General features: G+C 60.2%; 86 protein-coding genes, 1 tRNA gene and 1 other RNA gene (1 of these 88 only partly in view). 24 read left to right on the top strand and 64 right to left on the bottom strand.

Annotated features, from left to right (window positions below; genetic code table 11):
- Positions 1-223, top strand: the final stretch of a protein-coding gene (locus DW195_RS00510; RefSeq protein ID WP_117876759.1) for a GntR family transcriptional regulator. The gene continues 533 nt to the left of window position 1, outside the view; only the last 223 of its 756 coding nucleotides appear in the window; its start codon lies off the left edge, out of view; the stop codon is at positions 221-223.
- Positions 224-354: 131 nt separating this feature from the next.
- On the opposite strand, the gene DW195_RS00505 is transcribed toward DW195_RS00510, so the two are convergent.
- From DW195_RS00505 to DW195_RS00490, 4 genes are all read right to left on the bottom strand, one after another.
- Positions 355-1,608, bottom strand: a complete 1,254-nt coding sequence (locus DW195_RS00505) for a 4Fe-4S binding protein (RefSeq protein ID WP_118205289.1) — start codon at positions 1,606-1,608, stop codon at positions 355-357.
- Positions 1,609-1,759: 151 nt separating this feature from the next.
- On the bottom strand, positions 1,760-2,827 hold the full coding sequence (locus DW195_RS00500) for a glycerol dehydrogenase (RefSeq protein ID WP_118205287.1): 1,068 nt from the start codon (positions 2,825-2,827) through the stop codon (positions 1,760-1,762).
- 113 nt (positions 2,828-2,940) lie between these two features.
- A complete protein-coding gene (locus DW195_RS00495; protein ID WP_118205285.1) occupies positions 2,941-4,041 on the bottom strand; it encodes a glycerol dehydrogenase in 1,101 nt (366 codons plus the stop codon).
- A gap of 78 nt (positions 4,042-4,119) precedes the next feature.
- Positions 4,120-5,343 carry an iron-containing alcohol dehydrogenase gene (locus tag DW195_RS00490; protein ID WP_006234677.1) on the bottom strand — a complete coding sequence of 408 codons (1,224 nt, stop codon included), beginning with the start codon at positions 5,341-5,343 and terminating at the stop codon, positions 4,120-4,122.
- 500 nt (positions 5,344-5,843) lie between these two features.
- On the opposite strand from DW195_RS00490, the gene DW195_RS00485 reads away from it, so the two are divergent.
- The 4 genes from DW195_RS00485 to DW195_RS00465 all read left to right on the top strand — a co-directional run bounded on the left by DW195_RS00485 (position 5,844) and on the right by DW195_RS00465 (position 10,563).
- Complete coding sequence (locus DW195_RS00485) at positions 5,844-6,920, top strand: hypothetical protein (protein WP_118205283.1); 1,077 nt, start codon at positions 5,844-5,846, stop codon at positions 6,918-6,920.
- Positions 6,920-7,963, top strand: a complete 1,044-nt coding sequence (locus DW195_RS00480; protein ID WP_118205281.1) for a hypothetical protein — start codon at positions 6,920-6,922, stop codon at positions 7,961-7,963. The genes DW195_RS00485 and DW195_RS00480 overlap by 1 nt, the downstream gene beginning before the upstream one ends.
- Before the next feature lie 45 nt (positions 7,964-8,008).
- Positions 8,009-10,186 (top strand): MurT ligase domain-containing protein, encoded by a 2,178-nt coding sequence (locus DW195_RS10470; RefSeq protein WP_199576250.1) that lies wholly within the window; start codon positions 8,009-8,011, stop codon positions 10,184-10,186.
- Between the two features lie 300 nt (positions 10,187-10,486).
- Positions 10,487-10,563, top strand: a tRNA-Glu gene (locus tag DW195_RS00465).
- 279 nt (positions 10,564-10,842) lie between these two features.
- Here the strand turns inward: DW195_RS00465 and DW195_RS00460 are convergent.
- Together DW195_RS00460 and DW195_RS00455 are read right to left on the bottom strand one after the other, a co-directional pair.
- Positions 10,843-11,604, bottom strand: coding sequence for a 4Fe-4S dicluster domain-containing protein (locus tag DW195_RS00460; protein ID WP_118205279.1), 762 nt, complete (start codon positions 11,602-11,604; stop codon positions 10,843-10,845).
- A 184-nt stretch (positions 11,605-11,788) separates the two neighbouring features.
- Positions 11,789-13,876: a glutamine synthetase III gene (locus DW195_RS00455; RefSeq protein ID WP_118205277.1), complete on the bottom strand. Its 2,088-nt coding sequence runs from the start codon at positions 13,874-13,876 to the stop codon at positions 11,789-11,791.
- Between the two features lie 426 nt (positions 13,877-14,302).
- On the opposite strand from DW195_RS00455, the gene DW195_RS00450 reads away from it, so the two are divergent.
- From DW195_RS00450 to DW195_RS00425, 6 genes are all read left to right on the top strand, one after another.
- On the top strand, positions 14,303-15,175 hold the full coding sequence (locus DW195_RS00450; RefSeq protein WP_118205275.1) for a methylenetetrahydrofolate reductase: 873 nt from the start codon (positions 14,303-14,305) through the stop codon (positions 15,173-15,175).
- The gene (locus tag DW195_RS00445) at positions 15,175-15,963 is read left to right on the top strand and encodes a hypothetical protein (RefSeq protein WP_118205273.1); all 789 of its coding nucleotides are present in this window, start codon (positions 15,175-15,177) and stop codon (positions 15,961-15,963) included. The genes DW195_RS00450 and DW195_RS00445 overlap by 1 nt, the downstream gene beginning before the upstream one ends.
- 9 nt (positions 15,964-15,972) lie before the next feature.
- A complete protein-coding gene (locus tag DW195_RS00440) occupies positions 15,973-18,531 on the top strand; it encodes a homocysteine S-methyltransferase family protein (RefSeq protein WP_199576248.1) in 2,559 nt (852 codons plus the stop codon).
- Between the two features lie 108 nt (positions 18,532-18,639).
- Entirely contained in the window at positions 18,640-20,004 is a 1,365-nt protein-coding gene (locus DW195_RS00435) for a PFL family protein (protein WP_118205271.1), read from the top strand.
- A gap of 316 nt (positions 20,005-20,320) precedes the next feature.
- Positions 20,321-21,208, top strand: coding sequence for a class I SAM-dependent methyltransferase (locus tag DW195_RS00430; RefSeq protein WP_233540773.1), 888 nt, complete (start codon positions 20,321-20,323; stop codon positions 21,206-21,208).
- Positions 21,209-21,366: 158 nt separating this feature from the next.
- On the top strand, positions 21,367-21,666 hold the full coding sequence (locus DW195_RS00425; protein ID WP_117839974.1) for a YhbY family RNA-binding protein: 300 nt from the start codon (positions 21,367-21,369) through the stop codon (positions 21,664-21,666).
- A 58-nt stretch (positions 21,667-21,724) separates the two neighbouring features.
- On the opposite strand, the gene DW195_RS00420 is transcribed toward DW195_RS00425, so the two are convergent.
- From DW195_RS00420 to ssrA, 8 genes are all read right to left on the bottom strand, one after another.
- A complete protein-coding gene (locus DW195_RS00420; protein ID WP_118205267.1) occupies positions 21,725-24,721 on the bottom strand; it encodes a BTAD domain-containing putative transcriptional regulator in 2,997 nt (998 codons plus the stop codon).
- Between the two features lie 450 nt (positions 24,722-25,171).
- A complete protein-coding gene (nagB, locus tag DW195_RS00415) occupies positions 25,172-25,900 on the bottom strand; it encodes a glucosamine-6-phosphate deaminase (RefSeq protein WP_118205265.1) in 729 nt (242 codons plus the stop codon).
- Positions 25,901-26,172: 272 nt separating this feature from the next.
- Positions 26,173-26,670 carry a PTS glucose transporter subunit IIA gene (locus DW195_RS00410; protein WP_117839977.1) on the bottom strand — a complete coding sequence of 166 codons (498 nt, stop codon included), beginning with the start codon at positions 26,668-26,670 and terminating at the stop codon, positions 26,173-26,175.
- Positions 26,671-26,741: 71 nt separating this feature from the next.
- Positions 26,742-28,079 (bottom strand): phosphoglucosamine mutase, encoded by a 1,338-nt coding sequence (gene glmM, locus DW195_RS00405; protein WP_117583337.1) that lies wholly within the window; start codon positions 28,077-28,079, stop codon positions 26,742-26,744.
- Positions 28,080-28,202: 123 nt separating this feature from the next.
- On the bottom strand, positions 28,203-28,598 hold the full coding sequence (rpsI, locus tag DW195_RS00400; protein ID WP_022094634.1) for a 30S ribosomal protein S9: 396 nt from the start codon (positions 28,596-28,598) through the stop codon (positions 28,203-28,205).
- Between the two features lie 2 nt (positions 28,599-28,600).
- Entirely contained in the window at positions 28,601-29,044 is a 444-nt protein-coding gene (gene rplM, locus DW195_RS00395) for a 50S ribosomal protein L13 (protein ID WP_022094635.1), read from the bottom strand.
- Positions 29,045-29,201: 157 nt separating this feature from the next.
- Positions 29,202-30,080 carry a patatin family protein gene (locus tag DW195_RS00390; protein ID WP_118205263.1) on the bottom strand — a complete coding sequence of 293 codons (879 nt, stop codon included), beginning with the start codon at positions 30,078-30,080 and terminating at the stop codon, positions 29,202-29,204.
- A gap of 651 nt (positions 30,081-30,731) precedes the next feature.
- Positions 30,732-31,095: a transfer-messenger RNA gene (gene ssrA / locus DW195_RS00385) on the bottom strand.
- A gap of 239 nt (positions 31,096-31,334) precedes the next feature.
- On the opposite strand from ssrA, the gene DW195_RS00380 reads away from it, so the two are divergent.
- Positions 31,335-31,769 carry a hypothetical protein gene (locus tag DW195_RS00380; RefSeq protein ID WP_118205261.1) on the top strand — a complete coding sequence of 145 codons (435 nt, stop codon included), beginning with the start codon at positions 31,335-31,337 and terminating at the stop codon, positions 31,767-31,769.
- Between the two features lie 58 nt (positions 31,770-31,827).
- Here DW195_RS00380 and DW195_RS00375 read toward each other — a convergent pair whose 3' ends face one another.
- The 20 genes from DW195_RS00375 to DW195_RS00260 all read right to left on the bottom strand — a co-directional run bounded on the left by DW195_RS00375 (position 31,828) and on the right by DW195_RS00260 (position 60,484).
- Positions 31,828-32,343, bottom strand: a complete 516-nt coding sequence (locus DW195_RS00375; protein ID WP_118205259.1) for a PIN domain-containing protein — start codon at positions 32,341-32,343, stop codon at positions 31,828-31,830.
- Positions 32,340-32,693 carry a hypothetical protein gene (locus DW195_RS00370; protein ID WP_118205257.1) on the bottom strand — a complete coding sequence of 118 codons (354 nt, stop codon included), beginning with the start codon at positions 32,691-32,693 and terminating at the stop codon, positions 32,340-32,342. The genes DW195_RS00375 and DW195_RS00370 overlap by 4 nt, the downstream gene beginning before the upstream one ends.
- 138 nt (positions 32,694-32,831) lie before the next feature.
- Positions 32,832-34,847, bottom strand: coding sequence for a heavy metal translocating P-type ATPase (locus DW195_RS00365; RefSeq protein ID WP_233540772.1), 2,016 nt, complete (start codon positions 34,845-34,847; stop codon positions 32,832-32,834).
- A gap of 78 nt (positions 34,848-34,925) precedes the next feature.
- Positions 34,926-35,171, bottom strand: coding sequence for a DUF6110 family protein (locus DW195_RS00360; protein ID WP_118080918.1), 246 nt, complete (start codon positions 35,169-35,171; stop codon positions 34,926-34,928).
- A 650-nt stretch (positions 35,172-35,821) separates the two neighbouring features.
- Entirely contained in the window at positions 35,822-37,498 is a 1,677-nt protein-coding gene (gene gatB / locus DW195_RS00355; RefSeq protein WP_118205253.1) for an Asp-tRNA(Asn)/Glu-tRNA(Gln) amidotransferase subunit GatB, read from the bottom strand.
- The gene (gene gatA, locus DW195_RS00350) at positions 37,498-39,012 is read right to left on the bottom strand and encodes an Asp-tRNA(Asn)/Glu-tRNA(Gln) amidotransferase subunit GatA (RefSeq protein ID WP_118205251.1); all 1,515 of its coding nucleotides are present in this window, start codon (positions 39,010-39,012) and stop codon (positions 37,498-37,500) included. The genes gatB and gatA overlap by 1 nt, the downstream gene beginning before the upstream one ends.
- On the bottom strand, positions 39,012-39,323 hold the full coding sequence (gene gatC, locus DW195_RS00345) for an Asp-tRNA(Asn)/Glu-tRNA(Gln) amidotransferase subunit GatC (protein WP_055250987.1): 312 nt from the start codon (positions 39,321-39,323) through the stop codon (positions 39,012-39,014). The genes gatA and gatC overlap by 1 nt, the downstream gene beginning before the upstream one ends.
- Positions 39,324-39,649: 326 nt before the next feature.
- A complete protein-coding gene (locus tag DW195_RS00340) occupies positions 39,650-40,567 on the bottom strand; it encodes a class C sortase (RefSeq protein WP_158567862.1) in 918 nt (305 codons plus the stop codon).
- 132 nt (positions 40,568-40,699) lie between these two features.
- On the bottom strand, positions 40,700-41,473 hold the full coding sequence (locus DW195_RS00335) for a hypothetical protein (protein WP_118205247.1): 774 nt from the start codon (positions 41,471-41,473) through the stop codon (positions 40,700-40,702).
- The gene (locus DW195_RS10290) at positions 41,455-42,423 is read right to left on the bottom strand and encodes a MarR family transcriptional regulator (RefSeq protein WP_147356461.1); all 969 of its coding nucleotides are present in this window, start codon (positions 42,421-42,423) and stop codon (positions 41,455-41,457) included. The genes DW195_RS00335 and DW195_RS10290 overlap by 19 nt, the downstream gene beginning before the upstream one ends.
- Positions 42,424-42,933: 510 nt before the next feature.
- Positions 42,934-44,706: a SpaA isopeptide-forming pilin-related protein gene (locus DW195_RS00320; RefSeq protein WP_158567861.1), complete on the bottom strand. Its 1,773-nt coding sequence runs from the start codon at positions 44,704-44,706 to the stop codon at positions 42,934-42,936.
- Between the two features lie 114 nt (positions 44,707-44,820).
- Positions 44,821-46,491 carry a SpaA isopeptide-forming pilin-related protein gene (locus tag DW195_RS00315; protein ID WP_158567860.1) on the bottom strand — a complete coding sequence of 557 codons (1,671 nt, stop codon included), beginning with the start codon at positions 46,489-46,491 and terminating at the stop codon, positions 44,821-44,823.
- Positions 46,484-49,822 carry a Spy0128 family protein gene (locus DW195_RS10285; RefSeq protein WP_147356460.1) on the bottom strand — a complete coding sequence of 1,113 codons (3,339 nt, stop codon included), beginning with the start codon at positions 49,820-49,822 and terminating at the stop codon, positions 46,484-46,486. The genes DW195_RS00315 and DW195_RS10285 overlap by 8 nt, the downstream gene beginning before the upstream one ends.
- 505 nt (positions 49,823-50,327) lie before the next feature.
- Positions 50,328-51,149 carry an HAD family hydrolase gene (locus tag DW195_RS00290; protein ID WP_118205234.1) on the bottom strand — a complete coding sequence of 274 codons (822 nt, stop codon included), beginning with the start codon at positions 51,147-51,149 and terminating at the stop codon, positions 50,328-50,330.
- A 224-nt stretch (positions 51,150-51,373) separates the two neighbouring features.
- A complete protein-coding gene (locus DW195_RS00285) occupies positions 51,374-52,654 on the bottom strand; it encodes an MFS transporter (protein WP_118205232.1) in 1,281 nt (426 codons plus the stop codon).
- Positions 52,655-52,919: 265 nt separating this feature from the next.
- Positions 52,920-54,224 carry a molybdopterin-guanine dinucleotide biosynthesis protein B gene (gene mobB, locus DW195_RS10685; protein ID WP_118205230.1) on the bottom strand — a complete coding sequence of 435 codons (1,305 nt, stop codon included), beginning with the start codon at positions 54,222-54,224 and terminating at the stop codon, positions 52,920-52,922.
- 4 nt (positions 54,225-54,228) lie between these two features.
- Positions 54,229-55,284 (bottom strand): GTP 3',8-cyclase MoaA, encoded by a 1,056-nt coding sequence (moaA, locus tag DW195_RS00275; protein ID WP_233540771.1) that lies wholly within the window; start codon positions 55,282-55,284, stop codon positions 54,229-54,231.
- 235 nt (positions 55,285-55,519) lie between these two features.
- Positions 55,520-56,557 (bottom strand): hypothetical protein, encoded by a 1,038-nt coding sequence (locus DW195_RS00270; RefSeq protein WP_118205228.1) that lies wholly within the window; start codon positions 56,555-56,557, stop codon positions 55,520-55,522.
- Between the two features lie 215 nt (positions 56,558-56,772).
- Positions 56,773-58,671: an ABC transporter ATP-binding protein gene (locus DW195_RS00265; protein ID WP_118205226.1), complete on the bottom strand. Its 1,899-nt coding sequence runs from the start codon at positions 58,669-58,671 to the stop codon at positions 56,773-56,775.
- Entirely contained in the window at positions 58,664-60,484 is a 1,821-nt protein-coding gene (locus DW195_RS00260; RefSeq protein ID WP_233540770.1) for an ABC transporter ATP-binding protein, read from the bottom strand. Before DW195_RS00260 ends, DW195_RS00265 begins: the two co-directional genes overlap by 8 nt.
- A gap of 261 nt (positions 60,485-60,745) precedes the next feature.
- Here DW195_RS00260 and DW195_RS00255 point away from each other — a divergent pair, with 261 nt between their 5' ends.
- Together DW195_RS00255 and DW195_RS00250 are read left to right on the top strand one after the other, a co-directional pair.
- Positions 60,746-62,092 carry an MATE family efflux transporter gene (locus DW195_RS00255; protein WP_118205224.1) on the top strand — a complete coding sequence of 449 codons (1,347 nt, stop codon included), beginning with the start codon at positions 60,746-60,748 and terminating at the stop codon, positions 62,090-62,092.
- 64 nt (positions 62,093-62,156) lie between these two features.
- Positions 62,157-62,996, top strand: a complete 840-nt coding sequence (locus DW195_RS00250) for a MerR family transcriptional regulator (RefSeq protein WP_118205517.1) — start codon at positions 62,157-62,159, stop codon at positions 62,994-62,996.
- A gap of 58 nt (positions 62,997-63,054) precedes the next feature.
- On the opposite strand, the gene ligA is transcribed toward DW195_RS00250, so the two are convergent.
- From ligA to DW195_RS00225, 5 genes are all read right to left on the bottom strand, one after another.
- Positions 63,055-65,283, bottom strand: coding sequence for an NAD-dependent DNA ligase LigA (gene ligA, locus DW195_RS00245; RefSeq protein ID WP_118205222.1), 2,229 nt, complete (start codon positions 65,281-65,283; stop codon positions 63,055-63,057).
- A 248-nt stretch (positions 65,284-65,531) separates the two neighbouring features.
- A complete protein-coding gene (locus tag DW195_RS00240) occupies positions 65,532-66,992 on the bottom strand; it encodes a S1C family serine protease (protein WP_118205221.1) in 1,461 nt (486 codons plus the stop codon).
- Positions 66,993-67,200: 208 nt separating this feature from the next.
- Positions 67,201-67,863 (bottom strand): response regulator transcription factor, encoded by a 663-nt coding sequence (locus tag DW195_RS00235; protein ID WP_006234733.1) that lies wholly within the window; start codon positions 67,861-67,863, stop codon positions 67,201-67,203.
- Positions 67,864-67,913: 50 nt separating this feature from the next.
- Positions 67,914-69,251 carry a glutamine synthetase family protein gene (locus DW195_RS00230; protein WP_117648002.1) on the bottom strand — a complete coding sequence of 446 codons (1,338 nt, stop codon included), beginning with the start codon at positions 69,249-69,251 and terminating at the stop codon, positions 67,914-67,916.
- Positions 69,252-69,386: 135 nt separating this feature from the next.
- On the bottom strand, positions 69,387-70,409 hold the full coding sequence (locus tag DW195_RS00225; protein WP_158567859.1) for a LacI family DNA-binding transcriptional regulator: 1,023 nt from the start codon (positions 70,407-70,409) through the stop codon (positions 69,387-69,389).
- Positions 70,410-70,643: 234 nt separating this feature from the next.
- On the opposite strand from DW195_RS00225, the gene DW195_RS00220 reads away from it, so the two are divergent.
- From DW195_RS00220 to DW195_RS00210, 3 genes are all read left to right on the top strand, one after another.
- A complete protein-coding gene (locus DW195_RS00220) occupies positions 70,644-71,678 on the top strand; it encodes a sugar kinase (RefSeq protein ID WP_118205217.1) in 1,035 nt (344 codons plus the stop codon).
- Positions 71,679-71,931: 253 nt separating this feature from the next.
- Positions 71,932-72,573 (top strand): bifunctional 4-hydroxy-2-oxoglutarate aldolase/2-dehydro-3-deoxy-phosphogluconate aldolase, encoded by a 642-nt coding sequence (eda, locus tag DW195_RS00215; RefSeq protein WP_117797082.1) that lies wholly within the window; start codon positions 71,932-71,934, stop codon positions 72,571-72,573.
- 371 nt (positions 72,574-72,944) lie between these two features.
- Positions 72,945-73,622, top strand: a complete 678-nt coding sequence (locus DW195_RS00210) for a YitT family protein (protein WP_118205215.1) — start codon at positions 72,945-72,947, stop codon at positions 73,620-73,622.
- Between the two features lie 156 nt (positions 73,623-73,778).
- Here DW195_RS00210 and DW195_RS00205 read toward each other — a convergent pair whose 3' ends face one another.
- Positions 73,779-75,032 carry an ATP-binding protein gene (locus DW195_RS00205; protein ID WP_158567858.1) on the bottom strand — a complete coding sequence of 418 codons (1,254 nt, stop codon included), beginning with the start codon at positions 75,030-75,032 and terminating at the stop codon, positions 73,779-73,781.
- Positions 75,033-75,322: 290 nt separating this feature from the next.
- Positions 75,323-76,015, bottom strand: a complete 693-nt coding sequence (locus tag DW195_RS00200) for a GntR family transcriptional regulator (protein ID WP_118205211.1) — start codon at positions 76,013-76,015, stop codon at positions 75,323-75,325.
- Between the two features lie 389 nt (positions 76,016-76,404).
- On the opposite strand from DW195_RS00200, the gene DW195_RS00195 reads away from it, so the two are divergent.
- Positions 76,405-77,214 (top strand): gluconate 5-dehydrogenase, encoded by an 810-nt coding sequence (locus DW195_RS00195; RefSeq protein ID WP_117797090.1) that lies wholly within the window; start codon positions 76,405-76,407, stop codon positions 77,212-77,214.
- Positions 77,215-77,420: 206 nt separating this feature from the next.
- Positions 77,421-78,062, top strand: a complete 642-nt coding sequence (locus DW195_RS00190) for an RpiB/LacA/LacB family sugar-phosphate isomerase (RefSeq protein ID WP_118205209.1) — start codon at positions 77,421-77,423, stop codon at positions 78,060-78,062.
- Positions 78,063-78,200: 138 nt separating this feature from the next.
- On the opposite strand, the gene DW195_RS00185 is transcribed toward DW195_RS00190, so the two are convergent.
- The 20 genes from DW195_RS00185 to DW195_RS00090 all read right to left on the bottom strand — a co-directional run bounded on the left by DW195_RS00185 (position 78,201) and on the right by DW195_RS00090 (position 106,189).
- Complete coding sequence (locus DW195_RS00185) at positions 78,201-80,150, bottom strand: NAD(P)/FAD-dependent oxidoreductase (RefSeq protein WP_118205206.1); 1,950 nt, start codon at positions 80,148-80,150, stop codon at positions 78,201-78,203.
- 199 nt (positions 80,151-80,349) lie between these two features.
- Entirely contained in the window at positions 80,350-81,567 is a 1,218-nt protein-coding gene (locus DW195_RS00180; protein ID WP_118205204.1) for an FAD-dependent oxidoreductase, read from the bottom strand.
- A 104-nt stretch (positions 81,568-81,671) separates the two neighbouring features.
- The gene (locus DW195_RS00175) at positions 81,672-82,577 is read right to left on the bottom strand and encodes a sugar phosphate isomerase/epimerase (protein WP_158567857.1); all 906 of its coding nucleotides are present in this window, start codon (positions 82,575-82,577) and stop codon (positions 81,672-81,674) included.
- Position 82,578: 1 nt separating this feature from the next.
- Positions 82,579-83,817 carry a glycoside hydrolase family 105 protein gene (locus DW195_RS00170; RefSeq protein WP_118205200.1) on the bottom strand — a complete coding sequence of 413 codons (1,239 nt, stop codon included), beginning with the start codon at positions 83,815-83,817 and terminating at the stop codon, positions 82,579-82,581.
- Between the two features lie 106 nt (positions 83,818-83,923).
- Positions 83,924-84,592 carry an SGNH/GDSL hydrolase family protein gene (locus DW195_RS00165; protein WP_233540769.1) on the bottom strand — a complete coding sequence of 223 codons (669 nt, stop codon included), beginning with the start codon at positions 84,590-84,592 and terminating at the stop codon, positions 83,924-83,926.
- Positions 84,593-84,661: 69 nt separating this feature from the next.
- Entirely contained in the window at positions 84,662-86,827 is a 2,166-nt protein-coding gene (locus DW195_RS00160; RefSeq protein WP_118205196.1) for a pectinesterase family protein, read from the bottom strand.
- 129 nt (positions 86,828-86,956) lie between these two features.
- Complete coding sequence (locus DW195_RS00155; protein ID WP_118205194.1) at positions 86,957-88,552, bottom strand: glycoside hydrolase family 28 protein; 1,596 nt, start codon at positions 88,550-88,552, stop codon at positions 86,957-86,959.
- Between the two features lie 116 nt (positions 88,553-88,668).
- Entirely contained in the window at positions 88,669-90,228 is a 1,560-nt protein-coding gene (locus DW195_RS00150) for an MFS transporter (RefSeq protein ID WP_158567856.1), read from the bottom strand.
- A 375-nt stretch (positions 90,229-90,603) separates the two neighbouring features.
- Positions 90,604-92,088 (bottom strand): UxaA family hydrolase, encoded by a 1,485-nt coding sequence (locus DW195_RS00145; protein ID WP_118205190.1) that lies wholly within the window; start codon positions 92,086-92,088, stop codon positions 90,604-90,606.
- Between the two features lie 74 nt (positions 92,089-92,162).
- Complete coding sequence (locus DW195_RS00140; protein WP_118205188.1) at positions 92,163-93,677, bottom strand: tagaturonate reductase; 1,515 nt, start codon at positions 93,675-93,677, stop codon at positions 92,163-92,165.
- A 95-nt stretch (positions 93,678-93,772) separates the two neighbouring features.
- Complete coding sequence (uxaC, locus tag DW195_RS00135) at positions 93,773-95,200, bottom strand: glucuronate isomerase (protein ID WP_118205186.1); 1,428 nt, start codon at positions 95,198-95,200, stop codon at positions 93,773-93,775.
- 461 nt (positions 95,201-95,661) lie between these two features.
- Complete coding sequence (locus tag DW195_RS00130) at positions 95,662-96,741, bottom strand: substrate-binding domain-containing protein (protein WP_118205184.1); 1,080 nt, start codon at positions 96,739-96,741, stop codon at positions 95,662-95,664.
- A 145-nt stretch (positions 96,742-96,886) separates the two neighbouring features.
- Positions 96,887-97,087, bottom strand: coding sequence for a hypothetical protein (locus DW195_RS00125; RefSeq protein ID WP_035136858.1), 201 nt, complete (start codon positions 97,085-97,087; stop codon positions 96,887-96,889).
- A gap of 204 nt (positions 97,088-97,291) precedes the next feature.
- Positions 97,292-99,619 (bottom strand): ferrous iron transporter B, encoded by a 2,328-nt coding sequence (locus tag DW195_RS00120; protein ID WP_117628963.1) that lies wholly within the window; start codon positions 99,617-99,619, stop codon positions 97,292-97,294.
- A 123-nt stretch (positions 99,620-99,742) separates the two neighbouring features.
- Positions 99,743-99,964 (bottom strand): FeoA family protein, encoded by a 222-nt coding sequence (locus DW195_RS00115; protein WP_006234774.1) that lies wholly within the window; start codon positions 99,962-99,964, stop codon positions 99,743-99,745.
- A 39-nt stretch (positions 99,965-100,003) separates the two neighbouring features.
- Positions 100,004-100,246 carry a FeoA family protein gene (locus DW195_RS00110; RefSeq protein WP_022094360.1) on the bottom strand — a complete coding sequence of 81 codons (243 nt, stop codon included), beginning with the start codon at positions 100,244-100,246 and terminating at the stop codon, positions 100,004-100,006.
- Between the two features lie 188 nt (positions 100,247-100,434).
- The gene (locus DW195_RS00105) at positions 100,435-100,683 is read right to left on the bottom strand and encodes an HPr family phosphocarrier protein (protein ID WP_022094361.1); all 249 of its coding nucleotides are present in this window, start codon (positions 100,681-100,683) and stop codon (positions 100,435-100,437) included.
- A gap of 421 nt (positions 100,684-101,104) precedes the next feature.
- On the bottom strand, positions 101,105-102,568 hold the full coding sequence (locus tag DW195_RS00100; RefSeq protein ID WP_117583376.1) for an amino acid permease: 1,464 nt from the start codon (positions 102,566-102,568) through the stop codon (positions 101,105-101,107).
- 153 nt (positions 102,569-102,721) lie between these two features.
- The gene (locus tag DW195_RS00095; RefSeq protein WP_117563669.1) at positions 102,722-103,177 is read right to left on the bottom strand and encodes a hypothetical protein; all 456 of its coding nucleotides are present in this window, start codon (positions 103,175-103,177) and stop codon (positions 102,722-102,724) included.
- Positions 103,178-103,180: 3 nt separating this feature from the next.
- Positions 103,181-106,189, bottom strand: a complete 3,009-nt coding sequence (locus tag DW195_RS00090; protein ID WP_117583377.1) for a glycoside hydrolase family 2 TIM barrel-domain containing protein — start codon at positions 106,187-106,189, stop codon at positions 103,181-103,183.
- Between the two features lie 376 nt (positions 106,190-106,565).
- Here DW195_RS00090 and DW195_RS00085 point away from each other — a divergent pair, with 376 nt between their 5' ends.
- Positions 106,566-107,582 (top strand): LacI family DNA-binding transcriptional regulator, encoded by a 1,017-nt coding sequence (locus DW195_RS00085; RefSeq protein ID WP_117640050.1) that lies wholly within the window; start codon positions 106,566-106,568, stop codon positions 107,580-107,582.
- 242 nt (positions 107,583-107,824) lie between these two features.
- Here the strand turns inward: DW195_RS00085 and aspS are convergent, their stop codons facing one another.
- Positions 107,825-109,612, bottom strand: coding sequence for an aspartate--tRNA ligase (gene aspS / locus DW195_RS00080; protein ID WP_117640048.1), 1,788 nt, complete (start codon positions 109,610-109,612; stop codon positions 107,825-107,827).
- 256 nt (positions 109,613-109,868) lie between these two features.
- On the opposite strand from aspS, the gene serB reads away from it, so the two are divergent.
- The 4 genes from serB (at position 109,869) to DW195_RS00060 (ending at position 112,865) form a co-directional block, all read left to right on the top strand.
- Positions 109,869-110,504 carry a phosphoserine phosphatase SerB gene (serB, locus tag DW195_RS00075; RefSeq protein WP_117640046.1) on the top strand — a complete coding sequence of 212 codons (636 nt, stop codon included), beginning with the start codon at positions 109,869-109,871 and terminating at the stop codon, positions 110,502-110,504.
- Between the two features lie 114 nt (positions 110,505-110,618).
- Complete coding sequence (larB, locus tag DW195_RS00070; RefSeq protein ID WP_118205182.1) at positions 110,619-111,401, top strand: nickel pincer cofactor biosynthesis protein LarB; 783 nt, start codon at positions 110,619-110,621, stop codon at positions 111,399-111,401.
- Between the two features lie 10 nt (positions 111,402-111,411).
- Positions 111,412-112,323, top strand: a complete 912-nt coding sequence (locus tag DW195_RS00065; RefSeq protein WP_117640042.1) for a LarC family nickel insertion protein — start codon at positions 111,412-111,414, stop codon at positions 112,321-112,323.
- 2 nt (positions 112,324-112,325) lie between these two features.
- Positions 112,326-112,865: a TetR/AcrR family transcriptional regulator gene (locus DW195_RS00060; protein WP_117640040.1), complete on the top strand. Its 540-nt coding sequence runs from the start codon at positions 112,326-112,328 to the stop codon at positions 112,863-112,865.
- A gap of 322 nt (positions 112,866-113,187) precedes the next feature.
- Here DW195_RS00060 and larD read toward each other — a convergent pair whose 3' ends face one another.
- Both larD and larA read right to left on the bottom strand, forming a co-directional pair.
- Positions 113,188-113,919, bottom strand: a complete 732-nt coding sequence (larD, locus tag DW195_RS00055; protein WP_117640038.1) for a D/L-lactic acid transporter LarD — start codon at positions 113,917-113,919, stop codon at positions 113,188-113,190.
- 49 nt (positions 113,920-113,968) lie between these two features.
- On the bottom strand, positions 113,969-115,246 hold the full coding sequence (gene larA, locus DW195_RS00050) for a nickel-dependent lactate racemase (protein WP_118205180.1): 1,278 nt from the start codon (positions 115,244-115,246) through the stop codon (positions 113,969-113,971).
- Positions 115,247-115,343 lie beyond the last annotated feature (97 nt).

Genomic DNA, 115,343 nt, shown 5'->3' with positions numbered 1-115,343 from the left:
CAAACGCGATGTAACGATCGAGCATCCCACGCCCGAGGATACGCGCGTGCTCGATCTCGACGACTTTAACGCACTCGCCGTTATACGCGGACAGACCTACAACGCCGACGGTATCCTTATGGAATACACCGAGACCAAACAGGTTCCCGGGTTCTTTTTGCTCCATGAAACCGTGACGCGCAACGGTACCGGTCGAACCGGCCACCAAAGCAGCATGAACTAACCATTTATTAGTTGCGGTGGAATAGTTCCTAGAATGGCCAGCTTAAGGGCAAAACAGGAACTATTCCACCGCAACTTTTTTGGCCGGCGGGGCAATACCTGTCCCACCGGCCATCATTTACGCTCTTTTAGCTAGTCCGCGAGCTTCTCCACCTGGTCGAGCATCTTATCGAGCTTGGCCTTTGCCTCGGCCTTGACCTTCTGGGCTTCTTCGTGGGCCTTAGCCTTCTGGGCGGCCTTTTCCTCGGCCTCGGGATCGACGACGACTAAGTTGGATGCATCATGTTCAACCAGCTTAAGCGCATGCTCGGGGCACACCTTGACGCAGGCTCCGCAACCCAGGCAATACGTGGACTCCAACGCAAAGCGGCCGCTTCCTACCAGATCGCAGGCAAACGTGGGGCACACGTTGACGCACTCGCCGCACGACGTGCACTTGTCAAAATCGCATTCCGGCGTGCTCACCTGCATGTTCTGGGCAAGCTCGGGATGGTTTTGCAGCGTCGAGAGTACCAGCTGGCGCCCGTGCGTAAGCGTGCGGCGACGTTTGGCCGTCGTGGTGCCGCACATGGTGTTGAGCGTGCGCTCCAGCTGGGTAATCTGATGGCGGTGGGCCTTGAGCTTTTGCGTCACCGAGGCCAGCGCCGCCGTCGCCGGGTTGAGCTTGGTCACCGTCAGGCCCGTCGTACGGGCGATCTTTTCCATGTACTCCTTGCGCTCGTACTCGCGAAGCTTATGGCACTTGAGGCTCTTGGGGTCGACCTCCAGGCCCATACCCGTGCCGGCCCACTCCTCGGCAGTGGCGATTGCCTCGCCCAGAATGTCCTCACCGCCGGTGTTGCGGCACTTATCGCACACGCCCAGTGGCAGGTAGACGCTCACGTTGGGATAGTCGGCCAGCACCGAGAACCAGGTCTCGGCCGTAATATCGCCCACGCAGGCAACGACGACCTCGTTCTCGCGCGGCATGCGCTTAAGGGCGCGCGTGCAGGTGACGTAGGCGGTCTCGTGGCTCGTAGCTGCCGAGACAATGTCGTCATACAGGTTTTTGGGCGCCAATCGCGGCGAGATGATCGCCTCGGTCGGACAGGCAGCGGCGCACAGGCCGCACTTGCGACAGGAGTCGAGGATCTCGATGGCGTCTTCCTCGACCTCGATAGCGTTGACCGGGCACACGTCCATGCACGCGGTGCAGCCGCTCTTTTCGTTTTTGCAGGTCAGACACGGAATCGTGTTGCCGCGCGGACGCTCCTTATAGTCGGCAGGATTCCACTGCGGCGCTGACGGATCGAGCGCGTCGGTCACGCCGCCAAGCGGGTTTTTAAGAAAGTCGAAACCCTTGCTGATCTCGATAATGTCATCAAACAGATCGTGTTCCTGCGCCATGCGCGGCCCCTCCCTGAGCAGTGCAAACAAGCAAGAGATAATGATACGCTATCGGCCCACGCCTCGGGCAAATTACACGCGGAGCACCTTTGAGGCAAATAGCCCATGGCCTATCGCCGCCTCGATTGCACAAGGTCGATCAAGCGCCAAACTATGCCTCGCGCATGAGCTGCACGAGCTTTTGTTTGGTCACCTTGGCCTGCTCGTTGGCCATATTGCGTTCGTTTCTAAAGGTCGCATCCGCAACGCTCATCAGGTCGGCATCGGAAATCTCGCCAAGGCCCAGCTCCTCGAGCGTCGTCGGCAGACCAACGCGCTGGCAAAACTCGAGCACCTGATCAAGCTCGGGCGCACGCTCCAGGCGCAGCTGCACCACCAGACCAAATGCCACGGCCTCACCATGCATGGCCTTGCACTCGAGCAGAATCGTCAGACCGTTGGCGATGGCATGTGCCAACGCCAGGCCGCCACTCTCAAAGCCAACACCCGAAAGCAGAATATTGCACTCGATCAGACGCTCAACCGCAGGCGATATACGGCCCTTTTTGAGATCGCGCTTGGCAGCGACGCCGCACTCCATGAGCGTGTCATAGCAGGCACGAGCCGTAACCAAGGCCAAGTGCCCCGGCGCGCCACCGTGCTCGTTAGCGCCGTGCGCCGCGGCACACGAACGCGCCTCGAAGTACGTTGCCAGTGCGTCGCCCATACCAGCGACCGTCATCCGCAGTGGTGCTGCCGCAACCACGTTGGTATCAACCACGACCAGATCGGGATTTTTGTCGAGTATCAAGTAGCGGTCGAACGACCCATCCTCGTGATACAGCACCGAAATCGCACTGCACGGGCCGTCCATCGAAGCCGCCGTGGGGCATACACACAACGGCAGCTCGGCATAAAACGCAACGGCCTTGGCGATATCGAGCATCTTGCCGCCGCCAATGCCCACCACCATGTCGCAGTACTCGGCCTGGGCTTCCTGAGCCATTCCGACAACGGCCTCTTCCGTACACGGACCGTTATAAATCTTAAAGAACGGCTCGCTTAGATCTTCGTCCAGAAATCCATCGACGATCTGCCTGCACAGCCGATCCTCGGTGCCCTGGTCAAACAAGACATAGGCAGCGCAGCCCAACCATGACAAATACCTGCCCTGACGCGAAAGTTCGCCCGGCCCCTGAACATACCGGCCGGGACCGCCATAAACCATAGGAAGCGCCATACGAGAATCCGCCCTTCATCAAACAACGATTGGTGCAAAGTAACCTGACCCCTTTGCACCATAGCAAAAAGGGGCAAAACCATCTGTTGGTTTTGCCCCTTCCTTAGCTTGATTTACTCATCCATGAGATAGTAGTGGCCCAGCGCGTCGGCACCCAGGATGGCGTTTGCGACCATCTCGGGCGTCACCTCAAACGGCATGTTGCACATGGTGTCATCGGGTGCGCAGGCGGCCTCGGCAACAATCATGGCCTGCTCGCGCGTAACCTCGGCAACGCCAAGTTCCTTCATCGTGACCGGCAGGCCCAGCTCAATGCAGAAGCCCAAGACTTCCTCGAGCTTCTCGGTCGGGGCATCCTCGAGTACCAGCTGGACGATGGTGCCGAAGGCGACCTTCTCGCCGTGATACATGCTGTGGCACTCGGGCAGCATCGTCAGACCATTGTGGATGGCATGAGCAGCAGCAAGGCCCGAGCTCTCAAAGCCAATGCCCGAAAGCAGCGTATTGGCCTCGATGATGTGCTCGACGGCAGGCGTGAGCGCACCCTTCTCCAGCGCGACCTTGGCCTTGACGCCATCGGCCATGAGCGTCTCGTAGCAGAGCTTGGCGAGCGCCAGGCCGGCCATTCCGCCCTTGCCGCCGGCGCAGGTGCCGCCGTCGGCATCGTGCGTTGCCTGAGCCTCGAAATAGGTTGCGAGCGCATCGCCCATACCGGAAACCGTCAGGCGCACCGGGCTCGCCGCGATAACCGTCGTATCCATCAGGACGATATTGGGGTTTGCCTTAAGGAAGAGGTACTTGTCGAACTGGCCGTCGTCGGTGTAGAGCACCGAAAGTGCCGAGCACGGTGCATCGGTCGAAGCGATGGTGGGGCAAATGATAACCGGAGACTCCAGGTAATAGGCGACGGCCTTCGCGGTGTCGAGGATCTTGCCGCCACCGACGCCGACGATGATGTCGCAACCGTTGTCGCGAGCGAGCGCAACCAGGCGATCGACCTCGCCCTTGGAGCACTCGCCGTTAAAGTCCTCAAACAGCAGCTCGGCCTTAGCCTCGGCAAAGCCGCCCTCGATCTTGGCACCGACGCGCTTCTTGCCCGAAGGCGTCACGATGACGAGGGCCTTAGCGCCGAGCGGCTCGACATAGGAGCCGAGCTTGGCGAGCTCGTCCGGACCCTGGATGTACTTGCTGGGGCTATTGAAAATTGCAGCCATAACTATCCCATTCTCTAAAAAAGAAAGGGGCTCCGTACGGATACGTGCGGAGCCCCTCGTTACGATAACAAGAGTCGATTAGAAATCGATGTCGGTGTCGTAGTAGCAGGCCTTGAGGATCTTCTCGAAGTCGGCAGCCTTGGTCTCACGCGGGTTCTCGGGCGTGCAGGCGTCCTGCTCGGCGTTCGCGGCGATCTCGGGCAGCTTGGCGAGGAACTCCTCCTCGGAAACCATCTGCGGGTTCTCGGCGTCGACCTTCACGCCACCATTTGCGTAATCCTTGATGGACTGCGGGATGTTGAGCTGGTCGTTGAGGTCGCGGATCTTCTGGACGAGCGCAGCGATGAGCTCCTCGTTGGTCTCGCCGGGAAGGTGCAGGATCTCCTTGGCCACGTAAGCGTAACGCTCGGCAGCACGGGGATCCTTAGAGTTCCACTGGATAACCTTGCCCAGGTACATGGCGTTAGCGGCACCGTGGATGATGTGGCCGTTCTCGAAGGCAGCACCGGTCTTGTGAGCCATGGAGTGAACGATGCCGAGCAGGCCCGAGGAGAAGGCGATACCGGCGATGCACTGAGCCTCATGCATGTGCTGACGGGCCTCATGGTCGCCAGCATAGGACTTGGGCAGCCACTCGACGATCTCGCGGATGCCGTGCAGAGCGTTGGCGTCGGTGAACATAGAGGCGCAGGTGGAAACGTAGGCCTCCATGCAGTGGGTCAGAGCATCCATGCCGGTGTGAGCGCACAGCTTGGCGGGCATGGTGTAGGTGAGCTCGGGGTCGACGATGGCGACATCAGGGGTGATGTTGAAGTCGGCCAGCGGGTACTTGATGCCCTTGGCGTAGTCGGTAATGACGGAGAACGCGGTGACCTCGGTAGCGGTGCCGGAGGTAGAGGAGATGGCGCAGAAATGAGCCTTCTGACGCAGCTCGGGGAAGCTGAACGGCTGGATGATGTTATCGAAGGACTCCTCAGGATACTCGTAGAAGACCCACATGGCCTTAGCGGCATCGATGGGCGAGCCGCCACCGATGGCGATAATCCAGTCGGGCTCGAACTCGCGCATGGCCTCGGCGCCCTTCATGACCGTCTCGATGGACGGGTCGGACTCGACGCCCTCGAACAGCTTGACCTCGAAACCGCCTTCCTTAAGGTCGTTCTCGACGTCCTGCAGGAACCCGCCGCGGCGCATAGAGCTGCCGCCAGAAACGATGATGGCCTTCTTGCCCTTGAGGTTCTTCACCTCGTGGCGAGCGCCCTCACCAAAGTACAGATCGCGAGGATTGGTAAAACGTCCCATACTGTGCCTCCTAAACAAGCCCCTCTTAGACTTGCGTATATAACGGAGCACCCAATTGGCTCCGTTAGGACCGGTTTGCGCGTTGCCGGCGATGACAATGCGCGATGTCTAAACGTCTCAACGCTCAGACAAACACTATTTTACCGTTCTGGTTGGTCAGTTATTCACCTAAAGCCGCCAATGATGAAACGTTTTTTCTATCCCTGAAGATCCTTGTGCGGCATTCATACTCCCAAGCTGGGCAAACGTTTTATCAAGGTTGACTACATATCCTGGGCAGGACGGTGCCCCTCCAAAATATGCACCGTTCGCCGCCAAAAATCGACCGTTTGCGGCACCGTGATACCACTCGGTCGTCCAGGGTGCCGACATTTGTGCGACATCCGTCTTCGTGGTGCAAAGGTGCAAGTCCAAGTGCGGCACCCCCGGTGTGCCACATGCGGGTAAACTAGAACCTTATATAGAAACATTTGAACCCTAACCGCAGCAAAGGAGGCCCCATGGCATTCGATCCCATTCAAGAGGATTGCCATCGCCTCGTTCTTGAGGCCTTGCGCCGCGACAATATCCCGCTCACCGACGCTGCCGCCGTAGAGCGTCTGATGGAACAATTCACCCGCAACCCCGCACCGCTCATCGTGCACGACCGCGACCGCGCCGGGCACCTCATTGCCAAGGTGGTCGAGGCCGTCGACTACCGCATTCCCTTTATCCCTGACGATACCCAGGCAGAGCAGGAAGAGGCAGCTGCCGAGAACATGCTCCGCGAGGCAGCCGCACTCGATCCGGCCAACTGGGATGCCCAGCGCATGCTGACGGCGCTCACCGCCGAATCCAACGAGGAATACGTGCAGTATCTGGTGTCCAAGTGCGACGAGGTGGAGCACGATCTGGCGCTCAAGATCGCCTCGGCGCAGGACCCCTACGAGCGCGAGGCCGCAGGCGACCTTACGCGCCGCCCCTATCTGCGCTGGCTTGCCGCCTTGGCATCGCGCGCCCTCATTAGCGGCCGCTATCGCATGTCGCTCGAAGCCGCAAATCGCAGCTTGGACTTTGCGCCCAACGACCCCGCCGGTGTCCGCCACACCGCGATGCTCGCCATGGCAAAGCTCGAATACCCCGCCGAGGAGCTCAAGCGCTTTCGCTCCGCCCACTCCGTGCCCTATCTTGCCAACACGCCGCTGCGCCGCCGTCCCAAGGATGCAGAACGCGACTTGGACCCGTGGACGCTCATCGCACTGATGAGCGCAGCCTGGCGCGAGCTGGACTACGAGGGCGCCGAGCACTACTTGCGCATCCTTGCGCGCTCGTGTCCGCACGCAGCCGAGGCACTCTACTTCCAAACCGAGTTTCCCGATGGCGTCTATGCCCGCGTCAACGTGGGTACAGGCTCCACCGACGAGCTCGTCCTTGCGCTGTCCGAGGCGACGCCGGTACTGCAGGAGGGCCTGGGCGCTCCCGACAACGCCAGCTTTGCCGCCTGGGTCGCCACCAACGACATCGTGCGCTCCCAGATCGACGAGCGCATCCTGCGTGCAGCCGAGCAGGGGCTTCCATTTAAGGGAGGGGACCTCTAATGGATCCGAGCGTCTACATCCCCGCCTACTTGGAGCGCACCTATCTGGCGTCGCACCCCGAGCTCACCGATGCAGCACGCGAGCTTGTCCATAACGACGTGAGCGTCAACCCTCATAAGTATGCGCAGACCGAGCATGCCCAGGCACTGCTGTCCTATGCAGGCGTCCACCGCCACCTGCTCGACGAGCTCCATCGCATCGAGGACATGGGCAGCGACGAGGAGTTTGAACAGACGCGCAACCACCTGTTCGACGATACGCGCGATGAGCTGCTCAAGATCGTCCGCGTCGACGCGCTGGCCGTCGATGCCCAGCTGCTCGCCATCATTTTGGCGGACACGCCCGTCGACGCCTGTCTGGGCGACCTGATGAAACTCGAGGCGACCACGACCGATTACCTGCAGCAAAGCGTGCCCGGGTTCGACATGGAGGCCCCGCACTACTGGGCCAACAAGGTGCTGGCAGACGGCGTGACGGCGGCCGATCTCACCGTAAGCGAGCCGGCTCTTATCGGGTGGCTCCACACGCTCGAGGCCATCTCGCAGCTGTGCATGGCGAGCGCTCGCTACCGTGCTGCCGCCAACTACGCCCGCCGCGTCCTTAAGGCGGAAGGCTATCCCACCCGAGCTGCAGGCACCGTGCTACTCGCCCTCGCTCGCCTAGAAGACGAGGACGGCTTTTTTGCCCTGGCCCACCAGCTCGAGGAGCAGATGGGGGCCGATACCCTCGAGAACTCCCCCTGGTACCTGCTCGCCCGCACGATCTTGCTGTTCAAAACGAACAAGATGCGCCCGGCGACACGCGCGCTTCGTGAGTTTGCCAACCGCTGCGAGGGCGGCGCGTTCTTTTTGCTGAGCCCCATGTATCAGACGCCGTACCTTCCCTGCCGGCCCGAACCGCACGACCCCTGGGACCTTTCGCATCAGGCAGTTTGGGAGGCCGACGGCATCATCTCGGATACTCCCGACTTTGCCCCCTGGGCCAGCGCTTGCGAAGACGTATCGCAGCTTGCCCAGGAATTTGCGCGCCGTTACGGCTTTTAACGGCGCAAACGCCACGACCATGTCATTCACGTTAGGAACGGCTTCATGAACTTCCGCTCATCTCTCGCCTGCACCTCGAGCGATATCGCCCGCTGGGGGCTGCGCTCCGTCCTTAAGCGCCAGGGCGGCGTACTCCCCGGCCGCATCGCCATGAAGATCGACCCCGAGCTGCTAAGCGACCTCGCGGGCCTTGTCGACCGCAGCGTGGTGATCACCGGCACCAACGGTAAGACCACCACCTCCAACCTCATCGCCGATGCCGTTGCCGCCAGCGGCGCCACCGTGGTATGCAACCGCGCCGGAAACAACATGGAGCCGGGCGTGGTTGGTGCCCTGCTCGAGGCGCGTGGCAACCTTAAGCGAACCGCCAGCAGCAAGCGCGTAGGCGTCTTTGAGTGCGACGAGCTCTACACGGTGCGCGTCCTGCCCAAGCTCAAGCCGACCTACTTTGTGCTGCTCAACCTGTTCCGCGACCAGCTGGACCGCTACGGTGAGATCGACCACACCCAGGACGTCATCGCCCACGCGCTGGAGCTTTCGCCGACAACGACGCTCATCTATAACGCCGACGATCCGCTGTGCGCCTCGATCGCCGCGCGCGTCCCCAATATGAGCATCGCCTTTGGCATCGACGGCGCCACGGACACCGAGTCCGATCGCATTAGCGACTCGCGTTTTTGCTCGCAGTGCAACGCGCCGCTGGAGTATGACTATGTGCAATACGGCCAGCTCGGCGCCTACCATTGCCCCTCGTGCGGTTGGGCACGCCCTGCGCTTGTCCGTCGCGTGACGGGCGTGGAGCTCGGCTGCGACGGCTACGATTTTGACCTGGTCTTTGGATCTGCGTCCAACGCGGCTGCCGTACACATCGCCACGCGCTACAACGGTCTGTACATGGTCTACAACGTTGCCGCCGCATTCTTTGCCGCACATGAGTTGGGCGTGGATACGGCGCACCTGCAGCCCACGCTCGATGCCTACGTCCCCGCCGGCGGACGCATGGGCCGCTGGAACATTGCCGGCCGCACCGTCGAGGCAAACCTGGCCAAAAATCCCGTGGGCTTCGATCGCCAGATTCAGTCCATTAAAACGGCAGGCGGCAGGCTCTGCGCCTTCTTCCTGAACGACAACGATGCCGACGGCCACGATGTATCGTGGATCTACGACGTCGACTTTGAGCGCATCGCCGACACGCCGGGTCTTGTCGCCTTTGCCGGAGGCACGCGTGCACACGACATGCGGGTACGCCTCAAGTACGCCGGCATCGATGCCGCGATTATCTCGAACGTCGCGCAGGCAATTGGCGCCGTGGCAGACGAGGCCGCCGATGGCACCTTCTACGCAGTCGCCAACTACACGGCCTTCCCGCCGCTGGTCAAGGAACTCGACGAGCTTAAGGGCGCCGATGCGAGCTCGGTTGCCTCCCACGCCGCAACGCGCGCCAATGGCAGCGCTGTCCCCACCGATATTGCGCCGGTCGAGCTCTCGCGCCCCCTGCGCATCGTCTACCTGTATCCCGATGCCCTCAACCTCTATGGTGACGGCGGCAACGTCATTGCCCTCGAGCGCCGCTGCGCCTGGCGCGGCATTCCCGTGCGTGTGGACGAGGTCCGCATGGGCGAGTCGCTCGATCTCGCCGACGCCGACATCGTTATGATGGGCGGTGGCTCTGACCGCGACCAACTGGCCGTGGCACACGAGCTGCTCGCTCAAAAAGACAAGGTCGCAGCCTATGTTGAGGACGGCGGCTCGCTGCTCGCCATCTGCGGCAGCTATCAGCTGCTCGGCCGTTCGTACTATATGGGCGAGAATCGCATCGAGGGCCTGGGCGTCATTGCCGCCGAAACCGTGCGCGGCTCCGACCGCCTGATCGGCAACGTCGCCGTCAAGACCGACCTGGCACCCGAGCCCTTTGTGGGATTTGAGAACCACGGCGGCCGCACCCTTTTGGACGCCGATGCCACGCCGCTCGGAACGTCCGTCGTCACGGGTACCGGCAACAACGGCGACGATGGCTTTGAGGGCCTCATCTACAAGGGCGTCATCGGCACGTACCTGCACGGACCAGCGCTACCCAAGAACCCCGAGCTCGCCGACTGGCTCATCGCCCATGCCCTTGAGCGCCGTGGCGACGCACAGGCCGCCGCCCTGCTGCCGCTCAAGCCCCTCGACGACACCTACGAGCACGCCGCCCACGACGCCGCGATGAAGCTCCTCCCCTAACGACCCAACCACCACAAAGGGGACAGGCACCTTTGTGGTGGTTTTGACCCGCCACGGCAGTTTGTCTCAATCTGTAACATTTAGACCGTTAAAAGTCATCTTACTGTTACAGATTGAGATGTTCGCCCCGACTGCCGCCGTCTGTCTCGATCTGTAACAGATAGAGCCGATTTGCCCGCCCAGATGTTACAGATTGAGATGTTTGAATATCGGGATAGAGAGTCAGCTCCTGTGTGGTGGTTTTCCAGTTTACCAACGATATACGCGCCGGCAAAAAAGTCTGCTATACTCTTTCCCGCTGTCCCCATCGTCTAGCGGCCAAGGACGCCACCCTTTCAAGGTGGATATCGCGGGTTCGAATCCCGCTGGGGGCACCACAGAATCTGAGAAGCCCGTTACCAATTCGGTAGCGGGCTTTTTGCTACCCATGCGCCGGGATTCGAACCCGACAGGGTGCGGAGCTGAGGAAACGCGCAAGCGTTTTCCAGCGCAGCACGCAAGGAGCGGAGCGACGCAGCGGAAGCGAGCGGCGGAAGCCGCACGCGGACATCCCGCTGGGGGCACCAACTTTAAAATGTTCGAACCCGCCGGATGTAAGGTCCGACGGGTTCGTTCTTTTTGCCGTTATAAGACGAAAAGTACTCAACGCCCTTGCGCTAGATGAACAGCTCGCATTCTTTTCGCTCAGAGCAGGCTTTGCTCAACATCTTGGTAGCCGCAGAGAGCATGACGGGATTTACCGCGCGAGCGCCCCGCGGACATACGGCGACACAGCGCATGCAAGAGATACAGGCCTTTTTGTCCACCCACTTGGGATCGTCTTTGTCGATAGCGCCAACGGGACACACTGCGACGCAAGCCCCGCAGGCGGTGCACTCCTTTGTGGCCATAGGCACCATACCGGTACCCCCGGCTTTCTTATAGGGACGATTACCCGGAATAGCCGGCTCAGAAGCATCTCCTGCAGACATCTTTTGCTGAATCTGATCCGCAAACCCAGCGAGCTGCGCCGCGTCCTGTGCATCAGGCCGACCGGCGGCAAACTGGCGAACAATAGAATGCTCGGCGATGGCAGAAACCGCCGCGATCACCCGAAAGCCCGCATCTTTCGCCGCATCCTCAAGCTCGACCAGCGTGTCCTCATACGCGCGATTTCCGTAAACGCAAACCAGAACCGCCTGCGCACCGTTTCCCCGCATCATACCCAAGCGCTCCGCGGCCACAGCCGGGACTCGCCCGCCATACGAGGGCACCGCGACCACGGCTACATCCTCTTTTGTCATCGCAACTGTGCGAAAACCAAGCCCGCTATCGGTCAGATCTACAGCAACGGTTTCCCCTTCCAACGCATTGGCAATGTAGCCAGACGCCTTTTCCGTTCCGCCGGTCGGGCTAAACACGATATCGAATACCTTCATCGGATAATCCTCCCCTTTACGAACAAACGCCCGAAACGTCCGCATGCCAAAACAGGTTACAACTTTTAAGATGCCCCGCGCGAAACACCTGCTCGGCTGCAAGTTCAGAGCAGGTCCGAGCGACATAAAGAGAAGGGGCCTCGCACAGGCGAGACCCCTTCGCGCACAAAATCAAACGTGTCTGTTACACATAGAACAGAATGTCGTCGTAGGTCGGAACCGGCCAGTAGTCGGCGGCCACGATCTCCTCCATGGCATCCACGGCGGCGCGCAGCGTATCCATAGCGGGAACGACCTCATGTGCATACACGTTGGCCTGCTCCTGGCCATCGAGAGCCTCGGCTTTCTGATGCACGGCGTCGAGTGCCTTGATGGAGTCGTTGATGGTGGTGATGCCGTTGCAGAGCTTGTTGAGCGTGTTCTGCTCGCACTGCATGGCGGCCTCGGCACCGGCGGCACGAATAGTCTCAAGGCCCTTAGCGACCTTGGTGGCATAGGCGGTAATGACCGGGCGATAGGTGCGACGCGCCTCGCGAACCATCGTGGTGGCCTCGATGTTCATGAGCTTGTTGTACTTCTCGAGCTTGCAATCGTAGCGGCACTGGGCCTCGGCCTTGGTCAGGACACCCGTCTCCTCAAAGAGCGCGATGGCCTTATCGGAAACAAAGGCGGGCAGGGCGTCGGCCGTGGTCTTGTTGTTGGCAAGGCCGCGCTTCTCGGCCTCAACGGGCCACTCGTCGGAGTAGCCATCGCCGGAAAAGAGGATGCGCTGGTGGTCGGTCAGGACCTTCTTGCAGTACTCAAGCGCAGCGTCCTGGAACTCATCCTCGGGTGTACCCTCAAGCGCGTCGGCGAAGGACTTGAGCGACTTGGCCACGGCGGCATCGAGCACCAAGTTGGAGTCGGAGACGTTCTGTTCGGAGCCGCAGGCACGGAACTCGAACTTGTTGCCGGTGAAGGCAAACGGGGAGGTGCGGTTGCGGTCGGTATTGTCCTGCATCAGCTTGGGCAGAGTATCGGCGCCCAGGTCGAGCACGCCGCGCGTGGCATGGACGGAAGCCTTGCCATCGATGATCTTCTCGACGACCTCGGTAAGCTGGTCGCCCAGGAAGATGGACATAATCGCCGGAGGAGCCTCGTTGGCGCCCAGACGGTGGTCGTTGCCGGCCGAGGCAACGGAGGCACGCAGGAGCTCCTGATAGTTATCGACGGCCTCGATCACCGCGGTGAGGAAGACAATGAACTGCAGGTTGTCGAGCGGGGTGTCGCCCGGATCGAGCAGATTCTCGGACTCGGTGCCAAGCGACCAGTTGTTGTGCTTGCCCGAACCGTTAATGCCCTCGAAGGGCTTCTCGTGCAGCAGGCAGACCAAGTCGTGGCGGGAGGCGATGAGCTTCATCTTCTCCATCATGACCAGATTCTGGTCGATGGCCTCGTTGACTTCGCCATAGACCGGTGCGAGCTCATGCTGGCAGGGAGCAACCTCGTTGTGCTTGGTCTTGGCGGGAATGCCAAGCGCCCACAGTTCATCGTCCAGATCCTTCATATAGGCCGAAACGGTGGGGCGGATAGCGCCAAAGTAGTGCTCCTCGAGCTCCTGGCCCTTGCAGGGAGCAGCACCAAAGAGGGTGCGGCCGGTGATGACCAGGTCCTTGCGCTTGCGATAGGCGTCCTTCTTGATCAGGAAGTACTCCTGCTCGTCGCCCACGGAAGGAACGACCTTCTTGGGGGTCTTGCCAAACAGCGCCAAAACGCGCTTAGACTCACGCGAGAGCGCGGTCATGGAACGCAGCAGCGGGGTCTTCTTGTCCAGGGCCTCGCCCGTGTAGGAGCAGAAAGCCGTGGGGATGCACAGGACATCGTCCTTGATAAAGGCGGGGCTAGTGGGATCCCAAGCGGTGTAGCCACGGGCCTCGAAAGTAGCGCGCAGGCCGCCGTTGGGGAAGCTGGAGGCGTCCGGCTCGCCCTGGATGAGGTTCTTGCCCGTAAACTTGGTAATGGCGGTGCCGTCGTGGTTGGGCTCCAGGAAGCTGTCGTGCTTCTCGGAAGTAATACCCGAAAGCGGCTGGAACCAGTGCGCGTAGTGCGTCGCGCCCTTGGAGATGGCCCAGACCTTCATGGCGTGGGCAACGGCGTTGGCCACATCCAGGTCGAGCGGCTCACCGCCCTCGAGGGTTGCAGCAAGGCGCTTCCAAATGTCCTTGGGGAGGTAGTCCTTCATGACTTCCTCAGAGAACACCATGGTCCCGAAGCGGTCAGTAAGTTCGGCCATACGGAACTCCCTTCGTATCGGCACCGCGTGAGAAGCGGTGTTGATTACTAACGAACGAGTCATAGCTTAGACTCGCCGTGTTTCCGCGACATTACCGTTATGTTGCCGTCGCGAAACCAATCATTGAGGTTACCCTATCGAGGCGGCGTTGCCACCCTCAACAGCCAATCAACTGCATAAATTGCAGACCTCTCCCCATGGTTTAAGGGTAGCCAATTTGGGACGGGGCTTTATTAACTGGTATTTCGCATCAGATACCATTCAATATAGCCCCATCCTACATTGACCGCTCTGTTATAGGAAATGCCGATAGCAAGGCATCTTTGATTGGTATCCCCAAATAGCGAGTGAAACTCCACCGTGGCACAGTGGTGCAGTAGAATCCTTACAACACATCACACTATTACGTATCTAGAGGAGCACGATATGCGCGTCGACGAGGTTTTTAAGCAGGCAGCATCCCAGGGCACCGCGCCCGTTTCGTTTGAGATGTTCCCGCCCAAGGGCGAGCTGACCCTCGATACGGCTCGCGAAGTGGCAGGCAATCTGTGCAAGCTTTCGCCGAGCTTTGTCTCGGTCACCTGCTCGGCCGGCGGCTCGGGCAACGGTGCCACCACCGCCCCCATCGCGCATATGATTACGAGCGAATTCGATACGCCCTCGGTAGCGCACCTCACCTGCGTTGGCCGCACCCACGCCGGCATCGCCGCCAAGATTGACGAGTATCGCTCGGCCGGTGTGGAAAACGTGCTAGCCCTGCGCGGCGACCTGCCCGCTGGCGCGACTGAGGATGACAAGCCCGCCTCGGACTACGCCTACGCCCGTGACCTCATCCCCGAGCTCGTCGACGCCGGCTTTTGCGTGGGCGCCGCAGCCTACCCTGAGGGTCACATTGCCTGCGAGGATCTCAACCTCTCGGTCGAATACCTCAAGCAAAAACAGGACGCCGGCGCGAGCTTCTTTGTGACGCAGCTCTTTTTTGACAACGAGTGCTTCTACCGTTTTCGTGAGCTTGCCGACAAGGCCGGCATCACCGTGCCCATTACCGCGGGCATCATGCCGTTTATAGGCAAGTCGCAGATCAGCCGCATGGTCTTTATGTGCGGCGCGTCGCTGCCCTCCCCCGTCATCAAGATCCTCGCCAAGTACGAGAACGACCCCGAGAGCCTGCAGGCAGCCGGTGTAGATTATACCGCCCGTCAGCTTTGCGACCTCAAGGAGCACGGTGCCGACGGTCTGCACCTGTACACTATGAATCGTCCTGCGATCGCCGCAACCATTATGGAGCGCCTGGGGTAATGGAAAAACCGCACATCGATACAGCTTTTGGTGAAGTGCCGGCCGACCTTGCGTCGCCGGCGCTCTACCGTATCGATGCTGCCCATCGCCCCCGAGTCGACCGTGCCGAGATGCTGCGGTATCTGGGCTACGGCGGCCAGCAGATTGAGCCCGAGCTGTCGCAGCGTATTGAGCTTGTCGTTGAACGTTTGGAACTGGACATTGAGCCCCGTGGTGTGCGACGCGTGTTTGCCGTCGATGCCACGGGCGTCGACGAGCAGGGCGAGCCTTGCATCCGTCTGGTCGGCACCAACGTTGAGCTGCGCGGTCGTGATATCTATCGACATCTCAAAGATGCCCGCTTTGCCGCACTCATGGCATGCACCCTCGGCATGGACGCCGAGCGTCGCCTGCGAACCACGGGAGCCCAGCAGCCCCTAGAGGGAGCCGTGCTCGACGCCGCATGCTCTGCCTATGTAGAAGCCGCCGTCGAGCAGATGGACCAACAGGTCAAGGCTGCGGCCGCCGTACACGGACTCGCCGGTAACTGGCGCTTCAGCCCCGGCTACGGCGACTGCCCGCTTACGGCCCAGCACTCAATCGTGGCTGCGCTCAACGCCACGCGGCTCATCGGGCTTACCGTCACGCCGACCAGCCTGCTCATGCCCACCAAGAGCGTGACCGCGGTGATCGGTCTGTTTGATGGCAAGGTCCGCGACGCCCAGAGCCGCCCCACCTGCAATATCTGCCGCATGCGCGAGCACTGCCGCTTCCGCGCCGCCCACACCACCTGCTATTCCAGCCATTAGGAGCCCTCGATGTTTACTCCGCTTATCACCCATGATTCCGACGGTACCGCGCTGGCAGCGCCCGTCAATACTGCGCGTTGTAACGGCGCCACGTACAAGATGCGCACGATCGACGACCTTCGCATTAAGGACGATCGCCTGCGCGCCGCCATCGAGGGCACGGGGCATCTGCTGTTCGACGGCGGCATGGGTACCATGCTGCAGGCGGCCGGCATGAAGGCCGGCGCCCTGCCCGAGCTGCTCAACTTTGAGGAGCCTCAGGTCATCACCGATATCCAGCGTCAGTACGTCGAGGCTGGCTGCGACGTAATCACCGCCAACACCTTTGGCGCCAACGCCCACAAGCTCGACGGCGCCGCCACCGTGGCAGATGTCTTTGCCGCCGCCGTCGCCTGCGCCCGCGCGGCCGGCGCCCACTATGTCGCCGGCGATATCGGCCCCATCGGCGCACTGCTTCGCCCCTTGGGCACCCTGAGCTTCGACGAGGCCTATGACCTCTTTGCCGAGGAAGTGCGCGCCGGCGTCGACGCGGGCGTGGACCTCTTTATTATCGAGACCATGACCGACCTTGCCGAGATCAAGGCTGCCGTCCTCGCCTGCCGCGAGAACTCCGACCTGCCCGTCTTTGCCACCATGACCTTTGAGGAAGACGGTCGCACGTTCCTGGGTACGAGTCCCGAGGTGGCCGCCGTCACGCTCGACGCCATCGGCGCCGACGTTTTAGGCATCAACTGCAGCCAGGGACCGGCCGAGCTCCGAGGGCTCGCCGCACGCATGCTCACCGTTACCGACAAGCCCGTTATGGTGCAGGCCAATGCGGGACTGCCCCGCGTGGACGATGACGGCAATACCGTCTTTGACATCCAGGCACCCGAATACGCCGAGGCCGTCGCCGGCATGATTGAGGACGGCGTGAGCGTCGTGGGTGGCTGCTGTGGCACCACGCCCACGCACATGGCGGCACTTCGCACCCTCATCGACAACCACACGCCCAGCCCACGTCACCGCAAGCCCAGTATGTCGGTCACGAGCGCCCAGACGGTCGTGGACCTTCCCTGTGACGGCCACAAGATCGCCGTCATCGGCGAGCGCATCAATCCCACCGGCAAAAAGCGCCTGCAACAGGCCCTGCGCGACGGCGACCTAGACTACGTCGTGAGCCAGGGCATCAGCCAGCAGGAACAGGGCGCCGACATCCTGGACGTCAACGTAGGCCTACCCGAGATCGACGAGGTCAAGATCATCCAGCAGGCGACCGAGCAGCTCCAGGGCTCCACGCTGCTGCCGCTGCAGATCGACTCCACCGACCCCGCAGCCGTCGAGGCAGCCGTGCGCCGCTACGCCGGCAAGCCCATCATCAACTCGGTCAATGGCAAACGGCAAATCATGGATGAGATCTTCCCGCTAGTCGCCCACTACGGCACCAACGTCGTCGGCCTTACGCTCGACGAAGGCGGCATCCCCGATACCGCCGAGGCTCGCTTCGCCATCGCCGAGCGTATCGTGGCCGAGGCTGCCCGTTACGGCATCGGACCGGACCGCATCCTCATCGACTGCCTGGTCATGACCGCCTCGACCAACCAGCGCCAGGCCGAGCAGATCCTGCGCGCCATGTCCCTGTGCAAGGAGCGTCTGGGCGTCAAGTGCGCGCTCGGCGTATCGAACATCAGCTTTGGCCTGCCTGCCCGCCCGCTGCTGGGCTCGGTCTTTTTGGCTGCCGCTTTTGGCGCGGGCCTGGACGCCCCCATCATGAACCCGGGCTCTAAGCGCTTTATGGATACCGTCTACAGCTATCGCGTCTTGAGCGTTGAGGACGAGGGCTCGACCGGATACATCGAGCGCTACGCCGGCTGGACCGATCCGTACAAGATCGCCGCGAACCCGGCGGCGGCCCAGGCGGTATCGACCGACGCCGCGCCCGCCGCTGGCACCGCCGGCACCGACGGCAACGACGACCCGATTCGTCGCATGGTCGTCTCGGGCCGCAAAGGCGAGATCGCGGCCGAGACCGAGCGCCTGCTGGCAGATCACGACGCCATGGACCTCATCAACAACCACTTTATCCCCGCCCTCGACGAGGTCGGAGTCCTCTTTGACCAGGGCAAGTTCTTCTTGCCGCAGCTTATGGCCTCGGCCGAGGCCGCGCGCGTGGGCTTCGACACCATCAAGCGGCTGATGCCCGCCGGCGAGATTGCCGATAAGGGCAAGATCTGCGTGGCCACCGTCAAGGGCGATATCCACGATATCGGTAAGAACATCGTCAAGATGCTGCTCGATAACTACGGCTATACCGTCTTTGACCTAGGTCGCGACGTCGACCCGCAAGAGGTGCTCAAGACCGTACGGGAGCGCGACATCAAGCTCGTCGGTCTCTCGGCGCTTATGACCACCACGGTCGTCGCTATGGAGGAGACCATCAAGCTGCTTCATGCCGAGGTGCCGGGCGTCAAGATCATCGTGGGCGGCGCCGTGCTCACCCCCGAATACGCCAAGCAGATCGGTGCGGACTACTACGCCAAGGACGCCGCCGAAAGCGCTCGTATCGCCGAAGAGGTCTTTGGGCAGTAACACAACGGAAACAACCGAGCACCAAAACGTGCCGCACGCGCCACTTGGCACGTGTGGCACGTTAGAATAGATAAGACTATGCTCGTTTTGGCAGATAGGAGCGCAAGGATGGCGATCACGCCCGCAGAAATCGCGGAAACCCGCGGCATGGTTGAGGAGCAGAACCTCGACATCAGGACCATCACCATGGGTGTTTCGCTCATGGGTTGCGGTGACGAGAACCTCGACCGCATGTGCACGAAGATCTACGACCACGTGACGCACACGGCTGAGCACCTGGTCGAGACCGCCGAGAACCTCGAGCGCGAGTACGGTATCCCCATCGTCAACAAGCGCGTTTCCGTCACCCCGGTGGCGCAGATCGCCGCGTGCTGCAAGGATGAGGACCTCACCCCCATCGCGCATGCCCTCGACCGCGCGGCCGAGACGCTCGGCATCGATTACCTGGGCGGCTTCTCCGCACTCGTCCAGAAGGGCATCGGCGACGCCGACCGCCGCGTCATCCAGTCCATCCCCCAGGCGCTCGCCACCACCAGCCGCGTCTGCTCCAGCGTCAACGTCGCCAGTCTGCGTGCCGGCATCAACATGGACGCCGTGCTCATGGCGGCTCAGACCATCATCGATGCCGCTAAGCTTACGGCAGACGAGGATTCCGTTGGCGCCTCCAAGTTTGTCTGCTTTGCCAACATGGTCGAGGACTCCCCGTTTATGGCGGGCGCCGTCCACGGCGGTGGCGAGGCCGACGCCGTCATCAACGTAGGCGTCTCGGGCCCCGGCGTTATGGCTGCAGCCCTGGAGACGCTGCCCGACTCCGCATCAATGATGGAAGTCGCCGAGAAGATTAAGCAGACCGCCTTTAAGATCACCCGTGCCGGCGAGCTCATGAGCCGCGAGGCTGCCCATCGCCTGGGTGTCGAAAAGGGCATTGTCGACCTGTCGCTGGCTCCCACGCCCGCCATCGGCGACTCCGTTGCACGCATCCTCGAGATCATCGGCGTGGGCACCTGCGGTGGCCCCGGCACGACCTGCGCGCTCGCCATGCTCAACGATGCTGTCAAGAAGGGCGGCGTCATGGCCAGCTCCAGCGTGGGCGGTCTCTCGGGCGCCTTTATTCCCGTGTCCGAGGACGCCGGCATGATTGCTGCCGTCGAGGCCGGCGCACTTTCGCTCGAGAAGCTCGAGGCCATGACCTGCGTGTGCTCCGTTGGCCTGGACATGATCGCCATCCCCGGCGACACCCCGGTCGAGACCATCGCCGGCATTATCGCCGACGAGATGGCCATCGGCGTCATCAACAATAAGACCACAGCCGTCCGCGTAATTCCCGCCATCGGCAAGGGTGTGGGCGACTGCGTTGAGTACGGCGGTCTGTTTGGCCGTGCGCCCATCATGCCGGTGAACCCCAACGCCGGCACCGTGCTTGCCCACCGTGGTGGACGCTTCCCGGCACCGTTGAACTCGCTGAAGAACTAGCTGAGGGGGACTGGCGAGGAGCCCCGGGGAGGGCAAATATATAAGGTCGCCTGCTCGGACAGTCCTGACTCGCACGGAGAGCACATTAAGTGCTCTCCGGCTCGTGCGGAACTCGCGATCGACCTTATATATTTGCCCTCCCCGGGGCTCCCGCACAACGGGACCTCAGTTGGGTTCTATCCCGGTTGCAGTTGCTTCGCTCCTGCACCACTTGACTGGTGTGGCGGTTTGGCGTTGGATCGGCTCTTTCTGATATATGCTGGTTGCGGCTCTTCTTTTGGGAGGAGTCGCTTTTTTGTTGTGAGGGGGATGGCCCGTGGCTGATGGTGTAATTCAATCTGAGCTTCTTTCTGCGGATTGGAATGGCGAATGGATGCGTCTGCAGGCCGCTCGACATCGGACTGATGATTCTGTTGAGTGGGATAAAAGGGCTCGGCATTTTCGGCCGCTGGAGACTGCCCCGTATGCTCGGGATTTTATGAAGCTGTTGGCGTTAAAGCCTGGTGAATCCGTGCTGGATATGGGGTGTGGGGCTGGGTCGATTGCTATTCCGCTTGCTCAGGCTGGGCATCCTGTGATTGCTGCTGACTTTTCCCCTGCTATGTTGAGCACGCTTGATGCTGGCATTGAGTTCTATGGGCTCGAGGATCTTATTACGCCGCTTGAGCTTGCTTGGGATGATGATTGGGATTTGGTTGCACCGGTTGTGAAAGCGGTGGATGTTGCCTTTGCCAGTCGGTCGGTTACGACGACCAATCTAAAAGGTGCGCTTGCCAAGCTTGATCGTACGGCTCGTCGGCGTTGTGCTGTCACGATGGTCGCCAACTCCAGCCCGCGCTATGACCTGCACCTGATGAACGCCATCGGCGTCTCGGTTACCCGCAGCAACGGATTTGTATATGCCTTTAACATCCTTATTCAGATGGGTGCGTTGCCGCAGGTCACGTATTTTGAATCGCCCCGCCGCGACACCTTCGATAGTCTTGAGGCGGGCGTGGCAGACTTTTCTCGCATGCTCGAGCATGGCAACGAGGATAAGATTGACCGCCTGCGCGACTATATCGCCCACCACATGATCGAGAACCCCCATGCCGGCGAGCCGGGATCCAAGGGCGTACCGCAGGGACGCTACATGCTCGACCACATCCGCAAAGTCCGATGGGCGTTTATCGCCTGGGAACCGGTCTCCGTACCCCGCCCGTAGCCCATCTAAAGCTTGCATCGTCTTCCCGCCCGGCATCCGCATTCTTTGCGAACTGGGCAAACGCGCTCCACACCACGCCGTTCCTGCGCTATCGTGGGACAGCTCACGTAGATTAAGGCCCCATTGCGGGGCGCCCCATACATAGAAAGCGAGAACCCATGGCACTGACAGGAGCCCAGGTCAAGCAGCTTCGCAGCATGGCCCATCACCTCAACCCCGCCATCATCATCGGTAAGTCCGATGTCAACGAGGGCACCGTCGAGCAGACGGTCGCCTACCTGGAGAAGCACGAGCTCGTTAAGTGCTCCGTGCTGGACGGCTCCAGCCTTTCTGCCCGCGAGGCCGCCGAGGAGCTCGCCGAGCGCTGCCACGCCGACGTCGTTCAGGTTATCGGCCGCAAGTTCTCGCTGTATCGCGAGTCCTCGCGCAAGGATATCGAGAAGATCAAGCTCGTCTAAAACCGACTGGCCATACCGAGTAGCCTGTGGGCGTCCGAGTGATTCGGGCGCCCGTTTTTTATCGCTCGACAAGCACGCGCTTGAGCCTGCCTTCGACCAGGCGCTCATACAGGCGCCTTGTCTCGGGCTCAGGCACGCCTTGAACCTGCTCTCGCAGGTGGTGCATGTGGCCGCTGTATAGCTCGACAACATCGCGGCGTCGTCCCGCCGCACCGTAAACGCGCATGGCACAGCGAACCATGTCCTCGCGCGCAGTCTCTTGGCGAAGCCCCGATTCAACGAGCCAAATTGCCGATTGCAGGTCATTTTCCTCGAGAGCGGCATTCGCTCCCCTAATCATGCAGTCGATGTACTTGGATTGCATAATGTGGCGCATGCGCGTAAAAAACGTGGGATTGCAACCGGTGGGAACATACAGCGGCCCCGCGTAGAGCTGCTCAACCTTAAGACAAAGCTCAACCAGGTGAGGGCCTCTCGCGCCCATACGGTTTCCCAGGATCTCGCGGCTCAGCTGGTCAAAGAGCCTTACATCGGTCTTAACGTAGTCGCCGTTGAGCCCTATGCACTCGTTTTGGATGAGCACGCACGACTTGCCATCCGGCGTTGGACCCAAAGCCGAGCGCAAGCGCGATACCGTCGAATACAGATTGTTGCGCGCGGCGCTAAACTCGGCATGGGGCCACAACTCCATGGCGATTGTCTCGCGGTCGACCATGGCATCCATGCCCAACGCGAGCCGCTCGGCAAGTGTTGCCGCCTTTTTGCGACGCCACATCTTATCCGTGATGGGAAAGCCGTCGCGCTCGGCGCGAAATGTGCCAAACATGCGCATCTCAATATGGCCGATCGTATCGACAGCCTCAACCTCGCCCGCCTGGAACAGGTGCTCGCTTTCGCCCTCAAAATCATCGCGTAGTGAATACCGCGACAGCTCACGCACCGGAAGCTTCTTGCGAATCCTGACGGCAGGCTCGCCCAGACAGTGCATCGCAAGACGCGCAAATAGCCGATACGATGGGTCTAAAATCCCCGAGCGATTCATAGACATCCAGGCGGCAAGATCGCTATCGCGGCCCGCAGCGGCCAGGTGCAGCGCCACGATCCAGGCTTCTGAGCCACCGACCTGCGTCTTGCTAATGTCGAGCAGCTCCGCCTCTTCGCGAACCGATACCAGCGACGTATTGCGCAGGTACGCCGCACGTTCCAGCAACAACGCGTTTTCGCGCATGTACGCAATCGATTCGTCGGCGAGCTTGAGTACCTGAACCGCGCGAAACTTCGCGTTGACCGGCCGCCCCTCCGCCAGCGATTGCCAACCCTCCAGCAATAACCCAAACAGCTGAATTTGATTGTCACGAACACGCACCGCAAAGCGGTCGAGCTCGCCAAACGCCACATCGTCGGTCACGGGCAAGCCCGCGAGCAGGCGCCGCGCCGCGAGCACCATACGCAGCCAAATGGATGGCGCCTTAAGCCCGCGGATATCGAGCGCCTCGAGTATCTGCGCCATCTTGTCATCGCGCTCGTCGGGTTTAGCAAACGAGCCGTCGAACAGCTCCACCAGCATATGGTCGGCCTGTATGAGAATCCCCGCGATGTCGAGCTCGCAATCATAAGCTTTGCACGCCTTGAGCTTCGCGAGAACATTGCCATCTTCCGCTCGCTCGGTTAGGTGGCGCTTGACCTCGATATGCGCGGACAGCATGTCGAGCACCTCGCAGGATGTCTGTTCTTGCACAACAGGGTTGGCGGGAAGCCCCAGATCATTGTCGCCATAAAAGGCGATGGTGAGCGCCTGGGCTATTTTCCAGGTAGCGGGATCGACCTCGTGCGCCGCCTGGTCACCCGCACGTTCGATAACGGACGCCATATACCTTGCTAGCTTTGTATTGCACACGCTGACAGCCGCCAGATACACGCCGAGTGCCTCGGCGGGTGCCGGCTCTTGCTCCTGCTTTTCCGCATTGATCATCGCCGACGCCGCACGGCAAATGTCCCCTCCGTGCCCGGTCAGGGCAAGATCGGCCCCATACTGCCCGGCAAGTTCCAATACCACATGGCGGTCCAAGAACGCGTCGGCCAGGTCCATAGCCAAATCGCATCGGCCCGCCTTGATCAAAATGCGAGCAGCCCGCGATACAAGTTCGGGACGGATCTCGGCAACAAGCTTTCGCAGCCTCAGGCGCGCGTTGTCCTTAGCGCCCAAACACCTAAAGGTGCGATCAGACGGATCCACGCCAAAAATCGGATAATCGCGCACAAAGATGGACTGGTCGACCATCGAAAGCCTCACGCCGCACGCCTCTAGCTCCGCAATGCGGCCCTCGCCCATCAGCACCATCAAGCAGGCAACGGTAAACAACAGGTTGTTCTCGAGCGATGCAAGATCGGCCAGCGCCGCACCGTACACGTTGACGATTTCGTTCTCGAGCAAGCCGGCAACATCGCCCTGTCCATACATTCCCGTCTGCAGGGCCGATACCAGCTCGGGTACGCCCTGTGTGAGCCGATAAAAATCGAGCGATGTGCTGATCGAGAACGCCGTGGCCCATGACGAATACTCATAGGCGTGCACCTTGAGCATCTGCGCATTGACTTTTACAGAATCGCCCAGCCCGTGGATAAGCAATCGGTTGGAGGGGCGGCAGGCAATAAAGACCCCCGTCCCCGTAGCACGTAAGCTGCGGATTCGATCGATGAGGTCCTCGGTTTCGTGCTGCTCGAGATTGGGCACGTTGTCGATCGCAACGAGCGAATGAGGTTTGTCCTTAAGCTCATCGGCGACAACCTCGAGCTGCATAAAGAGCTCGCGTCCAATCGCGCGGTCGGCCTCGATAATCCGAACCGGCCCTCGCGTGGGGTCCGATTTAACCTCCTGCACGTATTGCAGCAACACCGACGTCTTACCAAACCCATCGGGCGCGTAGAGCAAAACAATTCCCGCCTTGCGCCCTTTAACGATGAGCTCGTTCATCAAGCGATCGCGCCGCACCATATAGCCGCCGCCCGTCGGCATCAACTCGAGGTCGTCCGTATTGCCCAAATCGTTTACCATGCTTGCTCCTCAACTCGACCATATGGACACCGTAGCTGCAGGACCATATGAGCCGCCCCGTGAATAGCGCGACTTAGAGTTTTTAATTGTCTGCCGGTACGTGTTTGGCAAGTTTTTGTACAGCGAGGCCCGATGGTAACTTATCCCCCGACCAATAGGTCTTTGCGCAGGTCAATGCGCTTGCCAGCATGTCCCATCCCATTTGCAGTGTAGCGCAGTCGGCTATTTTTATTTGAGTTGCGCAACTCGCCTACTCCTCGCTACCGCCTGCGACTCTATGGTGGCAAATGTGCATAGAATCTGCTATAGAATGAATCACAAAAATTTAAAACCCTCCAGTCAAGCACGCGGCAAGGTTTCCGTCATGTATACGCCACGGCGTATGTCCACTAAAAAGGCCCCCGCAAAGCGAGGGCCTTTTGGAAAGCTATGCAAGATCGCTTGGTCGCGTTACTCGCAGAGCGAAAGAGCGGCCTCGTCAGCAACGACGACGCAGTTGGTGTGCAGTTGCAGGATCGAAGCCGGGCACTTGGGCGTAACCGGACCATAGCACATATCGTGCACGGCCTGAGCCTTGGCCTCGCCGTTGGCGACAACCAGGATCATGCGGGCATACATGATGGTCTGGGTGCCCATGGTGTAAGCCTGACGGGGCACATCATCGATGCTGTCGAACAGGCGGCTGTTAGCCTGAATGGTGCTCTCGGTCAGGTCGACGCAGTGCGTACCCTTGGAGAAGTGGTCATCGGGCTCGTTGAAGCCAATATGACCGTTATTACCAATGCCGAGCAGCTGCAGATCCGGGTAACCGGCGGCAGCGACGATCTTGTCGTACTCGGAGCAGGCAGCAGTGGCATCGGGGTTGGAGCCATCGGGCACGTGCGTGTTGTTCAGATCGATATTGATGTGATCGAAGAAGTTCTCGCGCATAAAGTAGTGATAGCTCTGGGGATCGTCGTGCGAAAGACCACGATACTCGTCCAGGTTATAAGTGCTGACCTCGGCGAAGTCGACGTCGCCCTTCTCGTACCAAGCGGCGAGCTGCTTGTAAGCGCCAATCGGGGTGGAGCCGGTGGCAAGACCCAGCACGCAATCGGGCTTGAGGATAACCTGGGCCGAGATGATATTAGCGGCCTTGCGGCTCATATCCTCGTAGTCTTTAGCTTTAATGATTTTCATTACGCGTCCTTTCTCGTACAAGAGAGGCAAGGCTCCCCTTACAAGCACTTGCCCGCGGCCCGCGTCGGCCGCAACCAACGTGTGCGGCCACCAGGGCGAGGTCGCGTAATATATGTGTCTCGTGTCTAACCGCGTCGAGGCCCCTGCCCGTCCACGGTGACCCAAAGCTGTTTAGCTTCGGACAATCCCCATCTTGCCACGGAGGGCGCCCTCTTTCAAGCGCGCCCTCCGTAAACGTGATTGAATTGTAGGCTAAAGGCCAAGCGGAGCGACTAGCGCTCGCGAGCAACGATGAGCTGGTCCATCTCCTCGACATGCTCGCCAACGGAGCCCTTGATGCTCGAGAACTCAACAGAGTTGCACACCAAGATGGGAACCGTCACATCGTAACCCTCGGCAGCAATTGCCTCGCGATCGAACTCGATGAGCACGTCGCCCTTATGGACGACATCACCCACCTGTGCATGCACGCTAAAATGCTTGCCCTCAAGCTGGACAGTGTCCAAACCAACATGGATGAGCACGTCTAGACCATCGACCGTGTTGAGCGCAACGGCATGACCCGTGGGAAAAATCGCCTCGACCTTAGCGTCAGCCGGAGCAATCACACGTGTACCCGTAGGCTGAATCGCCACGCCCTGGCCCAAAAGGCCGGTAGCAAACGTCTGGTCTTTGACCTCGGATAACGGAATGACGTCGCCCGAGATGGGAGCATCCAGCGTAAGGACTCGACCACGCATACCAAAAGACCTCAGGACTTTAGTGAACATGCTCCCCCTCGGACATACCAATCAATCAAAATAACTTTAACAGTTTACCACTTGGCACCCGTTTTTGACCATTAGGGAAGTTCGCGCTTGACAACCTCGACGATGTCGTCAACCACACGCTGGGTCAACTCGTGCGTCTCGGCCTCGGCCATCACACGGACCAGCGGCTCGGTGCCACTCGGACGTACCAGAATGCGGCCGCGACCGTTGAGCTCCTTCTCGGCGGCAGCGACGGCGTCCCAAATGGGCTGACAATCGTCCAGGCCGGCCTTATTGTCGGAATGTACGTTGACAAGTACCTGCGGGTACTTCTTCATGATGCCGGCAAGGTCGGTGAGGGTGCGGCCGGTGCGCTTGAGCACGGCCAGAAGCTGCAGGGCCGTCACCAAGCCGTCGCCGGTGGTGTTGTGCTCCAGGAAGATGATGTGGCCGGACTGCTCGCCGCCGATGACGGCACCGTCCTCGAGCATACGCTCGAGAACATAGCGGTCGCCCACGGCGGTCTGGACCATCTCGAAGCCCTGCTCCTTCATGGCGATGGAGAAGCCTAGGTTGCACATAACGGTCGAGACGATCTCGGAGTTGGCGAGCTTGCCGCGAGCGGCCAAGTCGGAGCCGCAGATGGCCAGGATGTAGTCGCCATCGATTTCGTTGCCCTCGCTGTCCACGAACAGCACGCGATCGGCGTCGCCATCGTGAGCCAGACCGATGTCGGCGTGGGTGCGCAGCACGAGCTCACGCAGGGGCTCAAGATGAGTGGAGCCGCACTCGACGTTAATGTCGGTGCCGCAGTAATCGGTGTTGATGGCATGGACCGTGGCGCCCAGGCGCTGCAGTGCGGCGGGCGTGGTCTGGCAAGAAGCACCGTGGCCGCAGTCGACGGCAACAACCAGGCCATCGAGTTTAAGGCCGTCGAGCGTGCTGATGGCATGATCGACATATGCCTTGCGGGCGTCCTTCATCTTGATGATGTGACCCACACCGGCGCCGGTCGGCAGCGTGTCGGCAGCCATGGCCTCCTCGGACATGACCCAGGCGCTGATCTCTTCCTCGACAGCATCGGGAAGCTTCATGCCCTTGCGGCTAAAGAACTTGATGCCGTTGAACTCCGGCGGATTGTGCGAAGCAGAGATGACGATACCGCCGTCGAGCTCGTTTTGGACGGTGAGCAGCGCCACGGCCGGCGTAGGGATAACGCCGCAGCAGTGCGGTCGGCCGCCCTCGGCCATAATGCCGGCGGTCAGAGCACTCTCGAGCATGGTGCCCGAAAGACGCGTGTCACGGCCGATGCAAATGTCCGGACCAAGGAACTTGGTCGCCGCACGGCCAAGACGAAACGCGAGGTCGCACGAGAGGTCGGCGTTGGCGACGCCGCGGACGCCATCGGTACCGAAGATGTTCTGGGGCATAGGATCGCTCCTTCCCAAGTGGGCAAAACGCAGTCGCCCACCCTAGTCGAAAAAGAAAAGCGGGACCCGCCGAGCAATCGGCAGGCCCCGCTTGTACATTGTATCTCGTAAGGAGATAAAACCTTAGCGCTTGGAGAACTGGGGAGCGCGGCGAGCCTTCTTGAGGCCGTACTTCTTGCGCTCGACCACGCGAGCATCGCGCGTAAGGAAACCGGCCTTCTTGAGGTCAGCACGGTAGTCGCCAGCGTTCAGAAGAGCGCGAGCGATGCCCAGGCGCAGAGCGCCGGACTGACCGGAGATGCCGCCGCCATCGCACAGAGCGATAACGTCGAACTGACCGGCGGTGTCGGTCACCTTGAAGGGAGCAAGGGCGTTCTCAACGAGCTGATGACGGCCGAAATACTGCTCGGCGTCACGCTTGTTGATGGTCACCTTGCCGGTGCCGGGGACGAGACGGACGCGGGCGACGGCGTTCTTACGACGGCCGGTACCCTGGTAGACAACGGTGTTCTCAGCCATCTTTAAGCCTCCAGCTCAATCTTCGTGGGGTTCTGGGCAGCGTGCGGATGCTCGGCACCAGCGTAGACCTTAAGCTTGGTCATCTGGGCACGGCCGAGGGTGGTCTTGGGCAGCATGCCGCGAACGGCGCGCTCGATGACCTTCTCCGGGTGCTTCTCCATAGCCTGGCGGAAGCTCTCAGCCTTGAGGCCGCCGTTGTAGCCGCTGTGGCGATAATAGGTCTTCGTGTCGGCCTTGTTACCGGTAAGCTGGACCTTATCGGCGTTGATGACGACAACGAAGTCGCCGCAGTCGCTGTTGGGCGTGAACTGGGGCTTGTTCTTACCGCGCAGGATCATTGCGATCTGAGTGGCAAGACGGCCCAGGACAGCACCATCGGCGTCGACGAGAACCCAGTTGCGCTGGACCTCGCCCTGCTTGGCGTAGTGAGTCGATTTCGAAATCACTTAGACTCCTCCATGTACAGTACGTGTTGTTACAGAGATTCACGGGGCTCTGCAAGTAACCCGTCCATATTACCCCGCTCGTCGCCCGAGTCAACAGGTATTTTGGTTCTGACCAGACTTTCTGCACATGTCGTCCATGGGTCATGATGTCGCGACACTAGCGCTCGACAAATGCCTCGATATCACTCAGTAGGCGCTTTGCCTCCTGGCGGCCCTGAATATACAGGTCGAGGAGCTTTGCTGGATCGTGCTCAACGTGGCCGACCTCGACTGGCTTTTGCGGAGCAACGACCAGCGCGCGGCCCTCGCGCTCATACTTCCACAGATGCATGCGCTGGATGTTATAGCGCTCGTGGCGCGTCTCGATAGCCTCGAGCAGGTAGGGGTAGTCGGCATAGCGGGCGCGCGCGGCGGGCATAAACTCGTAGGGCTTTTTCTCGTACGAGCGGTCCTGCGTGACAATGACAACCGCGCGATCGAAGCCCGCCTCCTCCAGCACGTGCTCGATGGGAACCGAATCGGCTACGCCACCGTCGACGTATTTGTGCCCGTCAATCTCGACCGGCGGCGTCACCAGCGGCAGCGACGTCGAGGCGCGCACGGCATCGAGGTCGAGCACGGCGCTTTTGACCGGCAGGTACGCGGCGGTTCCAAAGAGCATGTCCGTCGCGACGACGTACATCTCGATGGGGCTCGCATCAAACGTCTCGTTGTCAAAGGGATCCAGGCGGTCCTGGACATCGTTGAAGATAAAGTCGTAACCCACAATGGAGCCCGTGGACGCAAACGATGCGGCACCCATGAAGCGGTTGTCGTTGCAGAAAGCCAGGTTGATGCGGTTGGCACGACCGATCTGGTGCGACTTGTAGTTCACGCCGTTGAGGGCGCCAGCCGATACGCCGTAGACAGCCGGAATCTCGACGCCAGCCTCCATGAGGACGTCAAGCACGCCCGCGGTAAACTGCCCGCGAAAACTACCGCCCTCCAAAACGAGCGCGACTTTACCAGCGTTCTTTGCCCTATCTTCTGCAGTCATATTGACCTCCTGCTGTTTCGTTTTGGCCTTCTTCTACCCAGTTTTGGGATAGAGAGCGCATTGGTTTTGGAGTTGCGGAGGACGGGGCGGTCGGCGGAAAGCCCGTCCCACTCTGCGTTGCTGCGGCGTTTTCTTTACGCTCGCGCCCTGCACAGAGTTCGATTCTCCGCGGGTTTGGGATTCCGTTGATGCGGCGCATGGTCGGCTGAGATTCGATAGCATCGCATCTATATAGGGTTGGAGCTTTGCGCGGAGAATCCGCGTGTTCGCTTCGCGAACCCGCACCGGCTTCGGCCGCCTGCCGGCGTCCTCGCCCGCGGGCTAAAAACGCTCACGCGTTTTCCTAACGCCCGCGCCCTGCACAGAGTTCGATTCTCCGCGGTACGGGGGGGTGGCGTTGGCGCGGGGTATTGCCGGTCGTCATCCCATCGGCATCGCATCTGTATAGGGTTGGAGCTTTGCGCGGAGAATCCGCGTGTTCGCTTCGCGACCCCGCACCGGCTTCGGCCGCCTGCCGGCGTCCTCGCCCGCGGGCTAAAAACGCTCACGCGTTTTCCTAACGCCCGCGCCCTGCACAGAGTTCGATTCTCCGCGGTATCTGTAAGTAATAAAAAAGCAGGTAGAGACACTTCTCTACCTGCTTGTAACTATTGGTGGAGGCGCGGAGAATCGAACTCCGGTCCACGAAAGCCCCCTGATTGGCATCTCCAAGCTCAGTCGCTGGTTTAGTCTCGGACGCTTTGCGCGCAACGACACGCTCGCGGCATCCCAACCGGTTCGGTCTTAGCCTGCGCCATACCGATTACGTGCGCAGGAGCATTCCCCTAAAATGACGTCGCGCCGGTGTCGGGGAAATCACCGGGTTGACGCGCCGCTATAAACTAAGCAGCGAGAGCCATAGGCTCAAAAGAAGAGTTGTTGTCAATTCAATTTGACGGTACCCCTATTTAACGAGGCGAGGAGACCTCGGCTTGCTTCCTCTCTCAGAGCTATCGTGTCGAAACCAGTCGCCCCCGAATGTCGGGAAAGTCTGGATGGTATCGGATCTGCAAACACCCGATAACCGTCGACTTTTCAAGGAACACGCGGGGTGAACCCCGCTCGTGGATAGCTATCTTACCACGTTCTAAAGGCAGACAGCCGCTCTATGCACGAGCTGTGAAGACCCTAATGTGCGCCGCACTTCGCACTTTTGCTACCGATCACGTCACGTATATTTTCGCCAAGCAAAATTGACCCGTCGAAAGGACCGTTATGGATACCAAGCAGCAACTCATCAATGCCCTCGCAGGCCTGGGCTCAACCATTACCGAAGCTATGGATGTCATCGAAGGCTTTGCCCCCTGCGGACATCCCGCCCTCACGGTATCGAACGCACTCGTCGTGCTGGACGCTGACGATGATGCAGCTCTCGCCCAGCAGCTTGAGACCGTCGAGGGCTTTATCGACCACGTGAGTGAGAACCGCGGCGTGGCCGCCTACCACGGCATCGAGGTCGAGCTCGCGGGTCCCAAAGCCGATCTACTCGCAGCAATCCGCGAGGTAGGCGCCCTTATGCAGACCGCAGGCGTCAAGAACACCCAGGTCAACGAGTGGGTTTACCGCAGTCTAGCAGCACTCGACAGCTCCGACGAAAAGGCAGCCGAGCAGCTCGCAGAAAGTCCCGCCATTAAGGCCGAGCTTTTGTAAATAGCAGACGCGGGCCCTTTGGCGTATCGTCGTCCAAGAGGCCCACAAACAGCTCGCGTCAACCGATAGCCGCGACGCCGCGTTCGGCCAAAGCAAGAATCGGCATCATTTGACGAGGTGTCTTTGCTGCAAGATCGGCATGTTCGAGCAGTTTGCGATCGTTAGTTACCAAGTAATCTGCCCCAGCGCGTCTGCATGCCGCCAACACCAAATTATCCTCGTAATCATGATGAAGCGTTAGATACTTATTGGCCAACCACAAATCGGATGCGTCTGCGCCCACGGCGGTGGCGTTTTCGGTCATATTTCGAACAAACGCCAGCGCGGCCTCGCCTATCGCTCGTGCCGATGCTTCGTCGACCGAGCCTTTTTTAGCAATAACCCTGCGCTTGAGCTCGTGCTGGACAACATACAGTACATCCTTGGCGATATGCACCGGAAAGAGCAACGTTGCGCCAGATTCCGCAGCCCGTCCGATAAACGCACGCGCGGCAAGCGACTCGGCATGGTCGACGCAAAATGAATCAACCCATACGTTGGCGTCCACCATGATCTTGAGGGGAGCCCCGCTCACAGGATCATCCCCTTTTGGCGATAGCGCTCGTCCATGGCTTCGGAATAGATTGTGTCCCAATCGCGATCGTCGGATACGGGCGACGTAGCAATGCCCAGGTCCGCGTAAAGCCGGTCTGCCGCTGCCCACGACGCGGCGAACAGAGTATCGGGCACGACGGTCTGTTGCCGGTCGTCGACGGCCGCAAGCACTTCCTCGCACTGCCCGCCACCCTGCGCGACCTTGGCCACCACCTTTTTGATGAGCTCGGGCAGTGAGGCGCCCGAAAGCCGCAACGCTTCCTCCGCATGGTCCTTGACCTGACGATCGACGCGAACATTCACCTGCGCCATGCTGCCAACAGCACCCATCTCAACCTCACCTTCGACTTCTGCTATCTTTGCTAGCATCACTATATATTGCTGCTAGCACATGGTCAAACGCAAAAGGCCTGCATTCCGACAGATGCAACACCGTCCAAATGCAGGCCATAAACTCAAGCAAAAGCGCTAGCGCAGATATGCCTTCGCGTTGCTCAGGCTGTAGGCAATCGTCGAGCCATTGTGCAGCAGCGACGACGCCTGCGGGGTAATCGCGCCGGTAATGCCCAGTGCCAGGAGCGCTGAGTTGGTGAGCATCACCTTAGAATAGGAGCTCGTCAAACGATCAACGAGGCCCTGGCTCATGCGGCGCAGGCGCACGATCGCGGCCAGATCCGTGTCGGTCAGGATGATGTCGGCGACCTCCTTGGCAATGTCGCTTCCGCCACCCATCGCCAGGCCCACGTCAGCCAAACCGAGTGCCGGCGAATCGTTAACGCCGTCGCCCACCATGGCAACGTGGCGCCCCTCGCCCTTAATGCGCTCTACATACGCGTACTTGTCCTCGGGCAGCAGCTCGGCCTTAAACTCGTCGACTCCTGCCTCTCGCGCAATACGCTCGGCCGTGCGCTCGGAATCGCCCGTGAGCATAACGACATGCTTAACGCCCAGCGCATGCAGGTCGGCGATGGCCTCGCGCACGCCGGGTTTGAGCGGGTCCTCGATACCGAGCACGCCAACGACCGTGCCGTCGACCGCCAGGTACAGCGGCGACAAGCCCTGCATCTGGGACTCGATGCGCTCCTTGATGTCGGACTCAAGCTGCGCACCCTCGTCCTCGAATACAAAGTGCGCGGAACCGATGATGGCGCGACGCTCTTCAATGGACGAAGCGATACCGTGCGCCACGATGTACTCGACGGCAGCATGGCGCTCGCGGTGCTCGAGTCCGCGCTCACGTGCCGCATTGACCACGGCGCGCGCCACCGGATGCGGAAAATGCTCCTCCAGGCAAGCGGAAAGGCGCAGAATCTCGTCCTCACTCCAGCCATCGGTGGTAAGCACGCAAGCCAGGCGCGGCTGTGCCTCGGTCAGCGTGCCGGTCTTATCAAACACAATGGTGTCGGCCTTGGCAAACGACTCAAAATACTTCGCGCCCTTGACCATAACACCCATCTTGGCAGCGTCGCTCATGGCAGTCATGACGGCGACGGAACCCGTGAGCTTGAGTGCGCACGAGTAGTCGACCATCAGCGCCGCCGAGGTCTTGATGAGGCTTCGCGTGGTGAACGCAACCAAGCCCGCAAGCAGAAAGTTCCACGGGACGATCTTGTTGGCGAGGTCTTCCATATGCGACTGGCCCTCGGACTTGAGCGAGTCGGCCGCCTGCACGAGCGAGACGATCGAGCGGAGCTTGGTCTGGGCCGTATTGGCGCGCACGCGCACCAAGATGCTGCCGTCTTCCACGACGGTTCCGGCGAACACGTCGTCGCCTGCGCTGCGCTCGACGGCAAGCGGCTCGCCGGTCAGGGTCGCCTGGTTGACCATAGCGCTCCCCTGCTCAACAACACCATCGATGCAAATGGACATGCCAGTACGCACGGCGACCAGATCGCCGGGCTCAAGCTCGGTGGCGGGAACGCTCACCTCGGTGTCGCCGACAACCTTTTGCGCCTTGTCGGGCACGTCGAGCAGCGAGTTGATGAGCTCGTTTTCGCTCATGGCGCGGGTGTAGTCCTCGAGCAGCTCGCCCACGTTGAGCAGGAACATCGTCTGGCCCGCGGTGTCGACGTCGCGTTTGACGAACGAAATGCCGATGGCCGAAGCGTCGAGCACAGGAACGGTCAGGCGTGGCTGCGCCAGCTCATGAAGGGCAGCGCGCAAAAAGGTCATGTAACCGGCTACGACAAACACCGCACGCAGGGGCGTGGGCAAAAACCATCGGCGCGCATAGTGGGCGCCGATGAGTGTAGCAAGATCCATAACGAGCTTGTGCTTGCGTGGCTCAAGCTGCATCACGTAACCCGTCTTTGCGTCGGCAATGGCCTGGGCGTCGAGTGCGCCCAGAGCATCGAGCACGCCTGCACGACGCTGCTCGTCATATTCGAGCGCCATCTGGCCGATGCGGCCGTAGACGCGCACCTTGCGCACGCCATCGATTTCGCCACTGAGCTTTAGAAGCGCATCGAGATCGCTCTCTGGCACAGGACCCGCCAACTGAAGACGGGTCCTGCCGGGGATCTCGCTGATAATCGAGAATCTCATAGTTTGTGCCTGGGAGTGCTACTCGGCTGCCTTGTCCGCAGCGGCCTCGCTCTGGGTGATGTAGGCCGCCTCGGCAACCATGTCGTCGACATTAGCCTTGGCCTGCTCGACCATGTCCTGGTAGCCATTCTTGATGCGCATGCCGCACGCGATACCCTGCACGCAGGCATTCTTTACCGGAGCGCTGGTAAGCAGCTTGATGCCGGCCGTGCCAAGCAGAAAACCGCCACCGACAAGCAGGGTATTGAACGTCGACTTCTTCATGTTGCTTCTCCCTTTTGCCGCATTGGACGCGGCACGGTGCCTCAGTACTCGAGTAAACAAGTTTGCTCGAGCACACTTTTGGAAAATAGTTTAGTTTATCTAACTATTGAGGTCAACAAAGGTTAACTTTTTGGAAATCTTAAGGTGCGGAACAGCCAGCTTCTGGCAATCCGCCCGCCGCGATGTACATCCGTAACGCCAAAGAGGTGTCCCTCTTCCCTCCAGCAAATTGAAGGTGAATGGTTTTCCGCAAAGTGAACGAGCAAAATTGGACCCCCGAAGCATCCGCATTTTTTCGCAGCAAAATCGCAGGAAACACTCGACAAAACCGCAGGAAACCGAGTCAGAAAAGTGTTGATGTTTCAGGGGTCCAAAATAGGTCGTTCACTTCGCGGAAAAGTATTCACCTTCGTTTTCAACATCCATAAAGAATGAGGGCGCCAACGGCGCCCTCATTCACCAAATTCCATTCAGCCTACCTGACCCGAACGGCCGAGTCGTCACGAAACCCGGGAGCCCCGGCAGGGCGGGTGCTTGCTCAAAATGAGTTCCGCACGCAAAGAAGGCCACTTAATGTGGCCTTCGTCTTGCGCAGGACTGTTTGAAATTTTGAGGAAGCACCCGCCCTGCCGGGGCTCCCGGGTTCCCGCTTACGAGAGCGACGTTCTCAGCAACTCGTTGAAGAGCTTCGGGTTGCCCTTGCCGCGGCTCGCCTTCATGCACTGACCCACCAAAAAGCCGATGACCTTCTGGTTGCCGTCGCGGTACTGCTGCGCCTGCTCGGCACAGTTTGCCAACACCTCGTCCACAATCGGCTGCAGCGCGCCGGCATCGCTCACCTGACGCATACCGCGTTCGTCGACGATCTTGTTGGGGTCGTCACCGGTCTGGGCCATAGCCTCAAAGACCTCGTGCGCTTGGTTGGAGCTGATGGCATCGGTCGCCAGCAGCTTGGCAAGAGCGGCCACCTGAGTCGGCGCGATGCCGGACTCGGCGAGCGACACGCCCGCGCCCTTAAGGTAGGCGATCATCTCGTTGACCAGCAGGTTTGCGACCGTCTGGGCCTCCTTGCCAGCCATACCAGCAGCAGCGGCCTCAAAGAACTCGGCAAACTCGGGGTCGCCGGCGATCTGCTCGGCGTCGGCCGCCTTAATGCCAAAGTCGGCCTCAAAACGGGCGCGCTTGGCATCGGGCAGCTCAGGAATCTCGCCACGGCAGCGGTCGATGAACTCATCGTCCAGATCGAACGGTGCCAGGTCGGGATCGGGGAACAGACGATAGTCGTCGGCCGTCTCCTTCACACGCATAACCACGGTGCGCTTACGGCTGGGCTCCCAGTGGCGGGTCTCCTGATAGATGATGCCGCCCTCCTCGAGCACCTCGGCCTGACGGCAAATCTCGTAGGCAAGGCCGTCGTGTAGGCTCTTAAACGAGTTGAGGTTCTTGAGCTCGGTCTTGGTACCCAGCTTGGTCTCGCCGCGGCGGCGCAGCGACACGTTGCCGTCGCAGCGCATGGAACCCTTCTCCATGGAGCAGTCCGAAATGCCCAGCGTCACAAAGATGCGACGGAGCTTCTCCATAAACAGGCGCGCTTCCTCGGGCGTGCGCAAGTCGGGCTCAGTCACGAGCTCAATCAAAGGCGTGCCGCAGCGGTTGTAGTCGACGAGTGACTCGGCCGCGGCGGTAATGCGGCCCTCGGCACCGCCCACGTGGACCATCTTGGCGGCGTCCTCCTCCATGTGGATGCGCAGGATGCGGATGGGCACCGTGTAGGAACCGTCATCGCGGCGCTCGGGCATCTGCAGGCTGGACGCATCATAGCTGGCCAGGTGACCGGCGCGCTGGTTGCCCTCGCGCATGGTCGACGTCATGGACGTGGACAGGCCCTCGGCGTTGGCCGAAGCGCTCGCCAGGCTCTGAGCCTCGGACTCGCCAAACGCGCAGTCGGGGCGCTCGGCAGCACCGCGACCGGTCACGTCCAGGTCCAGGTGACCGTACATGGCAAAGGCGACCGGACCCTGCGTGGTCTGGAAGTTCTTGGCCATATCGGGATAGAAGTAGTGCTTGCGGTAGAACATCGAGTGGCGCTGGATCTCGCAGTTGGTGGCCAGACCCGCCTTGACGATGCTCTCGATGGCGCGCTTGTTGGGCACCGGCAGCGCACCGGGCAGGCCCAGGCACACCGGGCACACGTTGGCGTTGGGCTCGTCATCGTGGCTGAGCTTGCAGTTGCAGAACATCTTGGTATCGAGTGCGGTGAGCTCGGTATGGATCTCCAGGCCGATCACAGCCTCCCAATCCTGCAGGACCTCGGAAAGCTCCTTCATTACAGCTCGCCTCCCTTCCCGGCAAAATCGGGCGCGACAGAAAGCGCGGGCGCACCCGTGGCGGCATCGGCAAAGCCGCGCTCCAGGGCGCGGGCAAACGTGAGCAGCTGACGGTCCTTAAAGGCAGGCCCCACCAGCTGAGCAGATACGGGCAGTTTGCTGTCCTCGCCCAGGCCCAGCGGCACCGAGATACCACCGTTGCCGCAAATGTTGAGCGAGATGGTGTACAGGTCCGAAAGGTACATCTGTGTGGGGTCGCTGATCTCGCCAAACTTAAAGGCCGTGCGCGGCGAGGCGGGCATGAGGATGGTATCCACCTTGGCATACGCGGCGTCGTAGTCCTGCGTGATGAGCGTGCGGGCCTTCTGCGCGGCGTAGTAATACTTGTCGTACACGCCCGAGCTCAGCAGGTAGGCGCCGAGCATCTGACGGCGCTTGGCCTCGGCGCCAAAGCCGTGAGCGCGCGAAAGCGAGCTCTGGTCGGACAGGTTGGCGCAGCCCTCCTCCTGATAGCCGTAGCGAATGCCGTCGAAGCGGGCCAGGTTGGAGAACGCCTCGGCCGGGCCGATGACGTAGTAGGCGGCGATGGCGGCGTCCAGGTGCGGCAGGTCGACCTCGACCAGCTCGGCGCCCTGGTTCTGCAGCTCCTGGGCGGCGCGCTGAACAGCGGCCTTGACCTCGGGCGTCAGACCTTCGGCCTCCATAAACGCGGGGATGATACCCACGCGCTTGCCCTCGATGCTGTCGTTGAGATGCTCGGTAAAGTCAACGGCGCAATCCTGGCTGGTGCAGTCGTACGGATCGTGGCCCGCGCCGGTGAGCGCGTTCATAGCCAGCGCGACGTCCTCGACCGTGCGGCCAAAGGGGCCCACCTGGTCGAGCGACGAGCCAAAGGCAACCACGCCGTAACGGCTCACTGCGCCATACGTGGGCTTAAAGCCCACCACGCCGCACAGCGACGCCGGCTGGCGAATGGAGCCACCGGTGTCCGAGCCCAGCGAGAGCGCGACCTCGCCCGCGGCGACGGCTGCAGCGGAGCCGCCCGAAGAGCCGCCGGGCACGCGCTCGGTATCCCAGGGGTTGTTGGTGCGGTGGAACGCCGAGCTCTCGGTGGAGCTGCCAAAGGCAAACTCGTCCATGTTGGCCTTACCCATGGGCAGGCAGCCGGCGTCGAGCATGCGCTGGACGCAGGTGGCGGTGTAGACGCTCTGGTAGTTCTCGAGCATGCGGGAAGCGCAGGTGGTGCGCGTGCCCACGAGGTTCATGTTGTCCTTGATGGCCAGCGGCACGCCCGCGAGCGGGGGCAGCGGCTTGCCTGCGGCACGGTCGGCATCCACGCGCGCGGCGGCCTCGAGCGCAAGCTCGGGCGACACCTGCAGGAATGCCTGGACCCCGCCCTCGCGCGCCTCAATGGCGGCGAGAGAGGCCTGGGCCACCTCGGTAGCGGTAAAGTCGCCGGCGGCAACGCCCGCGGCGATCTGGGCGGCGGTAAGGGAATCGAAGCTCTGCGCCATTACTCGCTCTCCCCCTCTCCCAAAATGGACGGCACGCGGAAGTAGCGGTCGCGCGCGCTGCCGGCGTTTTCGAGCGCAACGTCGAGCGGCAGGTCGCGCTCGGGCTCGCGCAGGTCGTCGCCCATCACGTTGGACAGGCTTCCGATGGGATGGAACGTGGGCTCCACGTCGGGCAAGTCATATTGCAGGACGGGCTCGAGCATCTGGACGGCGTCGTTCATGTAGGACGTCATCTGGGTGAGCTCGTCATCGGTCAGTGCGATCTTTGCGTACTCGGCGATGCCGCGCACGTCTTTCTCGCTGAGTGCCATAGGCGCTCCCTTCCGCATAACAGTTAAACCGCTCTAGTATACAAGGCAACGCCGGCTTGGAGCAGGCGCTTTACCCAAATGCAGCGAAAACGTAACGAGGACGGCGGACTGGCAGGCGGCGGGCTGGCGGTTCTGCAGCGAAACCGCACCGTCCATAGCGAAAACCGTCTCGCCCACAACGAAAACCGTACTGCCCACAACGAAAACCATCACAACATTCGATGCTTTTCGCCAAAATCGCGATTTTCATCGAATGTTGTGATGGTTTGGAAGTCCCGGCCACCACAAAGGTGCCTGTCCTCATTGTGGTGATTCTGGAGAATGTCTTATGCCGAGGCCTTGGCCTTGCGGCGCTTACGGATCGCGTGGATCACGATGTCCAACAGCAACAGCACAATGGCTACGACCACGATAAGCACGGCAAACTCGCGCTTGCCCCAGTGGCGCCCGGCCAGCGACTTTTGCTTGTCGACGTCCTTCTTGCTGTACTTGGTGCGCACGCAATGCACCAGCAGGCGATGGTCGTTCACGCCGTAGGGCGTGCAGGTGACGAGTGTCAGCTTGTCGGCGCCGGGCTCAATGGTCAGCGACTCCATCTCCTCGGGCAGCACGACCTCGGAGTCCACCATCTTATAGGCGAGCGTCTTGTTCATGGTGTGCAGCAGCACCAGGTCGCCCGGCTCCAACGAATGGATGTCGTCGAACATGCTCAGGTTGCGCATGCCCGAGTGCGCGGTGAGCACGCAATGCGTCGAGGTGCCGCCCACCGGCAGGCTCGTGCCCTCTAGGTGGCCGACGCCCGCCATAAGGACCTCCTCGCTCGTGCCGTGGTAAATGGGCATGCTCACATCGATGGAGGGGATTTCGACCCAGCTCATCATGGGGTCGCGGTCAAAGATGAGCTGCTGGGCGTAGGGCTCAATCTGGTCGGCGGGAAGCTCGGTGGCCTCGCCGGCCAGCTGCTCGTTAAAGGAGCGCGCCTGGAGCAGGATGCGCTCGCGCTCCTCTTCGGAGAGCGCGTCCACGGTGCTGGACACGGTACTGATCTGGTTGAACACGCCCGAGGCCTCGAGCCGGTCCAAGATCCACGGCCAGGTCATAAGGCCCACGCCAATAAGGATGATGACGATGGTGATGAGCCGATCGGCCCAGCGCGGCAGTCGCTTGCGACGGCGCTTAGGCTTTGGTTGAGGTTTGGGCTGAGGGCTTGAGCCGCCGTTGTCCGCGGCGTTACTGCTCTTCATATGTTTGGCGCCCTGCACCATCGCCGGTCACTCCTCTACAACTCAAGTTGTCTAAACAAATAATAACCGATTAGCGAGCTCATGCGCCGGATAACGCCGCTAGACTGCACCGTTCGGGGCACGTAACCCCACTCAACCAATCAAGCCATATGTTACTTTCATCGTCTCGAGCAACTGCGTCATCGTTGCGCCCGCAACCCCAATCTGTTTCAGATTGACGTCGCCTACCTCGCAATCTTTAACAAACGCAAGCATATCGTCCTTCAGTTCTCCGCGCAGGTCGACACCTTCCGACTCGCCAAGCAGCTGAGCAAGCCTCAGCGCATCGCGTTTATGCTTTTTTACCTTCCTCGAATCAACGTTCTCCCCCGCTTCCCTTCTAGTTTTTAGGTCGAGATACGCCTTCGCTTTGAACGGGACAATGTATTCCGTACCCAGGACCGAAACGCCGCCTACGGTCCGAATTCCCTGAAGGAACAAGCTGTAGTAAGCATCGTCCAACAAAATTGCCGAAAGACTGCTTATGTTTTCATCAACGTGAATTGGCGCCACATCAATCCCCTCACGACCCTTTAGAAAGTCGGGGCACTTCGCGAAGAGCTCGATCATATGGGGGTAACCCGGCCTCCTTGGCTCTGTAAACCGATAAAAACATGAGCCTTTACCTTCGCCCCAGCCGCAGCGGTAGCCGCCATCACGCACCAAAGTCCATATGGCTTCCGCCGTCTGAGGCAACCGGTCATCGGCGACAATTACCACATCAAAATCGTGAGTCGCCCTGAACGAAAGCCCCGCCTCCGCGAGCAAAATGTCGCATGCCGTGCCGCCGATAAGGGCATACGATCCTGCAGCTTCTTGCATATGCTGCTGAAATTCTTGGAGGCCTTCTACAGCGCTTCTTGCCATGGATATTCCTTTCCAAACATGCGATCGACTTCGAGCTGAATTCGCTCATCGTCGATTGCCGCCAAAGATAGCGCAAGCGAAATGTCGTCGATACGGGAGGAGCCGGCAAACATGGGCGCATAGCGCCACACTTGAATCATCGCCGTTTCGTTATCCGGCAACTCCCCATCTGCGACTTCGAGGTCGCTAAGTTGACGCCATGCACTTCTTAAGACGGCCTTTTGTTCCATGCCCGGCGCAGCGAGCATCGAACGCGCAGCGAGCGCCGTTTCCCCGGCGTCAACAAGACAGTCAATCTGCGGTGTCTTCCTTGCAAAAAAGACCTTCGAGACAGGCGAGGAGAGCTCCGCCATGTGCTCGCTAAGCAGAAGATCAACGGCAACAGGGAACACGACGACACGTCGCTCGCAACGCTCACGCCTCGCGAGTCCCCTGTCAACAAGCTCGGTTATGGCCTCACTCGCACGGCTTGCCGAGATCCCAAGCGCACGACAAAGGTCATAGGGACGATATGGCTCCCGGGCTGCTCCCCAGATTGCGGCAGCTTGCGCGTTGGGTGACATCTTGGTCGCGTGATTGCGAAACCGGGCACCGCCCCTCTCCGTGCAAGCTGTGCCCATAAATGGAAGAAAAGCCTGTCTACCGGGGCAGACAAACGGAATCCCTTGTGCGACCAATGCTTTGCGCTGACGTGCATCGGCATCAGGAAACGAAACGACAACAGGGGTCTCCGCACGCAAGGCTAGCTGGCTATAGACTCTCTTAGCCTCGGGAAGCCCGACGCCAGTAGGCAAACTTGCAAGCAAAAACGAAAAACCGTTTGCGTCAACCGCGCGGACCTCAATCGCCCGCAGATGCAGCGGCAAGTGTGCGGATCCAGGCCAAGTTTTGGTCTTGGCGGAGAGTCCTAGTGCTTCTTGTAAATAGATTAGCGCTTCGTTCATTTCCATCGTTTTCGTTCGATTCCATTTTATATTGGAATTATACATAATTTTCGGAATTAACGAGATTCCTTTCGTGCATAAGCCAGCATTTGCGTTTTCAGAATATCCCGAATCGGCGGGGCGATTCGGGATACAATAACTACAGGAAACGACGCACCCCGCGTAAGTACTTAGGAGCGCGGGCGACCAGTTTCCGACGTTGTTAAATGCCCGGGCCTCTAACCCCGGGCATTCTTATTTGCGCTTGTTGCGGCGCAAATGCCTTCTACCGTCCGCACCGCGCGTGCGCCTACGGACCTTAATCCGAACCTCATACGAGTCAAGAAACGCGATGACGAACGTACCCGCATCGGACGGTGGAGGCTGGCTGCGTTATCCCAAAAAACGGGGCAGACTCCAGTGCGGAATCTGCCCCGAAAAGAGAATGGCAAAGCAAGAACGTCGATGGACGAGAAAAGTGTCCGCAAGTCTCATGGCCATCACATCCCACCTGCCAAAGGGATGGGTGAGCGAGCGTTACTCCTGCTCGGACTCCTCAGCCTGCTTACGGCTGCGGATGAGGTGCGCCACGCCGATGCACAGCACTGCGCCACCAGCGATCCAAGTGAAGGTCACGCCGTTAAGGCCGGTCAGCGGGAGGTTGGAGCCCTTCTTGTCGACGATGGTGAAGCTGAGCTTGCCGGTAGATACGGCGGCAGAATCGGCCTTTACAACACCATCAGCAGCAGTAACGTTGGCAAAATCCTTGTCGGGAGTCACCGCGGTGCCATCCTGCCGAAGCGTGCCGCGAGCAATGGTAAACGTGACACCTTTGGAAGCAGAGTTGTTGTAGCCAGGCGCCGGGGTTACCTCTGTAAGGGTGTAGGTGCCCTCATCGAGACCGACAACGTTTATCTTACCGTCTGCGTCGGTCTTCAGCTTGGCCAGCTTGCTATCAGCCGTCTTGGTACCGTCCGCTTTGATAAAGTTGCTCGTATCACCGTTCTCCTGCAGCGTGAACTCAACGCCCTCGAGTCCCTTCGCTTCGTTATCAGAGCCCACCTTGGTGACATCGATGCCATAGGTGTAGTCATAGGCAGGGTGCTCGACCGTGGTGCCGACACCCTCAGCATGCGGATTGTTGGAATAAGTCAGCGTAACCATATTCTTCTGGGCTATACCAACCAAGCCGTTGAATATATTTTTGATCTTGCCATTTTCGAAGATCTTGGTGGAGTCGAGCTTGGCCTTGTACTCGACAGTCACCTTCGAGTCACTGCTCAACGCAATGGGAGCGTCGTCCACGTCCGTGCAATTCTTGAGATTGGTGAAGTCGACAGTTATCGTATCGTTCTCGTACTTGGCGGTGTAGCAGCCAGTCTTGACCTCGGCATCACCAATCTTGACCGTGACAGCGGGCGTCGTGCCGCCAGATTCAAACTCGGGCGTCATGGAGTTGGGAAGCTTATCCGTGAAGGTGTACTTGTAGGTACTGTAAGTGTTGATGTTGCCCGCAACGGTACCGGTAAGCAGGTAGTCGACATAGTCGTCCATCTGAGAGTCAGCAGCCTTGTTGGGATTCTCGAATGGACCAAACGTGCTGCCCTTTGCGTCGTCCTTTACGGCCTTGGTCACAGTGGGGACCTGCTTCTTGGGAGCAATGGTCTCAGCGGAACCGCCGACAACGGCGAAAATCGGCGAAGTGAAGGTATCCGTGTTGCGCTCGGCATTAGCATTTGAGCTCTTGCCGACACTCTTAGTCACGAAGAGCCAGTAGCCGGTATTCAGACCAGTGAAGGTGCCACCGGTGCTCGTTTTGCACTCATTCGTCCCTTCAGTGATATTGGCGTCCTCCAGTGCCTTGGCGATCTTGTCGAGGGTTGTTCCGGCATCGAGCTTAGTAGTCTTGTCTGTACCTGACTGGTAATCACCTTCGGTTTTTGATTTAAGCCAGTCGGCCCACTTCTGAGCATCCTTGTCGGAGGGCTTTGTAACGTCGCTAGTATCGGCAAATGCCCCGGTCACAGCATCCCTAACGGCATCTGACGCCCACTCAATGTCGGAAAGCGTCTTAGCGCCATTCCAGTTGTTAACGCCATCCAAATCCTGCGTGACCTTGGCCTTGAAAATCTGGATACCCTTAAAGGTTGTATCCGTATAGGTCTGCTCGTCAATCTTTACATTGCCATTCGGAGCCACCGTTGGCGTGCCATCAGCAAACGCCATCGTGACCGGTGCCATAACTCCGCCGAAGCTCAGCGCTGCCGTGAGGCCGGCGGTTACTGCCAGGCGTGCGATGTTCTTGCTCATGCTCATCTTCTTTTCCTCCATTTTCCGGTTGGTTCTCATTCGATCGGTCATCATCTGTCTGTGTCTTAGCATCTACTTCGCTACGTCTCGCCCCGCTCTCTGTGGGGCTGCCAGCTACTCTTTATGGCTGCCACCTCCCCGCTTGACCAGGAGCGCGACCACGATGAGTGCGGCTCCGGCGACCGCTGCGGCGGCCGCGGCGTACATTGCCATATCGCCAGTCGAGGGCATAAAGCCTCCGGTGGTAATGCTAGGGGGTGTGCCGGTGGGCGTGTTGATGAGCGACGCCTCCAGGCTGCCCGTCGACCCGTCCGCGCTGTCGGCGCGCAGGGGCGACTCGGCCGTGATGGTGAGCTTGGGCTTGGCGGCGGCCACCTGGTCGACGTCCAGGCCCTCGGCCTTGACCGTCACGGAGCGCGTGCCCTCAAAGGCGGTGTAGCCCTTGGGCGCCTTGAGCTCGCGGACCTCCAGCTTGCCCGAGTCCACGCCCGAGACGGTCACGCGGCCGTCCTCGCCCGTGGTGACGGTGGCCTTGCCTTGCGCATCCCACGTGCCGTCGGCCGCCAGCGTGCGACCGCGGTCGTCGGCGATGCTCAGGACCGCCCCGGCAAGCGGCTTGTCGCCGTCGCTGCCGCGCTTGGTGAGCGCGAGATCCCAGGTGTAGGCGCACGCATCGTCGCTCGGCGTGCTGGTGAAGCCGGCGTCGCCGGACTGATCGGCAAAGGGAGAGCGCGGGTAGCGCAGGTAGACCTCGTTGGGGTTGCCCTTCGCGATGCCGTGGTTGCACGCGCTGTTGAGCGGCGCATTGTACACGGCGACCACGCGGGCGCCCGCGGTAAAGGCGTCGGCCCCGCCGAGCGCGGCGATCAGGTCGCCGGTGCGCACGGTGAAGGTCTTGCCGTCCGCCGCTACCTTGGTGGCGCACTGGGCCGTGATGTCGGTCCAGCCCTTCGCGGCCTTAGTGCCGGCGCGTCCGTCCTTGCCGGCGGCGACGGCGTCGAAGCCGCCGTCCGCGCCCGCCGCCACGTACACGCGCATGCTCGCGGCAACCTTGGAGGGGTCGAGCCCCGCGCTCATGGTGTCGACGAACTGCACCGCATAGGCGTCGTAGGCCGTGAGCCCCGCCGGGACCGTGGCAGAGAGGCGCCAGTACAGGTCGTCGGCGACCGTGGCGTCGGCGGCCTTCTGCCAGGCGGCGGTGCCGTCCTCCAGCACGTGCTTGGCGACCTTGGGGGTCGCGGCCTTGGGCTTGACGGTGACGGCGCTGCCGCCCACCAGGGCCATGATCGGCGCGGTGCCGACCTCGCCCTGAGCGATGGCGTCGTCTTTGGCGACGATGAGCCAGTAGCCGCAGGGCAGCTCGGCCGTCGTGCCCGCGTTAAGGGCCACGGGCTCGGCGCCAGAGCTCTGGAGGGAACGAGCGAGCTGTGCGCTCAGCGCGCTCGTAAGGTGGGAATCGGTGTTGAGCCACTCGGCAGCTTCCTGTGCGGTGGTCTGGGAATTGGGCATGCCGGCGCTGTGCAGCACAGGCAGCGCGGCGTCGCGCACGGTGCCGCTTGCCCAGACAAGGTCGGTGGCGATCTTGGCGTCGTTGTCGTCATCGACGACGTTGGCACTAAAGATCTGGTAGGCGTCGTAGCTGCGCGCCACGGTGCCGCTCACCGTGATGGAACCGGTCGAGGTCGGCGCGGCCTGCGCGGATGCGGGGAACACAACCGCGCAGGTGCCAATCAGGAGGGCAAGCAGCGCAAACAAGATCGGGAAGGAGCAAACTTTCTTATTCACGACGCTCGCCTCCCTTCGCATTCGCCTTGCGACGAATGTGCATCCAGGCCGCAGCAGCGCAAAGCACCGCCGCGCCGGCAAGGTACGTCAGAGTGACGCCCGACATACCAGAAAGGGGCAAAGAGGTGGAATAGGTGTTGGTGAAGGTGGGGATAGTGTCGGGAAACTTGTAGTCCTCGGTACCGTTTTCTTTCCACGTACCGTCGGAGTCAACGGTTCCCTTCCTGTAGGTCACCGCACAGTCGATATGTCCTTCGGTGTCATCCGTTGCCGTAACCGTGAACTTATAGACCGACTTGTCGAACTTGTAGTGCGAGAATATCGAGCTATCGTTCTTCTCGCACATATAGTACGTGAAGGTCTTGGAGGCGCCACGGCCCGGAACACCAGTCTCACTCTGCTTCAAGCTGTCAAGCGTGTAATTAATCGTGGGGAAGTCCTGGAGCTGAGGATTGTCGCCACCGGCAGTGGTCGAGACGGTCTTGACGCTGTCGCCCGTAAAGTTCTCGTTATCCGCAAACTCGAGCGTAAACTTCTTCATCTCGCCACCCTTAACGACCTTAGTCGCCTTAGGAGTCCAGGAGCCGTCGGAAGTGTACGGCGTGTTGGTGAAAGTCGCGCCGCCAGTAAGCGCAACACATGCAACACCGTCTTCGGACGTTGGTGTAACGTCCGAAGTCTCAGGTTTACCATCAAACATCTTGGTGATCTCTACGTTACTTACCGTGTAGTACGTGTATTTAATGCCAAGCACGGCGTGCGTCTTGGTCGCATCCTCTGTAACTGTAGGATCTATCTTGTAGATAGTCTTGTCATAATTAATGTCCTTGTCCGTGCCCGGAACCTCTACCAAGTAGTAAACAAGGTCGGCATCAGCGTATACTTCGCTCAGGTTAAAGGAGAAGCTGCCGTTTTTCGCGTTTGCAGCCGTATCAACCACTGAGCAGCCATTGAGGTGCAGATTGCCATTGGCATCAAAACTCGGCACCGTATATCCCGTAACCCGACCGCTCTTATCCTTGATCTCGTTCTGCTTGAGTAGCTGGAAATTAAAGTCATTTCCTTCAAGCGAGCCGCCCTCAAACACCTTGGTGCCGTTGAGCTTCATCTTGGGGTAAACCTTCACTTCCGTGGTGGAGCCGGCGACAACGTCTCCATTGGTCATGATGCCGCCACCATGGACGTTGGATGTGTTGCCCGTGATGAAGAGCGTTGCCGCTTTAATAGCCTCGTGTTTGTCCGGTTCAGTTGGGTTAGCCGCAAGGCCAATCCTGTACTTAGCTTGGGCGCCCTCGTACTTGCCGATAAAAGTTTGTGTATCGTCGTCGATCGTGCCCTTCCAATTGGCAGCGCCGCCGCCAAGCATCTGGCCCGTTACGGCTGCGATGTAGTCACCGTTGTTCTTCTTGTGAACAAGGAAAAGATCCTCATGGCCATTCTTCTTGAAGTCAGAGGTAATCACACCGCCCTCAGTATCAAGCCGGTCTTCCTTCTTTTCATTGCTGTCACCTGATAGCTTATTACCGTCTGCATCGGTGTTTCCGTAAATTGCAATGCCATTGGTGTCGGTAATAGACGTTTTGCCGGTCGGGCAGGCAGCGAAGCCGCCGCCATAGCCTTGGGCCGAATTGTTGGTAATCAGTGCGTTGTAAATCTTGAGGCTCGCTGAATCTATGTTTTGGTCGCTGTTGCCACCCTGGACGAACACGCCGCCGCCACCCCAGTCGTAGGCGGTATTGGTCGTATTGTTAGTGATGTAGGCTTTCTTGCCGCTCACATTAAATTCGCCAGCTGTAGGCGCAGCGATACGGATGCCGCCACCCTCTGAGCTTTGCGCCACATTGCTGGCGATTATTCCACCAGAAAACGTAAACCCGGAAAGAGCACTATTCCAAGCGCCAGCATAAACGCCGCCGCCAGCCTCGGCAGAGTAGTTGCCCGTGATGCAGCCGCCTGCAATTGTGAGATTGCCGCCATTGAAAGCAGCAATGCCGCCGCCGCCGTGGCAACCGTTACCTTGATGCCTCGTGGAGCCTACCCAATCTCTGTAGAACTGATAATTATTGTTGGTAATGTAACCTTTCGTAATGGTCACACTAGATTTCTCAGCACAAATTCCCGCGCCATAACCGCTTTGATAATCATTTGTACCGTTGCCGGAGATAATACCGCCAACCATGTTTACCGTAGAATTCTTGGCATAAACGCCGCCGCCACTGGGGGCATAGTTACCAGCGATTACGCCGCCAGAGATCACCAGGGTTGAGCCCTCATCCAGGGTTGAGCCCTCAACACGAATTCCAGCACCAGCACCACTGCTGCCCATAGAAGCACCACAAACGTATCCACCACTCATATTGACGGTAGAGCCGTTATGGGCATAGATAAGGCCATCGACGTTGCAATTGTTCTTTTGAGTAAGCACGCCACCCTGAAGGTTAAACGTACCGCCCTCAAGATTGATGAGATTCACTTTGCTGCTGCTGCACGCCACGATAGCGCCTGTAATTTTGACCTCATGCTTGTAGGTGGTCTCGTTTGTACGAGTGCTGTCCGTTGTATTCACGCTGGATTCAGTCACGTAATAGGTAAGCTCATTCGGAACGTCATTTACATAGTTGGACATTTCTGCCGTCTTGCCACAATTATCAGCTATCAGATTCTGGTCTTGATCCTGCAGCGACTGAGAACCAGCGATCTCATCCGCACCCGGATTAGAATCCGTGATTGTAAACTCGGCACTATTGCTCACATTGAAAAGCGACTTATTATTGCTCGAGTACTTTATCTTGCAGCCATTAAGATCAAGGGTGATATTGCTACCACTCTTGAGAATAATCTCTTCGTTGCAGTCTAGGTCCTTCATCAATTGAAAACTGCCGGACTGATTTTCCGCAACGCTCTCAAGTTTATTTTTGAGCTCACTTGCATTATCAATTCCCTCGGCAGCCGCTCTAGTTTGCTCGTTTTCCGCAACCGCAGCAACGGTTTCACCATCCGAAGTCGTTGTACCCTCGTTCTGCTGCTCTTCCTCGGGCTGCTCCTCAGGCTGGCTATCGTCGCCAGCTTCGTCGCCCTCGGCATCGTCACTATTCAGCTTTTCGGTATCCCCGTTGTTGGTGTTTTCTACATCAGTAGACTCAGTTGAGGAATCCTCCGTCACAGTCTTCTCGGTAGGAACCGTCTGGGCATCGTTGGCAATGGCCTGCGAGATCGAAGGCATGACGAGCGACAGTACCAGGCTCAACACGGAGGCTCCGCACAAAACGCCTGCCAGTACACGGCGCGTCGCTTTATTACTCTGCTTAGATTTGTCCGAATTCGCTTTCATCGATGTCTCCTCCCCAAGAGACCGCGATCTTGCTCTTTCACTATCAAGCGTATCTGCGCAATCTGTAATTGCGCTCGCTAAGTGATGCAATTATAACGATTGTTTAAACATCTGAGCAGCAAAACCGACATTTTTGTGCAAGTTCTTAATTCTCTTGACATTTACTCAGATTTACCTTCGTTTATTCGCTATCTATTTTTTGTTTCTGCTGGTAATTTAGTTGCCTATTATTTTTTAATGGCATTAGATTTATTTGCACAACATTTTGCTCAAGAGCAAACATCCTGTGAACGGTCGAAAATCGACCGTGAACGGTAGGTCATTAACCGGGATGAAAATCCTACCAAATTGATGAGAATATCTTAAACCCACCGGTGGTTAGAAGCATGATGTTCAGACAGCAATATTTGAATTTTCACACAGCTTTTAGGTATCAATTCGCCCAAATCGCCTGAGGCCACCACAAAATGAGCCTGTCCCCTTTTGCGGTGGTTCTCCCCCGGCGCTACAGCAGATGCTCCTCGATAAAGATCGCGATGCCGTCCTCGTCGTTGCTCGCGGTTACAAAGTCCGCGGCGGCACGGGTGGCGTCGCTGCCGTTTGCCATAACCACGCCCACGCCGGCGTCGGCCACCATGCAGGTGTCGTTGTCCGCATCGCCAAACACGCAGACGTCCTGGAGCTCCATGTCGTTGAGCTCCGCCACGCGCACGAGGCCGCGCGTCTTGGACACGCGCGGATCCATGAACTCGTAGAGACGCTGCGTGGTTTGCAGAGACGCCGCCTTAACAGTGTTATCGGCAAACGTCGATGCTCGCTCGATGACCTGCGGCATCACCTCGGGTGCCATGGTAAACATCACCTTGGGCTGCGGCTCGCGCAAGAACTCGGCAAAATCGACCACCTGATAGGGCACGCCATCGACGCGCGACAGGTGCTCGACGCACGCGTTGCTCTCGGGCACGTAGAACACGCCGTCTCGGGGGCAGACGGGCGTTGCCGGAAGGTCCGCCATACGCTTGCAGATGCGCGCGATGGTCTCGCCCGGCAGCGGATAGCTCAGCTCGTTGATGTCGTGCGCGCGGTCGATGACCTCAGCGCCACCGCAGCCCACCATCACGTCTACCAGGCCTTCGATGCCCCAGAGCTCGTACATGGCCTCGGTCGCGTGGGCGTCGCGCCCGGTGCACAGGCCAAAGAGCACGCCACGCTCGCGCAGGGCGCGAATCGCCGCCACGGTGCGCGGGGACACCGTGTGCTGGCTCGTGAGCAGCGTTCCGTCGATATCGCAGAACACGGCTTTAATGTGGCTGAAGGTGGTGTCCATGGGGGCCTTTCTGGGTTGTGCGGCGGTGTGGGGTGTATCTGGAGGTGGCGTTCATGGTATACCAAGGCGCAGGCACGGCCTGTCAAAGCAAAAACCACCACAAAGGAGCCTGGCCCCTTTGTGGTGGCCGGACTCGCAGGATGGCCTAGTCCGGGGCGCAAACCATCACAACATTCGACGTTATTCGGCAAAATCGCGATTTTCATCGAATGTTGCGATAGTTTTTACTGCCTTGCGACACGATCAAAATGCCGGCGGCCAAACAGCAGCAACGCCGCGGGAACCGCCGTCACAACCACGCCCGCCCCTACGAGCGTCTGCTGCACGCCAAACGTCGCCGCCAGCCACGGGGCAATCGCCAGCGGGGCCACGCCGGCGAACATATTGCCAAAGCCCATGACCGAGTTAACGCGGCCGAGCTGCTCGAGTGGTGCCGTCGTCTGCACAATGGTGTTGTGGAGCGGGTTGACGACACCCCAGGCTATGCCCAGGGCGATCTGGCCGACGAGGGCCACGCCCACGTACGGCGTCCCCACATAGAGCAGGCTTCCCAGGCCCACGGACATAAGCGCCACGAGCAGTGTTTTAAGGTTGACCAGGTGCGGCGGCATCCGAAGCGCAACCACGGCGCCCAGCACCGCGCCCACACCGCAGGCCGACGAAAGCCAGCCCATCCACTCAACGCCGACGTGCAGGACATCGCGATAGAAAAACGACTCGAGCGGATCGAAGGCCCCGTAGCCAAAGTTCGAAAGAAAAATGATACAAAACAGCAGGGCAAGAACGCTGTTGGTAAAGACCGTCTTGATGCTGGCTGCGAAGGTGGCGCGGGCGGACGTGCTGGGGTTGGAGCTTTGTCCCGCACGCTCCCCTTCCTCTGCCGAATCGGCATCCACATGTCCGGCAACATGGCTGGCCTGCGGCCTAAAGCCCCAACTGACGACGAACGCCAACACGGTAAAGAGCATCATGAGCACGAACACCGCGCGCGACGATGCAGCCGCCGCGACAAAGCCGCCCAGCGTGGGTCCAACGATAATGCTCACGTTTGAGAACATGGCGATGGCGGAATTGATGTCTTTGAGTTCGGCGGGTTCGTCGGTGAGGTAGGCCGGATAAGATGTGGCGATGGGTTGGGCAAATCCCATCGTAAAGCCTAGGAGCACCGCGCCGAGCAGGACAATGCCGGTCGCATCACCAAAGGCAATGATTGCCGTGCCGGTTACAAGCGTGCCGACGATGCTCAGCAAGAAATGACGGCGCGGACCCCAGGCGTCGAGCGCCGCGCCGCCCGCAAAGGATCCCAGGATCACAAAGACGTTCATGAACAGGACGGCCAGCGATGTCGCGACGACCGAGGCATCGTCCGCATAGGTGAGCGTTCCGATGACGCCGATAAAATAACTGGTCTGAAAACCGGTGTAGATGAGGAAGCGCATCGCCACCAGCCGCTTGGCCTGCATGGACAGCGATGATTGAGGCTTTGAGAAAAGAGGGGCGAGCATGGAGACTCCTTATTTCGTACGAATGCGGACGGCAGGCATTCGCCACCGTCTATCGAATCAACCAATCCGCATGAAACATTAAGGACGCATCGAGCCCCTTCTCTCCGTTTTCCGCCCGTCATGAACTACTTGGTAGATTGTAAGGCATGTCTCACACATCTACCAAAGCAAAAACCACCACAAAGGAGCCTGGCCCCTTTGTGGTGGAAATGACGTTTGCCCAGATAAAACCTGCCAAAATAAACCTGTCCCTTTTTGGCAGGTTTTAGGCCAGGTGGTCTTGGATGAGGTCGCAGATGGCTCGGGCGTCGTTGATGTTGATGGCTCGGGTCGCAAAGCCGGCGTCGAAGGCCTGACGCGCCAGGGCCTCGTTGCAGGCGAGCGCCAGCGTGCGGCCGTCGACTAGGTCGAGCGAGCTCTTGCCGCGCAGGCGATCGACGCCGGAGCGCGCGACCACGATGTTGTCGAAGCCCTCGGTCTTGTAGCCCTCGATGATCACCACGTCGACATCGTCGTAGCGCGACAGCAGCTCGCGCGCGGGCATCTCGTCCTCCTCGCGCGTGTCGGCGTACTCCGCCCAGCGCGTGGCGCAGATGAGGCCCACGTGCTTGGATCCGGCCTGGTGATGGCGCCAGGTGTCCTTAGCGGGCACGTCGATATCAAAGCCGTGATGCCCGTGATGCTTGAGCGAACCCACGCGCAGGCCGCGGCGGGTGAGCTCGGCGATAACCTTCTCGACGAGCGTGGTCTTGCCCGAGTTTTGGTAGCCGATAAACGCGATCGCGGGGACGGCCGGGGCCGGAGCTGCGGGCGCGACGGCGACGGGTGCGCTTGCGGGCGCGTTGCCGTCGGCGCCGGCGGCCTCAACAGCAGCCGCCTGACGCTCTGCACGATCCCACACGCCCGAGCGGCCGCCTTCCTTGTGCAGCAGGCGAACGTCGACGATCTCCATGCCGCGATCGACCGCCTTGCACATGTCGTAGATCGTTAGGCACGCGGCACTCGCGCCGGTCAGAGCCTCCATCTCGATACCCGTCTTGCCCGTCACGCCCGCCGTAACCAGTACGTGAAAGCCGACCTGCCCGTCCGCGCGAGCCGGCGCCCAGCCCTCGGGCACGTCCTCGGCCGGCGTCCCCGCCGGAGCGATGGGCGCAATGTCGCACTTGCTCTTGGTAATGAGCAGCGGATGGCACATGGGGATGATGTCGCTCGTGCGTTTGATGGCCATGATGCCCGCCACGCGCGCGCAGGCAAGCACGTCGCCCTTTTTGGCGCGGTCCTGCAGCACCATGGCCTGCGTCTCGGGATGCATGAGGATGGTGCCCTCGGCGATGGCAATGCGATGGGTCTCGGCCTTGTCGGACACGTCGACCATGCGAACCTCGCCCTTGGCGTCCACGTGCGTCAGCTCGTCGCGACGGGCGTCACGGACGGGCTCAGTGGCAGCACTGGCAGTCGGCCGCGCGGACGCGTCGGCGTTGCCAGCATTCGCCGCAGCCGTGACTTTGTGGGCAGACATCGCGACCCTGCGAGCGGCCTTGGTGGCATCGGCGTACCTGCTCTTGGCCATATGATCATCCTCCGATTTGGGACATAAATCGTTGCGTGCCCTCAATTATCGCGTGTTCCTGCGGTTTGTGGGCCACGGCATCGCGCCAAATCGAAAGTACCTGCATATCATCACCACGGCGCAGGGCGTCGCGCACCGAATACTCGGCATCGCTGAACAGGCACGGACGCACGTTGCCATCGGCCGTCAGACGCAGACGGTTGCAATTCGCGCAAAAATGATTGGACATGGCGCTAATAAAGCCGACCGTTCCCGCCGCGCCCGGAAAGTGCCAATAGCGCGCAGGGCCCGCGCCGGCAGGAGCGTCGTTGATGTCGAGCGGCTCGAGCTCGCCCAGACCCACCGCGGCGGCCCCAGCATTGATGCGCGCCCGCAGCTCGTCGCTCGGCACGGTATCGCTCGCATCCCACAGCGCCGGATTGAGCGCGGGCGCATGCGGGTCCACAGCGCAATGCGAGCTCGTGTGTTCGTCGCCGATGGGCATGTATTCGATAAAGCGCAGGTGGATGGGGCGGTCGACGGTCAGCCGCGCAAGGGCCGCCACATCCTGGTTGAGCCGGCGCACTACAACGCAGTTGACCTTAACGGGCTCAAAGCCCCAAGCCAGCGCCGCGTCGATGCCAGCCATGGTCTGCTCGAGCCGACCCAGGCGCGTGATCTTTCCAAACATCACGGGGTCGAGCGTATCGAGTGAAATGTTGACGCGATCAAGCCCGGCGTCTTTGAGCTGCGGCGCCAGCTTGGGCAGCAGGGCACCGTTGGTGGTAAGCGAGATGTCCTCGATCTGCGGAATCGCGCGGATGTCGCGAATGAGCGGGATGATACGGCGGCTGACCAGCGGCTCGCCGCCCGTCAGGCGCACGCGGCGAATGCCCTCTCCCGCCACCAGGCGCACAAAGCGGGCGATTTCCTCGGCGCTGAGCAGCTCGTCGTGTTCGCGGGGCGCCACGCCATCGGCCGGCATGCAATAGATGCATCGGAAATTGCACTTGTCGGTAACGGCAATGCGCAGGTAGTTGATATCGCGGCCAAAGCCGTCATGTTGCACGCGCCCGTCCACGCAGCCCTCCCCTCACGCGGCGTTTTATTCTTCGGAAAACATAATACCCCACGGGAGAATCATGCCGACACCCGTACGACAGGACAGGTCGCTTCGAGCAAGACGGACTTCCCAAGCCCATCCTCAGCATACAAACCATCGCAACATTCGATGCTTTTCCCGTTTTTGGCGAAAAACGTCGAATGTTGTGATGGTTTGCCTGTCCACAACACCCCGCAGAAGGGCCAAAACGCCCCTAAAGGCCGCCGTCCCAGTGCCGAATCACGAATTCCCGCAGGTCATTCTGACGTTTCTGGAACGCTTCGCTTCGGTCGCACTTAAGGCCCATAGCGAGCGCGATGGCGTTCATCGCCCGGTGCAATTGCAGCTGGTGGGCAAACTGAGTCCCGGTGAGGACGATCATCCTAAAGCCCAGCGTGCTCAGCACGGTCATACGCTCCGCATCCGACGCGCTGCGCTGTTTATCAAGATGGTCCGAGCCGTTGTATTCAATCCCCGTACCACTCGCAGGCGCATATACGTCGATCTCGAAATACCCGGCCTTTGCGAGATACTTGAACTCGTTGGGAACATCGACCCTATGGTTGAGCTCGATCTTGTCGTATCCCAGCCCGCCCTGGGAACGTTTTGCTACGACCATGATTGCGGTAGCCGTCTCCATGGGCGACCGCGCGCCATCGTGCACGCGTTTGAGCACGGCGGCCGCGCGTATAGCCCCCTGACGGGATCGGTTCTCATTGCAATAGGCAATCAAGTCGGCAACGGTATACCTCTGCCCCATCTCGATATAATCGCCTGTCGACAGATGATTCAAATGGTACCGGGCACAGATTTCGTAGCCATATTCCAGCTGCTCGGACTCGCTCATCCACGAACCCGCTTGGACAAAGCACATGGCCTCATCAACCACCAAGAGACCTTCTGCCACCTCGATAAGATGATCCGAAGGTATAGGCGCTCCAAACACGTGGCGTCGAAGGCCCGCCGGCCGAGAGCGCTCAAAATCGAAGCTAACCAGCGTGTCAATGCGGTCGAGCTCCTCGCGTGGAACACCAAGTGAGACCAGATAATCGGTGACAATCTCAACCGCCGCAGAAATTCTCAGCCCCTTGGCATCTAGTCCCAGTTTGGGCAGCGCTTCGGCTGGCTCCGCCTCGCTGGCAAACGAATCCTCATCGTATAGGCTACTTGCTCGCGAGAGCGGCTCGGACGGGCGCGCCACGTTGTGGTACAGCCAGGCAGTCTTATGGGACAGGACGATCGGCAGGTCCATGAGCCCTCCAATGGAGTCGGATAACCAACCTTATTCCCCTGCCCACGGGTCCGCACACCTTCGCGCGCAAGAAAGCGATTCCACTCGATCGAGTGGTAGAAAAACCATCACAACATTCGATGCTTTTTCCGATTTTGGCAAAAAACGTCGAATGTTGTGATGGTTTGAGGCGAGGTGAGGAGCACGGAGGGGTCAAAGCATCGTGCTCGAACGGGTTAATCCAACTCTTTTAAGCCATGCGCCAGCTGCCAGTACTCGCCGTGCTGGGCGAGCAGCTCTTCGTGGGTGCCGCGCTCGATGATGCGGCCGTGTTCGAGGACCATGATGGCGTCGGCGTCGCGGACGGTGGACAGGCGGTGCGCGATCATAAACGTGGTGCGGCCGCGCATGATGCGGTCCATACCGCGCTCGATGAGCTTTTCGGTGCGCGTGTCGATGGAGCTCGTGGCCTCATCCAAGATGAGCACCGGCGGGTCGGCAACGGCCACGCGCGCGATGGCGAGCAGTTGGCGCTGGCCCTGTGACAGGTTGGCGCCGTCGGCCGTGACCGGCGTATCGTACCCTCTAGGCAGGCGGCGGATAAACGAATCCGCGCAGGCAGCCTCGGCGGCGGCGCGCACTTCCTCGTCGGTCGCGTCGAGCTTGCCAAAGCGGATGTTCTGCGCAATGGTGCCGCTAAACAGGTGCGTGTCCTGCAGCACAATGCCGAGCGACCCGCGCAGGCTGGCCTTGGCAATGTGCTTGACGTCGATGCCGTCGTACGTGATCTCGCCGTCATCGACCTCGTAGAAGCGGTTGATGAGGTTGGTGATGGTCGTCTTTCCGGCGCCCGTCGAGCCCACAAACGCGATCTTTTGCCCCGGCTTGGCAAACAGGTTGAGGTCCGTGAGCACACGGGTGCCCGGCACGTAGGAAAAGTCCACGGCATGGAAGCGCACGTCGCCGGCAAGCGGGACCAAGCCGCACGTGAGCTCGGTACCGTCGGCAGCCACCGCACGGCCCGACTCATCAACGGCAGCCACATCATGCAAGTGCCCGTACGCGCCCACGCCCTGGCCCTCGGGAATCTTCCACGCCCACGCGGCGTCGCCCGTCTGCACCAGCTCCACGCAGCCCTCGTCTACCTCGGGCTTAAGGTCCATGGCGGCAAATAGGCGCTCGGCACCGGCCAGCGCGTTGAGCAAAAAGTTGCCCAGCTGCGTGAACTGGTTGATGGGCATGGCGGCCTGACGCACAAAGACCAGGTAACTTGCAAGCGCGCCCACGTCGGCGAGCCCCTTGATGCAGAGCATGCCGCCCGCCACGGCGACGATGGCGTAGTTGGCATAGCCGATCACCACGGTCATGGGCACCATCGAGTTGGCGTAGGCTTGCGCGGCGCCACCGGTGCGGCGCAGTTCTTGGTTGCGCACGTCAAAACCAGCCACGTTGGCCCGTTCGCGGTTAAAGACCTTGATGACCTTTTGGCCCGAGACCATCTCTTCGATATATCCGTCCAAGTCGCCAAGCGATGCCTGCTGGGCGGCAAAGAAGCGCTTAGAGCGCGCGCCCGAGTAGCGCGCATACAGCACAATGGCCGCATCGCACACGAGCGTGATAATCGTGAGCTGCCAGTTAAGGATGATGAGCATGGCCGTGGTGCCCACAACCTGAATGGCGGCCTGAATCACGTTGGCAAAGCTGTTGTTGAGCGCCTCGGAGACGGTGTCGACGTCGTTGGTGAAAAAGCTCATGATGTCGCCCGAGCGTGTGCCGTCAAAATAGCTGAGCGGCAGCGTCTGGATGTGCGCGAACAGGTCGCGGCGAATATCGGACACCACGCGTTGGGCCGCGCGCACCATGATTTGTGAGTAGCCCAGGGCCGAGAGCACGCCCGCGGCGTAGATGGCAGCGGTAAAGATAACCTGCTTAGCGAGCAGTTCCTCGCCGCCCGTTGCCAAACCGTTGACGATGGGGCGCACCATGTAGGTACCGGCAAGGCTTGCGATGGCCGCAACAGAGGCAAGCACACCCACTGCGAGCAGCGAGAACTTGGCGTGTCCCATGTAGGAGAGCAAGCGGCGGAGCGTCTGCGCCAGATTGGCGGGACGGGCCTGAGCGGATGTCTTAGGCATGGCGCTCACCCCCTTCCGTGGCTTGAATTGATTCGTTGGGGCCGGCGGGAGACGGATCATTTACGCCATCCGCGACGTCCGCATCCCCCGCAAACTCCATCTGCGAGGCATAAATCTCCTGGTAGATGTTGTCGCCCGCCAGCAGCTCCTCATGCGTGCCCACGCCGTGGACACGGCCGTCGTCCAACACAATAATGCGGTCGGCATCCATGACGCTCGCAATGCGCTGTGCGATGACAATCACCGTCGTATTGGGAATCTGAGCAATATGCTCACGAATCTTGGCGTCGGTCGCCATATCGACCGCGCTGGTCGAATCGTCAAAAATGAGCAAACGCGGATGTTTGAGCAACGTGCGCGCGATGCACAGGCGCTGCTTCTGCCCGCCCGAAACGCCGGCACCGCCCTGACCCAGATAGCCGTCAAGGCCGCCGATGCGATCCAAGAACTCGTCCACGCACGCCGCACGGCAGGCACGCAGCAGCTCCTCGTCGGTGGCATCGGGCGCGCCCCACTGCAGGTTCTCGCGCACGGTGCCCGTGAACAGCACATTCTTCTGCAGCACAATGCCCACGGCGTCGCGTAGGGTCGCGAGGTCGTAGTCGCGCACGTCGTGTCCGCCCACAAGCACGGTGCCCTCAGTGGCGTCGTACAGGCGCGCAATCAGCTGCACAAGCGAGCTCTTGCCCGAGCCCGTGCCGCCGAGGATGCCCACCGTCGAGCCGCTCTCGATGCGAAGGTCGATATGCTCGAGCACATCCTCGGCTGCATCCGCGCGGTATTTAAAAGAAACGTCGCGAAACTCGATACTGCCGTCCGCTGGCGCCGCAGTCGCGAGGTCTCCCGCAGGATTGGCGATAAAGGGCTCTTCATCGAGCACCTCTGCGATACGGCCCACACTCGTAAGAGCGCGCGTGAGCAGCAAAAACACGTTGGAAATCATCATGAGTGAGTTCATAATCAGCAGCACATAGCTCATAAAGCCCGTGAGCGAGCCCACGCCCAAGCGACCTTCGATGATCATGCGGCCGCCAATCCACAGGATCGAGAGCGCAGCCACGTACATCGAGAGCTGGAACACCGGCAGGTTGAGCACGGCGGTGCCGAAGGTCTTGGTCGCCGTGCCGACGAGCTCGGTATTGACGGTGTCGAACTTGTCGCACTCGTGCTCGGCGCGCACGTAAGCCTTCACGGCGCGCACGGCGGTAAGGTCCTCTTGCACCACGCCGTTGAGGTGGTCCATCGAGGTCTGGAGTTGGCGGTAGAGCGGGCTCACGCGCACGGTAATGATACCGAGCACGATGGCGAGCATCGGCAGAATGACGGCAAAGACCGCCGCGAGCTCGCGCGAGAGCGCAAAAGCGTAGACGAGGCCCATGACCAGATTTACCGGCCCGCGCACCATGGGACGGAAGCCGTTACCTACGGCGTTTTGAATCACGGTGATGTCGGTGGTCATGCGAGTGACAAGCGAGCTGGCGTCGTAGTTGTCCAGATTGCCAAAGGCGAGCGTCTGGATCTTGCGATACTCGGCCTCGCGCAGGTTAGCGCCCAGCCCCGAGGCGACGCGAGCAGACGTGCGTGCATAGCCCAAGCCAAGTACCAGCGAACATGCGGCGCATACCAACATATACGTGCCCTGCAACAGCATGTAGTTGACGTCCCCCGCGGGCACGCCCACATCGATGATATTTGCCATGATGACCGGGATAAACAGCTCGAGCGCCGTCTCGGCCGTCACAAAGAGCACGCCGAGTATGGCATCGCGGCGGTATGTCCCCAGATAGGAAAGCAAAATCTTGAGATTGCGCACGCAGATTCATCCCCCATCAAACGTTGTTCGCAAACCCACGTATTATGGCGCGCCGTGCGGCGGTGTCAAGTGATGCGAAATCGATTTCTGCAAGGCTAGTGCAGACGCCATGCTCACAGGGCGCACGTCCGTATTCAATTAGAAATGAACGCGAGCGTGACTTTTTCGCCCCACTGCCGACACAAACCTTGACTCTACAATCGTTGTAGGGTTTTCACTACACTGGTACGTAAACGATCTAAGCCAGAAAGTGCCCCGCCCATGGAACACGACCTCACACGCGGCAATGTCCTTAAGACCATCGCGGTCTTTGCCCTGCCTTATATGCTCTCGTACTTTTTGCAGATGCTCTACGGCATGGCCGACCTGTACATGATGGGACAGTTTAGCGGCGCCGCCGGCATCACCGCCGTGGGCAACGGCGCGCAGACGCTCTATATCATTACCGTGACGCTCGTGGGTCTGGCCATGGGAACGACGGTCATCGTCGGCCACGCCGTGGGCTCGCGCCGCTTCGATCGCGCCGCGACCGCCATCGGCAACACCATCACGCTCTTTATGGGTGTCTCGGTGGTGCTGGCCGCTGTCCTGCTCGCACTGTGTCCGCAGATTGTGGCACTCATTGGCACGCCAGCCGAAGCGGTCGAAGGCACTGCCGCCTACCTGCGTATCTGCTTTATCGGCATTCCCTTTATCGCCGCGTACAACATCCTCTCTGCCATCTTTCGCGGCCTGGGCGATTCGCGTTCGCCCATGTACGTGATCGGCGTGGCGTGCATCATCAACATCGCGCTCGACTTTCTGTTTATCGGCCACATGGGGCTCGGCCCCGTAGGCGCCGCACTCGGCACGGTCGTCGCGCAGACGGCGAGCGTGGCCCTCGCGCTCGTGTGGCTCAAGAGCCGCCGCACGCATATCCATGTTAAGCGCAGCGACCTGCGCCCCCAGCCCGAGGTACTCAGCAGCATTCTTAAGATCGGCGTGCCCGTGGCTGTGCAGGACGGCTGCATCCAGGTGGCGTTTATGTTTATCACCGTCATCGCCAACCACCGAGGGCTCGTCGACGCCGCCGCCGTGGGCCTGGTCGAGAAGATGATCAGCTTTTTGTTCATTGTGCCGAGTTCCATGGGCGCCACCGTCAGCGCGCTCACGGCGCAAAACGTCGGCGCGGGCAAGGGCGACCGCGCGCGGCAGGTGCTCAAAGACGCCATGACGATCTCGGTGGTGTACGGCTGCCTGATCACGGTGCTGATGTGGCTGGTGACGCCGACGTTTATCGGCTTTTTTGCCAAGGACGCCGCGGTGGTCACGGCGGGTGCCGGCTATATGCGCAGCTATATATTTGACGCGATCTTTGCCGGCATCCACATTTGCTTTAGCGGCTTTTTCGCTGCGTATGGCAAGAGCTACATCGGCTTTGCGCACAACGTGCTGGCCGTGGTGCTCATTCGCGTGCCCGGTGCATGGCTGCTGTCGAACGCCTATTCCGACACGCTGTTCCCCATGGGCATCGCCTCGCCGTGCGGATCGATTCTGTCGGCGGTCATTTGCGTTGTCGCGTTTACCGTACTCAACCGGCGCGGAGCTTTTGACAAGCTGGTAGCGTAGCGAGGAGACGCATGCCTAGCACCTCTCCCCTGTTTTTACCGAAAGGAGCGGTCCTGTGACCGACATGCCAAGCGAACATACTGAGGGCCTGCTCCGCATTGGCGAGGTGGCGCGCTTGTTTAACCTGAGCGTGGGCACGTTGCGCCATTACGAGCAGATGGGCCTACTGGACCCGGCGCACATCGATCCGGCAAGTGGGTACCGCTACTACGGATCGCGGCAGCTCTCTACCCTCAATACCATCAGCCACCTGCGCGTTCTCGACTTGCCGCTCGCGCAAATCCGTGAGTTTGTGACCACGCGCGATGTGGACCTTATGCAGCGGCAGCTGGCTCAGCAGCAGGAACTCATCGAGCGCAAGCGCCGCGAGCTGGAGCGCGCATCGCGCAAGATCGACAACCGGCTTGCTCTGCTGCACGATGCCTTGAGCACCGAGCTCGATACCATCCGCGAAATCGATGCGCCCGAGCTTCGCTGCGCCGTGTTGCGCGAACGCGTCAACCCTACCGACGCCTATGCACTGGAGTGGCAGATTCGTCAACTGCAGAAGGGCCAGCACGAGACCTTTGTCTTTCTGGGCAACTTGGGCGTCGGGATTGGCGCCGAGCGCCTCGCCGCCGGCGACTTTGACGGCTACGACGAGGTCTTTCTGCTGCTCGATGACACCGATGAGTACTTGGGCGATGTTGAGACGCGACCTGCCGCGCGCTGCCTGACCATAAGCTTCCGCGGCACGCACGGGCAGGCGGGCTCGCGCTACGAGCAGCTACTCGGCTATATGCACGCACACGGGCTGGCACCCGCCGGCCCGTCGCGCGAGATCGCCCTCATCGATGACATCATCAGCGACGACCCGGCAACCTACGTGACGCAGATCACGGTGCCCGTTTCCCCGTCCAAATAAAATCCGCCCGAAAGGTATCATGCTTTCCGGGCGGATCTTCAATTTGGTTATCGATGCGCTAAGCCCGGGGCACCTGACCAGTAGCCAAGATCTGCTCGAGTGCGTCCTCATCCAATACAGGCACGCCCAACTGCTCGGCCTTGGTGAGCTTGGAGCCCGCTTTGGGGCCGGCGACCAGATAGCTCGTCTTCTTTGAAACACTACCCGAAACCTTGGCGCCGAGCACCTTGAGCGCCGCGCCTGCCTCGTCGCGCGTACGGTTGACGAGCGTGCCGGTGAGCACGAAGGTCAGACCCGCGAGTGGTTGAGCGTCGGCAAGCTCGCCCGCCACGCCAGCGTCGGCCGCGGCTTGCGCGTGCGCGGCGCCCAAGTCGACCTCGAGCGACAGGCCCGCCTGACGCAGGCGCTCTAGCACGGCGAGGTTCTCGGGCACGGCCAGGAACTGCTTGACGCTCGCCGCAATCTTGGGACCGATGCCCTCACACTCGGCGATGTCCTCTTCGCTCGCCAAGATGAGCTTGTCGATCGACAGGAATCGCTCGGCGATGACCTCGCCCACGCTCTTGCCCACATGGCGGATGCCCAGGGCAAACAGCACGCGACCGAGCGGCTGGCTCTTGGACTTGTTGAGCTCGGCGATGATTTTCTCGGCCGTCTTGAGGCCCACCGGGATGGGGTCGCCCTTCTTGACGCCCTTTTTGCTATTGGAGCTGGCATAGGTGCGTCCCGTGTCCAGTCCGGCGATATCGTCCACCGTAAGCTGGTAGAAGTCCGCGACATCGTGGATCAGGTCAGCGGCAATCATCTTGTCGACAATCTCGTCGCCCAGGCCGTCGACGTCCATGCAGCCGCGGCTCACCCAGTGGAGCAAACGCTCCTTGAGCTGTGCGGGGCAGTCGATGGACACGCAGCGGTAGGCAACCTCGCCATCCTCGTGAACCACGGGGCTACCGCACACGGGGCAGACCTCGGGCATGTGCCAGTCGACCGAATCGGCCGGACGCTTGTCGAGCACCGGGCCCACGACCTCGGGAATCACGTCGCCTGCCTTGTGCACGATGATAGTGTCGCCCTCGCGCACGTTTTTGCGGCGGATCTCGTCGATGTTGTGCAGCGTGGCGCGCGCGATGGTGGAGCCGGCGACCGTCACCGGGTCGAACTCGGCGACCGGCGTGAGCACACCAGTGCGGCCCACCTGGATGCGAATTTCGCGCAGGACGGTCTGCTTTTCCTCGGGCGGGAACTTAAAGGCAATGGCCCAGCGCGGTGCGCGAGCGGTAAAGCCCAGGTCGAGCTGCTGCTGGAAGCTGTCGACCTTTACGACCACGCCGTCGATGTCGTAGTCCAAGTCGCCGCGATGCTCGAGGGCCTGGGCGCAGAACTCGTGGACCTCGGCCGGCGTGGCGCAGCGGGCCACGTTGGGGTTGACGCTAAAGCCGGCGCTACGCAGCCAGTCCAGAAACTCGCGCTGGCTGTGGACGTGCAGTGGGTCGGTATCGGCAATGGCATAGATAAAGGTGGCCAAGTCGCGACGCGCCGTGACCTTGGGGTCCTTTTGGCGCAGGGATCCTGCAGCAGCGTTGCGCGGGTTGGCAAAAGGGTCGCGGCCCTCGGCATCGGCCTCATCGTTCAGACGAACAAAGCTGCCCTTGGGCATATAGACCTCGCCACGTACTTCGATGGTACGCTCGCGGTCGGCGCCCATGTGGGCGAGCGCCGGCTCGGACAGGTGCATGGGCACATCCTTGATGGTACGCACGTTGAGCGACACGTCCTCGCCCGTTGTGCCATCGCCACGTGTGGCGGCGCGCACGAAGGTTCCGTTTTGGTAGGTAAGCGCCACGCCCAGGCCGTCGATCTTAAGCTCGCAGGTATAGGTGACGCTACCGGCACCGAGCGCATCCTCGGTACGCTGGAGCCACGCGTCGAGTTCGTCCAGATCCATGGCATCGTCCATGGAATACATGCGTGCCATATGCGTGACCGGCGTAAACTGCTCGCTCACGTAGCCGCCCACGCGCTGGGTATAGCTGTCGGGCGTCACCAGATCGGGGTAGGCCGCCTCGATTTCCTGCAGCTCAACGAGCATTTTGTCAAAGGCAGCGTCCGTGATCTCGGGCGCGTCGAGCATGTAGTAGCGGTACGCGTGGTAATCGAGCTCGTGGCGCAGCTCGGCCGCACGCGCCGCCGCCTGGGCACGGGCATCGGCCGGTGCAGCGGTATCCTCGCTCGCGGGCGTTTCGGTATCGATGTCCACGCCGTCACCAAACAGGCTCGATTGCTCCATAGCGGCACTCCTTCGCTCGATTTCAAACGGATACAAGAGTACCACCGGTCACCATGGCGCCGAATAACCCTTTCGAACCGCACCGAATCGGCAGCCGCCAGACTGGGGTGGATCGCGCGATTAAACCATGCCCTTGCCAGTTCTAAATGATCCGTTTTCCTCCGTCTCCAAGGGATCATCGCGAAAAGAGGGGCTGTCCCGCGCTGGCGGAACAGCCCCTCTGGCTTCGATATGTGCGATACAGCTCGTTAGAAACCCTGGCCGTTGCCCTGACCCTGGCCCTGCTGGCCAAGCAGCTCCTCCAGATACTGGCGCAGCTGCTCGTCGGTAATACCGCCGTTGCCGGTATCGGTCGCGCTGTCGTTCTGCTGCTGGTTCTGTAGCTCCTCGTCGGAGCCCAGCTCAACCGTGACCTTCTTCTCTTCCTTGCCGCGCATGAGCGTGATCTCGACCTTCTCGCCCACCTCGTGGCTGCGCAGCGCGATGATCAGGCCGTCGGCGCTCGAAATCTCATCGTCGCCCAGCTTGGTGATGACGTCGCCCTCCTGAATGCCGGCCTTGGCGGCAGGACCATCCTCAACGACGCTCGCCACATACGCGCCGCTATCGGTGCTCAGCTTGTTGGTGCGGGCGTTAAGCGCATTGACGCTCGAAAGCGTAGCGCCCATGTACGGATGCACCGGCGTCTTACCGTCGATGATCTGGTCGGCAATGTTCTTGGCGTAGTTAACCGGAATGGCAAAACCCACGCCCGAGCTGGAGCCCGAGTAGCTCTCGATAAGCGAGTTGATACCCACAAGCTCGCCATTGTCGTTGACGAGCGCGCCGCCGGAGTTGCCCGGATTGATGGCGGCATCGGTCTGGATCATGTTGGCATAGATGGTGTTGCCGCTGGTAGAGCTCATGGCCGTGGAGCGATACAGCGCCGAGACGATACCGGTGGAGACAGACTGTTCGTTGCCGAAGGGCGAGCCGATCGCCATGACCCACTCGCCCACGTTGAGCTTGGAGGAATCACCGATCTCAATCGGCGTGAGCTTGGAGGCGTCGGCGTCCTTGAGCTTGATGACGGCCAGGTCGCTCGAAGCGTCGTTGCCCACGAACTCGGCCTCGTAGGTGGTGCCGTCGTCCATGGTCACCACGTACTGGTCATAGCCATCGACCACGTGGTTGTTGGTGAGGATATGGCCCTCGGTATCGAGCACCACGCCCGAACCGACGCTGCCCGAGTTGTTCGACTCGTCGGCAGACTGCGAAAGCGAGCCATTCTGGCCGCCGCTCGACGTGGCGGTGATGGAAACGACGGAGGGCAGGGCCTTGGCAGAAACGGCCTCGGCCAACGTGGTGTCCTCGGAGTCGATCGTAATCTTTTGCGTCGACGAACCCGAAGCGCCCGCCGTCACGGCATTCTTGCCGCCACCGATATCGAGCGTACCGCTCATAATGAGCGCAATGACCAGCAGGGCGCCACAGGCGCAACCGGCGAGTGCCGTAATAAAGATCGGCAGCTTTTTGGTCTTGGTCTTGACCACCGTGTGCTTGTTCACGACCTGCACACCGCCCAGCGGCTGGCCGGTCTGTGTGTCATAGGCCTGCACGTAGGGAATGTTGCTGTCGGCAGGCGTCGACTCCACCTGCACGCGCGGCTGCTGCTGAGTCTCGCCGGCATTGCCAACATCCTGGGGACGCTGGGAATCGTTCTCGCTCATAGCTGCGATCCTTTCGTCAAATAACCAAAGGCCCGCCAAACACGTGGCGGGCCATCATTGTTCACGTTGAGTTGTACCCCAATATGCGGGCGTACGTGTACGAGAACGCAATCTTTTAGGAAGGCTTAAGTTCTGCTGCAAACTCGAAAGGAGCCCGCACCTGCGTCAAAACCACCACAAAGGTGTCTGTCCCCTTTGTGGTGGAAATCTAGTCCTTAAACAGATAGCCCACGCCGCGGACGGTGGTGATGTGTGCCGCGATCTGCGGGCCCACCTTGGAGCGGATGCGTCGAATGTGCACGTCGACGGTGCGCGTGCCGCCGCAGTACTCAAAGCCCCACACGCGGTGCAGCAGTACCTCGCGGCTGTAGGCGCGATTGGGATGCGTCGCCAAAAAGCTCAGCAGCGAGTACTCCATCAGCGTCAGGTCGATGGGCTCGTTATCGAGTGTCACCTGGTAGGTAGCCAGGTTAATCTCGAGGTTATCGATATTGAGCACATCGTCGGCGGTGACGGTCTCCTCCTCGCCCATCAGGCGCTGCGCGCGAGCCTTGAGCTCATTGGGCGTCGCCGTGGGGCATACAAAGTCGGCATGCGCGTGATTCGGCAGGCGCAGGGTGCCGAGCGCCTCGTCGTCGACGATCACCAGCATGGGGACACCGCCGCGATCGTCAAGCCACTTGGCAATCTGATCGATGCGGTCGCTGCGGATGCCATCGGAATCGAGGATCAGCAGGTCAAAGTCATGCGCCGCAGTCGGCGAATCGGGAGTGGCCAGGCTCACCTCGACACCCAGGGTGGTCGTCAGGCTGCGGGCAAACTCGTGGAAGCGCGTCGTGCGCGCCATGAACAGGGCACTCTTTTCGGACATATCGGCCTCCAAAGAAATGAGCTCAATCGTACTGGAACAAGCCAGCGCGATTAGGAGTTCGCCAGGTAGTGCTTGATCTCCCACTCGGTGATCGTAGACTCAAACTTATGCCACTCGTCGCGCTTCTTTTTGAGGAAGAAGCTGTGGATGTGCTCGCCGAGAGCATCCTTCATAAACTGCGAGTCCTCAAACACGTCGAGCGCCTCTTTGAGCGAGCGCGGCAGCGGCGCGTAGCCGGCCTCGACCATCTGACGGTCGGTAAGCTTGAGCGTCTCGGCCGTGGCCTCGGGCGGGAGTTCCAGCTTGCGCTCGATGCCGTCCAGACCAGCCGCCAGCGTGACGGCGTTGACCAGGTACGGGTTGGCCATGGGGTCGGGACTGCGCAGCTCGATGCGCGTGGACAGCGGCTTGCCGGGCTTGTAGACCGGGATGCGGACCATACTCGCGCGGTTGCGCAGGCCCCACGTGGCGTACTGCGGCACGGAGTCGCCACCCGTGGTGATGCGCTTGTACGAGTTGACCGTGGGGTTGGTGATGGCGCTGATCTCGCGCGCGTGCGCCAAGATGCCGGCCATGTAGTGCTTGGCGATTTCGGAGAGGTGGTACTTCTCGTCGTCCTCGCCCCAAAAGACGTTGTTGCCGTCGTGGTCGAACAGCGACTGATGCAAAAACATGGCGCTGCCGTCCTCGCCCGCCAACGGCTTGGGCATAAAGGAGGCGTGGCAACCGCTCTCGTAGGCCTGCTGCTTAATGATGAGTTTGGCCGTGGTGATAGCGTCGGACATGCTCAGGGCCTCGGCGTGACGCAGGCTCATGCCATGCTGCGAGCGACCGGCGGCGTGGAAGGTGTACTCCACGGGCACGGACATCTTCTCGAGCGTGAGGACCGTGTTGCGACGCAGGTCGCGGGCAGCATCGCTCACCGAAAGATCGAAGTAGCCCACGTTGTCGAGCGGCTCGGGAGTGTGCTCGTCGGGGAAGTAGTAATACTCCAGCTCGGCACCCACGTTGAGCAGATAGCCAGCCTTCTCGGCCTTGCGGAACATGCGGCGCAGGGCATCGCGCGGGTCGCCGGCAAACGGCTTGCGATCGGGAGTGCATACATCGCAGAACACGCGGGCAACGCCGTTATGGCTCGGACGCCACGGCAAAATCTGGAAGGTCGAAGCATCGGGAAACGCCAGCATGTCGGCTTCCTCGGGCGTGGCAAAACCCTCGATGGCGGAGCCGTCAAAGCCGATACCCTCTTCAAAAGCGACCTCGAGGTCCTCGGGGCTAATGGCAAAGTTCTTGAGGCGGCCGAGAATGTCGACAAACCACAGACGCACAAAGCGGATGTCACGCTGCTCTACGGAGCGGAGTACGTAATCGATGTTCTGCTGGTTCATGTCGCTCCCCTTTCTTTCGGGCGGGTTTCGACTGGTCTATATCGCAGATACTATCGCAGAAAAATGTTTCCGCAGGGTTAAAGCGTATCAAGCGCTCAAAAAAACGTGCGCGAGCAGACCGTTGCGAACGAGCGGCTAGCGTAAGGTCGAGGCGCGGTGTTCGATGTGGCCGGGGATCTCGATGCGCTTGGGGGCGAGCTTTGCGGCATCGCCCACCGTAGTGGTAACGATGTCGATGCGTTCGGACAGACGCTCGACTACGCGCTCGGCAATGGTAAGAGTGTCCTGCGCTGCCGTGGTCACACCGCCAAAGAGCACGTGGTTCCAGGGATAGTCGTCAAACGTTGCGATCTTGAGACCCGCCGGCAACGAAGGTCCCAACTGTGCCAGCGCCTCGGTCAGGCGCAGGAAGACCAGACCGTTGACGGCAATGAGGCCGAGCTTTTTACCCGCATAGCCGCGGATGGTCTCGTCCAGGCGACTGACACCCGTGGCGCCACCGTCGGCCAGGGTGACGACCTCGCCCGCAAGACCGCGGCGCGAAAGCTCGCCGGCAAAGGCCTCAGCGCGCTCGCGACGCACGGGGCTGTCATCGCTTGCCTCGGTGAGCAGGCACAGGCGCTCGCTGCCAGCAGAGGCCAAGGCGTCTACCAGGCCGGCGACCAGCTCACGGTTGTTGGAGGTCACCAGATCGACACCGCCGTCGGCAACATCGCGGTCGAGCAGCACGACGGGCAGGCGTCCCGCAGCCTCGGCGATCGCCTTGTCGTTGCCTCCGCAGGTATTGACGACCAGGCCGTCCACGCCGGCATCGATAAGTCTGGTGAGCGACTCTGCCTCCTTGGCGGGATCGTTGCCACTAATGGCCGTCATAAGCGAGCAGCCGCGCGCGGCGGCACTGGCGGAAAGCCCTTCGAGCATGGCACTCGAGAACGGGTTGGCGATGTCGGCCAGAATCACGCCGATGAGGTTGGTGCGCGAGCTGCGTAGATTGCGTGCGGCGGCACGTGGGCGATAGCCAGTGCGCTCGATAACCGCCGCGATGCGAGCGCGGGTTTCCTCGGTCATCTGCCCGGGGCGGTTGTTGAGATAGCGCGAGACCGTGGCCGGGCTCACGCCCGCCTCGGCGGCAATGTCCTTAATCCTCATCTGCGCCATGGCGCACCCCGTTTCCCAATCGTCAGCAGTCTGAGCCATTTTAGGCATTTTTTAAAAATCTCGGTTGCAAAACGCTGTAGGTGAGTATACTACAACTCGAAACGAAACCGATTTCGTAAACCGATTTCGGCAAGCGTTGGCACGGAGGTGCAAAGATGCACCCTACCGTCTTGGCACCTCCGTGCCAACGCCATATCAAAGGTGTACGCACGAGCAAGAAGGAGCTGCGCGACCATGGGTAAAACGGTTCTTACCTTCGGCGAGATCATGATGAGGCTCTCGCCCAAAGACCATCTGCGCATTGAGCAGGCGACCGAGTTTGATGTCCGCTACGGCGGCGCCGAGGCCAACACCGCGCTTTCCCTGGCCTATCAGGGCGACAAAGCCGCTTACGTCTCCGTTGTCCCGGCCAACCGTCTGGGCGAGTGCGCCCTGCGTTCGCTCAAGGTTTACGACGTTGACACCACGCGCGTTGTGCGTCAGGGCGACCGTCTTGGCTCCTATGTGTTTGAGGTTGGCGCCTCGCAGCGCGGCAACGGCTGCGTCTACGACCGCAAGTATTCCGCCATCAACATGGCCAAGCGCGACGTCTTTGATTGGGACGAAATCCTCAAGGGCGTCGATGTCTTCTACTTCTCTGGCGTGACGCCCGCCGTGTCCGACGAGATGGCCGCTGCCTGCAAGGATGCCCTCACCGCTTGCCGCGCCAAGGGCATCACCACCGTGTGCGACGTGAACTATCGCGGCAAGATGTGGTCGCCCGAGAAGTCGCAGGCCACCATGAAGGAACTCCTGCCGCTCGTCGACATCTGCATCGCCAACGACGAGGACGCGCCTGCCGGCCTCGGTATGACCTGCGTCTCCGGCTCCCTTGCCCACGGAATCGAGGAGCGCGACACCTACGTCGAGATGGCCCGTCAGATCTGCGCCGAGTACGGTTGCAAGAAGGTCGCCTCGGTCGTCCGCAACATCTCCTGCGTCGAGCGCTCCATCTGGATGGGCATGCTCTTTGACGCCGAGAGCGGCGAGCACTGGTTCTCCCCTGCTCACGACGTGCACGTGCTCGAGGGCGTTGCCGCCGGCGATGCTTTCAACGCCGGACTCGTCCATGCCCTCATCAACGACTTTGACCCACAGGACGCCGTCAACTACGCGATTGCGGCCTCGATCCTCAAGCTCACCATCAAGGGCGATTCCAACTTGGTGACCGCAGACGAGATCGCAGCCGTCGCCAACGCCGCCGACGGTGGCACTCGCGTTGCGCGCTAAGCCGTCTCCATTCCGCGGGCCGCAGCTTTCCATACCCATACCCCTGCGGCCCGCTCCCCGATCTTTCCGGTCGGGCAAAACCACCAGTCCCATTCCGGTTTTGCCCGGCATTCCCTATACGACTGGTCGCGCAGCCGGTTTTGGAATTGCTTGAACCCCAAGCAGTGCCTCCGATAACCAATCCAAAACCGGCTCTTGACCAGCACATTTAGCAATCATGCGCCCGTGCGCGCCTCACATCGAAAGGAACACCATGTTCGATCAGTTCTACACCACGCTTGAATCCCTGGGCATCGTGCCTGTCGTCGTGCTCGACAAGGTCGAGGACGCCGCTCCGCTCGCTCACGCCCTTATGGCAGCTGGTATGAAGTCCGCCGAGGTCACCTTCCGCACCGCCTGCGCCGCCGAGTGCATCACCGCTATGGCCGCCGCCGAGCCCGAGATGTGCGTTGGCGCCGGCACCGTCCTGACCGTCGAGCAGGTTGAGCAGGCCCGCGCCGCCGGTGCCAAGTTCATCGTCTCCCCGGGTTACAACGAGGACGTCGTGAAGCACTGCATCGACATCGACCTGCCCGTGCTGCCCGGCACCGTGACCCCCTCCGAGGTCACCGCCGCCGAGAACCTCGGCCTCAAGGTCACCAAGTTCTTCCCCGCGGCCCAGTATGGCGGCCTCAACACCATCAAGGCCCTCGCCGCTCCGTTTGTCGGCCATCGCTTTATGCCCACCGGCGGCGTGAGCACCGCCAACGTCGAGGAGTACCTGAGCTCCAGCGCCATCATCGCCTGCGGTGGCACCTGGATGGTCAAGCCGGCCCTGTTCGCCGACGGCGACTTCTCCAAGGTCGAGCAGATCGCCCGCGAGGCCATGGACGTCGTCAAGAAGGTCCGCGGCTAACCCTGCCGCCTGAGACGGGGTGAAATGGTAGATTTTCTACTTGACTTCCCCGCTTGACTCGCTCTCTATCATGGGGGCGCGGCCTCGGTCGCGCCCCCCCCTAAAACGGCTCGGAAGCGCGCCGTTTCCGTCACGAACAAGAACCGAAACCGTCTTGTATGCTGATAGAACGTGACGGAAGCGACACGCCCCCGAGCCGCTTTGTTTATGCGGCTGGCAGGCGCACTCAACTAAGCCACTTCGACAAAAGCCATGTCACCCAAACAGCTGCGGCGCCGTCTGGAGGAATGGATCCTTGCTTCCGATCTTTTCCCCCAAGCGGCGCCGCAGCCTTTACTGCATCTCCCAAATTCCGAAAGGAAGGTCACGACATGCGGCCGCTCATCGTAATGAATGGCGAGAATATAGATTGGTTCCACACAGTCATCAGGATGCTCATGTATCTTGCCGGCGTTGCCATTTTGGCACTCGGCATGAGCATCCAGACAGCATCGGGGCTTGGGGTGGCAGCGCTCACCTGCTTCGCCACAACTCTGTCCATGCTCACCGGCAAAACACTCGGTTTTTGGATCACTGCGACCTACGTTGCTTACATCGCCGCGCAGGCTGTTATCCTCCGCCGCGAGTTTCAACTTCGCATTCTTCTCGAAATCTTTTTCTCGACGCTCATCGGCGGCTTCACCGATTTCTTCATGGCGGTCAACCCACTGCATCCCACGGCACTCCCCGCACAGGTTGCGACCATGCTGCTCTCCCTCGCTGTCACCGCATTTGGCGTAAGTCTCGTCGTCAACATGGGCGTTGTCCCCAACGCGCCCGACGGCTTGGTGCAGGTCATTGCCGAAAAGCTTAAACGCCGCTTTGGCGACGTAAAAGTCGTGTTCGACTGCTCACATGTCGCCGTGTCCCTCATTCTGTCGCTCGCGCTCATGCACAACCTAGGCGGCTTTGGCGTGACCACAGCCATCTCGGCGCTGTTCTTGGGCCACGTCATCAACGTCGCCAACAAGCTCTTCGCCCAGCACTTTATCCGCGCGGCATTCGGATAATAGCACCACCGTAAGAGCCCGCGAACAGCGCTATACGTTGCTATATCTCACTAACGTTGCTATATCTTGCTATAAATCGACCGCTGCCAGCCAACATACAACAGGCCCCAAGCGGGCAAAGGCTTGGGGCCTGTCTTGCAATATGGTTCTTTTGGCCTATGCGCGCTCGTATTTCGTGGAACGCCCCGTCCCCCGCTTTACAACCGCGTTCCGCCCAATCAGCGATTCAAGCGCCGTCAACGCACGCGCGCGGCTCAACCCCGTCTGCTGCTCAATCTCGCCCCGCGACATTATTCGTCCGACCGGCAAAGCCTTGAGAACCTGGGCCTCTTCCTCAGACCCCTCAAAGGCATCGATAACGGGCAATGTGACGGTCACCATGCCGCCGCGAACATCAAATACCGGTCGGCTTAAAGAATCTCGATACGCACGCCTGATTCGCGCGATTCCCGTGCCAAATTTCTCGATGTAATCCAGCTTTAAAAAGACCTCGGCGACAATTGGGTTTCTAAGCACGGATATCTGCCCATACAGGTATTGTTCCGTCGTCAAACCGGCAGGCAGCGATCCGGGCGAAGTGACAACGACGCGATCGTCGTACAGGGCAATTTGAACATTCGCTCGAACGTCCCACGTCCGATGCACCAAAGCGTTTGCAACGGCTTCGCGAAACGCCTCGAGAGGAATTCGATCGGTTTGGACGCGTTCCATCCCTTCGATACGTTCATAACGGTAGTAGCGTGCAAACATAGCCACCGCCCTGTCCACCTGTTCAATTGCGGATACATTTGTCGCCGACTCACGATCCAAGATCACATCCTCGGTATCACCAAAACGGACGCAGTCGATGCCAGGAAAATCATTCTTATCCGCCAAAATCGCCGCAGCGTTGGTATAGCCGTCCTTACCGAGCAAGCGAAGCGTGCGCATAATATCCGACGTTAGCTCAGAAATGCCGAGATGTTCAACACACTTTTGCTCGAGCGTGCAAAAACTCAAGTCCTGGCGAGTCGACGTGAGCGCGTCGAACGTTACGTTGCTGCCTTCGAGCGTCAACCTGCCATACTCAAACCGGTCGACCTCCACCGTTGCCGAATCGTTTCGCCTGTAGGCCTTTCCCTTGCTTCGATAGGGTTTGTCCTGTCCCTCATAAACCGTAAGGATTACGGTCCCGTGTTTCTCATCGGGCTCGAGCGTGTAACGGGGAGCGGGATCCAAGCTGTCATTAATCATGTTCTCAATGCGGAGACACTCTGCGACCGGATCTGTAAGGCCGACAGCCACGCCCTCGTCATCAACGCCAAACTCAATCTTGCCCGTCCCGTAGTTTGCATAAGCGCTCACCGTTTTAAGAAACGTCGGCGTAACGCTTTCCTTGTATTCGACTGTAGGGCTCTCTCTAACAACCATACGCCCAACCTCTTCGTTTCGTACCATTCATGACCATATTATAAGACGAAAACCGTTTGCGTACTAAATATACCAAGACGCAAACGGTTTGCGTCTTGATTTGCGTCCGAAATGAGAATGGAAACTGCGCTTTCGTACGCTTATTACCAAACGCAAACTATTTTCGTTCGGCAATACGTCAACAATCCGGACGAAAAAGGCCCCGAGCTCGTGAGTGAACTGGGGGGGGCGTCTGCACCACCTGGGCAGCACAACAACCCCTATTTCATCGCGACTTATGGGGGAGACGATTAGATGGCCGAGTCTTTGGACAGCTCAAAATAGTCGGGATGCAAAGCGATAACCGGACCTTGCTCTTCGGGCATCAAGTGCAGGTGTGTCTCTGCCAGATAGCTCGCCGCGTCGGTATCGCCCCTCTTAATGGCCTCGAGAATCCGGCGATGCTGCCGACGAATCGGCTCCCAATCCAGATCCTGCGACACCATACGCAACCAGTTGTATCGCTCAAAATGCGTGTTGACGCTCTTCATCCAATCCCACAACATGTGACGGCCAGCAATCACGAAACACGTCTCATGGAACAGGTTATCCAGGTCGAAAAAGCGACGCGTTTCGCTATGGTCGAGCGATTCGGACTCGGCAAGAATCTGCTCGAGCCGCTGCTTTTGCTCGGGCGTGGCGGCAGAGCAGCATTTAATAAGCACGCTTCTCTCGAGTTTCTCGCGCAAGAAACAGGCGTTCTCGGCGTGCTCCATGCTGATTTTTGAGACATAGGTGCCGCTTTTGGGACGCGTTTCCACCAGCTCCTGCTCGCGCAGGCGCACAAAAGACTCGCGAATGGGCGTGCGCCCGATCCCCGTCTCCTTTTCCAGACCAATCGCCGAAAGGCGCGTGCCGGGCCTGAGCTCGGCATAGATGATCTTGGAGCGCAGTGCGTTGTATGCCTGATCTTGCAGGCTCTGATAATGCTGGTGTTGTTCCATAAAGCCCTCGGATGAAGCCCACAGTTTGTCGAATATCTCTCCACGTAATACTATCGCATCCTGCGACGCTCCCCGCACAGGTTATGAGCATGTCGCCTCCCCTTCGAGCCGCAGATGGCAAGCATGGCCACAAAGCGCGCAAGCCCACCGCGGCACACGATGCGATGTGTTTGCACCTGCCCTACAACCGCAACATGATTGCGGAGAGTGCACAGGCACAGAGCGAATGGCGGGCATCGCGACAATCGGCCACAACCGTTCGCCTTTTAAAAGTGAACGTTCACCTGATTCTAGGAAAAGCTGCGAGTAAATTCCTCTGCTTCTCCTATACTGAGCTTGTATTAGAAGTAGGACTCATAAAGATGAACGTTTCTTTAGGAAGGATTGCTATGTCTGATCTTATGGACAGCTTCCGCCTAGATGGCAAAGTCGCGCTCGTGACCGGTGCCACCTACGGTATTGGCATGGCCATTGCCGAGGCACTCGGTGAGGCCGGGGCCAAGATTGCCTTTAACGCCCGTCACGCCGACAAAGTCGCCGAGGCCGAAAAGCACTACCGTGAGCTGGGCTTTGATGCTCACGGCTATGTTGCCGACGTCACCGACGAGACCGTCGTCGCCGAGCTCATAGCCAAGATTGAGGCAGATTTTGGCACCACGCCCGACATCCTGGTCAACAACGCCGGCGTCATCCAGCGCACCCCGATGCTCGACATGAGTGCAGAGGACTTCCGCCGCGTCGTCGATATCGACCTCAACGCACCGTTTATCGTGTCCAAGGCCTGCCTGCCCGGCATGATCGCCAAGGGCCACGGCAAGATCATCAATATCTGCTCGATGATGAGCGAACTGGGTCGCGAGACCATCGCCGGCTATGCCGCCGCCAAGGGCGGACTCAAGATGCTCACCAAGAACATCTGCTCCGAGTTTGGCGAGGCCAATATCCAGTGCAACGGCATTGGGCCCGGCTATATCGCCACACCGCAAACCGCGCCGCTGCGCGAGACGCAGCCCGACGGCAGCCGTCACCCGTTTGACCAGTTCATCATTGCCAAGACACCGGCGGCCCGTTGGGGCACGCCCGAGGACCTGAAGGGCCCCGCTGTGTTCCTGGCTTCCGACGCATCGAACTTTGTCAACGGGCACATTCTGTACGTCGATGGCGGCATCCTGGCCTACATCGGCAAGCAGCCGCAATAAGGAAACTGGGCGAGGCGGTTGGCAGTTAAGTCTGCTGCTCGGACAGTCCTGCGCAAGACGGAAAGCACATTAAGTGCTTTCCTTTGCGTGCGGAACTCGCGGCAGACTTAACTGCCAACTGCCCGCATAGCTCATCGCGGGTCGGATTAACCGCCGCCCGCATACAGAAACAAAAACTGAAAAACTAAGTTGAAAGGTTAACTCAAATGAAGATCGCTCTGATCAACGAGAACTCTCAGAACTCTAAGAACCCCATGATCGAGGCCGCACTTAAGAAGGTTGTTGAGCCCATGGGCCACACCGTCTTTAACTATGGCATGTATGCCGACGCCGACTCCAAGCCCCTCACCTACGTGCAGAACGGCATTCTTGCCGCCGTGCTGCTGAACTCCGGCGCCGCCGACTACGTCGTGACTGGCTGCGGCACCGGCGAGGGCGCCATGCTCGCCTGCAACTCCTTCCCCGGCGTGCTGTGCGGTCATGTTGCCGACCCGCTGGATGCCTACACCTTTGCCCAGGTCAACGATGGCAACGCCGTCGCCATGCCCTTCGCGCTCAAAAACGGCTGGGGCCAGGAGCTCAACCTCGAGTACACCTTCGAGAAGCTCTTTGGCTTTGGTTCGGGCAACGGCTACCCCGCCGAACGCGTTGAGCCCGAGCAGCGCAACAAGAAGATCCTCGATGGCGTGCGCGCTGTGACCATGCGCCCGCTCGTCGACGTCCTGGGCGAGATCGATCAGGACCTGGTGAAGGGCGCACTTGCCGGCGAGCACTTCCAGGAGCACTTCTTTGCCAACGCCACCGACGAGGTCATCATCGCCAAGGTCAAGGAGATCTTGGGCCTGTAATAAGGCCCACGGGGCGCACCGAACCCCAACAAACCACCAAGCAAAAGGTGCCGCGACAATCCATGTGTCGCGGCGCCTTTTTTGATTGGCTATCGCTTGAGCCACTGCAAGGCGGCCGCTCCCCTTTTTGCCAAGAGCCTACAGTTCGCAGGCGACCTTGTAGCCATCGCCGATGGCGTCGCGGATGTTGCCGCACTTGTTGGCATCGCCCAGCACGTGGGTGGCAACACCGGCTGCAGCCAGGTCGTCGGCCAGCTTGGTATTGGGACGATAGCCCATGGCAAGCACCAGCGTATCGGCACCGGTGATGGTGTGGACCTCGCCGTCCTTTTCGTAGCTGATGGCATCCTCGGTGATCTCGGTCACCTTGGCCTCGGTCAGCACGTGGACGCCCTTGGAGAGCATGCGCGTGATGAGCACCGCGCGGCCGGCGCCGCCCTCGTTGGCGGCGAGCGTCTTGGTCATCTCGATAACGGTGACATCGCGATTGGCCGGCGACAGGTCGTTGACCAGCGGGGCCAGGTAATCTGCCGTCTCGCAACCGACGGTGCCGCCGCCCACGATGACGATCTTCTTGCCCGGGAAAGCCTTGCCACCCAGCAGGTCGTCGGCCGTCATAACCTGCTTAAAGGCCTGCATGAAGGCCGGAGCGATGGGCTCGGCGCCATAAGCCAGGACAACCTCGTAGCCGGCGTAGTCACGCTGAATGTCCTCGGCAGTAAGCTCGGTGCCAAATACGCACTTCACGCCGGCCTCGGCCAGGCGACGGTACTGATACTTGATCACGCGCGTGAGCTCCTGCTTTGCCGGCGGCACGGCCGCGATACGCATCTCGCCGCCCGGCTCGTCCTGCTTATCCACGAGCACCACGTTATGGCCGCGCTTGGCGGCAATGTAGGCCGCCTCCATACCCGCGGGGCCGGCGCCCACGACGAGCACGTTCTTGGCCTCGGCGGCAGGCTCGTAACCGGCCTCGTCGCGCTCCACGTCCGGGTTGACGGTGCAGGAGATGCGCTTGCCGAACATGATGCCGTTCAGGCAGCGCAGGCAGCCGATGCAAGGGCGGATCTCGTCGGCGTTGCCGGCAGCCGCCTTATTGCAGAACTCGGCATCGCACAGGTTGGCGCGGCCCATCATGCAGATGTCGGCGGCACCGTCCTCGATCAGCTCCTCGGCAATCCATGCCTCGTTGATGCGGCCGACCGTGGCAACGGGAATGTTCACGTGCTTTTTGATCTCGCGCGAGCAGGCGGCGTGCGAGGCCTGCTGCGTGCCGGCGGCGGGAATTGCAGAGCCGCGTTTGATAGTGGTACCGCCCGACACGTGAATCATGTCGACACCGGCCTTCTCCAAGCGGCGCGAGACGTAGATCATGTCGTTGAGGGTCAGGCCACCATCGGTGTACTCGTCGCCCGAGATACGGACGTCGATAATGAAGTCCTTGCCGCAGCGCTCGCGAATCTCGGCGATGACCTCGAGCAGGAAGCGCATGCGGGCGTCGAGCGAGCCGCCGTACTCGTCGGTACGCTTGTTGTAGAGCGGAGTCAAAAAGCCGCCGAGCATACCGTGGGCGTGCGCCGCATGGACCTCGACGCCATCGACGCCGGCCTTCTGCATACGCACGGCCGCGTCGCCAAACTGATGCGTAAGCTCGTGAATCTCATCGACCGTGATGGGGCGCGGCGCTTCGCGGGCATAGGACGGGCCCACAAAGGACGGGGCGATCAGGCGCGGCGTGCCCGGAACGTTAAAGGCCATGTAGGCGGGGTGAAAGAGCTGCGGCATGATCTTGCAGCCGTACTCGTGGACGGCCGCGGCGAGCTTTTCCCAGCCGGGGATAAACGTGTCGTCGTAGCAGCACATGTCACCCGGCAGATAGGTATAGGTGGGCTCGACCGTCACGACCTCGGTGATGATCAGGCCCACGCCGCCCTTGGCGCGGGCACGGTAATGATCGACCAAGTCGTCGGTCACATAGCCATGATCGGCCAGGTTGGTGGATACCGGCGGCATAAAGACGCGGTTCTTGACCTCGGTCGTACCGACCTTGATCGGGCTAAAGAGCATCGGATAGGCGGAGGACTCCATACAGGGTTCCTTTCATTTGAGCCGCTCGGCGGCAGTTGCTGACGTATCTATCGTATCAGTATCCGCGCAGTACCCGATCGCACGCGCTCCCCCAGCTTTCGCTCGACCCACAAAAAATTTGCGGTGAAATAGTTCCTGAAGGGGGTGCTTGGCGCGTCAAACAGGAACTATTTCACCGCAACCGATGGATGAGATGGAATTAGAGGCCCAGGTAGTTAGTCATGCCTTCGACGGCGAGTTTGGCGCCCGCTACGGCATGGACCACGGTGAGCGGGCCGTTGACGACGTCGCCGGCGGCAAAGACGCCCGGCACGGTGGTCATGCCGTGCTCATCGACCGAAAGAAGGCCGCGATGGTCGGTCTCCAGACCGCCCGTCGTAAGCACCAGCTTGTCCTTAGGCACCTGCGAGGCCGCAATCACAACCGTGTCGGCGGGCACATGGTCAAGTTCTTCCTCATAGCCCACCACGTTGTCGTCCTCGTCAAAGATAGCCGTCTCGAACACCGGACCGTTATCGTCGATGGCGCAGATCGCCTTGCCGCGCACGATCTCGGCACCGTCAAGCTCGGTCAGCTCCACCTCGTCATCGATGGCCGAGATATGGCGCGATCGGGCATACACGGTAACCTTGCGAGCACCTGAGCGCAGGGCCGTACGGGCAACATCCATGGCCACGTTGCCGGCACCGATAACCGCCACGTTCTGACCGATCGCCACGCTCGTGGGATCGACCAGGTAATCGATACCAAACAGTACGTTGCCACGCGACTCGCCGGGAATACCCAGCTTGCGGGCGCGCCAGGTACCGGTACCGACAAAGACCGCATCGTAACCGTCGCGCAGCAGGTCGTCGATATGCAGCGCGCCACCGATGGTGGTCGAGGGACGGACGCGCACGCCAAGCGAGCACATCACGTGACGATACTTTTGCACGAGAGCACGGGGCAGGCGAAACTCGGGGATGCCGTACTCCAGCACGCCGCCGATCTCGGGGCGCTGTTCAAACACCGTGACGGCACAGCCCAACTGGGCCATCTTAATGGCCACGGTAATGCCAGCAGGACCGGAACCGACCACGGCAACCTGCTTGCCGCACGACGGCGAGGGCTTCCACTCCTTGCGGTCCAAATATGCAGTCGAGATATAGTTCTCGATGCTCGAAAAATGCACCGGCGCGCCTTTACGGCCCTGAATGCATGCGCCCTCGCATTGGCCCGAATGGTTGCACACCATGGAGCAGACCGCACTCATGGGATTGTTCTGGAACAGCAGCTCGCCCGCCTCTTCAAGACGGCGCTGCTTAAACAGGTCGATGACCTGCGAAATAGGCGTCTGAACCGGGCAGCCTTTAAGCTGGCAGAACGCCTTCTTGCACCCAAGGCAACGATTCGCTTCTTCGACAATGTGGATAGCCATGCAACTCCCCTTTTTGATGTAATCCAATGGGGCGACGATAAAGATCCTTCACCGCCGCCCCCCCGTCAGGCAAACTCAATCGGCTGCCACGGCAAAAGCCAAGGCTATATCTCGCGATGCGAAGCCCCGCAGCGGGCGGACATACGCTCGAGCGTCGCCAGACAGCCAGCCGCCGTCGCCGGCACGCTGTTCTCGACCACGCAGGGAATCCCAGGGCAGGCGGCAGCCGCCCAGGCCACCACGGGCTCAAAGTCATATCGTCCCGTCTCGCCCACACCGTGGCACACCAGGCGCGAACCCGTACCGTCGCACCAACCAGCCTCGTCCTCGTTGTCGACGGCCTCAAAATCCTTGGCGTGCAGCACGCGAATCTTGCTGCCGCACAAGTAGAGCATACGCGCTGTGATTTCCTGCGCCTCGTTAACGACGCTGGGGTGCAGCAGCGACACCGGGTCGTAGATCACGCCGAGCGCTGGGCTCGAGACGCGCTCCAATACCTCGCGGCAGCGATCCGGTGTGTTGACTGTCTCGTTCCAGCCGGGCTCAATCAGTATTTGCCCACCAACGGCCTCGGCGCGCTCGCAGACACGTGCGAGTCCGTCCATAAACGCATCGAGTGCCTCGTCGGTCATACGGTCGTCAGCAACGCTGTTCTGCGCATTGGGACGACCGGTCTCGGTGCCAACCGGGCAGCCGCCGAGCATCTGGGCAAAGTTCAAGCATGCCTCATACTCGGCATAGTTATCCATGAGCTGTTGTCGATCGGGCGTCGCCAGATTCTTATAGCAGCCGAGCACGGCAACCGAAACGTCCGCCTCATCGAGTACCTCGCGCAGATGGTCGGCAAGCTCGCGGGTCAGGCCTCCCCGATCGATTCCCATCGATGCGTAGAGCACCTTGCTCGGCAGTTGGATGCACGAAAAGCCCAGCTCTCCTGCCATGCGAATGCGTTCCTCGACGGTTCCCTGCGGAAGGTCGTGCAAACGTACGCCCGGAGTAATGGCCCCCACGCTATTCACGCCCCTTATGAGCATTGATGCCCGGGGTGTATCCGCCAAACGGGTCCTCAATGGAGCACACGCCCGAAGGGGCGAGCGGATCGCGCTTACCGGCCAGCTTGTCATGATGCATGGTCTCGATATAGGCAAGCACCAGCGGCGCCACGCCCTTTGCATCATTTTTGACCACAGGCTCGCTCATGTAATACTCAAACGTGCCCTCGCGGTGCGCGGCGTTGCCAAGACCCGCCACCAGGCAGATGTTGTCGAGCGCCAGCTGCCCGTCGCGCTCGGACAGGCACGTATCGCAGATGCCGTCAAACGCACGGCGGCCGTACTGGTAGTAGCGCTCGCCCAGCACGCCCAGGCGCACGCCCTTCATGATGGCGTTGGCAAAGATGGCACTGCCCGACTCCTCCAGATAGTTGGGGGCGATGTTGGGCAGGTTGATGACCTGGTGCCACATACCGGTCTTCTCGTCCTGATACGGCAGCATGGCGTCAATCAGGTCGTGGAACATCTTGCGGATCTCGTCCTTCTCTGCCGACATTGAAGGCGGCATGAGCTCCCAGGTATCGATGAGCGCCATGGCAAACCAGCCCTCGGCGCGCAGCCAGAAGTTAGCCGAAAGACCGGTTACGGGATCGCACCAGAACTGCTTGCGGCTCGCGTCGTAGGCGTGATAGTACAAACCGTTGAGGGGGTTGCGCATCAGGTCATGCACGACCTGAAACATATGGAAGCTGTCCGAACAGGCGCGACGGTTGTGGAAGCTCAGCTCGTATTGCATGTAGAACGGCTGGGCCATATACATACCGTCGAGCCAGATCTGGTTAGGATAGACAGCCTTGTGCCAAAACACGCCCTCTTTGGTGCGCGGCTGGGTTTCGAGCTGGCGATAGATGGTATCCATGGCGGCACGGTACTTGGGCTTGCCCACCAGGTCGTAGAGTTTGTAGAGGGTTTTGCCCGCGTTGACGTTGTCGAGGTTGTACTCCTGGGGATCGTAATGCTTGATGGTGCCGTCATCCTGGACAAAGAAGTCGATATAGTCGTCGGCGAAGGTCAGGTAACGCTGCTCGCCGGTGATCTCGTACAGCTCGATGAGTGCCTTGATCATGCAGCCGTCAATGTAATTCCAGGTGTTCTCCTTGCCGGCGCGAAGCTTTTCGATGTTCCAGGCCGGCGCCTGCGGCGTAGAGGTCTCGATCAACTGCTCGATATAACGGTCCAGAATCTGATTGCAACCCATTGCTGTCCCCTCTGACGTTTTTGATGGGTGAACGTTAACCCTAGTGTAACGCGAAGGGGATTATAGGGTGAACGTTAACCCTATAATCCCCGCAAACGGCATCCTTTTAGCGGCAAACGGCGGTGAGAGCCGCGGCAATGCGATGCGCCAGGCGCTCATAGCCGGCAGGGCTGTAATGCAGACCGTCCGGCATGTAGAGCTCGCGGTGCTCCGGCAAAAACGGGCTGATGCCGCTTTGCGCATACAGGTCGATCACCGGCACCGAGTAGCGATCGCAAACCTCCAGCATCGCGCGCACATAGGCGTCTTGCGTCAGGCCCAGATGGTTGGCCTCGTTGCTTGCCGGGATATCCTTCTCGTGCTTACCACTTGTCTTGCACGGCGTCATAAACACCAGCTTTGCCTGAGGCGAGCGCGCCGTGATGGTGCGGATAAGGTAGTCGAGCGCGCCATAGAACTCGTGCACGTCGGTGCTGCCCGGCTCGCCTAGCGGCACGTTACGGCTAAAGTCGTTAACGCCGCCAAAGACGATGCAGATGTCTGCCGCGTGATCGATGCCGTCCAAACGCTCAACAAACGAATCGGTACGGTCGGCCTTGACGGCAATACGCGAACCCTTAATGCCAAAATTCTCGACCGTAGCGCCGCCCAGCAGCGCACCCAGGTGCGAGGTCCAGGAGATGTCGTTACCTCCCCCGCCGCATCCGTTATCGCCCCAGGTGGTCGAATCGCCAAAGCAGCAGATGGTCGATTCGCTCAAGTTTTTCGTTTCCATATTCTTCTCCTCACCCGCACACCGGCGGTCATACAGGTACATACCGTTCATTCGCAACATGCCGAGGGGCTATGCGTGGGCGCATTCCGCAACTTGCGAATCGAGCCATTCGATATCCTCGGCAAGATGCGCCACGCCAAGATGGTGTCCACCCGGACACACCTCGTGCCGCAGACCTCCTCTGCGGCCCAGCAACTCGTAGGCATCGCGCACGATTTTGAGTTGCTCGTCAACATTTTTGAGCCCGCGTGCCCCATTCAGATGATCCTCTTCGCAACTTTGGACCAACAACGGCCGTGGCGCGATGAGCGAGGCGATGTCACCCATATCGAGCAGACGCCAGAGTCCAGGCGTGTAATTGCAACTGCAGTTGCCGTTGAGATGTAGCAGCGAGTCATCGACACCGTACAGATAGCCCGAGACAAACGCCTTGCGCACGCGCGGGTCAAGCGCGGCCAGGTACAACGTCATGTAACCGCCGCCCGAAAAACCAAAGCAGCCCAGGTCGTCCAGGGCAATGTCACCGCGTGTCTCCAAGTAATCAATCAAGCGCATGTTGTCCCAGGCGTTGAGGCCCGCGACCGTAAGACCCAGCGGCTCGGCCATACGCGCTTGATTCAGACACGTACCGCGCAGGTAGCTGTTCTCGTCGTCGCCCTGGCCCTTCCAATCGCGACGGTATCCCCAACCACGCGCATCGGGGCAGACGGTCACGTAACCCATGCGCGCCAAACGCAGACCGTAGTCGTAATTGAACTTACGCACGGCATCGTCGACCGCCGGCACGCCCGCAACACCGGCTATGCTTGCAGCACCCGCCCCCTGGTGACCATGCGGGCAGATATAGCAGCGCTTGAGTCCCCGCTCGTCAAGCTTGGGGCGGGACGGCTCCAACAGGTAAAACGGCATCCACACATCGTGCTCAACCTGCAACACCGCATGAGTACGCACGATGTTGCCGGCAACCCGCACACGATTGAGCTCACGAATCTCAATCGGGGCGCGGTCCATAAGCGAAAGACCCAAAATATCGTACAGACGAGTCCTGGTCGCAGCCTTCCATGCCTCAAAGTCTGTGGGAGTCTTGCCCGTAAATGCGGCCGAGCGCCCTTCGCGCTTCAGTCGGGCGCGCAACGCAGGTTCGTCCTCGTAGTACGTCTCGATGTGCACGGTGCGGCCATTGGCAGATAGCCCGGCCGTCTCTACCGCATCACCGTCGCCGCCCTCGGGATCCCAACCATCCGTGCCGGCAAGCACTCGGTCACGCGCATAGCGTTCGGAATCCTGACCGGTCAGGCAATGCGCCCACGGCACCCAAGCGGCAGCATCACCCGCCGGGCCAAACAGGGTACCGCCGGCATACAGGGTGCCGTCATGTGCCGCTGGCTTATTCCAATCCCACCAGCCCTCGGACTTGATATGCGAGCCCAGCCAGCAATCGATAAGCACGGTCTGGGCCCATTCGCGCCACGGGCGACCCAGATAGACCGATCCGGGGGCAATGCCCTCATCGGCTGTAAACGAACAGCCATGAAACACAAATCCGTACGGCTCGCCCTGAGGCGTGGAGGCTGCCGTTACATACCCGTTGACATCCATATCGCGGTTGAGCGAGCGAATCTCACACCCCTCAAAGTAGGCACGCGCGCCGCCAAAGATAAAGTCGACGTCGCCCTCGATTCGGCAACGTCGAAAATACTGGCGCCCCACCCGGCGCGGCGCAAACTGCTTGGGGCCTATAAAGCCGCCTGGCTTGGCCTCGCGCGGCGGCAGCGGCCCCAAAAAGAGCGTGTCCTGATGCCCCAGGATGCGGCAGGAATCGACCACCAGGCGGTCGCCGTCGGCATACAGGGCAATCGCCTGGCCGACCTCGCGACCGTCACCGGCGTCGTTTTCGATTGTTAGGCCCGCAAGCGTCACGTCGTCGGCATCGACCAGCACCGTGTACGTACGGAAGGTGCCGAGTCTTCCATCCTGGCCGCTACCATCTTCCGAAGGCATCTTGGCACCCAGGCCGCCCACGATACGCACGCTGTCGGCCGTCTCGCCCTCGAGCGTCACATGCGGACGACGAATTTCGACCTGTTCGCGGTACTCGCCCGGCGCCACCAGCACGCGCACCGGCACGGTCGCATCGGGCACACACCGCTCCGCCGCCTCGAGCGCCGCCGAAATGCTGCGATACGCGCCTTCGCGTTCGAGCGATACCTCAAAGAGCTGTTCTTTACCACTCATCTGTCATTACGCTTTCTGTCACAGAACACCCACCGCAATACCGGCACCTATAGATTGCGTGCGACAGCCAGGCAGACCCGACCGTCGCACGCCTCAACATGCCGTATTCACTTGTGCAGGAGCACTACCCTACGCGCGGATAACCTTGTCGACGTTTTGCAGCTGCAGCTCGTCGCCATCCTGACCCTCGATGCGCACGTTCTGCAGGTCGAGGACTTTCACGTTCTGCGCGATGATGCCCTGGCGCACCATGGGCTCCACGCCGCAGGCCATGGCCGGCACAAAGGGCTCGGCATCGGCGGCAAAGGTCACATGAACATCCTGGAACGTCAGGCGCGTCACCTTGCTCTCGGGAAGGCCCGTGATATAGGCCGCGGCCGCGTGGCAGTTGGTGGCCTCGATGTCGCGGAACGTCGTGGCGCCAAAGCCGGGCGTACGGTCGTCGACGGGCACCGCGTCGCGGCTCTGGACATAGTCGGTCTTGCCGTCCTTATCGCAGAAGTAGAACGAGTTGACCACGAAGGGCGTGAGCACCTTGTCCATGCGAATGTGCTCGAAGGTGATCCCCTCGTTGACGGCGTCCTTGCCGCGGCCGCGGCGGGTCTTGACGCGCAGGCCGCGGTCGGTACGCTCAAAGAGGCACTTGCTCACGGTGAGGTCCTTGATGCCGCCGGCAGCCTCGGACCCCAGCACCACGGCGCCGTGGCCGTCGTGCATGTAGCAGTGCGAGATTAGCACGTCGTGCGTGGCGGGACGAAGCTCGGGCTCAATGCCCAGCTTGCCGCTCTTGATGGCGATGCAGTCGTCGCCCACCGAGAACTGGCAGCCAAGGATGCGGACAAAACCGCAGCTCTCGGGATCAAAGCCGTCGGTGTTGTGGGAGTTCTTGGGACCCTCGATGGACAGGCAGAGCGCATCGACGCGCTCGCACAGGACGGGGTGGATGTTCCACGCGGGGCTATTGCACACGGTAAAACCAGCCATGCTCACGTTTTCGCACTCGGACAGGAAGATCATGCGCGGGCGGGCGATCTCGCGGCCCTCCTCGGGGCGGAAGATGTTCTTAAAGTCCTTGTTCCACCAGTTGTCCTCGGCAAAATCGGTCTGGCCATCGATCGCGCCGCGCCCATAGATGCACACGTCGTGCACGTTCAGGCCCGTAAAGGTAGAGCAGTAGGTCGAGAAGCTCTCGCCCTCCCAGCGGCCCAGGGGCAGCATGTCAGTACCGGCATACCCGGCGCCCTCGTCGCCCGTGACCGTGCCCGGAATGTAGGCAAGTGCCGCACGGTCGTGACGGGCCAGCAGCACCGCACCCTCGGCAAGCTCAATATTGATATCGCTCTTAAGGAAGAGCGACTTGATGCGGTAGCTGCCGGCGGGAATCAGCACGCGTCCGCCCTTGGGGCAGGCCATGATGGCAGCCTGGATATTGGTGGTGTCGTCGTGCTCGGCATCGCCCTTGGCGCCGCAGTCGCGAACGTTGATGGTGAAGGGCTCGGCCGGCGTGGTGACTCCCACGCTCAGCTCGCGCTCGCCACAGACAAAACGAATCAAGTTGCGCTTGCCGGGAATCAGGCCGTCGACATAGGTCTCGACCGTATTGGTGGTACCGGCGGGCTCGCCGTTGACAAAGACCTCCCACGTATCGGCACAGGTAAAGTAGCCGCCATCGTCGAGCTCGATAACGGCCGCGCGGGCATTGCGCCAGATAACGTTCGTCTCCATGGGTTTCTCCCTCAAAAAAGATGCTCTAAAGGCAAATTGTACGCTGTTGAAAAAGGGCCGTGCCTGCCGGCGGAATTCCGGTGGCACGGCCCTGTGGTTTGAACGATGCGTATGTCCTACTCGGCGGGAATTACGCTACCGTCCTGGAAGCCAACGTTGTTGTGGGCGAAGCAGTCCTCGTACTTAAAGCCGGAGAGTTCCTCGCAAAGCGCCTTGACCTCGGGCTTGACGTCGGCCATCTTGCCACCCTCCTTGACACGGCGGATCTCGTCGCAAAGGACGTCGCACTGCTCCTTGTCGATCTTGATGCCGCGGGCAAGGACAGCCGCGAGCAGGAAGAAGCCGGCGCAGCCGATGAGCATGTAGCCGCAGATGTACAGAGGCACGGTGGCGGGCTGGGTCACGGCATCGCTGTTGCCGGCGGTCTGAATGAAGCCGGAGGCAGCAAGGACGATGGCCCATGCGTTGACGGCGACTGCCTGGGCGATCTGCTGGCAGAGCTGCTGTGCGGAGCTGTAGATGCCCTCGCGACGACGCAGGGTGATGAGCTCATCGACATCGGGGATGTAGTTGAGCAGGACATCGGGCAGATACTGGAAGCCAACGTAGAAGAACTTCCAGATGGCGAAGATGATGGGGTAGGCGATCATGGCGATGGCAACCGTGGAGGTGCCGTTAATCTGGCCAAAGGCGAAGTAGTTATAAGCGATGATGCACGCAGCGCAGCCGACGTTGGCCAGGTACCAAGACTTGTGGAAGCCCTTCTTGGCCATGAGGGCAACCCAGACGGCGGTGCAGACGATAGCGACGACCTTGCCGGGCATCTCCATCACGGACTCGTAGGACTTAGGAATCTGCAGGCAGTAGACGATGAAGAAGGACAGGCAGGCAGACCAGCAGGCGGCAGCGAGCTTCGTGGAGACCTGTGCATACAGGACCTTGCGGAAGGACTTGTTGCGGAACGTGGAGATAACGTCGATGAAGAACTTCTTGATGCCCTCGCCAACGCTCTCAATCTTCTCCTGAGCGACCTCCTCGGGGGTGTGCTCCCACGTGGACAGGTACACGCAGAGCAGCGAGATTGCCATGACCGAAGCGTTAATCGTAGCGATGATGAAATAGCTGAACGGGTTGGTCTCGCCGAAGGTGCCAAAGCCAAAGCCGACGAGTGCTGCCATAAGGAAGCCGGCAGCGTTGCCAAAGAGGTGCTTGTAGCCGGTGAGGTACGTACGCTCCTTGAAGTCGTCGGTCATCTCGATGGTAAGCGGCGACAGGTTGGCAGTGCAGAATGTGTACGCGACGTTGTAGATCAGGTACAGCACAAAGTAGTACGGGAAACCGAACGGCGTAGCAACGAAGATAAGCGGCTCGGCGACCATCATCGGGATAGCCAGCAAGATCCAGAAACGGCGACGACCAAAGATGCGGCCGATCTTGGTGGCATAGAAGTTATCGGCCACAAAACCCATCAGCGGGCAAAGAATGGCGTTGAGATAGATGGCGAACGAGCTAATCAGCGCAGCCTCGCCTGCGGACAGGCCGCACTCCGTGGACAGGAACAGCACCATGTAGCTGTGCGTAAAGCTCAGGGCACCGGAGTTGAGCATGCCGCCCATACCAAAGCCCAAGCGCGTCCAGAATGTGATTTTGCGCTTTTTTCCAATCTTATTAGTCATCGAGCTCCCTCTCTTCTCTCGATTGTCTTGTAACAAGACATTGGAATCCATACCGACATCCGTCTGCATGTCGTTCAGGGTGAACGTTTAGCTAGATTATGCGCGATTGCTTATGATAGGTGAACGTTCACTTGAATAATATCCCTGAACGGTCGTTTTTCATCGCTGAACGGACACCTAACTTAAAATATTCTCGATTACAAGGGCATTCGGTTGGTTTTAATTTCAGGGTGACTGGGTGAACGTTTATTGTATTCACCGCCCCCCCCGCGCCCCCAGGAAGACGCGCTTCTGCAGCCCGGACAAAAATGGCCCCACCGGGAACACTCCCGACGGGGCCATGGCCAATAGCGCCCTATGCGAACCCGCTTGCCGCTACAGGCAGACGCCGTCCTTCCAGATGCTGATCTCGTGACAACCGCGACGCTCGGCACTCGTAAGCTTGCCGCCCGCCGTCTCCAGCACCAGCTGGTACAGGTCGTGGGCAGCCTCGTCGAGCGTGCACTCGCCTGTGGCAATCACGCCGGCGTTAAAGTCCATCCAGTTGGCCTTGTGGTCGCACAGACGCTGGTTGGTAAACACCTTGAGCGTCGGCGCCGGCGCGCCAAACGGCGTGCCGCGGCCGGTCGAGAACAAAATCACGTGGCAGCCGGCAGCCGTCAACGCCGTGGTCGACACCATGTCGTTGCCCGGGCCGCACAGCATGTTCAGACCGTGCTTAGTTGCCTGACCGGCATACGGCAGCACGTCGACGATGGGGGCAGATCCGCCCTTTTGCACGCAGCCGCAGCTCTTGTCCTCGAGCGTGGTAATACCGCCGTCCTTGTTACCGGGACTCGGGTTCTCATAGACGACCTCGCCGTGGCTAATGAAGTAGTCCTTAAAGCCGTTGAGCATGTCGGCCGCCGCGTTAAAGACGTCCTGACTCTCGCAGCGATCGAGCAGAATGCTCTCCGCGCCAAACATCTCGGGCACCTCGGTGAGCACCGACGTGCCGCCGCGGGCGACAACCATATCGCTCACGCGGCCGATCGTGGGGTTGGCGGTAATGCCCGAAAGACCGTCAGAACCACCGCACTTAAGGCCAATGACCAGCTCGGAGGCCGGAATGGGCTCACGCTTGGCCTGCTTGGCCAGGTCAGCCAACTCGGACAGAATCTTGTGGCCCTCGACCTGCTCGTCGGCTACATCCTGGCAGGTAAGGAAGCGAACGCGCTCGTGATCGAAGTCACCGAGCTCATCGAGCACCTGCTGGTGCGTGCAGTTTTCGCAACCGAGGGACAGGAACAGTACACCCGCAGCGTTTGCGTGACGCGAGAGCGCCACCAGCAGACGACGCGTCTGGGCATGGTCGGCGCCGGTCTGCGAGCAGCCAAAGGGATGTGGGAAGTAGTAAACGCCCTCCAGCGAGCCCTCGACCAGATCCTGAGCCTGCTCGCACATGGCACGTGCGACCTCGTTGACGCAGCCGACCGTGGGGATGATCCACAGCTCGTTGCGCGTGGCGGCACGGCCGTCGGCGCGACGGAAGCCCATAAAGGTCTCGGGCTCAACCGGCTCAACAACCGGATGCGTCGGGTTGTAAGCATACTCGACCTCGCCCGAAAGGTTGGTCTTGACGTTATGCGTATGAAGCCACTGACCGGGCTGGATGTCGCCCGTCACGTGGCCGATAGGAAGACCGTACTTGACGACGTCCTCCCCCGCCGCAATGGCACGCACGGCCATCTTGTGGCCCTGCGGAATATCCTCCGCAGCCACGACCTCGCCCACCCCGGGAACCGCGACGGCGGCGCCCTTGGCAAGCGGCGACAGCGCGACGATCACGTTATCGGCCGGATTGATCTGGATAGTGTTCATTACAAATGGTCCTAACCTAACAGGTTGAGCAGAAGTCGAGGCGCGGGCAAGCCGTCCCGCGCCCGAGCCGGAAATCATGCCTGAGCGTTGACGAAGGCCTGCTTGGCACCCTCGGTGCGCACGACGGCGAGCGCGCCGACGACAAACTCCTCAAGACCAGCGATCTGCGTAAGGTCCTCGCCCCACATCTGCTCATTGGTGAGCACGTCGTGCACTAGCTCGGCATCGTCGGTGCCGGCGTGGGCGGCGTAGAAATCGAGCACGAAGGCATCGTCCTGAGCGGTGTACTCGGTGCCGTCGGCGCGACGCAGGTGCAGGCCGTCTCCCTCGCGAGCAACGAGCTCCTGCGTATAGAAAGCGATGAGCGTAGCGAGGCTCGTCGCCAGGCACTTGGGCAGGCTGCCGGTCTTGGCAACGTAGTCCTTGAGCGTGGGCAGGTCGCGGGCACGCCACTTGGCGGTGGAGTTGAGACAAATGGAGAGCAGCGCGTGGTCGATAAACGGGTTGTCGAAGCGGTTCTCGACGGCGGCGGCAAAGGCCTTGCAGTCCTCGACATCCAGGTCGGCGGCAAGCGTCGGGATGACCTCGTCGTAGAGCATGGTGTTCATGAAGCCGCGAACAGTCTCGTCGTGCATGCAATCGCGCACGATATCAAAGCCAGCGACCCAGGAACCCGGCACAAAGGCGGTGTGGGCGCCGTTGAGGATGCGGACTTTGCGTTTCTTGTACGGGGTGACGTCGGGGGTCACAAAGACACCCGGCAGGCCGGCCTTCACAAAGGGAAGCTTCTCGGCAAGCGACTCGTCACCCTGGATGCCCCACATCTGGAAGGGCTCGCGCACAGTCAGGAAGGGATCCTCATAGCCCAAGCGCTCGGCAACCGCCGCAGCCTCGGATGCGTCGCGGATACGACCCGGCACGATAGTGTCGACGAGCGTGGTGCAGACGGTGCAGTCGTTGGACATCCACTGCGAGAACTCGTCTTCCCAGCCCCAGTCGCTCACGTACTGGTTCATGATGCGCAACAGCTCCTCGCCATTGTGGTCGATGAGCTCGCAGGCGAGCACGATAACGCCCGGCTTGCCGGCAGCCCAGCGGGCATGCAGGACCTGAACAAGTTTGGCGGGGAAGCTCGCAGGCGGCATGTCGTCGGCCTTGCAGGACGGATCGTAGGCAATGCCGGCCTCGGTGGTGTTGGAAACGATGATCTCCAGATCGTCGGAGACAGCGACCTCCATGATGGCGCGATAGTCCGCCTCGCGATACGGATTGAGGCAGCGGCTGCAGGCGCTGATCACGCGGGACTCGTCAACCGTGTCGCCGTTCTCTTTGCCGCGCATCAGCACGGTATACAGGTCGTCCTGGGCATTGATGCCATCGGCAAAGCCAAAGGCGCCGTTGATGGGCTGGACCATGACGATCTTGCCGTTCCAGCCGGTTGCCTCGTTGCCCATGTCAAAGAAGCGGTCGACGAAGGCGCGCAGGAAATTGCCCTCGCCAAACTGCAGAACCTTCTCGGGCGCGTCCTTGGGCAGCAGGTAGCCCTTGTAGCCGATCTTCTCGAGCGCATCGTAGCTGATGTTCTCCATCTATGTCTCTCCTTAGATAGCTGTTGGCGTGCAAGTAAAACGGGGCGCCGCGTGTGGCAACGGCGCTCCCGAGTTCGATGCGATTCGATGCGGCTTTAGGCCTCGACGGTGTCCAGGTCAAAGCCAAAGTAGCGGACCGCATTGTTGTAGCTGATGTCGCGCACGATGGTGCCCAGCAGCTCCATGTCGGCCGGGTACTTGCCCTGCTCGACCCACTCGCCGATCACGCTGCACAGCACGCGACGGAAGTACTCGTGACGCGGATAGGACAAGAAGGAACGGGAGTCGGTAAGCATGCCCACAAAGTTGCCCAGCACGCCCTCGTTGGCAAGGGCCGTGAGCTGCTCGCGCATACCGACCTCGTTGTCGTTGAACCACCAGGCAGAGCCGTTCTGGATCTTGCCGGCGGTTGGAGCCTCCTGGAAGCAGCCCATCACGGTATCGATCATGGTGTTGTCGATGGGGTTCAGGCTGTACAGGATGGTCTTGGGCAGACCCGTGAACTCCTGGATGGAGTTGAGGAAATCGGCCAGCTGGTCGGACGGCGTGTAATTGGAGATGCAGTCGTAGCCGGTGTCGGGACCGAGCTTGGCGAACATAGCGCGGTTGTTGTCACGTTTGCAGCCAAAGTGCAACTGCATGGCCCAGCCAAGACGGACGTACTCGCCGGCGACAAACTGCATGAAGGCCGTCTTGTACTTGAGTACCTCGTCCTCGGTAAGCGGCTCGGCGGCAAGGCCCTTGGCAAAGATAGTCTCGATCTCGTCGGCGGTAGCCGGAACGTACATAACGTAGTCGAGCGCGTGGTCGGAAGCGCGGCAGCCCAGCTCGTGGGCGACATCGTAGCGCTTGGAGATGGCGGCCTTCATGCCCTCGAAGTCGCTGACCTCAACACCGGCAACCTCGGAGAGGTGCTTGCAGTAATCGGCGAACTCCTGGCCGCGCTCGATGCGCAGGGCGACATCGGGGCGCATGGCAGGAACGACCTGAACGTCAAAGCTGTCGTCGGCGGCAATCTTTTTATGCCACTCAAAGCTATCGGCGGGATCGTCGGTAGTGCAGATCATGCGGACGTTAGACCGCTTGATCAGGTTGCGGCAAGTAAAGCTGGACTCGGCGAGCTTGGCGTTGGCAAGGTCCCAGACCTCCTGAGCGGTTTTGCCGTTCAGAACGCCCTCGTAGCCAAAGTAGCGCTTAAGCTCCAGGTGGCTCCACTCAAAGACGGGGTTGCCCACGCAACGGCCCAGGGTCTCGGCCCACTTTTGGAACTTCTCGCGGGCGGGGGCGTCGCCGGTAATGAAGCGCTCGTCAACGCCGTTGGCGCGCATCAGGCGCCACTTGTAGTGGTCGCCGCCCAGCCAAACCTCGGTGATGTTCTCGAAACGCTTGTCATCCCAGATTTCCTTGGGAGAAATGTGGCAGTGATAGTCGACGATGGGCATGCCCTCGGCAAAGTTGTGGAACAGCTCCTCGCCGGTCTTGGTGCTCAGCAGGAAATCCTGATCGTCCATAAAGTTTTTCATCAAACAACCCCTTTGTTGGCAAAACGGGCGCACGGCGCGCTCGTTATCCTTTAGGTGAACGTTCACTATACTAGTTCATTACGGCTGAAAAGGTGAACGTTCACCTAACCCTCACGGGGCGAACGGTCGATTTTGCCCGTTCAACGGTTGTTGGAGCTGTGATCTGTATATGTTGCGGCTCGGCTGGCGTCCCCGAACACCAAACATGAGCGCTTTTGTCCAGGTGGGTCATGTCCCGACGTTCATTTTTCGGAATATTCAGCATCGGAGCGCACCGCGTACCGTCCTTGACGCCCTATTTGATACGCATATTGCGCCCGATCGGCATAAATAAGTGCCGCCGATGGCGAATTACGCCACCGGCGGCACGTAAAACAGTCGTTCTGTCCCTCTATCGGAACATGCGTTTGCTGAATATTCCCAAAAATGTACGTCGCAAGAGGGGGTACCCGCCCAAGCGGCTAAATTCCCGCAAGCTTGCAGTAGCGGTCGACGTTGCTGGCAAACACCATCTCGACGGAACCCTTCTGCACGGGCTTCGCCGGAGTCCTTCCCCACAGCAGATAATCGCCCAGCGTCTTAGCACCGCGGTATGCCAGACTCACCGGGTCCTTATAGACGATATTGGTAAAGATGCCACGGCGCAAAGCCAAAGCGCTTTCGGGAAATAGGTCGTTGCCAATTACCATGACCTGGCCAGCCTTGCCGCTCGAAACGAGCGCGTCGGCGACCACTTCGGAACCAACGGCAAAAACGCTACAGATAAGTTCGGGGGCGTTCGGTGCGCTCAAGCGCTTCTCAAGCTCGCACTCGAGCTGTTTGACTTGCGCATGGGCGCCGACAAGGTCCTCGACCTGCCACGGAATATCATGTTCGCGCAGGTAATTATGGAAGGCGCGGGCGGTTAAATAGTGCGAATCGGTATAAGGGTCGCCTGTCAAGAGGAGCACGCGAGCGTCAGCACCAGAAGCATGGACCAGGTTTGCCGCCTGCTCGGCCATAAGGCTGCCTGCCGTCGAATAGTCGGCCAAGCTCGCACCCAAACGGTTCAAATGCGGGCGGTCGCCGTCGACGAGCTCAATCACCACGCCCGCCTCGGCAATCTGTCCCAAAAGCTCAGTTGCACGATCATCGCCCGGCGCATAGGCAAGCAAGCCATCGATCTTCTCGCCCACCTGCAGACGCTCATCGATTTGCTCAAGGGCATCGGCGTAGCCGCCCACGCCAAATTCAACGCGTTCAACCGTAATGCCCTGGTCGATGACCTCCTGTTCAAAGCGATTGCAACCTTCCCACAGGTAACGGAAAAAGTACGCTCCCTCGCGCGATGCGCGGGGCAGGCAAAATACCAGGTTGATATCCTTGCGGCGCAGGCTCGAGGCGCTCGTATTGCGATGGTAGCCCATGGCCTCGGCCTTGGCATTCACCTTGGCGCGTACGGATTCGCTCACGCCGGCCTTGCCCGTCAGGGCCTTGTGCACGGTATTGATGGAAACGCCAAGCTCGGCGGCTATGTCCTTCATGGTTACGCGAGCGCTCATGGGGTTACTCCGTTATAGATAAGTTGCCAATCAACAGTACAGGTAACGATACCCCAAAAATACTCTTCAACTCGCCACACTCTCCCCCAAATGTGCAAAGCGCCCCGCGAACGGATGCTCGCGAGGCGCTTGGGTGCCTGGACCTTTATTTGATACCGCGGCCCAAGTCTTCGGCGATTTTGTCTACGCCCTTAAGTGCGGCGCAGGTCTTTTTGTTGGAGCAATGCCCCGTACAAACGCCACCCTGGGCGCAGTCGGCGCAGGTGCCCTTTCGGTAGATACGCACGCACACGGCGACAAACGCAATGCCGATAACAGCCAACACAACAATATCGATAGGTGCCATAGTAAGCCTCCTCTAGTTAACCACCACTTACTTTACCCCATCTTCCACCTGCCAAAAAGGGACAGGTTTGTTTTGGTCGGTTTTATCTGCGGAAACGCCACATCTTACTTCTGGAGCAAAGCAATCTGTCCCCCATTGCACCAAAAAGCCCGAGTGTCGCTGGGACACCCGGGCTCATGGAAAGGGGCTAATCCTTATTCGGACTTAAGCGGAAACTGCGGCGGAAGCAGTGTTGGTCTCGTCCTCGTCGGTCCAAGCATGTTTAGGCATGGGACGGAAGATCTGGAAGAGCATCGCAACCAGCAGCACGATGGCCACAACCGTCCAGATACCAAACTGTCCAAGAACGAACAGGTTGTAGAACTGGTTGATGAACAGACCAATGACCCAAGCAAAGGCGCACTCGTAACCGATCGCGATGGCGGTCCACTTGCCGGAATCCATCTGGTTGCGGATAGTGCCCATGGCGGCAAAGCACGGAGCGCACAGCAGGTTGAACGCACCAAAGGCAACGCAAGCGCCCATAGTCGGGAACATGCCGGCGAACGCGGTCCACAGGCTCGGGTCGGTCTCGCCGGCGTCGGCGACGGACAGCAGCGAACCGGCGGTGGCGACGACGTTCTCCTTAGCGACAAGGCCCGAGACGGTCAGCGCAGTTGCCTGCCAGGTGCTAAAGCCGAGCGGGGCGAAGATCCAGGCGACCAGGTTGCCCAGCATGGCAAGCACGGAGTAGTCCATGAACTCCTCGGGGATGCCCTCCATAGCAGGCAGGAAGCCAAACGTGCCGTTGTAGCTACCAAAGTTGGACAGGAACCAAACAACGACGGTGGACGCGAAGATGACCGTGCCGGCCTTCTTGATAAAGGCCCAGCAGCGCTCCCACACGTGCAGCGCCCAAGAGCGGATCGCCGGGAAGTGGTAGGCGGGAAGCTCCATAACGAACGGCGTCGGGCGGCCGGCGAAGAGCTTGGTCTTCTTGAGCATGAGGCCCGAAGCGATGACGGCAAAGACGCCCAGGAAGTAGAAGAGCGGGCTGATCCACGCGGCGGTGGTGGAAGAATCGCCGATGATGGAACCCATGAGCAGGGCGATGATCGGCAGCTTAGCGCCACAGGGAATAAACGTGGTGGTCATGACCGTCATGCGGCGGTCCTTCTCGTTCTCGATGGTCTTGGTGGCCATGACGCCGGGGACGCCGCAGCCCGAGGATACGAGCATGGGGATGAACGACTTACCGGACAGGCCAAAGCGACGGAACACGCGGTCCATGATGAAGGCGACGCGGGCCATATAGCCGCAGTCCTCCAGGAAGGACAGCATGACGAACAGCAGGAACATCTGCGGGACAAAGCCGAAGATGGCGCCCAGGCCGCCGACGATGCCGTCGCAGACCAGCGAATCGACCAGGCCACCGTCCTCGGTGCCGCCCGCCACAAGGGCGTCGTGGACCATGGTGGTAATACCAGGAACATAGGGGCCGTACTGTGCCGGGTCGACCGAGTCGGCATTGTCGCCCGCAGCCTCGACGGCCGCGTCGTAGGCGTCGCGGCCCTGACCGAGCACGTACCAACCGTCGGTACCGAAGAGCTGGTCGTTGGTGAAGTCGGTCACCGTGCCGCCCAAGGTAGAAACGGCGATGTAGTACACGCAGAACATGATGACCACAAAGATCGGCAGGCCCAGGATACGGTTGGTAACCACGCGGTCGATCTTCTCGGAGGTGCTCATCTTTGCCGGAGCCTTGGTGAGGCACTCGTCAATGATGTGGGCAATCACGCCGTAACGCTCGCCGGTGATGATGGACTCGGCGTCATCGTCGCAGTCCTGCTCGCACTGAGCGACCAGACCTTCGACGCGAGCGGCCTTCTCCTTGGTGAGGTTGATGAGCTTGCAGGCGTCCGCATCGCGCTCGAACAGCTTGACAGCGTAGTAGCGGCGCTTGTTGGCGGGAACGCTCGCCGGCAGATTGTTCTCGATGTGGTCCAGAACGTCCTCGATGGAGGAATCGAACTTGTGCTCCGGCACCTGGCCCTTGGAAGCAGCGGACTTCTTGACCTGCTCGAACAGCTCCTTGATGCCCTTGTTCTTAAGGGCCGAGATCATCATGACCGGACAACCGAGCTTCTTGGAGAGCTTGTCCGTGTCGATCTTATCGCCGTTCTTCTCGACCAGGTCGGCCATGTTGAGGGCAACGACCACGGGCAGGCCGGTCTCGATAACCTGAAGCGCCAGGTACAGGTTACGCTCGAGGTTGGTGGCGTCGACCACCTGGACGACGACATCGGGCTCGCCGCTCATGAGGTAATCGCGCGAGCACTGCTCCTCAGGGCTGTAGGGGGAAAGCGAGTAGATGCCAGGGAGGTCCGTGATGGTAACGTTCTTGTCGCTTAGGAGCTTGGCCTCCTTTTTCTCAACCGTGACGCCGGGCCAGTTGCCAACGTAGCCGTTGGCGCCGGTGATCAGGTTGAAAAGCGTGGTCTTGCCGCAGTTGGGGTTACCCGCCAGCGCGACATGGATCTGAGAATCCGCCATTCAATCCTTCTTCCTTGTGTGCCTGCGCTGCTTTCTCCGCGCAGGCTGGATAATGTGCTTCAAAGATGCTGCATTAAGTTAGAAAAACCTAACTTTATCTGCAGATATATGCGCCGCGAGCCCTTACTGGACCTCGACGACGGCAGCCTCCTCCTTGCGGATGGAAAGCTCGTAGCCGCGCACGTTGATCTCGACCGGATCACCGAGCGGTGCAACCTTCACGACCTTGAACGAAGTGCCCTTGATGAGCCCCAGGTCCATAAGGTGACGGCGAAGCGCACCCTCACCGTGAAGCTTGACGATGGTAGAGCTCTCGCCCACCTTAACGTCACCCAACGTCTTCATCCTCTTGTCCCCCTTTCAGTTTTTATGAAATGCTGCGGACTAACCGACGGTCATGATGTGCATGGCAACCTTGGAATCGATGCCAAAGCGTGCGCCCAGCACCGTGACGATGATATTGGCGCCACTCGAGCTCACCACGTGGATTTCGTTGCCCTCGACAAAGCCGAGGTCCTTGAGGTGGTGCTTCATGTCCTCATTGCCCTTTACACGAGACACGCGCACGGTTTCGCCCGCTTTTACCATCGAAAGCGGCATGGCCGGCATCTGCGGTCCGCAAGACATGAGTGGCTCCTAACGTCAGTTCGTCCTCAACATCGACGCGATAAAAGTTAACCACGTCTATGTTCGCTTTAGTAAACTAGCACGTGGTTAACTTTTTGGAAAGGGTCCCTATTCAGATTTCGAAAAAGTTTCCTATATGAAACAAAAAGGCGCGGCAAAGAGCTGTCCTTTGCCGCGCCCTGTCATGCTTAGAGCGAGAGGTTTCTGATCGACGTAACGCAGGAAGCCTCGTCTACGCCCGAAACGCGAAAGATGATGTCCTCGCCGCACTCGCCGTAGAGAGCCATGAGGCCCATGACATCGCGACCGTCGGTATGGCGGTCGCCGATGCTGACCGACACGTCGCTACGGTGCTTGGCAATGATGTCATAGAGCAGCGCAACCGGGCGGGCGTGTAGTCCCAACGGATCTTTAATCGTCTTTGTAAACTCGACCATGTCCCCTCCCACGACATCACACATTCGGCCGGCAAACCCAGCCACGTGGTAGTTATTGTAGCGTTAGATGCTTATCGAGGGCCCCTCCGGATACCCCGTGGTCAAAAAGTGGCAAATATGAGTACTGTCACAAATTTAGTAGCAGCAAAATCGAGAGCAAATTGCCTAGCTTGAGCGATTCGAAGAGGTTGAAAGCCGTCAAACGCCCTTTAAAGGGAGTTAGATAAATCGATTTTGAGCCCATTTTCGCTCAGAGCAGGCCGAAAAATATGGCACTTCTTTTGCAACAGTACTCATATTTGGCATTTTTTGACCACGGGGGCCAAAACCATGCCCCAAAACACAAAAGGAGGGGCCTCGTAAGGCCCCTCCTTAGGAAAGGGAATCGATTTATTCCACAGCCGTAGATTAATCCTAGCCGCTACTCCATCATATCGAGGACGGAAGGGCGAAGCTCGTTCTCGGCGGCCTCGGGATCGGTCTCGCGCAGGCGGTTGATGTAGCGGTTGTACCACATCACGGCAAGGCCCAAGAAGACAACCACGCCGCCAACGTTGTAGACCAGCGTCAGCCACAGCGGCTGATCGAGCGGAATGGTGCCGCAGATAAGCACGAAGCAGAAGACCACAAGCAGGAATGCGGCAACGACCAGGCCAAAGCGGCGCGAACCCATGCGGAAGCCACGGGGAGCGGCGTCAAAGTTCTTGCGCAGCATAAAGTAGGCAAGCAAAATCAGCAGCGGTGGGAGCAGAGCGGTGGCAGCAGTCATGTTGGTAACGATCATGAGCAGGTCGTCGAGGTTACCGGAGCCCAGGGCCGGAATGATCAGGATGGGGACGACGATGGCGAACTGCAGCCAAGCAGCGCGGGCAGGAATGCCATGCTCGTTGAGCTCGACGATCTTGCTACCAAAGACGCCCTTGGGGATCTCGGTGAAGAAAACCTTGATGGGAGCAGAGGTCCACATCATGAGGGAGCCCAGCGTGGCGGCGAGAAGGATCAAGCCGATGGCGCGCGTAGACACTTCCATGGGAATGCCAAAGTGGGCAAAGACAGCGCCGAATACGTCGAAGATACCGGTGGAGATGGCAACGCCGCCCTCGGGGATGAACAGGTTAACCAGCAGCGAAGCGCCTGCATACAGAAGGCCGATGGTCAGGCCGGCGATAACGACGGTGCGCACGAAGGCCTTGACGCCACCCTTAAGGTCGTTAAGGAACACGCCGACAGACTCAGCGCCGCCAACGCCCTGGATGATCCAGGCAAGCGTACCGAAGAAGCCCCACGCAGTTGCGAAGTTGCTCATGTCGGGAGCCATGTTAGCGGGAGTAGGAGCCGTAGCGAACTCAACGCCGCCAAAGGCAGCAGCCAGGGACAGCAGGATGAACACGGCGGTCAGGCCGAGAGCCGCGGTCGAACCGAAGGAGGAAATGGAGCCGATCCACTTAGCGCCCTTGGTCGAAACCCACGTGGCGATAGCAAAGACGACGATCTCGATAATGGTGATCCACAGCTGCGAAAGCTCGGCGTTGGCACCAAAGAACACGTAGCTCGCGTAGATGATGACGTTGGGCAGGACGGACGCAAAGAAGAACAGGTTAACGAACCAGTAGCTAAATGCCGTCAGGAACGCCCAGCGACCACCCATCGAGGTCTTAACCCATGCGTACACGCCAGACTCGGAGTCCTTGTTGAGGCCGACGAACTCGGCGGTAACCAGGGTATAGGGGACAAAGTACAAAAGCGTGGCGAAGAAGAACGACGGCGCAGCTGCCAAGCCGATGGCCGCGTTGTTGTTGATGATGTTCTTGATACCGAACACGGCGGCGACCGTCATGCCCAGCAGAGCGAACGAACCAATCGTTCCTCGTTTTTCAGAGCTCATAAGCCCTCCCAATCATCTGTTAAATGTCATCTAAAACCGTCCGAGCTGCAAGTGCAAACACGGACGGCGCACCTGCTAAGGGGAATGGGGAAAAGGGAGTCAACAAAGCCATCCCCCTTAACGGCGCGAAGCAAACGTCCAGGCGGACGAATACTACTTGTTGGGGAAGGAATAACCTTCGACTGTCACGTGCAGCACCACGACGCGGGGATCCGCGGCATCGGCCACGACACGGTAGGCCTCGTCAATTTCGACGACGGCAACGCCGCCGGTGGGAATCGTCACGGTCTCCCCCGTACCCTCAAAGCGCTCGCGATCATCGATATCGCTGTAGGCGCGCGTACAGGTAAGATCGGCCTTGGAAGCCACCTCAACGGTCAGATTGCCGTCGAGCGGGGCGAGCACGGCATGGTAGCGACGGTGACCGACCAGATCGGCAGTAGCCGCCTCGTGGGCGTTCACCCACCAATACACCAGCGAGTCGCCGATAGAGTACGCCACATCGTGCTGCAGTTCAGAAACGCCGTCGAGTGCCTGACCGGTACGCATCCACTTCTTGACGGACTTCATCTGGGCGTCGAAATCGGCACGCGAGTTAAAGATATGCATGACTTATGCCTCCTTAATGGGTGCCAGCGCCTGAGCCAGATCGGCAGACGTCAGCGGTCGCAGGGACACCTCAAAGCTGAAGCTCTCAAAACGGGTGCGATAGGAATCGAGCACCTCGGAACCCCAAGAGTTCGAGCCAAGGCCGAGCAGCTGGTCGTTGATGTTGACCGTAACCGTGTCGCCCGGGACAAGATCGTAGACATGCTTGGCATTATCGATAGCCTCGCAGCTATAGGGCCATGCGGAGAACGAGAACGGATTGGAAGCGGCGTCGCTCGGACGCGTCACGACCAGACCGTCACCGTGGCTGGAGCGCAGGGCGACCCAGCGGGTACCCTCGCGGTTGGCGCAGTCCTGGGGCATAACGTAGGGCGTGAACATGTCGTCGACCGTAGTGCGGTAATGACCGACCGGGTTGGCGCGCAGCGAGTCCGGATAGTTCTCGCCCGGGCCGTGGCCATACCACTCGACGGCACGATCACAACCGGGGACCTCGAAGGAGATGCCGATGCGCGGGATAATGTCCGAATAGTCGCCGTAGGGCTCGCCGGAAACCTTGAGGTCGACGCGGCCACTCGGAAGCACGGTATAGACGAGCTCGACGCGCATGCCGAACGCGCGGACGGGAGGAGCGATACGCTGGCTCACGGTAACGACAACCGCATTGTCGTCCTGCTTCCAAGAAACATTGCGGGTAGACGTCTGCATCACATCGATGAAGTTATCCTTCCACAGGGAGTCGTACTCCTGGGCGTGGTTATCGACGAGCGGATGCCAAAAACCAACCTGGGGACCGGAGGTCATGACGTCGCGACCGGATGCCTTCCACTCGCTCACGGTACCGTTGACCTTGCTGAAGGTCAGCTCGCCGTTGAGGGAGCGAATACGAATCTCCTGCTCGGTCTCCTCGACCGTAAGCTCAGGACGAGTGGGGGCGGCAATTGCCGGCGCCGGATGGTTTGCGATGGCAAACTGGCTTGCACCCAGTTGGAACATCGGCTCGCACCAGGCGTGAGCCGCCATGGTGTAGGCGTGCACGGTCAGCAGGGTCTCGCCCACTGCGGCCTCGCGAATCACCAGCGGAAGCTGGACGGACTCGCCGGGGGCAACCGCACCGGGCATGAGCGTCTTGCGGCAGACCACGTCGCCGTCCACCAGGGTCTCCGCCGACAGGCAGACATCCTCGAGGGTGGTAAACCAACGCTTGTTGGTGACGGTCAGCTCGCCCGCCTCGGCATCGTAGGCCATGCGAACCGGGCAGATGACCTGGCCGTACTCGGTAAGGCCCGGGCTCGGCTGCTGCCAGGGGAACACCATGCCGTCGATGCAGAAGTTGCTGTTGTTGGGGTAATCGCCGTTGTCGCCGCCATACATGTCGTAGGCAACGCCGTCCTCGGTCACAGCAGCCAAACCGTGGTCGCACCATTCCCAAATAAACTGGCCTTGGATGCAATCCCAGCGATCGAAGACCTCCTGGTACTCGGACAGGCCTCCGGGACCATTACCCATGGAGTGGCCGTACTCGCAGTTGATGCGCGGCTTGGGGAACGGATGCTCGCCAAAGTCGTTCATCTGCGACACGCGGGAGTACATGGTGGAAATGACGTCGACGGTATCGGCGTTGCGATCCTCCTCGTAGTGGACCGGACGACCGTCGAGCTCGTGAGCTTTGGCGTACATCGCGCGGATGTTGCAGCCATAGCCGCTCTCGTTGCCCATCGACCACATGATGATGCACGCGTGGTTGCGTTCCTGCATCACCAGGCGCTCAACACGGTCAACGTAAGCCGGCTCCCAGGCAGGGTCGTCGGTGACCAGGGCGATATTGCCGATATTCTCGAAGCCGTGGCTCTCCATATCGGTCTCGGCGACCAGCATGATGCCGTACTCGTCGCACAGCTCGTAGAAGCGCGGATCGTTGGCGTAGTGGGACGTGCGCACCGCGTTGATGTTGTGCTGCTTCATGAGCTCCAGGTCGCGGCGCATGCGCTCGAGACCCACGGCGCGGCCCTTGTGATCGTCGTGGTCGTGGCGGTTGACGCCATGCATCTTAAAGTAGGTGCCGTTGAGGTAGATATGATTGCCCTCGACCGTCACCTCGGCAAGGCCTTGGCGATGCGGAACGTACTCGCTGACCTCGTCGCCGTCGTAGACCTCAAGCGTAAGGTCATAGAGGAAGGGGTCCTCGGGGTTCCAGAAGTGGGCATCGGCAACGCTGCACTCGGCATGGCCGTCGACGCACTCGCCCGTAGCGACCACATTCTGGCCATCGCTGAGCGTATACACGACGCGACTTGCGCCCTCGGCAACCGTATCGAGCGTGATCAGAGCGGCATCGCCCTCGCGGTGCGTGCGGAACCTAAAGTCGACCAGATGCGCGGCGGGACGCTGCATGAGGTACACATCGCGGAAGATGCCCGATGCCCACCACATGTCCTGGTCCTCGATGTAGCTACCATCGCTGTACTGCAGAACCTTGACCGCAAACAGGTTGTCGCCCTCGACGAGCGCGTCGGTCACGTCAAACTCGGCGGACAGGCGCGAACCCTTGGTCATGCCGATAAACTTGCCGTTGACATACAGCTCGCCGTAGCTCTCGATACCGTCGAAGCGAATAATCTCGCGAGCGCCGGCAGGCACGGCGGGAAGTTTGACGATGCGCTGGTAGACGCCCGTAGGGTCGTCGGAGGGAACGAACGGCTGATCCACCGGGAACGGAAAACCCTCGTCGGTGTAGGCAAGGTTGCCATAGCCGTCTACCTGCCACAGGTGCGGAACCTCCACGTGATCCCACTCGGGCTTGTACGTGCAAAGTGCTTCGTTGGAGACGGCCGCGGGGCCCTCAAAAAGGCGGAACTGCCACGAGCCGGACAGCTGGACAAATCCGCGCGACAGCTCGCGGCTGTACGTAGCGGCGAGATCGGCGGCCTCATAACCCATAAAGTACGCATGGGGTGCCAGGCGGTTCCTGTGGGTGAGCGCTTGGTTTTCCCAATCGTTAATGGCGTCCATGGTGATGCTCCTTCGTCATCGTAGTGCTTCTTTGTGCAACCGGTTGTCCTTATCTTACGGGCGGTACAAAAATCTGTGCAACCGGTTGTCCGCCGAACGGTCGATTTTGTCGGATTAACGGTGCAACCGGTTGTACAACCATGCTACTTATGTCACCCTAAGCTTAGGTGCACAGCACGGGGCATCGTTCTTGAACTCACAGGCAACTGTCGCGCCTGCCTATGTCTCGCCCATACATGCCGTGCTCAGTCGCAGTTTGATTGCAAAACGACACCGGTCACCGGATACCATGGACGCCGTTCACGCGCGCTATAGTAATCTGTATCCGCATTAGCCTTTATCGATAGCCCACCGACCCAATTGCACAGGAGACGCCATGACCCAACCAGCACGCACCGCACCCACGCTTGCCGAGGTTGCTGAAGCTGCCGGTGTTTCGCGCTCCACGGCATCGCGCGCCCTCAACGACTCCCCCCGCATTAGCGAGGAAACTAAAAAGCGTGTCCGCGCAGCGGCGAAAAAGGTTAACTTCGTTCCCAACGCACGCGGCCGGGCGCTCGCCGTCGGACGCACGGAAATTATCGCCGTGCTGGTTACCGAGCCTTTGAGCGAGCTGTTTAGCGATCCCACCTACAGTGAGTTTTTAAGCGGCATTACCGAGGAACTTTCGGAGTCGTCTTACTTGCCCGTGATCTTGCAGGCATCTTCCTCGCATGAGCGCAACCGCGCACGCGAGCATTTTGAGCGCCGCTCGTTTGACGCCGTCATCGACGTCTCGCCCTACAAGGGCAGTGAGCTGCTCGAGGTGCTGCGCGAGCTGGGCGTACCCACTGTGTTATGCGGCCAGCTCGAGGGCCATCCCTATCGCGACGTGTTCTCGACGGTCTACTCCGACGACGAAGAGGGCGGACGCTTTGCGGCGCTCGCTATGAAAGATCGCGGACGCAAGGACATCGTTGCCGTGCTGGGGCCGCAGGATAACCCCGCCGTCATCGACCGCCTTCGCGGCTACCGTGCAATTTTGGGCGAAAGCCTTCCGGATGAAAATGTCATCTATACCGGATGGAGCAGCGGAGACGGCTACCAAGCCACGCGGCGGTTGCTCGCGCGCGAAATACGTGCCGACGGCGTGCTATGCGGATCGGACCGTATCGCAACCGGCGTTATCGCCGCATTCAACGAAGCAGGAATTAGCGTACCCAAAGACGTTTCGGTCGTGGGCTTCGATGACCACGAGGTCGCAGCTCGCAGCGTCCCCGCGTTGACGACCATTCGTCAGCCGCTTCGCGAGGAAGGCCACATGGCCGCAGGCATTGCGCTCGATATGATCAATGGCGCCGTACCCACCACCACCGTCATGCACATGCAGCTCGTTCAGAGAGACTCACTGTAGGAAACTGGGCCGGGCTTTCCGCTAGGCTGCTTTAGCGGAAAGCCCGGCCCATTCCGAACGCCGATTCTGGGATGTACTTTCCGCCAGAAGCTCAACCGGAAAGTGCGACCCGTTATTTGGCTGGATTCTGGGTCGCAGTTTCCGCGACGTCCGGTCACCCTATGCCCTCGCAACCTCGGCGTATAAAAAACGAGGGAAAGCACACGTCCTTCCCTCGTTGCAAGCAATATGTAGCCGCTTGCCTACATCAGGCGCAGGCTGACGTCCTTGAGCTGGGCGCCGGAAACGGCACTCGGAGCGCCCGACATGAGGTCGGAGCCGCTGGCCGTCTTGGGGAACGCCATGACGTCGCGGATGGAGTCGGAGCCGGTGAGCAGCATGCACACGCGGTCCAGGCCCAGAGCGAAACCGCCCATCGGGGGCGCACCAAACTTGAGGGCCTCCATGAGGAAGCCAAACTGAGACTCGGCGCGCTCCTCGGTGAAGCCCAGGAGCTTGAGCATGGACATCTGCATCTCGGCGTTGTGGATACGCATACCGCCGCCGCCGGCCTCAAAGCCGTCCATGACAAAGTCGTAGGTGCAAGAACCGGCTGCCAACGGGTCGGCCTCGATCTTGGCGATGTCGGTCTCGGTCGGCAGGGTAAAGGGCTGGTGCTCGGCTGCATAGGCCTTGCGGTCCTCATCCCAGTGGAACAGCGGGAAGTTGACGACCCACAGGAAGTCGTGGCCCTCGCGCTTGATCTCAAGCGCGTTGGCCATGTGGGAACGCATGCCGCCCAGGATCTCGTCGGAAAGCAGGCGCGGGCCGGCGGCGAACATCACAAGGTCGCCGGGCTCGACATCCATGCGCTCGCGCAGAGCCGCCATCTCCTCGTCCGAGAAGAACTTGACGATGGGGCTGTTGATGGAGCCGTCCTCGCGGAAAGCGATCCACGCCAGACCCTTGGCGCCAAACGTGGAGGCCACGCCGGCAAGCTTATCGATCTTGGCACGTGCCCAGGCACCGGCGCCCTTGGCGTTGATGGCCTTGACGACAGAGCCCTCCTCGTTTGCCGCAGTCGCAAAGACCTTGAACTTGGAGTTGGCAAAGATGTCGGTCAGGTCGACCAGATGCATGCCATAGCGGGTATCGGGCTTGTCGGAGCCATAGGTGTCCATGGCCTCCCAGTAGTTCATGCGACGCAGCGGCGTGGGCATCTCGACACCCATGCGGCCGAAGGCATCGGCCAGGACCTCTTCGAGCGCGCTCATAACGTCGTTCTGGTCCACGAAGGACATCTCGATATCGACCTGAGTGAACTCGGGCTGACGGTCGGCACGCAGGTCCTCGTCGCGGAAGCACTTGGCAACCTGATAGTAGCGCTCGACGCCACCGACCATAAGCAGCTGCTTCAGGAGCTGCGGGGACTGCGGCAGGGCGTAGAAGTTGCCCGGCTGAATACGGCTGGGAACGATGAAGTCACGAGCGCCCTCGGGCGTGGACTTAAACAGGGAGGGCGTCTCGACCTCCATGAACTCACGGTTGTGCAGCGCCTCGCGAATGGCAAAGGTAAAGTCGGAGCGCAGCTTGAGGTTGGCCATCATCTCGGGACGACGGAGGTCCAGATAGCGATAGCGCAGACGGGTGTCCTCGCTGGTCTCGATGCCGTCCTCAATCTGGAACGGCGGGGTGACGGACGTGTTGAGCACCTCGGCGTGGTCGGTCAGGACCTCGATCTCGCCGGTCGCGAGCTTGGCGTTGGTGGTCTCCTCGCCACGGGAGCGCACGACGCCGTGGATCTTGATGGGCCACTCGGGACGCATGGTCTCGGCGATCTTAAATGCGTCGCCGTCAGAGTGCTCGGGGTCGAAGGTGAGCTGCGTGATGCCCTCGCGGTCACGAAGGTCGCAGAAAATAAGGCCGCCGTGGTCACGGCGACGGCTCACCCAACCGGTGAGGGTGACCTCTTCGCCCACGTTCTCGCGGCGAAGCTCGCCGCAGGTACGGGTGTGCATGGAATGCTCGTCGATGGGACGGGTCTGGCTCATACCAGTGATCCTCCTTTATGGATCTGTGCCGCCCCGTGTCGTTCCGGGCGGCGTCGTACAGATTTGCCCAGCCTGCGTAAACCGCGCAGCCAGACATGGCGTTCTATCTTATCGCACCTGTGTCGATGTGCCGCGGAAAAGTAGTTCTCGCCCAAAGACTTGACGGAGACGAAACAATTGACGCGGCCTGGCCGTCGCCAAGGCGCGCCGCGTGCGACAATGTGCCCCAATACAACTGCACTCGGAAAGGCCCGCCATGACTGCACGCCTCATCGTTATGGATATCGACTCCACGCTCATCAACCAGGAGGTCATCGACCTGTTGGGCGAGGAGGCAGGCGTGGGCGAGCAAGTTGCGCGGATCACCGAACGCGCCATGCGCGGCGAGCTGGACTTTAAGCAAGCGCTCGAGGAGCGCGTGGGGCTGCTCGCCGGCCTGGACGAGAGCGTGTTCGAGCGCACCTTTGAACGCGTGACATTTACCCCCGGCGCGCTGGAGCTTGTGCGTTCGGCACACAGCAAGGGCTGGAAGGTCGGCGTGGTAAGCGGCGGCTTCCACGAGATCGCTGACAAGATCGTAGCCGCCGCGGGTATCGATTTTTGCCTGGCCAACCGCCTGGAAGTCGTGGACGGCAAGCTCACCGGTAAGTTGGCTGCCGGCATTGTGACCAAGGAGTCCAAGCTCATCCAGCTGCTGGACTGGGCAGTTGAGTGCGGCGTCGATATGGCCCATACCGTCGCGATCGGCGACGGCGCCAACGACATCCCCATGATTCAGGCCGCGGGCACGGGCATCGCGTTTTGCGCCAAGCCCAAGACGCGCGAAGCTGCCCCGTTTGCCATCGACGAGCGCAACCTGATGCTCGCCATGGACATCATCCTGCGTGACTAATCGATCCGTCTAACAATTGAATCAATCCGTCCTATAGTTTCCGAACAATTTTGTCTTAGTGTTCGGAAACATACCCTTTGAGTGCTAGACTTTGCGCCGTCGAAGGGAACATATATGGATAAGCGAGATCTAGAGCAGCTGCTGAGCGATGTTGCCGGCGGATCAGTCACCCCCGCCGACGCCCTTACGCGCATCCAGACGGCTCCGACCGCCGATTTGGGCTTTGCGCAGCTCGATCTTTCGCGCGGGGTGCGCCAGGGAGCCGGCGAGGTTGTCTACGGTGCGGGTAAAACCGCCAAGCAGATTGCCGCCATTATCGAAGCGCTGCGCGATGCCGGCCAGGAGCGCATCCTGGTCACACGCCTGGACAGCGAAAAAGCAGCCCGCATCTCGGAGCTCCTCAACAACGGCATCGACCTGGGATATGTCCCGGACGCGCAGCTCGCCCTCGTGGGCGGCAAGCCCTCCCCCACCGGTAACGGACGCATCGTCGTCGCCTGCGCCGGCACGAGCGACTTGCCCGTCGCCGAGGAAGCCGCGTTGACGGCCGAGTTCTATGGCAACGAGGTCGACCGCCTCTACGACGTAGGCGTCGCCGGCCTGCACCGCTTGCTCGCGCATGCCGAGGAACTTGCCCAGGCGCAGGTGGTCATCGCCATCGCCGGCATGGAAGGCGCGCTGGCGAGCGTTATCGGCGGCCTGGTGAGCTGTCCGGTCATTGCCGTTCCCACCAGCGTGGGCTACGGCGCGAGCTTTGGTGGCGTAGCCGCACTGCTCGCCATGCTCAACTCCTGCGCCAGCGGCGTTTCGGTCGTCAATATCGACAACGGCTTTGGTGCCGCATACCAGGCAAGTCTTATCAATCATCTGAGCGCCGGCACACCCCGCGCCCGCTAAGGAGCATTCCATGTCCAACCATCAGCATACGCTTATCATCGACGGCACCTCGGGCATCAGCGGCGATATGACCGTCGCGGCCCTGCTCGACCTGGGCGCCAGCGAGGAGCATCTGCACGAGCAGCTCGCCACGCTGCCGGTCGACGGCTTTTCGATTGCCGTGACGCGCGTAAACAAGCACGGCATCGACGCCTGCGATTTCGATGTCCAGCTTGCAGAGGAGCTCGAGAACCACGATCACGATATGGCCTGGCTCTACGGCAACGAAGCAGCTGTCGAGCATATGCACGAACACGAACACCACCATCATGACCATGGCGAGCACGAGCACTGCCACGACCATGACCATGAGGCCCACGGTCATGGCCACGAGGGCCATCATCACGCCCACCACCATCACCACCGTTCTTTGGCGGACATCACCGCCATCATCGATGGCTCGCAGCTAAGCGATGGCGCCAAGCGTCGCGCCCTCGCCATTTTTTCCGTACTCGCTGCTGCCGAGGCCAAGGCTCACGGCAAAACGCCCGACACCGTCCTGTTTCACGAGGTGGGCGCCGTCGACTCCATCGTCGACGTCTGCTCGGTCGCCATCTGCCTCGACGACCTGGGTATTGAGGACATCGTGGTCGAGTCGCTTTCCGAGGGCCACGGCACCATTCGCTGCGCCCACGGTCTCATGCCCATTCCCGTCCCCGCTGTCGTCAACCTGTGCCAGGCGGGCAATATCGCCCTCACGCCTGCACCGGTCGCCGGCGAGATCGTGACGCCCACGGGCGCCGCCATCGTCACCGCGCTGCGCACGTCCGACCAACTGCCCTCACGCTACCGCATCGAAGCCGTCGGCTACGGCGCCGGCAAGCGCCCCTACGAGGGTTGTTCCGGTACGCTCCGCTGCCTGCTCGTTCACGCGGACGCCTAGCCATGGATGCCCGCAAGGCAAAAAGCCGCGCCGCCATCGTTACGGCGTTCTCCGAGCTGCTGCGCGAAGAGGACTACGGCAAGATCACCGTCGGTGACATCATCGCTCGCGCCCATGTGGGTCGGGCCACGTTCTACGGCCTCTTCAAGAGCAAAGATGACCTACTCGCTGAGCTCGTGTGCGATATCTGCACCCATGCCCTCGACGATGACGGTACGCCCCTCGACGACCCACTCGTGCAGGTCGAGCATATCCTCAACAACCTCTGGGAGCGCCGCCAGGGCGTACGCGCCCTCGTAGCCGGCGCCGGCTCACGCGTCTTTGCCGACTGCTTACGCAAGACCATCATGTCACGAGCAGCCGAAACCGTCCCCGTCGACCCCGCAGGTCCTGCCGGCACCATGGACCGCAGCTTCTTACTACACCACATAGCCTCAAGCTTCGTAGCCACCGTCCAATGGTGGGCCTGGCACAACTTTCAAGCAGACAAAGCCAACGTAGCCAAAGACTACCTCTCAGCCATAAAACCCCTCTTCAACTAAGTAAACCCCTCATCCCAAAGTTCCGCCCTCATCTCAAAGCCCCGCCCCAACCCAAAGCACAATCCATCCCAAAGTGTCAACAACAGCCCAACGCCCCTACCAGCAACAAGCCCCTCCCATCCAAATTCAGATATATATGTTGGGTTGCTTGCACGAACGCAACGAAGACCCCGCAGCCGTCCGCATGGGGTAACTTCCCAGCGCACTCCGCAGGACGCAAAAAGGCTCGCCGCACAAAGTGCGCAGCGAGCCTTTTTGCATGTCCGAAGACGCGCTGGGAAGTTACCCCATGCGGACGGCGAACAACCTATGTAGCCTTGGGCTAGAACATGCCCAAGAAACCGTGCACAAACAGTGCGGCCAGAGCGGCACCGATAAACGGTGCGATGCCAGGAACAAGCAGGCCGTACTTCCAGTTGTTGTCGGCCTTGTTCTTAATCGGCAGCACCTGATAGGCCATGCGAGGACCAAGGTCACGAGCCTGGTTCATGGCGAAGCCGGTGATGCCGCCCATGCCCATGCCAACGGCCCAAACGATCAGGCCGACGCAGATGGCGAGCATCAGAACGTTCTCGCCGGCGCGGCTAGCGGCAGCAAGGATGGCGCTGATGAACACGAAGGTGCAGATAGCCTCGCAGAAGAAGTTGCGGGCATAGTTGGTGCCCTCGGTGGTGGGGTTGGTCGAGAAGATGTTGCGCTGGGCAATGGGGTCGACGACGCCCTCGGAAGCCTTGAACTCATCGGCATACATAAGCCAAGCGATTACGGCGCCCACAAAGCCGCCGAGCATATCGGCAATCATGAAGGGGATGCAGCTGCTCCACGGCACCAGGCCTACGATGCACTGGGCAAGCACCATAGCCGGGTTCATGCACACGGCGCCGCCAAAGACAAACAGGCAGACCGAGATGCCAAAAGACCAGGTGGTGATGGCAAACATATGGCCGGAGCCCTGATACTTAGTGCCCTTGAGCACGGTATCGCAGTGCACGCCCACGCCAAAGATGATCATGAGGGCCGTTGCGCCGAATTCACAGAGGAGTTTGGTAAGCATAAAACCTTATCTTTCTTGTCGGTTATAAACGATTCGTTTAGGCCGCGTACTAGTGCTGCGCGACGACAACGCCCAGGCCATCGGGAATGACGGCAACCTTGGCATCGGCACCCTTCATCTCAAAGGCGAGCTTGAGCGCCTCCTCGAGGGTGTTGACCGGCGTCATGTGCATATCCTTGATCATCTGGTGATCGCACAGGTCGGTGACCATGATCACGGGGTGATGCGCCAGGATGCGGGCAAAGATCTGACTCGTCCACTGGTCGGGCAGGGTCTCGTCCTTAGGACGGTCGATGCAGGCGCGCTCAAACTCTGCCGGATCGTTGTCGGCGATGTTGTGATAGAAGCCCTCGCCACCGTGACCGTCGGCGCAACCGGCGACATCGATGATCACGCCGCCCTCGGGAAGCGTGGCCTCGGCAGCGCACATGCCCTTCACGGCCTGGTAGATGTTCTGGTCGAGCGGGTAGCCGCCGTTGGTGGTGATGGCAATCTCGCACTCGACGGGCTCAACGCCGGCAAGGCTCTTCACGAACTCGCAGCCGGCCTCGTGCGCCTTGTGGATGTCGCCGGCAAAGGAGCCGATGACCTCGTGCTTGCCGTTGAGCACCACGTTAAGCACAAAGGCAAGGTGAGCCATCTCGGCAGCGGCAAACATATCCTCGTTCACGTGGTTGTGGCACAGGTTGCCGGCACGCGAATGGGAATCGTTCACAAACTGACCGTTGTGGTTGTACATGATGGTCTTGTAGCTGGCAATGCCGGGCAGCACGGACTTGCGGCTGCCAGAGAAACCGGCAAAGAAGTGCGGCTCAATAAAGCCCTCGGCAAGCAGCAGATCACAATCGGCGGCAATCTTGTTGATGATGCACTCGCCGCCAGAAGGCAGGGTGCCGATCTTTTTCATCATGCTGTCGTCAGTCGCGACGTGCATAACGATTTCCTCGTTGGCAACGATCTCCTCGCCGTACTTGTTGACGAGCTCCTCGTGCGTCGACGGACGATGCATACCCGTAGCAACCAGAATGCGAACGCGTGCCTCAGGCGCAGCGGAGTGGATGTGATGCAGCAGAATAGGCATCGTCACACGCGAGGGAACGGGGCGCGTATGGTCGGAGCTAATGATGACGATATCCTTCTTGCCAGCACAAAGCTCCTCGAGCGAAGGTGAGCCATAAGGGTTGGCAAGCGACTCCTCTACCAGCTCTTCCTGCGATTTTGTAGTCTTAAACTCGTTTTGATGGCCTTCCATCACACCCGCGAAGTTCTTATCCTCGAGCTCTAGATGCAACGTCTTATGGTCAAACGGTAGTTCACATTCAAACAATGACGAGCGCCCTCTTCCTTTCAACTGACACACTAGATAAACCGTTGGAAGGATACGCCGCTCACCGAAAAACACCACCGTCCACCGAGTCGTTAAC

It is taken from the genome of Collinsella sp. AM17-1, assembly GCF_003470665.1.
Taxonomy (GTDB): Bacteria; Actinomycetota; Coriobacteriia; order Coriobacteriales; family Coriobacteriaceae; genus Collinsella.
The sequence above is the reverse complement of the archived record's forward strand: the minus strand, read 5'-3'. Positions and strand labels throughout refer to the sequence as shown.

What these genes read in the sequence shown, in the direction of transcription:
- DW195_RS00505 (WP_118205289.1), bottom strand. Translation starts at nt 1,608, where the DNA reads ATGGCGCAGGAACACGATCTGTTTGATGACATTATCGAGATCAGCAAG.
- DW195_RS00500 (WP_118205287.1), bottom strand. Translation starts at nt 2,827, where the DNA reads ATGGCGCTTCCTATGGTTTATGGCGGTCCCGGCCGGTATGTTCAGGGG.
- DW195_RS00495 (WP_118205285.1), bottom strand. Translation starts at nt 4,041, where the DNA reads ATGGCTGCAATTTTCAATAGCCCCAGCAAGTACATCCAGGGTCCGGAC.
- DW195_RS00490 (WP_006234677.1), bottom strand. Translation starts at nt 5,343, where the DNA reads ATGGGACGTTTTACCAATCCTCGCGATCTGTACTTTGGTGAGGGCGCT.
- DW195_RS00485 (WP_118205283.1), top strand. Translation starts at nt 5,844, where the DNA reads ATGGCATTCGATCCCATTCAAGAGGATTGCCATCGCCTCGTTCTTGAG.
- DW195_RS00480 (WP_118205281.1), top strand. Translation starts at nt 6,920, where the DNA reads ATGGATCCGAGCGTCTACATCCCCGCCTACTTGGAGCGCACCTATCTG.
- DW195_RS10470 (WP_199576250.1), top strand. Translation starts at nt 8,009, where the DNA reads ATGAACTTCCGCTCATCTCTCGCCTGCACCTCGAGCGATATCGCCCGC.
- DW195_RS00460 (WP_118205279.1), bottom strand. Translation starts at nt 11,604, where the DNA reads ATGAAGGTATTCGATATCGTGTTTAGCCCGACCGGCGGAACGGAAAAG.
- DW195_RS00455 (WP_118205277.1), bottom strand. Translation starts at nt 13,876, where the DNA reads ATGGCCGAACTTACTGACCGCTTCGGGACCATGGTGTTCTCTGAGGAA.
- DW195_RS00450 (WP_118205275.1), top strand. Translation starts at nt 14,303, where the DNA reads ATGCGCGTCGACGAGGTTTTTAAGCAGGCAGCATCCCAGGGCACCGCG.
- DW195_RS00445 (WP_118205273.1), top strand. Translation starts at nt 15,175, where the DNA reads ATGGAAAAACCGCACATCGATACAGCTTTTGGTGAAGTGCCGGCCGAC.
- DW195_RS00440 (WP_199576248.1), top strand. Translation starts at nt 15,973, where the DNA reads ATGTTTACTCCGCTTATCACCCATGATTCCGACGGTACCGCGCTGGCA.
- DW195_RS00435 (WP_118205271.1), top strand. Translation starts at nt 18,640, where the DNA reads ATGGCGATCACGCCCGCAGAAATCGCGGAAACCCGCGGCATGGTTGAG.
- DW195_RS00425 (WP_117839974.1), top strand. Translation starts at nt 21,367, where the DNA reads ATGGCACTGACAGGAGCCCAGGTCAAGCAGCTTCGCAGCATGGCCCAT.
- DW195_RS00420 (WP_118205267.1), bottom strand. Translation starts at nt 24,721, where the DNA reads ATGGTAAACGATTTGGGCAATACGGACGACCTCGAGTTGATGCCGACG.
- nagB (WP_118205265.1), bottom strand. Translation starts at nt 25,900, where the DNA reads ATGAAAATCATTAAAGCTAAAGACTACGAGGATATGAGCCGCAAGGCC.
- DW195_RS00410 (WP_117839977.1), bottom strand. Translation starts at nt 26,670, where the DNA reads ATGTTCACTAAAGTCCTGAGGTCTTTTGGTATGCGTGGTCGAGTCCTT.
- glmM (WP_117583337.1), bottom strand. Translation starts at nt 28,079, where the DNA reads ATGCCCCAGAACATCTTCGGTACCGATGGCGTCCGCGGCGTCGCCAAC.
- rpsI (WP_022094634.1), bottom strand. Translation starts at nt 28,598, where the DNA reads ATGGCTGAGAACACCGTTGTCTACCAGGGTACCGGCCGTCGTAAGAAC.
- DW195_RS00390 (WP_118205263.1), bottom strand. Translation starts at nt 30,080, where the DNA reads ATGACTGCAGAAGATAGGGCAAAGAACGCTGGTAAAGTCGCGCTCGTT.
- DW195_RS00380 (WP_118205261.1), top strand. Translation starts at nt 31,335, where the DNA reads ATGGATACCAAGCAGCAACTCATCAATGCCCTCGCAGGCCTGGGCTCA.
- DW195_RS00370 (WP_118205257.1), bottom strand. Translation starts at nt 32,693, where the DNA reads ATGGGTGCTGTTGGCAGCATGGCGCAGGTGAATGTTCGCGTCGATCGT.
- DW195_RS00360 (WP_118080918.1), bottom strand. Translation starts at nt 35,171, where the DNA reads ATGAAGAAGTCGACGTTCAATACCCTGCTTGTCGGTGGCGGTTTTCTG.
- gatB (WP_118205253.1), bottom strand. Translation starts at nt 37,498, where the DNA reads ATGAAGGAGCTTTCCGAGGTCCTGCAGGATTGGGAGGCTGTGATCGGC.
- gatA (WP_118205251.1), bottom strand. Translation starts at nt 39,012, where the DNA reads ATGGCGCAGAGCTTCGATTCCCTTACCGCCGCCCAGATCGCCGCGGGC.
- gatC (WP_055250987.1), bottom strand. Translation starts at nt 39,323, where the DNA reads ATGGCACTCAGCGAGAAAGACGTGCGCGGCATCGCCGAGTACGCAAAG.
- DW195_RS00340 (WP_158567862.1), bottom strand. Translation starts at nt 40,567, where the DNA reads ATGAAGAGCAGTAACGCCGCGGACAACGGCGGCTCAAGCCCTCAGCCC.
- DW195_RS00335 (WP_118205247.1), bottom strand. Translation starts at nt 41,473, where the DNA reads ATGGCAAGAAGCGCTGTAGAAGGCCTCCAAGAATTTCAGCAGCATATG.
- DW195_RS10290 (WP_147356461.1), bottom strand. Translation starts at nt 42,423, where the DNA reads ATGGAAATGAACGAAGCGCTAATCTATTTACAAGAAGCACTAGGACTC.
- DW195_RS00320 (WP_158567861.1), bottom strand. Translation starts at nt 44,706, where the DNA reads ATGAGCAAGAACATCGCACGCCTGGCAGTAACCGCCGGCCTCACGGCA.
- DW195_RS10285 (WP_147356460.1), bottom strand. Translation starts at nt 49,822, where the DNA reads ATGAAAGCGAATTCGGACAAATCTAAGCAGAGTAATAAAGCGACGCGC.
- DW195_RS00290 (WP_118205234.1), bottom strand. Translation starts at nt 51,149, where the DNA reads ATGGACACCACCTTCAGCCACATTAAAGCCGTGTTCTGCGATATCGAC.
- DW195_RS00285 (WP_118205232.1), bottom strand. Translation starts at nt 52,654, where the DNA reads ATGCTCGCCCCTCTTTTCTCAAAGCCTCAATCATCGCTGTCCATGCAG.
- mobB (WP_118205230.1), bottom strand. Translation starts at nt 54,224, where the DNA reads ATGGCCAAGAGCAGGTACGCCGATGCCACCAAGGCCGCTCGCAGGGTC.
- DW195_RS00270 (WP_118205228.1), bottom strand. Translation starts at nt 56,557, where the DNA reads ATGGACCTGCCGATCGTCCTGTCCCATAAGACTGCCTGGCTGTACCAC.
- DW195_RS00265 (WP_118205226.1), bottom strand. Translation starts at nt 58,671, where the DNA reads ATGCCTAAGACATCCGCTCAGGCCCGTCCCGCCAATCTGGCGCAGACG.
- DW195_RS00255 (WP_118205224.1), top strand. Translation starts at nt 60,746, where the DNA reads ATGGAACACGACCTCACACGCGGCAATGTCCTTAAGACCATCGCGGTC.
- DW195_RS00250 (WP_118205517.1), top strand. Translation starts at nt 62,157, where the DNA reads ATGCCAAGCGAACATACTGAGGGCCTGCTCCGCATTGGCGAGGTGGCG.
- ligA (WP_118205222.1), bottom strand. Translation starts at nt 65,283, where the DNA reads ATGGAGCAATCGAGCCTGTTTGGTGACGGCGTGGACATCGATACCGAA.
- DW195_RS00240 (WP_118205221.1), bottom strand. Translation starts at nt 66,992, where the DNA reads ATGAGCGAGAACGATTCCCAGCGTCCCCAGGATGTTGGCAATGCCGGC.
- DW195_RS00235 (WP_006234733.1), bottom strand. Translation starts at nt 67,863, where the DNA reads ATGTCCGAAAAGAGTGCCCTGTTCATGGCGCGCACGACGCGCTTCCAC.
- DW195_RS00230 (WP_117648002.1), bottom strand. Translation starts at nt 69,251, where the DNA reads ATGAACCAGCAGAACATCGATTACGTACTCCGCTCCGTAGAGCAGCGT.
- DW195_RS00225 (WP_158567859.1), bottom strand. Translation starts at nt 70,409, where the DNA reads ATGGCGCAGATGAGGATTAAGGACATTGCCGCCGAGGCGGGCGTGAGC.
- DW195_RS00220 (WP_118205217.1), top strand. Translation starts at nt 70,644, where the DNA reads ATGGGTAAAACGGTTCTTACCTTCGGCGAGATCATGATGAGGCTCTCG.
- eda (WP_117797082.1), top strand. Translation starts at nt 71,932, where the DNA reads ATGTTCGATCAGTTCTACACCACGCTTGAATCCCTGGGCATCGTGCCT.
- DW195_RS00210 (WP_118205215.1), top strand. Translation starts at nt 72,945, where the DNA reads ATGCGGCCGCTCATCGTAATGAATGGCGAGAATATAGATTGGTTCCAC.
- DW195_RS00205 (WP_158567858.1), bottom strand. Translation starts at nt 75,032, where the DNA reads ATGGTTGTTAGAGAGAGCCCTACAGTCGAATACAAGGAAAGCGTTACG.
- DW195_RS00200 (WP_118205211.1), bottom strand. Translation starts at nt 76,015, where the DNA reads ATGGAACAACACCAGCATTATCAGAGCCTGCAAGATCAGGCATACAAC.
- DW195_RS00195 (WP_117797090.1), top strand. Translation starts at nt 76,405, where the DNA reads ATGTCTGATCTTATGGACAGCTTCCGCCTAGATGGCAAAGTCGCGCTC.
- DW195_RS00190 (WP_118205209.1), top strand. Translation starts at nt 77,421, where the DNA reads ATGAAGATCGCTCTGATCAACGAGAACTCTCAGAACTCTAAGAACCCC.
- DW195_RS00185 (WP_118205206.1), bottom strand. Translation starts at nt 80,150, where the DNA reads ATGGAGTCCTCCGCCTATCCGATGCTCTTTAGCCCGATCAAGGTCGGT.
- DW195_RS00180 (WP_118205204.1), bottom strand. Translation starts at nt 81,567, where the DNA reads ATGGCTATCCACATTGTCGAAGAAGCGAATCGTTGCCTTGGGTGCAAG.
- DW195_RS00170 (WP_118205200.1), bottom strand. Translation starts at nt 83,817, where the DNA reads ATGGGTTGCAATCAGATTCTGGACCGTTATATCGAGCAGTTGATCGAG.
- DW195_RS00165 (WP_233540769.1), bottom strand. Translation starts at nt 84,592, where the DNA reads ATGGAAACGAAAAACTTGAGCGAATCGACCATCTGCTGCTTTGGCGAT.
- DW195_RS00160 (WP_118205196.1), bottom strand. Translation starts at nt 86,827, where the DNA reads ATGAGTGGTAAAGAACAGCTCTTTGAGGTATCGCTCGAACGCGAAGGC.
- DW195_RS00155 (WP_118205194.1), bottom strand. Translation starts at nt 88,552, where the DNA reads ATGGAGACGAACGTTATCTGGCGCAATGCCCGCGCGGCCGTTATCGAG.
- DW195_RS00150 (WP_158567856.1), bottom strand. Translation starts at nt 90,228, where the DNA reads ATGACTAATAAGATTGGAAAAAAGCGCAAAATCACATTCTGGACGCGC.
- DW195_RS00145 (WP_118205190.1), bottom strand. Translation starts at nt 92,088, where the DNA reads ATGAACACTATCCAGATCAATCCGGCCGATAACGTGATCGTCGCGCTG.
- DW195_RS00140 (WP_118205188.1), bottom strand. Translation starts at nt 93,677, where the DNA reads ATGGAGAACATCAGCTACGATGCGCTCGAGAAGATCGGCTACAAGGGC.
- uxaC (WP_118205186.1), bottom strand. Translation starts at nt 95,200, where the DNA reads ATGAAAAACTTTATGGACGATCAGGATTTCCTGCTGAGCACCAAGACC.
- DW195_RS00130 (WP_118205184.1), bottom strand. Translation starts at nt 96,741, where the DNA reads ATGAGCGCTCGCGTAACCATGAAGGACATAGCCGCCGAGCTTGGCGTT.
- DW195_RS00125 (WP_035136858.1), bottom strand. Translation starts at nt 97,087, where the DNA reads ATGGCACCTATCGATATTGTTGTGTTGGCTGTTATCGGCATTGCGTTT.
- DW195_RS00120 (WP_117628963.1), bottom strand. Translation starts at nt 99,619, where the DNA reads ATGGCGGATTCTCAGATCCATGTCGCGCTGGCGGGTAACCCCAACTGC.
- DW195_RS00115 (WP_006234774.1), bottom strand. Translation starts at nt 99,964, where the DNA reads ATGAAGACGTTGGGTGACGTTAAGGTGGGCGAGAGCTCTACCATCGTC.
- DW195_RS00110 (WP_022094360.1), bottom strand. Translation starts at nt 100,246, where the DNA reads ATGTCTTGCGGACCGCAGATGCCGGCCATGCCGCTTTCGATGGTAAAA.
- DW195_RS00105 (WP_022094361.1), bottom strand. Translation starts at nt 100,683, where the DNA reads ATGGTCGAGTTTACAAAGACGATTAAAGATCCGTTGGGACTACACGCC.
- DW195_RS00100 (WP_117583376.1), bottom strand. Translation starts at nt 102,568, where the DNA reads ATGAGCTCTGAAAAACGAGGAACGATTGGTTCGTTCGCTCTGCTGGGC.
- DW195_RS00095 (WP_117563669.1), bottom strand. Translation starts at nt 103,177, where the DNA reads ATGCATATCTTTAACTCGCGTGCCGATTTCGACGCCCAGATGAAGTCC.
- DW195_RS00090 (WP_117583377.1), bottom strand. Translation starts at nt 106,189, where the DNA reads ATGGACGCCATTAACGATTGGGAAAACCAAGCGCTCACCCACAGGAAC.
- DW195_RS00085 (WP_117640050.1), top strand. Translation starts at nt 106,566, where the DNA reads ATGACCCAACCAGCACGCACCGCACCCACGCTTGCCGAGGTTGCTGAA.
- aspS (WP_117640048.1), bottom strand. Translation starts at nt 109,612, where the DNA reads ATGAGCCAGACCCGTCCCATCGACGAGCATTCCATGCACACCCGTACC.
- serB (WP_117640046.1), top strand. Translation starts at nt 109,869, where the DNA reads ATGACTGCACGCCTCATCGTTATGGATATCGACTCCACGCTCATCAAC.
- larB (WP_118205182.1), top strand. Translation starts at nt 110,619, where the DNA reads ATGGATAAGCGAGATCTAGAGCAGCTGCTGAGCGATGTTGCCGGCGGA.
- DW195_RS00065 (WP_117640042.1), top strand. Translation starts at nt 111,412, where the DNA reads ATGTCCAACCATCAGCATACGCTTATCATCGACGGCACCTCGGGCATC.
- DW195_RS00060 (WP_117640040.1), top strand. Translation starts at nt 112,326, where the DNA reads ATGGATGCCCGCAAGGCAAAAAGCCGCGCCGCCATCGTTACGGCGTTC.
- larD (WP_117640038.1), bottom strand. Translation starts at nt 113,919, where the DNA reads ATGCTTACCAAACTCCTCTGTGAATTCGGCGCAACGGCCCTCATGATC.